This window comes from Synechococcus sp. CS-1326 (genome assembly GCF_025128115.1).
Classification (GTDB): domain Bacteria; phylum Cyanobacteriota; class Cyanobacteriia; order PCC-6307; family Cyanobiaceae; genus Regnicoccus.
Map to the genome: position 1 here is coordinate 1 of NZ_JAHLYV010000016.1, position 112822 is coordinate 112822.

113 protein-coding genes (1 of these 113 cut by a window edge) are annotated in these 112822 nt (G+C 66.1%); 65 read left to right on the plus strand and 48 right to left on the minus strand.

Translation table 11 applies throughout. From position 1 onward, the window contains the following. Nucleotides 1-305: 305 nt before the first annotated feature. Nucleotides 306-764: an NINE protein gene (locus KQ307_RS05555; protein ID WP_259727247.1), complete on the minus strand. Its 459-nt coding sequence runs from the start codon at nt 762-764 to the stop codon at nt 306-308. A 481-nt stretch (nt 765-1245) separates the two neighbouring features. Between KQ307_RS05555 and thrS the strand changes: the two genes are divergently transcribed. From thrS to KQ307_RS05580, 5 genes are all read left to right on the plus strand, one after another. After that, entirely contained in the window at nt 1246-3081 is a 1836-nt protein-coding gene (thrS, locus tag KQ307_RS05560; protein ID WP_259727248.1) for a threonine--tRNA ligase, read from the plus strand. Continuing rightward, nucleotides 3078-4133, plus strand: a complete 1056-nt coding sequence (locus tag KQ307_RS05565; protein WP_259727249.1) for a glucokinase — start codon at nt 3078-3080, stop codon at nt 4131-4133. Before thrS ends, KQ307_RS05565 begins: the two co-directional genes overlap by 4 nt. Nucleotides 4134-4172: 39 nt before the next feature. Then, a complete protein-coding gene (gene thrB / locus KQ307_RS05570) occupies nt 4173-5123 on the plus strand; it encodes a homoserine kinase (RefSeq protein ID WP_259700881.1) in 951 nt (316 codons plus the stop codon). Nucleotides 5124-5221: 98 nt separating this feature from the next. Then, nucleotides 5222-6763, plus strand: a complete 1542-nt coding sequence (locus KQ307_RS05575) for an NAD(P)H-quinone oxidoreductase subunit 4 (protein WP_259727250.1) — start codon at nt 5222-5224, stop codon at nt 6761-6763. Nucleotides 6764-6826: 63 nt separating this feature from the next. Continuing rightward, on the plus strand, nt 6827-8944 hold the full coding sequence (locus KQ307_RS05580) for a M3 family metallopeptidase (protein ID WP_259727251.1): 2118 nt from the start codon (nt 6827-6829) through the stop codon (nt 8942-8944). Here KQ307_RS05580 and KQ307_RS05585 read toward each other — a convergent pair whose 3' ends face one another. Genes KQ307_RS05585 through KQ307_RS05605 form a run of 5 tightly spaced genes read right to left on the minus strand, consistent with a single transcriptional unit; the run spans nt 8945 to nt 16700 of the window. Beyond that, complete coding sequence (locus KQ307_RS05585; RefSeq protein ID WP_259727252.1) at nt 8945-9541, minus strand: triacylglycerol lipase; 597 nt, start codon at nt 9539-9541, stop codon at nt 8945-8947. It lies immediately after the preceding gene. Beyond that, nucleotides 9538-9951, minus strand: coding sequence for a dihydroneopterin aldolase (locus KQ307_RS05590; protein WP_259727253.1), 414 nt, complete (start codon nt 9949-9951; stop codon nt 9538-9540). The genes KQ307_RS05585 and KQ307_RS05590 overlap by 4 nt, the downstream gene beginning before the upstream one ends. After that, nucleotides 9948-11258, minus strand: a complete 1311-nt coding sequence (locus KQ307_RS05595; RefSeq protein WP_259700876.1) for a glutamate-5-semialdehyde dehydrogenase — start codon at nt 11256-11258, stop codon at nt 9948-9950. The genes KQ307_RS05590 and KQ307_RS05595 overlap by 4 nt, the downstream gene beginning before the upstream one ends. 7 nt (nt 11259-11265) lie before the next feature. Further along, nucleotides 11266-12210, minus strand: coding sequence for an ROK family protein (locus KQ307_RS05600; protein WP_259700875.1), 945 nt, complete (start codon nt 12208-12210; stop codon nt 11266-11268). Next, the gene (locus KQ307_RS05605) at nt 12210-16700 is read right to left on the minus strand and encodes a translocation/assembly module TamB domain-containing protein (protein WP_259727254.1); all 4491 of its coding nucleotides are present in this window, start codon (nt 16698-16700) and stop codon (nt 12210-12212) included. The genes KQ307_RS05600 and KQ307_RS05605 overlap by 1 nt, the downstream gene beginning before the upstream one ends. 69 nt (nt 16701-16769) lie before the next feature. Between KQ307_RS05605 and KQ307_RS05610 the strand changes: the two genes are divergently transcribed. From KQ307_RS05610 to KQ307_RS05655, 10 genes are all read left to right on the plus strand, one after another. Continuing rightward, nucleotides 16770-17237, plus strand: a complete 468-nt coding sequence (locus KQ307_RS05610; protein WP_259700873.1) for a Ycf51 family protein — start codon at nt 16770-16772, stop codon at nt 17235-17237. Continuing rightward, on the plus strand, nt 17234-17653 hold the full coding sequence (locus KQ307_RS05615; RefSeq protein ID WP_259727255.1) for a DUF4332 domain-containing protein: 420 nt from the start codon (nt 17234-17236) through the stop codon (nt 17651-17653). Before KQ307_RS05610 ends, KQ307_RS05615 begins: the two co-directional genes overlap by 4 nt. Before the next feature lie 71 nt (nt 17654-17724). Then, nucleotides 17725-18036 (plus strand): hypothetical protein, encoded by a 312-nt coding sequence (locus KQ307_RS05620; RefSeq protein WP_259700871.1) that lies wholly within the window; start codon nt 17725-17727, stop codon nt 18034-18036. Then, nucleotides 18037-19638 (plus strand): CocE/NonD family hydrolase, encoded by a 1602-nt coding sequence (locus tag KQ307_RS05625; protein WP_311133731.1) that lies wholly within the window; start codon nt 18037-18039, stop codon nt 19636-19638. Between the two features lie 23 nt (nt 19639-19661). Next, nucleotides 19662-20375, plus strand: coding sequence for a DUF3887 domain-containing protein (locus KQ307_RS05630; protein WP_259727256.1), 714 nt, complete (start codon nt 19662-19664; stop codon nt 20373-20375). Between the two features lie 60 nt (nt 20376-20435). Next, nucleotides 20436-22748, plus strand: coding sequence for a 1,4-alpha-glucan branching protein GlgB (glgB, locus tag KQ307_RS05635; protein ID WP_259727257.1), 2313 nt, complete (start codon nt 20436-20438; stop codon nt 22746-22748). Nucleotides 22749-22792: 44 nt separating this feature from the next. Then, the gene (gene hemE, locus KQ307_RS05640; protein WP_259700868.1) at nt 22793-23851 is read left to right on the plus strand and encodes a uroporphyrinogen decarboxylase; all 1059 of its coding nucleotides are present in this window, start codon (nt 22793-22795) and stop codon (nt 23849-23851) included. After that, nucleotides 23848-24852 (plus strand): NAD(P)-dependent oxidoreductase, encoded by a 1005-nt coding sequence (locus KQ307_RS05645; RefSeq protein WP_259727258.1) that lies wholly within the window; start codon nt 23848-23850, stop codon nt 24850-24852. Before hemE ends, KQ307_RS05645 begins: the two co-directional genes overlap by 4 nt. A gap of 62 nt (nt 24853-24914) precedes the next feature. Beyond that, on the plus strand, nt 24915-25259 hold the full coding sequence (gene petE, locus KQ307_RS05650; protein WP_259727340.1) for a plastocyanin: 345 nt from the start codon (nt 24915-24917) through the stop codon (nt 25257-25259). A 116-nt stretch (nt 25260-25375) separates the two neighbouring features. Continuing rightward, nucleotides 25376-25717 carry a c-type cytochrome gene (locus tag KQ307_RS05655; protein WP_259727259.1) on the plus strand — a complete coding sequence of 114 codons (342 nt, stop codon included), beginning with the start codon at nt 25376-25378 and terminating at the stop codon, nt 25715-25717. 161 nt (nt 25718-25878) lie between these two features. Here the strand turns inward: KQ307_RS05655 and KQ307_RS05660 are convergent, their stop codons facing one another. Beyond that, complete coding sequence (locus KQ307_RS05660) at nt 25879-26085, minus strand: hypothetical protein (RefSeq protein ID WP_259700865.1); 207 nt, start codon at nt 26083-26085, stop codon at nt 25879-25881. Between the two features lie 30 nt (nt 26086-26115). Between KQ307_RS05660 and KQ307_RS05665 the strand changes: the two genes are divergently transcribed. After that, nucleotides 26116-26361 (plus strand): hypothetical protein, encoded by a 246-nt coding sequence (locus tag KQ307_RS05665; RefSeq protein ID WP_259700864.1) that lies wholly within the window; start codon nt 26116-26118, stop codon nt 26359-26361. Between the two features lie 53 nt (nt 26362-26414). On the opposite strand, the gene KQ307_RS05670 is transcribed toward KQ307_RS05665, so the two are convergent. Continuing rightward, complete coding sequence (locus KQ307_RS05670) at nt 26415-26885, minus strand: hypothetical protein (RefSeq protein ID WP_259727260.1); 471 nt, start codon at nt 26883-26885, stop codon at nt 26415-26417. A 153-nt stretch (nt 26886-27038) separates the two neighbouring features. Here KQ307_RS05670 and clpB point away from each other — a divergent pair, with 153 nt between their 5' ends. Both clpB and KQ307_RS05680 read left to right on the plus strand, forming a co-directional pair. Then, nucleotides 27039-29666, plus strand: a complete 2628-nt coding sequence (clpB, locus tag KQ307_RS05675) for an ATP-dependent chaperone ClpB (RefSeq protein ID WP_259727261.1) — start codon at nt 27039-27041, stop codon at nt 29664-29666. Then, on the plus strand, nt 29663-31270 hold the full coding sequence (locus KQ307_RS05680; protein ID WP_259727262.1) for a bifunctional aminoglycoside phosphotransferase/ATP-binding protein: 1608 nt from the start codon (nt 29663-29665) through the stop codon (nt 31268-31270). Before clpB ends, KQ307_RS05680 begins: the two co-directional genes overlap by 4 nt. Nucleotide 31271: 1 nt before the next feature. On the opposite strand, the gene KQ307_RS05685 is transcribed toward KQ307_RS05680, so the two are convergent. Both KQ307_RS05685 and KQ307_RS05690 read right to left on the minus strand, forming a co-directional pair. Beyond that, the gene (locus KQ307_RS05685; RefSeq protein WP_259727263.1) at nt 31272-31562 is read right to left on the minus strand and encodes a 4a-hydroxytetrahydrobiopterin dehydratase; all 291 of its coding nucleotides are present in this window, start codon (nt 31560-31562) and stop codon (nt 31272-31274) included. 82 nt (nt 31563-31644) lie between these two features. After that, on the minus strand, nt 31645-31995 hold the full coding sequence (locus KQ307_RS05690) for a hypothetical protein (RefSeq protein WP_259727264.1): 351 nt from the start codon (nt 31993-31995) through the stop codon (nt 31645-31647). A 50-nt stretch (nt 31996-32045) separates the two neighbouring features. On the opposite strand from KQ307_RS05690, the gene KQ307_RS05695 reads away from it, so the two are divergent. Further along, nucleotides 32046-32309, plus strand: a complete 264-nt coding sequence (locus KQ307_RS05695) for a hypothetical protein (protein WP_259700858.1) — start codon at nt 32046-32048, stop codon at nt 32307-32309. 10 nt (nt 32310-32319) lie between these two features. Here the strand turns inward: KQ307_RS05695 and KQ307_RS05700 are convergent, their stop codons facing one another. Together KQ307_RS05700 and KQ307_RS05705 are read right to left on the minus strand one after the other, a co-directional pair. Beyond that, a complete protein-coding gene (locus KQ307_RS05700; RefSeq protein ID WP_259727265.1) occupies nt 32320-33024 on the minus strand; it encodes a response regulator transcription factor in 705 nt (234 codons plus the stop codon). Nucleotides 33025-33192: 168 nt separating this feature from the next. Next, entirely contained in the window at nt 33193-33639 is a 447-nt protein-coding gene (locus KQ307_RS05705; RefSeq protein WP_259700856.1) for a DUF2721 domain-containing protein, read from the minus strand. Between the two features lie 62 nt (nt 33640-33701). Here KQ307_RS05705 and KQ307_RS05710 point away from each other — a divergent pair, with 62 nt between their 5' ends. The 3 genes from KQ307_RS05710 to KQ307_RS05720 are packed head-to-tail and all read left to right on the plus strand — an operon-like array spanning nt 33702 to nt 36494. Continuing rightward, nucleotides 33702-35273, plus strand: coding sequence for a carboxypeptidase M32 (locus KQ307_RS05710; protein ID WP_259727266.1), 1572 nt, complete (start codon nt 33702-33704; stop codon nt 35271-35273). Nucleotides 35274-35307: 34 nt separating this feature from the next. Then, the gene (locus tag KQ307_RS05715) at nt 35308-35895 is read left to right on the plus strand and encodes an inorganic diphosphatase (protein ID WP_259727267.1); all 588 of its coding nucleotides are present in this window, start codon (nt 35308-35310) and stop codon (nt 35893-35895) included. Between the two features lie 23 nt (nt 35896-35918). After that, complete coding sequence (locus KQ307_RS05720; protein WP_259727268.1) at nt 35919-36494, plus strand: L,D-transpeptidase; 576 nt, start codon at nt 35919-35921, stop codon at nt 36492-36494. On the opposite strand, the gene KQ307_RS05725 is transcribed toward KQ307_RS05720, so the two are convergent. The 6 genes from KQ307_RS05725 to KQ307_RS05750 form a co-directional block, all read right to left on the minus strand. Beyond that, a complete protein-coding gene (locus tag KQ307_RS05725; RefSeq protein WP_259727269.1) occupies nt 36484-38460 on the minus strand; it encodes a chloride channel protein in 1977 nt (658 codons plus the stop codon). The two genes, KQ307_RS05720 and KQ307_RS05725, sit on opposite strands and share 11 nt — an antisense overlap. Further along, on the minus strand, nt 38444-39397 hold the full coding sequence (hemC, locus tag KQ307_RS05730) for a hydroxymethylbilane synthase (protein ID WP_259727270.1): 954 nt from the start codon (nt 39395-39397) through the stop codon (nt 38444-38446). The genes KQ307_RS05725 and hemC overlap by 17 nt, the downstream gene beginning before the upstream one ends. Nucleotides 39398-39491: 94 nt before the next feature. Beyond that, nucleotides 39492-39905, minus strand: coding sequence for a DUF1824 family protein (locus KQ307_RS05735; RefSeq protein ID WP_259727271.1), 414 nt, complete (start codon nt 39903-39905; stop codon nt 39492-39494). A 73-nt stretch (nt 39906-39978) separates the two neighbouring features. After that, on the minus strand, nt 39979-41058 hold the full coding sequence (locus tag KQ307_RS05740) for a glycosyltransferase (protein ID WP_259727272.1): 1080 nt from the start codon (nt 41056-41058) through the stop codon (nt 39979-39981). Between the two features lie 83 nt (nt 41059-41141). Then, entirely contained in the window at nt 41142-42572 is a 1431-nt protein-coding gene (gene rpoD / locus KQ307_RS05745; protein WP_259727273.1) for an RNA polymerase sigma factor RpoD, read from the minus strand. Nucleotides 42573-42703: 131 nt separating this feature from the next. Then, nucleotides 42704-42895, minus strand: coding sequence for a hypothetical protein (locus tag KQ307_RS05750; protein WP_259727274.1), 192 nt, complete (start codon nt 42893-42895; stop codon nt 42704-42706). Between the two features lie 85 nt (nt 42896-42980). On the opposite strand from KQ307_RS05750, the gene priA reads away from it, so the two are divergent. After that, a complete protein-coding gene (priA, locus tag KQ307_RS05755; protein WP_259727275.1) occupies nt 42981-45260 on the plus strand; it encodes a primosomal protein N' in 2280 nt (759 codons plus the stop codon). Here priA and KQ307_RS05760 read toward each other — a convergent pair whose 3' ends face one another. From KQ307_RS05760 to KQ307_RS05770, 3 genes are all read right to left on the minus strand, one after another. Then, nucleotides 45261-46394 carry a DUF3153 domain-containing protein gene (locus tag KQ307_RS05760; RefSeq protein ID WP_259701318.1) on the minus strand — a complete coding sequence of 378 codons (1134 nt, stop codon included), beginning with the start codon at nt 46392-46394 and terminating at the stop codon, nt 45261-45263. After that, nucleotides 46387-47283 (minus strand): acetylglutamate kinase, encoded by an 897-nt coding sequence (gene argB / locus KQ307_RS05765; protein ID WP_259701332.1) that lies wholly within the window; start codon nt 47281-47283, stop codon nt 46387-46389. Before argB ends, KQ307_RS05760 begins: the two co-directional genes overlap by 8 nt. Before the next feature lie 88 nt (nt 47284-47371). Then, a complete protein-coding gene (locus KQ307_RS05770; protein WP_259727276.1) occupies nt 47372-47944 on the minus strand; it encodes a DUF2854 domain-containing protein in 573 nt (190 codons plus the stop codon). Between the two features lie 93 nt (nt 47945-48037). Between KQ307_RS05770 and KQ307_RS05775 the strand changes: the two genes are divergently transcribed. Next, a complete protein-coding gene (locus tag KQ307_RS05775) occupies nt 48038-48256 on the plus strand; it encodes a hypothetical protein (RefSeq protein WP_259727277.1) in 219 nt (72 codons plus the stop codon). Between the two features lie 32 nt (nt 48257-48288). Here KQ307_RS05775 and KQ307_RS05780 read toward each other — a convergent pair whose 3' ends face one another. Next, entirely contained in the window at nt 48289-48777 is a 489-nt protein-coding gene (locus KQ307_RS05780; RefSeq protein ID WP_259727278.1) for a single-stranded DNA-binding protein, read from the minus strand. Between the two features lie 31 nt (nt 48778-48808). Between KQ307_RS05780 and KQ307_RS05785 the strand changes: the two genes are divergently transcribed. Then, on the plus strand, nt 48809-49687 hold the full coding sequence (locus KQ307_RS05785) for a precorrin-6A/cobalt-precorrin-6A reductase (RefSeq protein WP_259701315.1): 879 nt from the start codon (nt 48809-48811) through the stop codon (nt 49685-49687). On the opposite strand, the gene KQ307_RS05790 is transcribed toward KQ307_RS05785, so the two are convergent. From KQ307_RS05790 to KQ307_RS05805, 4 genes are all read right to left on the minus strand, one after another. Then, nucleotides 49623-50621, minus strand: a complete 999-nt coding sequence (locus KQ307_RS05790) for an adenosine kinase (RefSeq protein ID WP_259701314.1) — start codon at nt 50619-50621, stop codon at nt 49623-49625. The genes KQ307_RS05785 and KQ307_RS05790 overlap by 65 nt on opposite strands. Then, the gene (locus tag KQ307_RS05795) at nt 50614-51933 is read right to left on the minus strand and encodes an adenylosuccinate synthase (RefSeq protein WP_259701313.1); all 1320 of its coding nucleotides are present in this window, start codon (nt 51931-51933) and stop codon (nt 50614-50616) included. The genes KQ307_RS05790 and KQ307_RS05795 overlap by 8 nt, the downstream gene beginning before the upstream one ends. An 86-nt stretch (nt 51934-52019) precedes the next feature. Continuing rightward, nucleotides 52020-52490: a photosystem II protein Psb27 gene (psb27, locus tag KQ307_RS05800; RefSeq protein ID WP_259701312.1), complete on the minus strand. Its 471-nt coding sequence runs from the start codon at nt 52488-52490 to the stop codon at nt 52020-52022. Between the two features lie 54 nt (nt 52491-52544). Then, nucleotides 52545-54362: a proline--tRNA ligase gene (locus KQ307_RS05805; protein ID WP_259727279.1), complete on the minus strand. Its 1818-nt coding sequence runs from the start codon at nt 54360-54362 to the stop codon at nt 52545-52547. Between the two features lie 126 nt (nt 54363-54488). Here KQ307_RS05805 and KQ307_RS05810 point away from each other — a divergent pair, with 126 nt between their 5' ends. Both KQ307_RS05810 and KQ307_RS05815 read left to right on the plus strand, forming a co-directional pair. Continuing rightward, nucleotides 54489-55010 carry a hypothetical protein gene (locus tag KQ307_RS05810; protein ID WP_259701310.1) on the plus strand — a complete coding sequence of 174 codons (522 nt, stop codon included), beginning with the start codon at nt 54489-54491 and terminating at the stop codon, nt 55008-55010. Nucleotides 55011-55230: 220 nt separating this feature from the next. After that, nucleotides 55231-55488, plus strand: a complete 258-nt coding sequence (locus KQ307_RS05815) for a hypothetical protein (RefSeq protein WP_259701309.1) — start codon at nt 55231-55233, stop codon at nt 55486-55488. Between the two features lie 17 nt (nt 55489-55505). Here the strand turns inward: KQ307_RS05815 and KQ307_RS05820 are convergent, their stop codons facing one another. Then, a complete protein-coding gene (locus KQ307_RS05820; RefSeq protein WP_259727280.1) occupies nt 55506-56270 on the minus strand; it encodes a class I SAM-dependent methyltransferase in 765 nt (254 codons plus the stop codon). Nucleotides 56271-56403: 133 nt separating this feature from the next. On the opposite strand from KQ307_RS05820, the gene KQ307_RS05825 reads away from it, so the two are divergent. Both KQ307_RS05825 and KQ307_RS05830 read left to right on the plus strand, forming a co-directional pair. Further along, a complete protein-coding gene (locus KQ307_RS05825; RefSeq protein ID WP_259701307.1) occupies nt 56404-56766 on the plus strand; it encodes a (2Fe-2S)-binding protein in 363 nt (120 codons plus the stop codon). Continuing rightward, entirely contained in the window at nt 56763-57176 is a 414-nt protein-coding gene (locus KQ307_RS05830) for a Spx/MgsR family RNA polymerase-binding regulatory protein (protein WP_259727281.1), read from the plus strand. The genes KQ307_RS05825 and KQ307_RS05830 overlap by 4 nt, the downstream gene beginning before the upstream one ends. On the opposite strand, the gene KQ307_RS05835 is transcribed toward KQ307_RS05830, so the two are convergent. Next, the gene (locus KQ307_RS05835) at nt 57061-58596 is read right to left on the minus strand and encodes a hypothetical protein (RefSeq protein ID WP_259727282.1); all 1536 of its coding nucleotides are present in this window, start codon (nt 58594-58596) and stop codon (nt 57061-57063) included. The two genes, KQ307_RS05830 and KQ307_RS05835, sit on opposite strands and share 116 nt — an antisense overlap. Nucleotides 58597-58713: 117 nt before the next feature. On the opposite strand from KQ307_RS05835, the gene lepB reads away from it, so the two are divergent. Further along, nucleotides 58714-59496: a signal peptidase I gene (lepB, locus tag KQ307_RS05840; protein ID WP_259727283.1), complete on the plus strand. Its 783-nt coding sequence runs from the start codon at nt 58714-58716 to the stop codon at nt 59494-59496. On the opposite strand, the gene KQ307_RS05845 is transcribed toward lepB, so the two are convergent. Both KQ307_RS05845 and KQ307_RS05850 read right to left on the minus strand, forming a co-directional pair. Next, on the minus strand, nt 59435-60703 hold the full coding sequence (locus KQ307_RS05845; protein WP_259727284.1) for a dihydroorotase: 1269 nt from the start codon (nt 60701-60703) through the stop codon (nt 59435-59437). The genes lepB and KQ307_RS05845 overlap by 62 nt on opposite strands. Next, nucleotides 60703-62046, minus strand: coding sequence for a histidine phosphatase family protein (locus KQ307_RS05850; RefSeq protein WP_259727285.1), 1344 nt, complete (start codon nt 62044-62046; stop codon nt 60703-60705). Before KQ307_RS05850 ends, KQ307_RS05845 begins: the two co-directional genes overlap by 1 nt. 87 nt (nt 62047-62133) lie before the next feature. Here KQ307_RS05850 and KQ307_RS05855 point away from each other — a divergent pair, with 87 nt between their 5' ends. The 5 genes from KQ307_RS05855 to KQ307_RS05875 all read left to right on the plus strand — a co-directional run bounded on the left by KQ307_RS05855 (nt 62134) and on the right by KQ307_RS05875 (nt 67528). Further along, nucleotides 62134-63483 (plus strand): CPBP family intramembrane glutamic endopeptidase, encoded by a 1350-nt coding sequence (locus KQ307_RS05855; RefSeq protein WP_259727286.1) that lies wholly within the window; start codon nt 62134-62136, stop codon nt 63481-63483. A 142-nt stretch (nt 63484-63625) separates the two neighbouring features. After that, nucleotides 63626-64012 (plus strand): hypothetical protein, encoded by a 387-nt coding sequence (locus tag KQ307_RS05860; protein WP_259701300.1) that lies wholly within the window; start codon nt 63626-63628, stop codon nt 64010-64012. 136 nt (nt 64013-64148) lie between these two features. Further along, entirely contained in the window at nt 64149-65849 is a 1701-nt protein-coding gene (locus KQ307_RS05865) for a penicillin-binding protein 2 (RefSeq protein ID WP_259701330.1), read from the plus strand. A 65-nt stretch (nt 65850-65914) separates the two neighbouring features. Continuing rightward, a complete protein-coding gene (locus KQ307_RS05870; protein ID WP_259727287.1) occupies nt 65915-67093 on the plus strand; it encodes a transaldolase in 1179 nt (392 codons plus the stop codon). Nucleotides 67094-67150: 57 nt separating this feature from the next. After that, nucleotides 67151-67528, plus strand: a complete 378-nt coding sequence (locus KQ307_RS05875) for a cyclic nucleotide-binding domain-containing protein (protein WP_259701298.1) — start codon at nt 67151-67153, stop codon at nt 67526-67528. On the opposite strand, the gene KQ307_RS05880 is transcribed toward KQ307_RS05875, so the two are convergent. The 5 genes from KQ307_RS05880 to KQ307_RS05900 form a co-directional block, all read right to left on the minus strand. Next, a complete protein-coding gene (locus tag KQ307_RS05880; RefSeq protein WP_259727288.1) occupies nt 67518-68678 on the minus strand; it encodes an NAD(P)/FAD-dependent oxidoreductase in 1161 nt (386 codons plus the stop codon). The two genes, KQ307_RS05875 and KQ307_RS05880, sit on opposite strands and share 11 nt — an antisense overlap. Next, nucleotides 68675-69214, minus strand: coding sequence for a ribosome recycling factor (frr, locus tag KQ307_RS05885; protein ID WP_259701296.1), 540 nt, complete (start codon nt 69212-69214; stop codon nt 68675-68677). The genes KQ307_RS05880 and frr overlap by 4 nt, the downstream gene beginning before the upstream one ends. A 29-nt stretch (nt 69215-69243) precedes the next feature. After that, on the minus strand, nt 69244-69957 hold the full coding sequence (pyrH, locus tag KQ307_RS05890; protein WP_259701295.1) for a UMP kinase: 714 nt from the start codon (nt 69955-69957) through the stop codon (nt 69244-69246). Between the two features lie 53 nt (nt 69958-70010). Further along, nucleotides 70011-70709, minus strand: a complete 699-nt coding sequence (cobO, locus tag KQ307_RS05895; RefSeq protein WP_259727289.1) for a cob(I)yrinic acid a,c-diamide adenosyltransferase — start codon at nt 70707-70709, stop codon at nt 70011-70013. Between the two features lie 82 nt (nt 70710-70791). Continuing rightward, the gene (locus tag KQ307_RS05900; protein ID WP_399253959.1) at nt 70792-71967 is read right to left on the minus strand and encodes a site-specific integrase; all 1176 of its coding nucleotides are present in this window, start codon (nt 71965-71967) and stop codon (nt 70792-70794) included. Between the two features lie 131 nt (nt 71968-72098). On the opposite strand from KQ307_RS05900, the gene hemH reads away from it, so the two are divergent. The 6 genes from hemH (at nt 72099) to KQ307_RS05930 (ending at nt 77591) form a co-directional block, all read left to right on the plus strand. After that, a complete protein-coding gene (hemH, locus tag KQ307_RS05905) occupies nt 72099-73274 on the plus strand; it encodes a ferrochelatase (protein WP_259701293.1) in 1176 nt (391 codons plus the stop codon). After that, entirely contained in the window at nt 73255-73812 is a 558-nt protein-coding gene (locus tag KQ307_RS05910; RefSeq protein ID WP_259727290.1) for a M23 family metallopeptidase, read from the plus strand. The genes hemH and KQ307_RS05910 overlap by 20 nt, the downstream gene beginning before the upstream one ends. Nucleotides 73813-73846: 34 nt before the next feature. After that, entirely contained in the window at nt 73847-75700 is a 1854-nt protein-coding gene (gene ilvB, locus KQ307_RS05915; protein ID WP_259727291.1) for a biosynthetic-type acetolactate synthase large subunit, read from the plus strand. Nucleotides 75701-75747: 47 nt separating this feature from the next. Next, on the plus strand, nt 75748-76131 hold the full coding sequence (locus KQ307_RS05920) for a thermonuclease family protein (protein ID WP_259701290.1): 384 nt from the start codon (nt 75748-75750) through the stop codon (nt 76129-76131). After that, nucleotides 76128-76358 (plus strand): GIVxVP protein, encoded by a 231-nt coding sequence (locus KQ307_RS05925; protein ID WP_259701289.1) that lies wholly within the window; start codon nt 76128-76130, stop codon nt 76356-76358. Before KQ307_RS05920 ends, KQ307_RS05925 begins: the two co-directional genes overlap by 4 nt. Before the next feature lie 93 nt (nt 76359-76451). Next, nucleotides 76452-77591, plus strand: coding sequence for an ABC transporter substrate-binding protein (locus KQ307_RS05930; protein ID WP_259727292.1), 1140 nt, complete (start codon nt 76452-76454; stop codon nt 77589-77591). Nucleotides 77592-77752: 161 nt separating this feature from the next. Here KQ307_RS05930 and KQ307_RS05935 read toward each other — a convergent pair whose 3' ends face one another. After that, nucleotides 77753-78559, minus strand: a complete 807-nt coding sequence (locus KQ307_RS05935) for an MBL fold metallo-hydrolase (RefSeq protein WP_259701287.1) — start codon at nt 78557-78559, stop codon at nt 77753-77755. Between the two features lie 302 nt (nt 78560-78861). Here KQ307_RS05935 and KQ307_RS05940 point away from each other — a divergent pair, with 302 nt between their 5' ends. After that, entirely contained in the window at nt 78862-80682 is a 1821-nt protein-coding gene (locus KQ307_RS05940; RefSeq protein ID WP_259701286.1) for an NAD(P)/FAD-dependent oxidoreductase, read from the plus strand. On the opposite strand, the gene KQ307_RS05945 is transcribed toward KQ307_RS05940, so the two are convergent. The 4 genes from KQ307_RS05945 to KQ307_RS05960 form a co-directional block, all read right to left on the minus strand. After that, nucleotides 80621-80983 (minus strand): AbrB family transcriptional regulator, encoded by a 363-nt coding sequence (locus KQ307_RS05945; RefSeq protein ID WP_259701285.1) that lies wholly within the window; start codon nt 80981-80983, stop codon nt 80621-80623. The two genes, KQ307_RS05940 and KQ307_RS05945, sit on opposite strands and share 62 nt — an antisense overlap. A 114-nt stretch (nt 80984-81097) precedes the next feature. Then, nucleotides 81098-81931 carry a peptidoglycan editing factor PgeF gene (gene pgeF / locus KQ307_RS05950; RefSeq protein ID WP_259727293.1) on the minus strand — a complete coding sequence of 278 codons (834 nt, stop codon included), beginning with the start codon at nt 81929-81931 and terminating at the stop codon, nt 81098-81100. Between the two features lie 24 nt (nt 81932-81955). Then, nucleotides 81956-82843 carry a Tab2/Atab2 family RNA-binding protein gene (locus KQ307_RS05955; protein WP_259727294.1) on the minus strand — a complete coding sequence of 296 codons (888 nt, stop codon included), beginning with the start codon at nt 82841-82843 and terminating at the stop codon, nt 81956-81958. Beyond that, the gene (locus tag KQ307_RS05960; RefSeq protein WP_259727295.1) at nt 82840-84177 is read right to left on the minus strand and encodes a S1 RNA-binding domain-containing protein; all 1338 of its coding nucleotides are present in this window, start codon (nt 84175-84177) and stop codon (nt 82840-82842) included. The genes KQ307_RS05955 and KQ307_RS05960 overlap by 4 nt, the downstream gene beginning before the upstream one ends. 60 nt (nt 84178-84237) lie before the next feature. Here KQ307_RS05960 and KQ307_RS05965 point away from each other — a divergent pair, with 60 nt between their 5' ends. The 6 genes from KQ307_RS05965 to folE all read left to right on the plus strand — a co-directional run bounded on the left by KQ307_RS05965 (nt 84238) and on the right by folE (nt 89492). Next, nucleotides 84238-85074 carry a creatininase family protein gene (locus KQ307_RS05965; protein WP_259701281.1) on the plus strand — a complete coding sequence of 279 codons (837 nt, stop codon included), beginning with the start codon at nt 84238-84240 and terminating at the stop codon, nt 85072-85074. A gap of 54 nt (nt 85075-85128) precedes the next feature. Further along, nucleotides 85129-85836 carry an aldehyde oxygenase (deformylating) gene (locus KQ307_RS05970; RefSeq protein ID WP_259701280.1) on the plus strand — a complete coding sequence of 236 codons (708 nt, stop codon included), beginning with the start codon at nt 85129-85131 and terminating at the stop codon, nt 85834-85836. A gap of 99 nt (nt 85837-85935) precedes the next feature. After that, nucleotides 85936-86988 carry a long-chain acyl-[acyl-carrier-protein] reductase gene (locus KQ307_RS05975; RefSeq protein WP_259701279.1) on the plus strand — a complete coding sequence of 351 codons (1053 nt, stop codon included), beginning with the start codon at nt 85936-85938 and terminating at the stop codon, nt 86986-86988. Between the two features lie 28 nt (nt 86989-87016). Further along, the gene (locus tag KQ307_RS05980) at nt 87017-88006 is read left to right on the plus strand and encodes an acetyl-CoA carboxylase carboxyltransferase subunit alpha (RefSeq protein ID WP_259701278.1); all 990 of its coding nucleotides are present in this window, start codon (nt 87017-87019) and stop codon (nt 88004-88006) included. A gap of 23 nt (nt 88007-88029) precedes the next feature. After that, complete coding sequence (locus KQ307_RS05985) at nt 88030-88740, plus strand: SDR family oxidoreductase (protein ID WP_259701277.1); 711 nt, start codon at nt 88030-88032, stop codon at nt 88738-88740. A gap of 8 nt (nt 88741-88748) precedes the next feature. Then, nucleotides 88749-89492, plus strand: coding sequence for a GTP cyclohydrolase I (folE, locus tag KQ307_RS05990; RefSeq protein WP_259701276.1), 744 nt, complete (start codon nt 88749-88751; stop codon nt 89490-89492). An 81-nt stretch (nt 89493-89573) separates the two neighbouring features. Here folE and KQ307_RS05995 read toward each other — a convergent pair whose 3' ends face one another. Next, nucleotides 89574-90119 (minus strand): hypothetical protein, encoded by a 546-nt coding sequence (locus KQ307_RS05995; protein WP_259727296.1) that lies wholly within the window; start codon nt 90117-90119, stop codon nt 89574-89576. Between the two features lie 147 nt (nt 90120-90266). Continuing rightward, complete coding sequence (locus tag KQ307_RS06000) at nt 90267-90932, minus strand: phosphoribosylanthranilate isomerase (RefSeq protein WP_259701274.1); 666 nt, start codon at nt 90930-90932, stop codon at nt 90267-90269. An 80-nt stretch (nt 90933-91012) separates the two neighbouring features. Here KQ307_RS06000 and KQ307_RS06005 point away from each other — a divergent pair, with 80 nt between their 5' ends. Beyond that, nucleotides 91013-92290: a site-2 protease family protein gene (locus KQ307_RS06005; protein ID WP_259701328.1), complete on the plus strand. Its 1278-nt coding sequence runs from the start codon at nt 91013-91015 to the stop codon at nt 92288-92290. Here the strand turns inward: KQ307_RS06005 and KQ307_RS06010 are convergent. Beyond that, on the minus strand, nt 92274-92987 hold the full coding sequence (locus KQ307_RS06010; protein ID WP_259727297.1) for a lipoyl protein ligase domain-containing protein: 714 nt from the start codon (nt 92985-92987) through the stop codon (nt 92274-92276). The genes KQ307_RS06005 and KQ307_RS06010 overlap by 17 nt on opposite strands. A gap of 83 nt (nt 92988-93070) precedes the next feature. On the opposite strand from KQ307_RS06010, the gene KQ307_RS06015 reads away from it, so the two are divergent. Then, on the plus strand, nt 93071-93862 hold the full coding sequence (locus KQ307_RS06015) for a sulfite exporter TauE/SafE family protein (protein ID WP_259727298.1): 792 nt from the start codon (nt 93071-93073) through the stop codon (nt 93860-93862). 25 nt (nt 93863-93887) lie between these two features. Here the strand turns inward: KQ307_RS06015 and KQ307_RS06020 are convergent, their stop codons facing one another. Then, entirely contained in the window at nt 93888-94376 is a 489-nt protein-coding gene (locus tag KQ307_RS06020; protein WP_259701271.1) for a CRR6 family NdhI maturation factor, read from the minus strand. 89 nt (nt 94377-94465) lie between these two features. Between KQ307_RS06020 and psaM the strand changes: the two genes are divergently transcribed. The 5 genes from psaM to KQ307_RS06045 all read left to right on the plus strand — a co-directional run bounded on the left by psaM (nt 94466) and on the right by KQ307_RS06045 (nt 97954). After that, a complete protein-coding gene (gene psaM, locus KQ307_RS06025) occupies nt 94466-94570 on the plus strand; it encodes a photosystem I reaction center subunit XII (protein WP_255087898.1) in 105 nt (34 codons plus the stop codon). A 278-nt stretch (nt 94571-94848) separates the two neighbouring features. Next, nucleotides 94849-95136 carry a hypothetical protein gene (locus KQ307_RS06030; protein ID WP_259727299.1) on the plus strand — a complete coding sequence of 96 codons (288 nt, stop codon included), beginning with the start codon at nt 94849-94851 and terminating at the stop codon, nt 95134-95136. Between the two features lie 112 nt (nt 95137-95248). Beyond that, nucleotides 95249-96277: a protochlorophyllide reductase gene (locus KQ307_RS06035; protein ID WP_259727300.1), complete on the plus strand. Its 1029-nt coding sequence runs from the start codon at nt 95249-95251 to the stop codon at nt 96275-96277. Nucleotides 96278-96464: 187 nt separating this feature from the next. Next, on the plus strand, nt 96465-97070 hold the full coding sequence (locus tag KQ307_RS06040) for a hypothetical protein (protein ID WP_259701268.1): 606 nt from the start codon (nt 96465-96467) through the stop codon (nt 97068-97070). Continuing rightward, nucleotides 97067-97954, plus strand: a complete 888-nt coding sequence (locus KQ307_RS06045; protein WP_259727301.1) for a hypothetical protein — start codon at nt 97067-97069, stop codon at nt 97952-97954. Before KQ307_RS06040 ends, KQ307_RS06045 begins: the two co-directional genes overlap by 4 nt. Before the next feature lie 32 nt (nt 97955-97986). On the opposite strand, the gene KQ307_RS06050 is transcribed toward KQ307_RS06045, so the two are convergent. The 4 genes from KQ307_RS06050 to KQ307_RS06065 all read right to left on the minus strand — a co-directional run bounded on the left by KQ307_RS06050 (nt 97987) and on the right by KQ307_RS06065 (nt 103193). Continuing rightward, nucleotides 97987-99156, minus strand: coding sequence for a glycerate kinase (locus KQ307_RS06050; protein ID WP_259701266.1), 1170 nt, complete (start codon nt 99154-99156; stop codon nt 97987-97989). A gap of 123 nt (nt 99157-99279) precedes the next feature. Continuing rightward, entirely contained in the window at nt 99280-100194 is a 915-nt protein-coding gene (gene bchL, locus KQ307_RS06055) for a ferredoxin:protochlorophyllide reductase (ATP-dependent) iron-sulfur ATP-binding protein (RefSeq protein WP_259727302.1), read from the minus strand. 135 nt (nt 100195-100329) lie between these two features. Beyond that, nucleotides 100330-101949, minus strand: a complete 1620-nt coding sequence (locus KQ307_RS06060) for a ferredoxin:protochlorophyllide reductase (ATP-dependent) subunit B (protein WP_259727303.1) — start codon at nt 101947-101949, stop codon at nt 100330-100332. Continuing rightward, complete coding sequence (locus KQ307_RS06065) at nt 101940-103193, minus strand: ferredoxin:protochlorophyllide reductase (ATP-dependent) subunit N (RefSeq protein WP_259701263.1); 1254 nt, start codon at nt 103191-103193, stop codon at nt 101940-101942. Before KQ307_RS06065 ends, KQ307_RS06060 begins: the two co-directional genes overlap by 10 nt. A 235-nt stretch (nt 103194-103428) precedes the next feature. Here KQ307_RS06065 and KQ307_RS06070 point away from each other — a divergent pair, with 235 nt between their 5' ends. From KQ307_RS06070 to KQ307_RS06115, 10 genes are all read left to right on the plus strand, one after another. After that, entirely contained in the window at nt 103429-103740 is a 312-nt protein-coding gene (locus KQ307_RS06070) for a BMC domain-containing protein (protein ID WP_255087884.1), read from the plus strand. A gap of 73 nt (nt 103741-103813) precedes the next feature. After that, the gene (locus KQ307_RS06075) at nt 103814-105226 is read left to right on the plus strand and encodes a form I ribulose bisphosphate carboxylase large subunit (RefSeq protein WP_259701262.1); all 1413 of its coding nucleotides are present in this window, start codon (nt 103814-103816) and stop codon (nt 105224-105226) included. 38 nt (nt 105227-105264) lie between these two features. After that, complete coding sequence (locus KQ307_RS06080) at nt 105265-105606, plus strand: ribulose bisphosphate carboxylase small subunit (protein WP_071801781.1); 342 nt, start codon at nt 105265-105267, stop codon at nt 105604-105606. Between the two features lie 77 nt (nt 105607-105683). Then, the gene (locus KQ307_RS06085) at nt 105684-108032 is read left to right on the plus strand and encodes a CsoS2 family carboxysome shell protein (RefSeq protein WP_259727304.1); all 2349 of its coding nucleotides are present in this window, start codon (nt 105684-105686) and stop codon (nt 108030-108032) included. A gap of 40 nt (nt 108033-108072) precedes the next feature. After that, nucleotides 108073-109617: a carboxysome shell carbonic anhydrase gene (locus KQ307_RS06090; RefSeq protein ID WP_399241650.1), complete on the plus strand. Its 1545-nt coding sequence runs from the start codon at nt 108073-108075 to the stop codon at nt 109615-109617. Between the two features lies 1 nt (nt 109618). Next, nucleotides 109619-109891 (plus strand): carboxysome peptide A, encoded by a 273-nt coding sequence (locus KQ307_RS06095; RefSeq protein ID WP_259701259.1) that lies wholly within the window; start codon nt 109619-109621, stop codon nt 109889-109891. After that, nucleotides 109891-110142, plus strand: a complete 252-nt coding sequence (locus KQ307_RS06100) for a carboxysome peptide B (protein ID WP_259701258.1) — start codon at nt 109891-109893, stop codon at nt 110140-110142. The genes KQ307_RS06095 and KQ307_RS06100 overlap by 1 nt, the downstream gene beginning before the upstream one ends. 66 nt (nt 110143-110208) lie before the next feature. Then, nucleotides 110209-110733, plus strand: coding sequence for a BMC domain-containing protein (locus KQ307_RS14785; protein ID WP_311133732.1), 525 nt, complete (start codon nt 110209-110211; stop codon nt 110731-110733). A gap of 14 nt (nt 110734-110747) precedes the next feature. Next, on the plus strand, nt 110748-111209 hold the full coding sequence (locus KQ307_RS06110) for a ferritin-like domain-containing protein (RefSeq protein ID WP_259727305.1): 462 nt from the start codon (nt 110748-110750) through the stop codon (nt 111207-111209). 118 nt (nt 111210-111327) lie between these two features. Next, nucleotides 111328-112822, plus strand: the 5' portion of a protein-coding gene (locus tag KQ307_RS06115; protein ID WP_259727306.1) for an NAD(P)H-quinone oxidoreductase subunit F. It continues 350 nt past the right edge of the window; only the first 1495 of its 1845 coding nucleotides appear in the window; it begins with the start codon at nt 111328-111330; its stop codon lies off the right edge, out of view.

Genomic DNA, 112822 nt, shown 5'->3' on the forward strand with positions numbered 1-112822 from the left:
CGCCGGCCTCCTGATCATTCGACAGGGAGATAAACGACTCGACTTAAAGTAATTGATGCCAGTCGTCAGGAGCATCTGCACGTGCAGAGGATTTCCTTGCGGCTTCTCAATATTGCCTCAAAAGTGGCAATATTTCGAGGTCCCCTGCAGTCACTGTGATCTGGGCAGATTTAAGGTCGTCTGTGGAGAGCTGGAACCCTGCTCTATGCCCAACAGACTCCTTGTTCTGATCAGTGGAGTCAGTATCCCTCAAATTTTTCATCGATTTTTCAAAAGCCAACAATTCCGTTTGACGACAACAAGGCTCAAGGCTCTCTGTACACCACCCTCCCGTGTTCGTCATTGCCAACATCCAGAAGATCATCCAGCATCAGCCGCTCAATCTCGGTCCGCATCTGTTCGGTGCTGCTGCCACTGGGGAGTTCCACCGCAAGCATCGCGTCGTTGATGGTGAAGCCAGCACGACCGGCCTGGCGGGCCAGCAACAGCAATTGCCGCTCGATCGATGGAGGGGCATGCCGACCCGCTTCGGCCAGGGCCTGCTGCAGCAGCAGCGGCTGGTTGGCATGCTCCACTAAGTGAGGAATCAAAAACAGGTCAATCAGCTGACCGATGCCACACAATCCCAGGGTCAGAAGCCAGAGCGTACCACTGAACGGCTTGCGGGCATAGAAACGCTGGATCCCGCAAACGCCGAAGATCGAGAGGGCCCAGAGCAGGTAGCCAATCGATACCCGGCGGCGCTCAGGCAAAGGTTTGAGCATCAACTCCCACGGTTCTGAATTCCATCCTGATCTGAGGATCAAGTTTTGAAGCTCTCATCAGAGCTGTTGCCGATCTGTCTGTCATACCGTCCAACTCAAAACCAAAACCACGATGTGGTCAATGGCACCTGAAGAGACAAACTGCTGCGGCTCTATCGAGCTGATATGAAAGTAGGCCTGCAATGCTAGACAATATTTTCATCAACTCCGAAAATATGCATTCAGGCTTTATACCAAGTTAGAATTGAAAACTAAGTTCAACGATAAACAATGAAAAGTATTGTACAATGTAAGATCATCTCGGCCCAGAGCTAGTTACAAAGGACAAGCAATTCGCGATAATTTGTCTTTATGTGTGCTGGTTGTCTCTTGAAATTTGCTTAGGCTGAAAAGTTGATTATGCTTTCAAAGCCTTTGAGGCGAAAATGCGGGGATCCTCAGCCCTTTCATAAGATCACGAACTCACACCCAATCTTATCCCGTGCCTGTCGCTTCCACTGCCGCCGAGCCCGCCAGCCGCAGGGAGTCCACGGCCACCACCCCGCTCCATCTGCCGAAAACCAGCGAGAGCCCTGAGCTGCTCAGGATCCGCCACTCGATGAGCCATGTGCTGGCCATGGCCGTGCAAACCCTGTTCCCCAGGGCCCAGGTCACGATCGGTCCCTGGACCGAGTCCGGCTTCTACTACGACTTTGACCATCCTGAGCCGTTCACCGAGGCCGATCTCAAGGCGATCCAGAAGGAGATGGGCAAGATCATCGGTCGTCGTCTGCCCCTGCAGCGCCTTGAGGTGAGCCGCGAGGAGGCCGAACGCCGTATCACCGCCCAGGGTGAGCCCTACAAGCTGGAGATCCTCGCCGGCCTCATCGAACCGATCACCCTCTACACCCTCGGCGAGAGCTGGTGGGATCTCTGCGCCGGCCCCCACGTGGCCCACACCGGCGAGCTCAACGCCAAGGCCTTCGCCCTGGAGAGTGTGGCGGGCGCCTACTGGCGGGGCGATGAAACCAAGGCCCAGCTGCAGCGCATCTATGGCACCGCCTGGGAAACACCTGAGCAGCTCGCCGAGCACCAGCGCCGCAAGGCCGAGGCGCTCCGCCGCGATCACCGCCGGCTCGGCACCGATCTGGAGCTGTTCTCGATCGAAGACGAAGCCGGCGCCGGCCTGGTGTTCTGGCACCCCCGCGGCGCCCGCATGCGGCTGCTGATCGAAGACTTCTGGCGCCAGGCCCACTTCGCCGCCGGCTATGAGCTGCTCTACACCCCCCATGTGGCCGACCTGAGCCTCTGGAAAACCTCCGGCCACCTCGAGTTCTACAAAGAGAGCATGTTCGGGCCGATGCAGGTGGATGAGCGGCAGTTCCAGCTCAAGCCGATGAACTGCCCCTTTCATGTGCTCACCTATGCCAGCCGCCTGCGCTCCTATCGGGAGCTGCCGATCCGCTGGGCCGAGCTGGGCACTGTGTATCGCTACGAACGCCCCGGCGTGATGCATGGGCTGATGCGCGTGCGCGGCTTCACCCAGGACGACGCCCACATTTTCTGCCTGCCCGAGCAGATCGGCGCTGAAATTCTCGGGGTGCTCAACCTCACCGAAACAATTCTCTCCAGCTTTGATTTCAACCGCTACGAGATCCATCTCTCCACCCGGCCGGCCAAATCGATCGGCGAAGACGCCGTCTGGGAACTGGCCACCGCCGGCCTGATCGAAGCGCTCGATCGCAAGGGCTGGGCCTACAAGGTTGATGAAGGCGGTGGCGCCTTCTATGGCCCCAAGATCGATATCAAGATCGAAGATGCGATCGGCCGCCTCTGGCAGTGCTCCACGATCCAGCTGGATTTCAACCTGCCGGAGCGCTTCGATCTTCACTACGTGGCCGCCGATGGCACAAGGCCACGACCGATCATGATTCACCGCGCCATCTTCGGCTCCCTGGAACGCTTCTTCGGGATCATGGTGGAGAACTACGCCGGTGATTTCCCCTTCTGGCTCGCCCCCGAGCAGATCCGGCTGCTGCCGGTCACCGATGCGGTGCTGCCGGTGGCGGAAACCCTGCTCAGCCAGTTCAGGGCCGCCGGCATCCGCGCCGAACTCGACCGCAGCGGCGAGCGGCTCGGCAAGTTGATTCGCCAGGGCGAGCAGCAGAAGATTCCCCTGCTCGCCGTGATCGGTGCCGCCGAAGCCGAGGCCGGAACCCTCAACCTGCGCAGTCGCCGCGATGGCGACCTCGGCGCCGTGGCCGTGGTAACCCTGCTGGCCGCCGCCGAGGCCGCCAACCGGGATCGATCGGCCGGCCTGGCCCTCGAACCAGCGTGACCACCCTGCTTGCTGGTGACATCGGCGGAACCAAAACCCTGCTCGCCACCTACCGGCTCCAGGCCGGGCAGCTGGAGCTGCAGCGCCGTCACCGCTATCCCTCCGCCGGCTGGAGCGATTTTGCGGCGCTGGTGGGCCATTTCCTCGCCGCTGAACCCGAGCTGGAGCCCCCCCGGCACGGCTGTCTGGCCGTGGCCGGCCCCGTGCTCAACGGCCAGGTGAAGGTCACCAACCTGCCCTGGAGCCTCGACCAGGCGGAGCTGAGCAGCGCCTGCGGCCTGGAGGCCCTGGAGCTGGTCAATGATTTCGCCGTGCTGATCTACGGCCTGCCCCATCTCGCCGCCGATCAGCAGCAACCCCTGCGTCCCGATCCACCGACCCTTGGTTCGGGCGAGAGCGGCGGGCCCCTGGCGATCCTGGGGGCCGGCACCGGCCTTGGAACCGCGATCGGTGTTCCCGGCCCCGGCGGCCTGATCGCCCTGGCCAGCGAAGCCGCCCATGCCGAATTCGCCCCCCGCAACGAGCCGGAATGGCGGCTGAAACAGTGGCTTGCCGCCAACCTGGGCCTTGAACGGGTTTCGGTGGAGCGGGTGGTGAGCGGCACCGGCCTCGGCCACCTCACCCGCTGGCTGCTGGCGGAGCGGGATCCAGGCGCCGCCCACCCCCTGGCCGGTGCCGCCCGCCACTGGGCCGATCCCGCCACCGCCGAGCGGCCCGATCTGCCCGCCCTGGTGGCGGCGGCGGCGGAGCAGGGTGACCCCCTGGCCAGCGCGGCGCTCCAGCTCTGGCTGGGCGCCTACGGCAGTGCCGCCGGTGATCTCGCCCTCCAGTGCCTCTGCCGCGGCGGCCTCTGGCTGGGGGGCGGCACCGCCGGGAAACTACTGCACCACCTGCGCTCCGAGGCCTTTCTGCTGCCCTTCGGCGCCAAGGGTCGCCTCTCGCCCCTGCTGGCGGCGATCCCCCTGCGGGCGATCGTCGATCCGGATGTGGGCCTGTTCAGTGCCGCCTGCCGCGCCCGCATGCTGCTGGAGGGTGCAGCGACAACCTCCTGATCCAGCAGGTGGGACACTGAGCCCAGCAGCGCACAAGACATGGCACGGCCGCGGATCGGCCAAGGGGTTGTGGTGGACGTGCCCGCCACCACCGCCAACCTGGGCCCGGGCTTCGATTGCCTCGGCGCAGCCCTGGAGCTCAACAACCGCTTCGTGCTGCGCTGCATCGAAGGGGATGGGGAGCGCTTCGAGCTGCTGATCGAAGGCAGCGAGGGGGCCCACCTGCGCGGCGGCCCCGACAACCTCGTCTACAGGTCCGCCCAGCGGGTCTGGAAGGAGGCCGGTGAGCAGCCGGTGGGCCTGGAGGCACGGGTGAAGCTGGCGGTGCCGCCGGCCAGGGGGCTGGGCAGCAGCGCCACGGCGATCGTGGCCGGCCTGATCGGCGCCAACGCCCTGGTGGGCAACCCGCTCACCAAGGAGAAGCTGCTGGAACTGGCGATCGACATCGAAGGCCATCCCGACAACGTCGTGCCCTCCCTGCTCGGTGGTCTCTGCCTCACCGCCAAGGCGGCTTCGCATCGCTGGCGGGTGGTGCGTTGTGAGTGGAATGAGCTGGTCAAGGTGGTGGTCACCATTCCCGCCCTGCGGCTGCCCACCAGCGAGGCGCGGCGGGTGATGCCGCGCCAGGTGCCGATCGCCGATGCGGTGGTGAACCTCGGTTCCCTCACCCTGCTGCTGCAGGGATTGCGCACCGGCAACGGCGATCTGATCGCCGATGGCATGCACGACCGCCTCCACGAGCCCTACCGCTGGGGCCTGATCCAGGGGGGGCGGAGCGTCCATGCGGCGGCCCTGGCCAGCGGGGCCTGGGGTTGCGTGATCAGTGGCGCCGGGCCGAGCCTGCTGGCCCTCACCACGGCCGAGAATGCCGCCAGCGTCGGCCGGGCGATGGTGCAGGCCTGGGAGAAGGAGGGCGTTGCCTCCCGGTCGGAACTGCTGGAATTGCAGCACCGGGGCAGCCGCTGGGAAGCCTGCGAAGACCAGCCCTAGGCTCGGAAGCAGGCTGGAAACGGGATAAGTACAACTACTCAGCTGATACATTCGCTACCGCCGGGCCGCCGGCCACCTCGGAAATTCGCCCGGCTGCCATGGACCCTTTTCTTTCCGCCACCGCAGCGGCAGACCTGGCGCCAAGCTTCCCCTGGCTCAGCCTGATCGCCCTGCTGCCCGCCGCCGGGGCCCTGCTGCTGCCCCTGCTGCCGGGCGATGGCACCGATCCCCGCGGCCCCCGCACGGTGGCGATGACGGTGCTGGTGGTTGATCTGCTGCTGATTCTCTACGTGTTCAGCCAGCACTTCGATGGCAGCAGCAGCAGCCTGCAGCTGGTGGAGCGGGTGGCCTGGGTGCCGTTTCTCGGCCTGGAGTGGTCGCTCGCCGCCGACGGCCTTTCGGCGCCGCTGGTGGTGCTCAGCGGTCTGGTCACCCTGCTGGCGGCAGCGGCCAGCTGGAACATCAACCGCAAGACCAACCTCTACTTCGGACTGCTGCTGCTGCAGGCCTCGGCCCAGTCGCTGGTCTTTCTCTCCCAGGATTTCCTGCTCTTCTTCCTGGCCTGGGAACTGGAGCTGGTGCCGGTGTATCTGCTGATCGCGATCTGGGGGGGCAGCCAGCGTCAGTACGCCGCCACCAAGTTCATCCTCTACACCGCCACCGCCTCGCTGCTGATCCTGATCAGCGGCCTGGCCCTCGCCCTCGGTGGCGATGGCTTCACCCTCAATCTCCATGAGCTCAGCGAGCGCGCCTACGGCGGCAATTTCGGGCTGCTCTGTTATCTCGGCTTCCTGGTGGGCTTCGGCGTGAAGTTGCCGATCTTCCCCCTGCACACCTGGCTGCCCGATGCCCATGGCGAGGCCAATGCGCCCGTATCGATGCTGCTGGCCGGGGTGCTGCTGAAGATGGGCGGCTATGCCCTGCTGCGCTTCAACGTGCAGATGCTGCCCGAGGCCCATCTGGTGTTGGCGCCGGCCCTGATCGTGCTCGGCATCGTCAACATCATCTACGGCGCTCTCAACGCCTTCGCCCAGGACAACGTCAAGCGCCGGATCGCCTGCAGCTCAGTGAGCCACATGGGCTTCGTGCTGCTCGGCATCGGTGCCATCGACAGCCTCGGCATCAGCGGGGCGATGCTGCAGATGATCAGCCATGGCCTGATCGCCGCCTCGATGTTCTTCGTGACAGGCGTGTTCTATGAGCGCACCAAAACGCTCTCGATTCCGAACATGGGCGGCCTGGCCAAGGTGCTGCCGATCACCTTCGCTTTCTTTCTGGCCAGCTCGCTGGCCTCCCTCGCCCTGCCGGGCATGAGCGGCTTCGTCAGTGAGATCACCGTGTTCCTGGGGGTGACGAGCAACGAGGGCTTCACCACCGGCTTCCGCACGATCACCGTGGTGCTGGCGGCGATCGGCCTGGTGCTCACCCCCGTCTACCTGCTCTCGATGTGCCGCCGCGTCTTCTTCGGCCCCCGGATTCCGGCCCTGGCCGTGGTGGGCGACATGCGACCCCGGGAACTGCTGATCGGCCTGATGCTGCTGGTGCCCACGCTGGCGATCGGCTTCTGGCCCCGCCTGGCGATCGATCTCTACGGCGCCAGCACTACGGCGGTGGCCGAGAACCTGGCCTCGATCGGCTGATCCGCTCCGCTTCGCGGCCGGCGGCTGGATCGGCTGGAATGGAGCGATCACCGTTCCGCGCCGATGCCCCTCTCCACCCTTGTCTCACCCCTGCTGGTCGGTGAGGGGCTGCCCCGCTACGAGGCGATCGATCCGGAGCAGGTGAGCAGCCAGATTCCCCTGCTGCTCGGCGAGCTGGAGAGCGAGCTGGCCGGCTTCGAGCGCCAGCTGGAGCCGCGCCTGGAGGGCTCCGAACCCCTCGGCTGGGAGGAGCTGATGGGGCCGCTCGAGCGGCTGTCGGAGCGGCTGCGCTGGAGCTGGGGCGTGGTGAGCCATCTGGTCGGGGTGTGCAACACCCCTGAACTGCGCGAAGCCCACCTGGCCCAGCAATCGGCCGTGGTGGCCTTCACCAACCGGGCCAGCCAGAGTCCGCTGCTCTATCGGGCCCTGGAGCGGTTGCAGGCCCAGCATGATCAGGCTGCCACCACCGATCCGCTGCGCCTCGATGCCACACAGCAGCGCATCCTCACGGCCGAACGACGGGATCGGCGGCTGCGGGGCGTCGGCCTGGCCGGCCCCGAGCAGGAGGCCTTCAACCAGGCCAGCGAGGAACTCTCCGCCCTCTCCAGTCGCTTCGGCAACAACGTGCTCGATGCCACCAACGACTGGACCCTGGAACTCAGCAGCCCTGACGAGGTGGAGGGCCTGCCGGCCAGCTTGCTGGCCCTGCTCGCCCAGGCCGCCGGCCATGGCAACGCCGAGAGCGGTCCCTGGCTGCTTGGCCTCGATCACCCCCGCTATGGCCCCTTTCTTCAGTACAGCCAGCGCCGCGACCTGCGGGAGCGGGCCTACAGAGCCTTCGTGGGTCGGGCCGCCAGCGAGGAGCTCGACAACCGACCCCTGATCGAGCGCATCCTGGTGCTGCGCGGTGAACAGGCCAGGCGGCTGGGCTTCGCCAACTGGGCCGAACTCAGCCTCTCCAGGAAGATGGCCGGCTCGGTGGAGGCGGTCGAGCAGCTGCTTGACGATTTGCGGGCGGCGGCCTGGCCGATGGCCCAGCGTGAACTGGCCGAGCTGGCCGCCTGCGCCGCCCGCCATGGCGCCCCGGAGGCGGCCGAGCTCAGGCCCTGGGATCTGCCGTTCTGGTCGGAGCGGCTGCGGCGGGAACGGTTCGATCTCGACAGCGAAGCGCTGCGGCCCTGGTTTCCCCTGCCGGCGGTGCTCGATGGTCTGTTCAGCCTCTGCGGCCGGCTGTTCGGCATCCGCATCGAGGCCGCCGACGGAGCGGCGCCGGTCTGGCATCCCGATGTGCGCTTCTTCCGCGTGATCGATCAGGCCAGCGGCGCGGCGATCGCCGCCTTCTACCTCGATCCCTACAGCCGCCCGGGCAGCAAGCGCGGCGGCGCCTGGATGGACGACTGCCTCGGCCGCTCCAGGGATGCCGATGGGCAGCCGGTGCTGCCGGTGGCCTATCTGATCTGCAACCAGAGCCCACCGGTGGCAGACACCCCCAGCCTGATGACCTTCCAGGAGGTGGAAACCCTCTTCCACGAATTCGGCCACGGTCTGCAGCACATGCTCACCACCGTGGAGCGTCCCCAGGCCGCCGGGATCAACCGGATCGAATGGGACGCGGTGGAGCTGCCCAGCCAGTTCATGGAGAACTGGTGCTACGACCGCGCCACCCTGCTGGGCATGGCCCGTCACTGGCAGAACGGTTCAGCGTTGCCGGAGGCCGACTTCGCCAGGCTGCTGGCCGCCCGCACCTTCATGGCCGGTGCGGCCACCCTGCGCCAGGTGCATCTCGCCCTGGTCGACCTGCGCCTGCACAGCCAGTGGCAGCCCGAGTGCGGCCTCACCCCCCAGCAGTTGCGCCAGGAGATCGCCGCCACCACCTCGCTGCTCCCCCTGATCGAAGCCGACCAGACCCTCTGCTCCTTCGGCCATATCTTCGCCGGTGGCTACGCCGCCGGCTACTACTCCTACAAGTGGGCCGAAGTGCTCAGCGCCGACGCCTTCAGCGCCTTCGAGGAGGTGGGTCTGGAGAACGAAGCGCAGATCAGGGCCACCGGTCGTCGCTTCCGCGACACCGTGCTCAGCCTGGGCGGCAGCCGCAGCCCTGAGCAGGTGTTCGAGGCCTTCCGCGGCCGGGCCCCCAGCCCCGAGGCCCTGATCCGTCATTCCGGCCTGCTGGCGGCCTGATCACTCCTCCAGCAGGGCCTCGCGCAGGATCGTCAGGGCCCGCGGGTCACGCAGGATGGCCTGGTGGCTCATCGCCGGGAACGCCTCGCAGCAGCCCACCGGCAGAACGCCCCGCCAGCCGGGCACCACGAGCTGGTCGGTGGGTGTGTAGAAGCTGCGGCAATCCACCGCCTTGAGCAGCTCGGGCGCATCGTTGAGCTGTTTGAGCAGGGGGCTGCCCAGCTTCAGTTCGGCGATGCCGCCCAGCAGCCAGGGCGGACAGGGCTGGGCCACGGGCGTGCCTCGCTGGGGACTGGCCACGCAGAAGAAGCGGCGGGTGCGGCGGTGCCCGCCGAGCAGCTGGATCCAGGTGCGGCTGATCACCCCACCCATCGAGAAGCCCAGCAGGTCGATCGGCTGGTCTGGCCCGAAGGCCGCTTCGATGCAGGCGCCGAGCCGCTCGGCCAGGGGCAGCATCCGGGTGGCACCGAGCCGGTGGTGCAGATAGGGCACCAGCAGCGGATCCCGGCCACCGGCCAGCTCCTCTTTCAGATGCCGGAACAGCCGCGGTGTGTCCCAGAGGCCGTGCACCAGCACCAGCGGCGGCGCCGGGCTCATCGCTCCCCTCCGGCGTGGCGCCAGCGCTCCACTGCGACGCGGCCGTGGAACCCAGCCACCGGCGCCTGGCACTTGGTCAGCAGCACCCGCTGGGGCACTGCCCCGAACAACCGCTCCAGCTCGTCCATCACCCGCTCGGCAAACCGCTCGATCGTGTGGCAGCGGAGCCCCACGGCCAGGTGCTGGAGAGCCTGGATCGCCAGGCCGTAATCCAGGCTGCAGGAGAGATCATCGCTGCGACCCGCCGCTTCGAGGTTGTGCCACAGCGAGAACTCCAGCTCGAACCACTGGCCCAGCTCCCGCTCCCGCTCCAGCACCCCCACGTGGGCCCAGAGCCGCAGACCGCTGACGTGAATGGCATCACGGCAGGGGAAGCCAGCCGGTGAAGCGGGGCTGATCGAGGCGTTCACAGGGGCAGGGGGCGATGGGTGAAAGCACGGCTGCCGCTGGCGTAGTCGGCGGCGATCTGGCCTTCGCCCCGCAGCCGGTAGCGGTAGGTGACCAGCCCGTCGAGCCCCACCGGGCCCCGCGGCGGCAGGGTCTGGGTGCTGATCCCCAGCTCGGCGCCGAAGCCGTAGCGGAAGCCATCGGCGAAGCGGGTGGAGCAGTTGTGGAACACCCCGGCACTGTCCACGGCCCGCAGGAAGCGCTCGGCGGTGGCGGTGTTGGTGGTGCAGATCGCTTCCGTGTGGCGGGAGCCGTGGCGGGCGATGTGGGCCAGAGCCTCATCCAGTCCTTCCACCACTTTCACCGCCAGGATCGGCGCCGAGAACTCCCTCCCCCAGTCGTCGTCGCTGGCGGCCCGGGCGATGCCCAACCCACAGGCTTCCAGGTCGCCGCGCAGCTCCACCCCGGCCGCCGTGAACGCCGCGATCGCCTCCGGCAGGAAGGCCGGGGCGATGGCGCGGTCCACCAGCAACGTTTCGAGCGCATTGCAGGCCGCCGGGTACTGGGTCTTGCTGTCGAGGGCGATCCGCACCGCCTGCGCCACATCCGCCTCCCGGTCCACCAACAGGTGACAGACGCCATCGGCGTGGCCGAGCACGGGGATGCGGGTGTTGTCCTGGATGAAGCGCACCAGGTCACTGGAGCCGCGCGGAATGATCAGATCCACCAGCCCGTCGAGCCGGAGCAGGGCGAGGCTTTCCTGGCGGCTGGTCAGCAGGCAGAGGCAGCCGGGTGCCACGGCACTGGTGGCCAGGCCCTGCTGCAGGGCGGTGAGGATGGCGCCGCAGCTGCCGCTGGCCTCCCGCCCGCCCTTGAGGATGGCGCCGTTGCCCGAGCGGATCGCCAGGGAGGCGATCTGGATCACCGCATCGGGGCGGGCTTCGAAGATCACCCCCACCACCCCCAGGGGAACGGTGATGCGCTCCAGCACCAGGCCGCGATCGAGTTCGGTGTGCAGCTGCCGGCAGCCGAGCGGATCAGGCAGGGCCGCCACCTGGCGCACGCCGTCGATGGCGGCCGCCAGTTTGGCTTCATCGAGCTTCAGCCTGGCCACCAGCGACGGGGCGAGGGCGTCTTTCGTGGCTGCTTCCAGATCGGCCTGGTTGGCCGCGAGGATCGCCGCCGCATGGGCCCCGAGGGCATCGGCCATCGACTCCACGGCGGACCGTCGCTCGGCGTCACTGCTCTGGCCAAGGGCCATGGCGGCCCCGCGGACGGCGACGGCACGCTGCAGCAGTGAAGGGGATGGGTCTGGAACGGTGGAGTCCATCAGGCCATCATCCCAAGCGGCGGAGCACCAGCCGCTCGAGGGCGAGCCGGGCCGCCCCCAGCCGGCCGGCGCCGTTGCCGAGGGCGCAGCGCTCGATCCGCAGCCCCTCCCGGCTGGCCGGCTCCACCCGCTCTTCCACCTCTCGCCAGAGGGCCGGCAGGAAGTGGGGGCTGGCGGCGCTCAGCCCACCCCCCAGCAAGACCAGCTCCGGGGTGAGCACGTAGACCAGAGAACTGATGCCGATGCCCAGCCAGCGCCCGTACTGATTCCAGATCGCCTGGGCCTCCGCCTCGCCCAGCTCGGCCCGGCGCACCAGCTCATGGGGATCCAGGGGGCTGAGCCGGGCCAGTCCGGCGATGCTGCAGTACTGCTCCAGCGAGCCCCGGTTGCCGCTGTTACAGGCTGGCCCGTTTGGGTCGAGGCAGATCAGGCCGGGCTCCGCCGCCGCCCCGTTGTGGCCGCTGAACAGCTGGCCGGCCAGCAGCACACCTCCACCCACCCCTGTGCCCAGGGTGAGCAGCAACACGTCGCCGTGGCCCCGGGCGGCGCCGCACCAGGCCTCGCCCAGCAGGGCGCAGTTGCCGTCGTTGGCCAGGGTCACCGGCCGACCCAGCCGTGGCTCCAGCCAGGCCGCCAGGGGCACGTCGTGCCAGCCGGGCAGGTTGATGCAGACCCGGGCCACCCGGCCGGCGGCATCCATCGGCCCTGGCAGACCGATGCCCACCGCCACCGCCTGGCGCTGCGGATCGATCGCCGTGATCGCCTCGGCCAGGGCCATCGTGACGGCACCGGGCAGGGCCGGCTGGGGCGTGGGCCAGCTCAGCTCCGCCAGCAGCTGGCCGTCGGCATTGAAGCGGCCCAGCTTGATCGCCGTGCCGCCAAGATCCACGCCGATCAGCTCGGCCTGCTCGGCGGGGTTCAGCCTGGCTGGTGGGGCGGGAGCGGCTGGCATCAGAAGCGCAGAAAGAGTTGCATCTGGGTCTGCCAGCGGCCATCGGTGTCGAAGGAACCCTGCAGCCCGACACTGTCGTTGATCTGATAGCGCAGGGTGAGCTGGGGCGGGATGTCGCTGCGGTTCGGCGCCGCCAGCACCGAAAAATTGAACCGCTGGCTCAGATCGAGGCCCAGCTCGGTGCCGAGCACCAGCTGGCTGGGCACGCGGCGGCGGCTGATCTGGCCGGTCGTGCTGCCCTGGCTGATTGTCGGGGTCACGAAACTGGGGTAGACCGCAAAGCTGACCCGTTCGCCCAGGGCATCCCCCAGGCTGCTCAGCACCGGCGAGAGCAGCGACTGGCCCACCACCGTGGCCAGGGCGGCTGTGGCGTTGCCACCGCCGAGGCCGGCCACCGTGTTGCCACCGATCAGGGCCACCAATCGATCCCGGGAGAGGGGCGGGTTGCTGCTCAGTTCGATCGAATCGGCGAGCTGGTCGGCTGGCCCGCTCACCTTCAGCGACACCCGCACCAGGCTGAGCTGATCCAGCGGTGTGAAGCCGCCGCGGAGGTCGAACTCACTGATCGGATTGCGGTCACGGCCGATGCTCAGGGTGTTCGAGACACGGGTGCGCAGGGCGATGTCCACGAACGGCACCAGCCCCTGGCTGGGGGTGAACACCGCCACGTTGGGCGCATCGGGATCGAGCGTGAAGACGGTGGTGAAGAAGCTCAGTCGGCCGCTCAGCAGCCGCACCACGCCACTGGCCTTGAGGCTGCGATCGATCGGGCCGTTGAGGGTGAGCAGGCCACCGGTCTTGAACGAGGCCAGCGGCGGTGAAACCACCAGCAGGTCGGGGCCGAACCGCAGCCGCAGGTCGCTGAGCCGCAGATAGGCGAAGTTCGGAATCGCCTCGCGCAGGGCCAGCCCCGTGCTGGTTTCCACCTCCGGACCAAGCAGCAGCAGAGGTTGCTTGAAGTCCCAGCCCTGCTCCACCAGCTGGGGGATCGCCACGGGCTTCACGGCGCCATCGGCATCGACGCGAGCCAGCTCACCCTGCTGGCCATTGATCGTGCCCCGACTCACCTGCAGATCCCCGCTAAGGCTGGGCTTCAGCAGGCTGCCGGCGATCGAAAGCTCGCCATCGAGGCGTGCCTTGAGCCTGGGCACACTGATCTCGGCATCGCTGATCTCCACCGCCAGGGGGGTGCGCTGGTCAGTGGCCTCGAAGAGCCCCAGCCCGCCGGCAGCCTTCAGCCTGCCCCGCTCGCCGAGCCGGGCACTGAACTCCTGGACCAGCAGCTCCTGGAAATCGAACAGGATCGTGGCCTCCAGGTCGCGCACCTGCTGCCCGGCCAGCAGCAGGCCGCCGTCGCGGAAGCGCAGAAAACCATTCGCCACCGGCTGCAGCCTGCTGCCGCGCACCAGCAGCTCCAGGTCGGCACTGCCCTGCCGCCAGATCGGCTCAGAAGCGGCCAGCTCGTTGAGGAAGCGCAGACCATCGCCCCGGCTGGAGAGCCGCAACCTCAGGCCCTCGGCGGCCGGATCGAGGGGCACCGTGCCGATCAGGTCGACACTGTTCTCGGCATCACCACCGCGCAGCGAAGCCTGGAAGGCCAGCTTGCCGTCGCCGAGCTGCAGTTCCCCCTGCTCCAGCCGCAGGGGCGTGTCGTTGAGGCTTCCCTGGCGCAGCGCCACGCTGGTGCTGAAACCGCTCCCGGCCCCGGCCAGCCGGAAATCACCCCGCAGATCGAGGGCTCCCCGCAGGCCCCTGGGCACCGGGGTGAGCAGGGCCAGCAGGCTGAGCGGCAACCCCTCGATTCCGAAACGTCCCGTGCCACCGCCGAGGGGACCCCGCACCGTCACCAGCAGGGGATCGAGCAGCAGGGCCTCGTCCTGGTTGTCCCCCTTCTGCCAGAGATGGGCCTTCGCGGCCAGGTCCACACGCAGGGCACGGAGCGAGGGTCCCTGCAGGGTCAGATCGGCATCCACCAGGCCGCGCAGGTCCTCGGGATGGAAGCGGGGCGAATTCAGTGGTGAGAGCCGTGCATCGTTCAGCCGTTGACGGGCCCGGTCGAGGGCGGCCAGCTGCTGATCGAGCGTGCCGCCCAGGTTGGCGATCCAGCCGTTGCCGAGCTCCGCAGCACGCCCCCTCGGCACTGCTGGTGCCCCCTGGAGCTGGGGCCAGGCATCGCTGAGCTGCTCGAAGAAGCTCAGGGGCAGGGCCCGGCCCTCGAAGCCGGCCCGCAGGGCGCCGCCACGGCGACCCTGGCCGTTGAAGGCCACCGAACCACCCCCCAAGGGTTGAAAGGCCCCCTGGATCCGGAACAGCTGCTGCCGGTACTGGCCGCTTGCGCTCAGCCGCTGGCCCTGCAGTTGCAGCAGCACCGGACGCTCCACCGTGAGCCTTCCCTGCATCGCCAGGGGTTGGAGATCGAGGCTGCCCTGGCCGCCCAGCAGCCCCCCCAGCGGGCCAGGCGTGGCCCGGGCTCCGGCGGTGAGCAGCAGACCCTCGAGCGGCAGCGCGCGGGCCGACCAGCTGTAGCGCTGCGGGGAGCCCTCCAGTTTCAACGACCCCTGGCCGCGCCGCAGCAGCACCTGGCGGGGCAACCCATTCGCCGCCAGGCTGGCCCGCAGCTCGGCCGGCAGGCCGGGAGGCTGGGCCGTCATGCGCAACTCCCCGCCGCTGCCGAGCTGGCCGATCAGGCGGCCACGCCAGGTTTCCTGCAGTCGCAGCGGACCGCTGGCCGGATTGCGCAGGGTGATCTCCAGGTCGGGGCGCAGCCGGGCCAGGGGGCCCCGCAGGCTTCCGCTGGCGGCCAGATCACCACCCAGCTGCACCCCCACCAGAGGGCTGAGCCGCTGCAACTGGAAGGGCGCCGCCTCCAGCTCAAGGGCGAGATCACCAGCCACCAGGCCCCGGCGGTTCTGCCAGCGCAGGGGGAGCAGGCCGCTGGCCTGCAGCTCGACGCTGCGCAGATCCTCCAGCCGCAGCAGGTTGTCGCGCCAGAGCAGGCTGGCGCTGGCCGGTCCCAGCACCGCCGCCTGGTTCAGGCGCAGACCGGCGGGTGCCCGCAGGGCGGCGCTCAGGCCAGTGGCGCCGCTGCGGCGGGCCTCGATCTCCAGCAGGGGCCGCCTGCCCTGGGTGAACAGCCCCCGCAGGCGCGGATCGGCCCAGGCACCGCTGAGCGCCAGCTGACCCTCCACCCACTGCTCGGCCCCCAGCAGCGGCCTCAGCCAGGCGGCTGAGCGCCAGAGCGAAGGATGCAGCTCAAGGGAACGGCTGCGCAGATCCAGCCGGGGCCAGAGCATCCCCCGGGCCTGCAGCTGCGAGCGCCCGGAGTTGAGCTGCAGCTGCGCCAGTTGGAGGCTGAGCCCCTTGCGCCGATCCACCTGGATCTCTCCGGCCATCCGCAGGGGTTCGGGGCTGGCCGGCGTGCCGCGCCCGAGCGGGATCAGGCCGGTGAGCTCCAGGCGCGGCCGGTTCCAGGCCCCCCGCAGGGCCAGACCGAGCCGATCGCCACGCTTCGGGTCGGCGGCCGTCAGCTTCAGGTCGAACCAGCGGTTCAGCGCCAGGGCTCCGCGGGCGCTGCCACGCCAGTTGGCCATGCTCCAGGGACTGCTGGCCAGATCGAGGCGATCGCCGCTGCAGCGCAACGCCAGCCACTCCAGGTTGAGCGGCGCCGGCAGGAGACGATCCCGCAGCCGCAGGTCCTGGAGGCGCAGGCTGCCGTCGCAGCGCTGGCGTCCCCCCTGGCGTGCCAGCACCAGACGACCGGCCAGCCGGCCGCTCAGATCAGTGCTGCTGCGCAGATCCGGCCAGAAACGGGCCAGGGGAGCGAGGGGCTGCTCCCGGATACCGAGCTGGAGCCTGAGGTCACCGGTGTCCCAGTTGGCGCCACCACCCAGCTGGAAGCGTCCGGGCGATTCAGACCCGGCAGCAGGCGGCAGCTGCGCCAGGCCTTGCCAATCCACCTGGCTGCGATCAAGCTTGACCGAAAGTCCCCCCTCCACCGCCAGATCGAGGCCGAAGGGCTCCACCCGGACCCGGGCCCGGTCGGTGAGGCGGATGGCCAGGTCCAGCCGCGGCGGCTTGCCAGCCGCACCGCCACCGAACACCCAGAAGCGACCGCTGGCGTTGCGCACCAGCTGCAGATCGCCACCGCCCACGCCCAGCTGCAGCACCGGCAGGCGTCGGCGCAGGCTGGCCAGCGGTGCGATCGACACCTCCAGACTCTGCAGCGAGGCGCGGGAGCCATCCTTCGCGCTCGGGCTGATCCGGCTCGGGCCGATCAGCAGACCCCAGGGTCTCAGGCCGCGGTAGGGACCGAGCTGGAGCGGATGGCCGAGGCCACGCCCGATCTGCCGCTCCAGATCCGGGCGCCACTGCCGGTAGATGCGACCCGCCAGATGGTCGGCACCGAACCAGAGCCCGGCCAGGCTGGTGGCACCGAGCAGAACACCACCGACAACGATGGAACGGCGCCAGTTGACCTTGGGCAGCCCCATCGGAACGTTGTGGTTACCGGCTGAGGTGGGCGCAATCTATAAGGTGATTCCGCCCTCGCCCAGCCCCCCATGCCCGTCGATCCCCTGCTGCTGGCCGTGGGGAAATGGCTCGGAGCAGCCAGCGGCGTGCTGGCACTGCTGATGGTGGCGGGCTTCGTGGCCGGCTGGGGAATTCGCTTCCGCCTGGTGGGGATCACCAGCTTCACCGCCCTGCTCTCACTCTCCTGCCTGGCCTTCGCGATCAGCTACAACCCTCGTGTCGAGGTGGAAGGTGCGATGAACGCACCGATCGTTTTCGACAACGGCACCAACCTCGTGGTGGCCACGGCGGGGCCGGATCTGGCTCCGGAGGCCTTCGGTCCCACCGTTCAGCAATTGGCTCTCAACCTGCGCGGCAACGGTCGCAACACCCCCGATGGACTGGTGCATGTGCGCCTGCGAAGGGTGGAATCGGCGGGCCCGGGCGTCAGCCGGCCGGTGGTGCTGGCCGAAGCCACCCGCAATGCCCAGGGTGACGTGGCCCTCCTGCTGCCTTGAGCGCCGCAGGCCAGGCCGAAGGGTCGATCGCTCCGTTGCCGAGCCACTTCCAGGCGGAGCAGCAGGAACTGGAAGCGGATGGTGTCAGCCGCTGGATCGATCTGGCCGGGCTTGCCGACCACGACCTGCGGCGGCTGGCCCGTCGCGGCGCCTCGGAGCAGCGGTTGATCAAACTGCGCGGCCAGGCCCGACTGATCACGGCGGTGGGTCTGGCACCAGTCGAGGCGGCCCTGCTGCTCTATGCCGGGATCGCCTCGGCCGATGGTCTGGCCCAGGCTTCGCCGCAGCAACTCGTGGTGCAACTCGGTCGGCTGCAACGCTCCCTGACCGGCACGTCGATGCCGATGGTGACGGCCACGACGGTGCGCGCCTGGATCAGCGCTGCCCGCCGGGTCACCGGTCGCTCACCAAACTGACCCGATCCAGCCATGGCGGGGCTGGGGCAGCTCTCAAATGGAGATGTACCCCCTTTGGGGCTGGTTGTTCCGTGAATCCTGATCGTGCTCCGTTCCTGAGCCTCAAGCCGTTGCGGCGGGGCCTCGCCGTGGCAGCGGTGATCACCCTGGCCGGCGGCCACGGCACGGCACTCGCCGCCTCCCCCCTGCTCGAATCGGTCAAGCAGAATCCGCAGGTGGCCAAGAGCCTCTGCAACGAGCTGCGCCAGCTCAACGGCCAGGGCATCCGCTCCACCTCGCCCCAGGCGATCGCGATGGTGGCCCAGCGCCAGAACATCAGCCTGGCTGACGCCGAGATCGTCACCACCTACGTGGTGGGCCTGCACTGCCCCGACGTTCGCTGAGTGGTCCCGCCGCTCTCGGTGGAGGTGCTGGACACCTGGATGCCCTGCCCCGATGGGGTGCGGCTGGCCACCCGGATCTGGAAGCCAGGTGGCGCCGGTCGCTGGCCGGTGCTGTTGCTCAGGCAGCCCTACGGCCGCAGGATCGCCTCCACCGTCACCAGTGCCCATCCCCACTGGTATGCCAGAGAGGGCTATGTGGTGGCAGTGCAGGACGTGCGGGGCCGGGGTGACTCCGGCGGCGATTTCGGCGGCTTCGCCCAGGAGGCCCGTGATGGAGCCACGGCCCTGGCCTGGGCCCGTTCTCAGTCCTGGAGCAACGGCCGTCTCGGCACCTACGGCTTTTCGTACCAGGGCCTCACCCAGTTGCTCAGCGACAACCCGGACCTGACCCCGGACTGCCTGGTGCCGGCGATGACCGGCCTGGATGAACGGCTGCACTGGGCCAGCGATGGCGGTGCCCACCGCTGGGCGCTCGGCCTGGCCTGGGCCCTGCAGCTCGCCGCCGAAACCGTGCGGCGCCAGGGGGATGAGCTGGCCTGGACCACGATCCGCCGCAGCCTTCAGTCGGGCCATTTCCTGGCCGACGGACTGGAGCTGCTGCGGCGCCATGACCCCGCCGGGATGGGCCTGGGCTGGTTGGGTCTGGATCCTGGCAGCGCCGAGGGCTGGTGCATTCACCAGCCCTCGGTGGCCCTGCTGCGCCGGCCGATGCTGCTGGTGGGCGGCTGGTGGGACGCCCAGCTCGGCGGCGTGCTCGATCTTCACCACCGCAGCCTGCAGGCCGATGGCGACCCCCTGCTGCGGATCGGTGCCTGGAGCCACCTCGACTGGGATGGCGGTCTCGACCGGCTGCAGCTGCTCTTCTTCGATCAGCACCTCCGCGATCGGCCCGCAGCACTTCCCCCGGCCCGGCAGCGCCTCGCCGATCTGGGCAGCGGCCTCTGGTCGGATGCCGCCGTCGCCGGGATCCCATCGGTCCCCTGGCGGCTGGCCAGTGATGGTCTCGCCGCGATCGATCACCGGGAAGGCCGGCTGCTGGGTCCGGAGGACGACGACGCTGGCGGCGGTGAGGTCTGGCTGGTGCACGATCCCTGGCGGCCGGCACCGGGCCGGGGCGGACACCTCGGGCTGGATGCCGGCCCGGTGGAGCGGGGCGACCTGGATCGCCGCAGCGATGTGGCCTGCTTCACGACCGCCCCGCTCCCCCGGGCGCTCCGTCTGCAGGGGCAACTGCAGCTGGAGCTGGAGGTGACCGCCGATCAGCCCGGCTTCGATCTCTGTGCGGCCCTCTCGATCGTGCGAGGCCAGGGGGAGCAGGTGCTGCAGATCAGTACGGCGGTGGGGCGCTTCCTCGGCCCGGATTGCCTGCGGGGGCAGCGGCGGCGGATCCTGTTCCAGCCCCTGCTGGCCAGCCTGCGCACCGGTGAACAGCTGCGTCTTTCCGTGGCTGCCGCTGCCTGGCCCCAGATCGCCGTGAACCCGGGAACCGGCGCGATCCCCCTGGGCCCGGCCGGGCCTGAGCACCGGGTGATCAGCCTGCAATTGTTGCTGCCTGGAGCCTCGCTTGGGCTGGTACCTGGGTCTTCGGCCAGACTGGGCTGATTCTCGAATTTTTCTCTGTGAAGTTGCCTGTCCCTCTGCTGGCCGTGGTTTTTGCCTGCAGCGCCTGGCTGCCGCCCGCCCTGGCCAGCTCCGCCCTGAATCCGGAGCAGGCCCGCAGCGCCGCCGCCACGATCATCGAGGGGTTGCAACGCAGGAACAACCAGGCCATCTACAACCTGCTGGCTCCGGATCTGCAGCGCTCCACCACACCGGAGCGGGTTCGGGAGCGGATGCAGCAGCAGGAGCCGATCCTGAGCAGCAGGATCAAGGAGGTGCTGGTGGGCGCCGACGACAGCACGGTGGAGGTGGAGCTGCTCACAGCCACCGGAACCCATCCTCTGGTGCTGGTGATCGACGACCGAGGACGGCTGCTGGGCTGGGAACGGGATCTCAATGACACGCCGGTCCGTCAGGTGGCCAACAACTTCATCAAGGCGCTCAGCCAGGGGAAGGTGGTGGAGGCGCGGAGCCTGCTTTCTCTCCAGCTGCAGGAGCAGATCAGCCCGCAGGACATGCTCAACCGCTGGAAGGATCTCGAAAAGCTCACCGGCACTTTCCAGCGCGTGAGGGGCACAGTGGTGGCCAGCCAGGGCGGCGATCAGCAGCTGGTGCTGGTCACCACCCAGTTCAACCGTCTCACTGACAACCTTTTCGTGATTCTCGATTCCGGCAATCACATCATCGGGATCGACTTCCCTGAACAACTGAAGCGACAGGACGGAGCCAGCACACCCTGATCAACGGCAGTTCCACCAACCACGGCGATCTAAGGTTCACCCTCCCAATGCGAGCCCTCCATGCTTCCCGCCGCCAGCCTCGACGGGATCAGCCAGGACGGCGAGCGGCTTGAACAGTGCTCCCACGACCACCCCTTCGCGGTGCTCGGTCCCCAGCCCGAAGCGGATGGCTGGGTTGTAAGGGCCTGGATGCCGGAGGCGGATCGGGTCAGCCTGTTGCTGGATGGCCAGGAACTGTCCATGGCCAGCTCCCAGCACCGCTGGTTGTTTGAAACCCGTCTCCCAGCCGATCCAGGCTGCACCTATCGCCTGAAGGTGAGCCGGGCTGGCATCGAGCACATCCAGCACGATCCCTGGGCCTTCCGTCAGGAGTGGATGGGGGAGCTGGACCGGCATCTGTTCGCCGAAGGGAACCATCACCACATCTGGCATCGGCTCGGCGCCCACCCCTGCTGCCGGGAGGGGATCGAGGGCGTGCAGTTCGCTCTCTGGGCCCCGAATGCCCGCAGCGTGGCCATGCTCGGTGGCTTCAACAACTGGGATGGACGCCACCATCCGATGCAGCAACGGCTCGGCGGCATCTGGGAGCTGTTCATTCCCGGCCTGGCCGTCGGCACCATCTACAAATACGAGGTGCGCAGTCCGCAGGGCCATTGCTATCAGAAAGCCGACCCCTACGGCTTCCAGCATGAACTCCGTCCCCAGACCGGTTCGGTGGTGGCCGCCCTAGGTACGTACCGCTGGAGCGACCAGGCCTGGCTGGAGCAGCGTGAGGCCAGAGATCCCCTTGATCAGCCGATCGCCGTCTATGAACTGCACCTCGGCAGCTGGATGCACGGGTCCAGCGATGAGCCCTACCGCGAAGCCGACGGCACGCCTCGTGCCCCGGTGGCGGCCGCTGATCTGAAGCCCGGTGCCCGGCTGCTCACCTATCCCGAGCTCGCCGATCGCCTGATTCCCTACGTGAAGCAGCGGGGCTTCACCCACATCGAGCTGATGCCGATCGCCGAGCATCCCTTCGATGGATCCTGGGGATATCAGGTCACAGGCTTCTATGCCCCCACCAGCCGGTTCGGCAGCCCCGATGAATTCCGGGCCTTCGTTGATCGCTGCCACGCCGAGGGGATCGGTCTGCTGCTCGACTGGGTCCCCGGCCACTTTCCCAAGGACAGCCACGGCCTGGCCTTCTTCGATGGCGCCCACCTCTACGAGAACGCCGACCCACGCATCGGTGAGCACAAGGAATGGGGCACCCTGATCTTCAACTACAGCCGCAATGAGGTTCGCAACTTCCTGGTGGCGAACCTGATCTACTGGTTCGAGGAGTTTCACATCGATGGCATCCGGGTGGATGCGGTGGCCTCGATGCTCTATCGCGACTATCTCCGGCCCGATGGCGAATGGCTGGCCAACGAGCATGGCGGCCGCGAGAACCTCGAGGCGGTGCGCTTCCTCCAGCAGGCCAACACGGTGCTCTTCCAGCACTTCCCAGGTGCTCTCTCGATTGCCGAAGAATCCACCACCTGGCCGATGGTGACAAAACCCACCCATCTCGGCGGGCTTGGCTTCAACCTCAAGTGGAACATGGGCTGGATGCACGACATGCTCGATTACTTCGAGCTCGATCCGTGGCTGCGCCAGTTCCACCAGAACAACATCAGTTTCTCGATCTGGTATCACTACACCGAGAACTTCATGCTTGCCCTCAGTCACGACGAAGTCGTGCATGGCAAAAGCAACCTGCTCAACAAGATGCCAGGTGATGACTGGCAGAAGTTCGGCAACGTGCGTGCCCTGCTCGCCTTCATGTGGACCCACCCCGGCAAGAAAACCATCTTCATGGGCATGGAGTTCGGTCAGCGGTCTGAATGGAACGTCTGGGGTGATCTGGAGTGGAATCTGCTCCAGCACGAACCTCACCAGGGCTTGCTGAACCTCGTTGACGACCTCAACATCTTCTATCGCAATGAGCCTGCCCTCTGGCGTGACGACTTCGTTCAATACGGCTTCCAGTGGATTGATTGCAGCGACAACCGCAATTCGGTGATCAGCTTCATGCGGCGCGAGGAGAGCAGCGGCCGCTGGCTGGTAGTGGTGGCCAACTTCACTCCCCAGAGCCATTCCAACTACCGCATCGGCGTTCCGCTGGATGGGTTTTATGCCGAGGTCTTCAACACCGACAGCAGCCGCTATGGCGGCAGCAACCTCGGCAATCTGGGTGGCAAGTTCAGCGAGGAATCACCGATGCACGATTACTGCCATTCCCTTGACCTCTGCCTGCCACCGCTCAGCGTCCTGGTGCTTCAGCGGGATGGGGAGCGCAGCCAGGAGCCGTGTGAAGAAGCGCCCAGCAGCGGTCTTCTGGTCGGGTAGGTTCGCCCCTGGCTTCGCCTCTGCCTCCGGCACCGTTTCCTCCCATGGCCGATTCCCTCCCCCTGCTGTTGCGCGCCGCCCGTGGCGAGCAGGTGGAGCGTCCGCCTGTCTGGATGATGCGCCAGGCCGGTCGCTACATGAAGGTGTACCGCGACCTGCGCGATCGCCATCCGGGCTTCAGGGAGCGATCCGAAAACGCCGACCTCTCCTACGAGATCTCGATGCAGCCCTTCCGGGCCTTCCAGCCCGATGGCGTGATCCTGTTCTCCGACATCCTCACGCCGCTGCCCGGGATCGGCATCGACTTCGACATCATCGAGAGCAAGGGACCAATCATCGATCCCCCGATCCGCAGCCAGGCCCAGGTGGATGCCTTGCGGCAACTGAATCCGGCTGAAGCCCTGCCCTTCGTGGGGGAGGTGCTCAGCCGCCTCAGGCAGAGCGTCGGCAACCAGGCGGCGGTGCTTGGTTTCGTCGGCGCCCCCTGGACCCTCGCCGCCTACGCGGTGGAAGGCAGGAGCAGCAAGAACTACGCCGTGATCAAGGCGATGGCCTTCCAGGAGCCCGCCCTGCTGCATCAGCTGCTCGGTCACCTGGCCGATTCGATCGCCACCTACGTGCGCTTCCAGATCGACAGCGGCGCCCAGGTGGTGCAGCTGTTCGACTCCTGGGCCGGCCAGCTCAGCCCGATCGACTACGACGTCTTCGCGGCCCCTTACCAGAAACGGGTGGTGGATCAGGTCAAGGCCACCCACCCCGACACGCCGCTGATCCTCTACATCTCCGGCAGCGCCGGGGTGCTGGAGCGGATGGCAAGAACCGGTGTCGATTTCATCTCGCTCGACTGGACCGTGGACATGGCCGACGGCATCGCCAGGTTGCCAGAGCACCTTGGGGTGCAGGGCAATGTGGATCCAGGGCTGCTGTTCGGCACGCCCGAGGCGATCCGGGCCCGCGTGGTGGACACCGTGCGCAAGGCCCGCGGCCGCCGCCATATCCTCAACCTCGGCCACGGCATCCTGCCCGGCACGCCTGAGTGCAACGCCCAGGCGTTCTTCGAAGCGGGCAAGTCGGTGAACGAGCTGATCGGAGCGGCTGTTTGACGGCACCGACCAGGGTCCTGATCACCGGGGCCAGTGGCTGTGTCGGCCAGGCGATCGCCCAGCAGCTGTATCACGGCTCCGACGTGGAGCTGCTGCTCTGGCTGCGCGATCCGGCCAAGCTCACCGCAGTGCCCAGCCACGATCCCCGGATCACCCTGTTGGTGGGTGATCTGCGCGACCAGCAACCCCACGCCGCCGCGATCGCCTCGGCCGATCGGATCATTCACACCGCCACCGCCTGGGGTGATCCGGAGCGGGCCCACCAGGTGAACGTGGTGGCGGTCAAGGAGCTGCTCGCCCGCACCGATCCGCAGCGGCTGGAGCAGGTGATCTACTTCTCCACGGCCAGCATTCTCGATCGCCATCTGCAGCTGCTGCCCGAAGCGGCGGCCTACGGCACCGAGTACATCCAGACGAAGGCTCTCTGCCTGCAGCAACTGGAGGTCCACCCCATGGCCGAGCGGATCGTGGCCGTCTTTCCCACCCTGGTGTTCGGCGGAACGGTGCAGCCGGGTGGAGCGTTGCCCGCCAGCTATCTCACCGCCGGGCTCAAGGAGGTGGTGCGCTGGCTGTGGCTGGCCCGCTGGTTGAAGGCTGAGGCCAGCTTCCATTTCATCCATGCCGAGGACATCGCCCGGGTGTGTGTGAACCTGGCGCTCCAACCGCACCGGGCCAACCCGGAACCCGGCCAGGGACCGGTGCGTCGCCTGGTGCTCGGCCAGCCAGCGGTCACCGTCGACGACACCGTGACGCGGCTGTGCCGCTGGCGGCGGATCCGAAGGCCCTGGTTTGCGATCCCCCTCAGTGGCTGGTTGATCAATGCCCTGATCAAGGTGCTGCCGATCGAGCTCAATGACTGGGATCGCTTCAGCATCCAGCAACGCCACTTCGTGCATGAGCCGATCAGTCCGCCGGAGCGGTTCGGCCTGGTGAGCCTCGCCCCCACGCTCGAGCTGGCCTTTGAAACCGCGGGGTTGCCCCAGCGGGATGGGCAACGCTGAAGCGGGAGCGATTCCTATGGTTGGCGTCAGCGTTCTCTGACACCATGCACCGCTTCCGACCGATGGCCTGCCTGCTCCGCTGCGGGCTGCTGCTCTGGCTCGTGCTGATCACGGCCTTTCCGGCGCAAGCCGCCATTCTGGAAGTGAAGCTCGGCACCGATGGCGGCATGCTCGCCTTTGAACCCAGCAGCCTCACGATCGCCCGGGGCGACACCGTCCGCTTCGTGAACAACCGCCTGGCTCCCCACAACGCCGTCTTCGATGGCCACGAGGAACTGAGCCACACCGCCCTGGTTTTCGCCGAGGGCGAAAGCTGGGAGGAAACCTTCGCGGAGCCCGGCACCTTCACCTACTGGTGTGAGCCGCACCGCGGGGCGGGAATGGTGGGCAGGGTGATTGTGCAGTGAAGCTGTTGATCAGCCCCCCTGGCCAGCGAGGGTTACGAGATTGTTTCGATCCTGGCCATTCGTCCTTCCCGCTGGCAGGGGAGGCTTCTAGCTTTGTCGGGTTGCCCGTTTTTTCGATGCGCCGCCTGATCAGCTTCTTCGCCCTCTGCCTCGCTCTTCTGCTGGGGGCAGCACCCAGCTTCGCCGCCGATGCGGCCCACGGTGGCCAGGTCTTCTCGGCCAACTGCGCCGCCTGCCACATGGGTGGCGGCAACGTGGTCAACGCCGAGCGCACCTTGAAGCAAGACGCCCTGGAGGCCTATCTCGCCGATTACAGCACCGACCACGAAGCGGCCATCGCCATGCAGGTCACGAAGGGCAAGAACGCCATGCCTGCGTTCCTTGGCAAACTCACCGAAGCTGACATCTCCGACGTGGCCGCCTACGTCGAGGAAATGGCCGGCAAAGGCTGGAGCTGAACGGCAGCCCTCCCGGCAGCCAGGCCCGGTCCAGCACTGATTCACCGGTTCAATCAGCTCCCGGCAAGGGCACCAAGCTCTGTCCTTGCAAAGGCTGCTGCTTCCCAACCCTGTCCTGATCGACAGGGTTTTTTGCTGGAAATTCCGCGCCGATCCGCCCCTCAGTCCTGGGAGCGGCGATGGGCGAGCACGGCAAGATAGAGGTCTTCCGGGACTTCGCGGATGTCGTATTCACTCGGCAACACCCCATGGGTGTGCTGATGAACCGCCATCCAGCAGTTGCGCTCCGGATCGTTGCCGGTGCCATCGAAGCGGCGTGATTGCTCCGCCAGCCGTTCCACCAGCTCCTGATCCTGCTCGTCGGCCATGCTTCAGTGAAGCCTGAACAAGACCCCATCATGATCGCGCGTGTGCTGGTGCTGGGCGCCTCGATGCTGATCGGATCGGCCGGCGCCCAGGCCCAGAAGAGCTGTCCCCTGCTGGTGCCCCGCGAGGAGGCGTTCCTGCAGCCGAAGCGCCTTCCACCGGCTCAGGTGCCGGCCAAGAACGCCGCCGGCTGCCTCTCCCCAGCCGATGCCATCTACGCGCCCGACGGCTGCCCCCTCAGGCTCTGCCCCAGGCCCACCCGAGGCATTGAACTCTGAGCGCTGGCAGCGCCTCAGAAGGCAGCAACACAATCAAAGGGCCCGGCACAGCATCAACGGCAGCCGTAGACCGAAACCACATAGCTGAAGCCGGTGGCGTTGGCGTTGTATCCCGAGCCCACCTTGACGTTCACCTGGCTGACCAGTTTGCCGCCGAGGGAGGCGAAGGGACCGAACTGCCTGAATTGGCCCGATTTGGCATCCAGGGTCTGATTCACCACCTGCAGATTCGTGCCGTCGCTGAACTTGAGATAGGCCTGAATCGGGTAGGGACCGGGCTTGCTGGAGGTGGACCTGAAGTTGACCAGATAGCTCCTGTACGGACGGCTGACGATGAAATCAGTGTTGAAATTGGTTCTCCCGAACGGGAACACCAGCGGGCCATCCAGCTGGATCGTTTTGCTGATGCTGGTGCCGCCGCCCACGGCATCGAGCAGCCCACAATTCGAAGCTGCCTGCGCCGGAATGCCAGTCAGCGCCAGCAGGGGAAGGGCGAGCAGGGTGGAAATGGGATGGAGGCGCATCATCGGGTCTGTGTCTGGGGTCGCCAGGGGAACCTATGAGAGGGCCCGGCGGTCGGTTCGGTTGGTTCGCCATTTGTTTCGGCAGGCCCATCCTGTGGAAACCAGGGAGCTCGCATACGGTTTTGAAACCTCCCCCATTGCCGTCATCCCGCCATGCATCCCACCGCCGAGCAGTTCACTGAAAAAGCCTGGGCTGCCGTGGTGACGGCCCAGCAACTCGCCCAGAAGAGGCGCCATCAGCAACTCGAAACCGAGCACCTGTTCGCCGCCCTGCTGGCCGAACAGGGCCTGGCCGGTCGAATCCTCGAGAAGGCGGGGGTGAACCCCGACCTGCTCAGCCAGAAGGTGGAGGCTTTCCTGGCCGCCCAGCCGAGCCTCAGTTCAGCGGCTGAAACGGTCTTCCTCGGCAAGGGCCTGGGCACCCTGCTCGACCAGGCCGAAGCCCTCAAGCAGGAATTCGGCGACAGCTTTCTCTCGATCGAACACCTGCTGCTGGCCCTGGCTGTCGATCCACGCTGCGGCCGCCAGCTGCTCACCCAGGCCGGCACCGACAAGACCAAGCTGCTGGCAGCGATCGAGTCGGTACGCGGCAGCCAGAAAGTGACCGACCAGAACCCCGAAGGCACCTACGAATCCCTGGAGAAGTACGGCCGCGACCTGACGGCGGCCGCCCGTGAGGGCAAGCTCGACCCGGTGATCGGCCGCGACGAGGAAATCCGCCGCACGATCCAGATCCTCTCGCGCCGCACCAAGAACAACCCGGTGCTGATCGGGGAGCCGGGTGTGGGCAAGACGGCCATCGTGGAGGGCCTGGCCCAGCGGATCGTCAACGGCGATGTGCCGCAGGCGCTGCAGAACCGTCAGCTGATCTCCCTGGACATGGGCGCCCTGATCGCCGGTGCCAAGTACCGCGGCGAATTCGAGGAGCGGCTGAAGGCGGTGCTCAAGGAGGTCACGTCCTCAGAGGGCCAGATCGTGCTGTTCATCGATGAGATCCACACGGTGGTGGGGGCCGGCGCCGCCGGTGGCTCGATGGATGCGAGCAACCTGCTCAAGCCGATGCTGGCCCGCGGCGAACTGCGCTGCATCGGCGCCACCACCCTCGATGAACACCGCCAGCACATCGAGAAGGATCCCGCCCTGGAGCGCCGCTTCCAGCAGGTGTTCGTGGATCAGCCCACCGTGGAAGACACGATCTCGATCCTGCGCGGCCTCAAGGAGCGCTACGAGGTGCACCACGGCGTGCGCATCGCCGACAGCGCTCTGGTCGCCGCCGCCGTGCTCAGCAGCCGCTACATCGCCGATCGGTTCCTGCCCGATAAGGCGATCGACCTGATGGATGAATCGGCCGCCCGGCTGAAGATGGTGATCACCTCCAAGCCGGAGCAGATCGACGAGATCGATCGCAAGATCCTCCAGCTGGAGATGGAGAAGCTGTCGCTCGGGCGTGAATCCGATGCCGCCAGCAAGGAACGCCTGGAGCGGATCGAGCGGGAGCTGGCCGAGCTGGGCGAGCAGCAGAGCGGCCTCAACGCCCAGTGGCAGAAGGAGAAGGGTTCGATCGATGAACTCAGCGCCATCAAGGAGGAGATCGAGCAGGTGCAACTGCAGGTGGAGCAGGCCAAGCGCAGCTACGACCTCAACAAGGCAGCCCAGCTCGAATACGGCACCCTGGCCGAACTCAACAAGAAGCTGGCGGCCAAGGAAAGCGAGCTCAATGCCGCCGGTGCCGACAAGACCCTGCTGCGCGAAGAGGTCACCGAGGAGGACATCGCCGAAGTGATCGCCAAGTGGACCGGCATCCCGGTGGCGCGGCTGGTGCAGAGCGAGATGGAGAAACTGCTGCATCTCGAAGCGGATCTGCACGCCCGCGTGATCGGCCAGGAACAGGCCGTCACCGCCGTGGCCGATGCGATCCAGCGCTCCCGCGCCGGGCTCAGCGATCCCAACCGGCCGATCGCCAGCTTCCTGTTCCTCGGCCCCACCGGCGTGGGCAAAACCGAGCTGTGCAAGGCCCTGGCCGCCCAGCTGTTCGACAGCGACGACGCCATGGTGCGCATCGACATGAGCGAATACATGGAGAAGCACGCCGTCAGTCGCCTGATCGGCGCCCCTCCGGGCTACGTGGGCTACGAGGAAGGCGGCCAGCTCACCGAGGCGGTGCGGCGGCGCCCCTACGCCGTGATCCTGTTCGACGAGGTGGAGAAAGCCCACCCGGATGTGTTCAATGTGCTGCTGCAGGTGCTCGATGACGGCCGCGTCACCGATGGCCAGGGCCGCACGGTGGATTTCACCAACACCGTGCTGATCCTCACCAGCAACATCGGCAGTGCCTCGATCCTCGATCTGGCCGGCGATCCCGCCCGCCACGGCGAGATGGAGAAACGCGTGAACGACGCCCTGCGGGCGCACTTCCGCCCCGAATTTCTCAACCGGCTTGATGAAACGATCATCTTCCACAGCCTGCGGGCCGAGGAACTGCGGCAGATCGTGGTGCTTCAGGTGGAGCGGCTGCGGCGGCGGCTGGAGGAACGCAAGCTCGATCTCACCTTGAGCACTGCGGCACTCGACTGGATCGCCACGGTCGGCTACGACCCGGTGTACGGGGCCAGGCCCCTCAAACGGGCGATCCAGCGCGAGCTGGAAACACCGATCGCCAAGGCGATCCTGACCGGCACGTTCCCCGAGGGAAGCACGATTGCCGTGGACGTTGAACAGGAGGGTGGCAGCCCGCGGCTGGCCCTGCGGCCCCATCGCCACCAGCCGTTGGTGAGCGTGTGAGCGAAGGAGCTGCTGACGCCAGCCTCGACGCCCTGATCGCGGCCCTCTCACTGCCTTCGGCCTATCCAGTCGCTGACTGGGAGGGGGTGGCCCCAGAGCAGCGGCGGGTGGAGGTGATTCAGACCCACATCAGCGTTGTGTTCCTGACCCCGCAGCGGGCCTACAAGCTCAAGAAGCCTCTGCGGCTCTGGGATCTGCTCGATTACAGCAGCCCAGAGCTCCGCCTGCACTGGTGTGAGGAGGAAGTGCGGCTCAACCGCCGCCTGGCGCCGGATCTCTACCTCGGTGTGAGCCAGCTGATCGGACCCCGGGGACCTGAACCCGTGGTGGTGATGCGTCGCTTCGCCGCCGCCGACACCCTCCAGGCCCGGCTGGCGGCAGGACAGGTCGGTCCGGAAACGCTGCGGGCCGTGGGTAGCCGCATCGCCGCCTTTCACCGCCAGCATCTCCTCACGGCCGCCAGGTCCACCAGCCTGCTCAAAGACTTCAGCCGGGTGCTGCACAGCAATCTGCGCTCCACCCGCTCCTGTGTGCCGGCACTGGTGCCCGCCTCTGTGCACCGCCAGCTCGACCACCTGCTGGCCCTGGCCCTGCGGGGGCAGAGGCACCTGCTGCGGCAGCGGCTGGGAGCCGGCTGGGCCGTGGATGGCCACGGCGATCTCCGGCTTGAGCATGTGCTGCTGCTGGAGCCGATCGCCGTGGTGGATGGGGTGGAATTCAATGCGAGCCTGCGCCGGATCGATGCCGGCTCCGATCTGGCCTTCCTGGCCATGGAGCTCCAGGCGGCGGGCCACAGCGAGCTGATCGAACCCCTGCTCGAAGGCTATGGCCGGGCAATCGAGCCGGCCGTGTTTGCCCTGTTCTGCGCCTATCGCGCCCATGTGCGGGCCAAGGTGGCGGCCGCCACCTGCCTGGAGCCGGAAATCCCGGCCGCCCAGCGGCAGCAGGCCGCCCGGATGGCCCAGGCCCAGCTCAGCCTCGCCCTGGCCTATGCCGGCAGCGGCCAGACCCCGCCGGCTCTGCTGCTGCTGCGGGGGAGTTCCGGCAGCGGCAAGAGCCAGCTGGCCAGAGAGCTGGCCCCCTGGTTGCTGGCGGATCATCTCCAGAGCGACAGGATTCGCAAGCAGTTGCACGGGCTGGCGCCCCTGGCGCGGACTGTCGGCGCCGAGCGGGATCAGCTCTATGGCGCAGCAGCCCATCAACGCACTGAAGCGGCCCTGCTCGCCGCCGCCGCCGCCAGCCTCCGCCAGGGGCGCACCGTGCTGCTCGATGCCACCCATCTGGCTCGCTCCAGCCGAGCCCGGGCCGTGGCGCTGGCGGGCGAGCTGGCGGTTCCCTGGTTGATCCTCGATCTGCACACTCCCCAGGCCGTGATCGAGGCGCGCCTGGAGCAGCGCTGCCGCCGCAACGACGACCCCAGCGACGCCGATGCGGTGATTCAGGCGGCCCAGCGGCTGGCCACCGATCCCTTGCTGCCGCAGGAAGCTGAGCGCACCCTGACGGTGCCAGCCGACCTCCCTGGCCAGACAGAGGCTGAAGGACCGCGGGTCGCTGCTCTGTTGATCGAGATCTGGTCTCGATTGATCGAGCCAGCTGGGCGCTGAGTCAGTCGTTCAGCAGCCCGTCGATCCGCCTGGCGAGCTCCAGGTCGAGGCTGGAGAGGCCCCCGGTGTCATGGGTGGTGAGGTCGATCACCACCCGGTTGTAGATGTTGCCGAGCTCCGGATGGTGACCCATCGATTCGGCGATCAAGGCCACCTGGGTGAGGAAACCGAAAGCTTCCACAAAGGAGGTGAACAGCAAGCCGCGATGCAGCTTGCCGTTCACCACACTCCAGTCAGGCAGCTCGATCTCGAGTGCGGCGATCTCTTCGGCGGAAAGCGATTTGGCAACCATGGCGACTTGAGCCAGTCGGGATTCCAGCCTGGCAGAGGCCTGCCCTGATCCGTGCTGAGCGGGAGCAGGTCGGCAGGTCCATTCAGTCACTGGGCTCGGAGAGGTCGTGGAGGCGATCGATCATCAGATCCAGCTCCGTGTCGTTGTCGGGGTCGACTCCCTGGGCGCTGCGGCGCAGCACCTCGGCATTGAGCCGCTCACCATTGCGGCGGGCCAGCAGGGTCGAGGCGGAAAGGAGGGGGGCGGCAGGCTGCTGGGAGGGCGATGAATCCACCAGGCCGGCCAACCGATCGAGAGTGGGGGCCAGATCGCTGAGCCGGGCGTTCAGCGCCCTGAGTTCCGCTTGCAGGGCGGCGATCTGAGCCGAGAGAAGGGCCCAATCAGTGGCTGCCGGGCCGTCGAGGGGAGCGCCGCTGGGCTGCTGACTCAGCACCGACCGGGGCCCCATAGGCTTGGGGGATCGATCCGGTCACTTGCCCAGCCATGGAGCGTCGCGCCTGTCGTCATTGGTTCTCCATTCTCATCAGCCTGCTCGGGTCTGGAGCCATTCTGGCCACAGGCCCCGGGGCCCAGGCCCAGGAGGTGATCCCCAAACTTCAGGCCCTCTGCCCCCTGGGCTATGTGGACACCTTCAACGGCAAGTGCAGCACCCTCGGCGTCGTCAGCTACACCGTGGCACCGACCAACGGTGAAGCCTGCCAGTCGGGCTGGATGAACATCGGCGGTGGCTATTGCCGCCGCAAATGATCGGGCCTGCTCAACCGGGTGGATCCCAGCTCACCAGTCCAAGCCGCAGGGCAATCAGGCCCGCATCCAGCCGCGTGCGGGCCTTGAGCTTGCTCAGCACGGCCTTGATATGGCTTCGCACCGTTTCCACGGAAATGTGGAATCGCTGGGCGATTTCATGGGTTTCACAACCCTGCAGCATCGCTTCGACCACCTGCAGTTGCCGGGGCGTCAACCGTTCCGGCTCACCGTCGCCCAGGCCACGGCTGCTGCGCTGCAGCAGGGCGGCCACGGCCGTATCCATGTACACCCCGCCCGTGCCGAGCACGGCCTTGATCGCTGCAACCAGGGTGCCGAGACCGACGCGACGCTCCAGGCAGATGCCGTCACAGTTGGATTCAAGGGCCGCCAGCAGAACGTCAGGGGTGTCCCGCTCGAGCAGCAGCAGGCAGGCCAGGCGGGGATAGAGCCGTTTGGCCTCCCGGACGAACTGGCAGCCGCTGCCGGCCTCCAGGGGATGGGTCACGAACAGCAGATCGGGGAGCCGCCTGCTGAGCAGGGCCAGCCCTTCTGTCTGGCAGGTGGCAGCTCCGATCCACTGGGCTGGCTCGCCGACGGAATGGGTGATCAGGGTGATCAGCAGCCGGCGGCCACTGACGATCATCAGGGTTCGCCCCCGGAGCAGCTCGATCGCCTCATCTCTGGCCTGGCCACCGGGCCCCAGCAGTGGGGTCATGTCCATGGACCAGGCCCTGAGGCATTTACGTTGATGCGATCAGCCCGGATGACAAGACCATGTCAGGAGATCCTGACATGGTCACGACGTCCCGGTCGAATCTTGGCGATCCCCTGCCGATCCCCGCGGCTGGTTGATCGGGGTTGGGTCAGCACAAGCGGCGTTGGATCAGTAGTAGCGCCTTGGGTTCTGGGAGATCGCCAGTTGCACCTCCACCAGGAAGAGCAGCAGGGCCAGGATCAGCGAGGCCATCGCCAGCACGAACACAGGCACCACGATCGCGGCCAGATCAACGGCCGCAACGGCACTGATGAACAGCACCGCCACCACACCGGAAACCAGCAGGGCCGTGAACGTGGCGCAGAGGATGGCCCGATTGATCAGAAACAGGCGACGGCGCTGCACGGTCAGCACCGCCTTCAACTGCTTCGCCTGGGCGATGTTGCCCTTCTCCATCGCCTCCTGCAGAACGCGGGTGCGATCGATGATCCGACTCAGACGAGCCGTGAAGGTGCCCAGCAGGCCGCCGATGCCGGTGAGCAGGAACACCGGAGCAACGGACAGTTGAATCGCCCGGGACAGGCCGGCCACCGCTGTCGCATCAGTCAGGCTCATCGGCCCCTTGGCATGGCGGATCGTTTCAATGGTTGCAGCATCGGTCCAGGAGCAGCAACGGGATGACGAATCAGGCGAGGCAGAGGCTGGCAGCCCATGTCCGGGAGACCCGGCTGCTCGGCAGTATCCATGGAACGCTCTACTGGGATCAGAACACGCTGATGCCCAGCGCCGGCGCCGCCTGGCGGGGTGAGCAGCTGGCCCTGCTGGCCCGCCAGCTGCACGAGCGCCAGAGCAGCGCCGCCTACGCCGACATCCTGGCCGCCGCCGAAGCCGAGCTCGGAGCCAGACCAGCCACCGACCCCTGGCGACAGAACCTGGCCCTGCTGCGCCGGGACCTCGAGCGACAACGGCTGCTGGACCCTGCTCTGGTGGCAGCGCTTTCCCTGGCCAGGACGAGGGGTTACGCCCTCTGGCAGGAGGCCCGCAGCCAGGCCGACCATGCCCGCTTCGCCCCGGCTCTGGCCGAGCTGATCGCCCTGCGCCAGGAACAGGCCCGTCAGCTGGCCACGGTCGAGCGCGATGCCGAGGGCCGGCCGCGCAGTTGCTGGGAAATCCTCGCCCAGCCCTTCGAGCCGGGGATCAGCAAGGCAAGGCTGGCAACCCTGTTCAAGCCCCTGGGCCAACGACTGCCCCCGCTGATCGAGCGCCATGGCCGACAGGTGTCGGCCGGGATCGATCCGCACCAGGCGGTGCTGTCAGACACGGCGCAGGAGCGGCTCTGCCAGCAGCTTCTCCAGGAGTGGGGCTTCGACCCCAGCCAGGCGGTGCTGGCCCGCTCTCCGCACCCCTTCTCCACCACCCTCGGTCCGGCCGATTTCCGCATCACCAGCCGGATCGTGCCTGGCCAGCCGTTCTCCGCCTTTCTCGCCACCGCCCACGAATGGGGCCACTCCCTCTACGAACAGGGACTGCCCCGCCACGACCAGCAGTGGTTCGCCTGGCCCCTGGGCGATGCCACCTCGATGGGAGTGCACGAGAGCCAGAGTCTGTTCTGGGAGTGCCGGGTGGGACGCGGTGAAGCCTTTGCGCGGCGCTGGCAGCCGCGATTCCGTCAGGCGATCGAGCGGCAGACGGCCCGGAATGCCGGCCAGTCCGGCGCCCAGTGGCAGGACCCTGCCGCCTTCTGGCGCGAGCTCAACCCCCGACGACCAGGGCTGATCCGGGTCGAATCCGACGAACTCAGCTACTGCCTCCACATCCTGTTGCGCTACGAGCTGGAACTGGCGCTGCTGGAGGGTGGCCTGTCGGTGCAGGAGCTGCCAGCCGAATGGAACCGCCGCATGCTGGCGCTGCTCGGCATCGCGCCCGGCAACGACGCCGAAGGTTGTCTCCAGGACGTCCACTGGAGCGAGGGCCTGTTCGGCTACTTCCCTTCCTATGCGCTCGGCCACCTGATCTCGGCCCAGCTGGCGGAAGCGATGGAGCGGGAGATCGGCCCGATCGAAGCGCGGCTGACGGCAGGGGACGACCGGGCCCTGCTGGACTGGCTGCGTCTGCACGTGCATCCGCTCGGCCGGAGTGTCACCGGCGAGGAACTGGTGCTGCGGGTGAGTGGGGCCCGGCTCGACTCCAGCGCCTTCCTCACCTACCTGGAAGCAAAGCTGGAGAAGCTCTCGAGTGGGCATCCGTAGGATCACGGCCGCCCGTCCTTCCTCTGCTCTCGCCATGGCGAACATCGACCATGCCCCCAGCCGCACGATGCTCAACCTGCTGCATGTGCTGCCGGCTTTCGCCGATGAAGCCGAGCTGCGGCTGAACGCGATCATCGAGGTGAATTCGATGACGATCAACAAGTACGAACTGATCACCGAATCGGGCCAGCTCAAGCTCGATCGGGTCGGGTACTCCTCCCTGGCCTATCCATTCGCCTACGGCTGCATCCCCCGCACCTGGGACGAAGACGGCGATCCGCTCGACATCGAAATCGTCCATGTCACTGAACCGCTGGTGGCGGGCAGCCTGGTTGAGGCGCGGATCATCGGGATCATGACCTTTGACGATGGCGGCGAGGTGGACGACAAGGTGATCGCCGTGCTGGCCGACGACAAACGGGTGGAGCACATCACCAGCTACGAGCAGCTCGGCGCGCAATGGCTGAAGGAAACCCAGTACTACTGGGAGCACTACAAGGACCTCAAGAAGCCCGGCACCTGCCACGTCAACGGCTTCTTCGGAACCGAGGAGGCGGTGAGGATCGTCAAGGCTTGCGAAGCGCGCTACAACAGCGAGATTGATCCCAAGCTCGTCAACTGACGCCCCCGTACACCTCCATGGCGATGAAGCATCTCTCTCCCCAGCGGCTGGTCCGTCTCCTCCCCGCCCTCGCTGTGCTGGCGCTTGGCACCGCCGCCCTGCCTGGGCGGACCGGGCAGAGTGCAACGCTCGTGACGCCTGCCCCGGTCCCCGCCGCTGTCACCCCGGCGAACCACAGCACCGCCGCCGTCACCAGCACCAGGGAAATCGTGCTGGAACTCGGCAAGCGCACGATCAGCCTGCTGGACAACGGCAAGGTGATCGGCAGCTGGCCGGTGGCGATCGGAGATCCCTCCACCCCCACCCCCACGGGCAGCTTCAAGGTGCGCAACAAGGTGGTCAATCCCCAGTACCAGAGCACGGTCTCCGGCAAGGTCAACCCTACCCGAGGCGCCCAGGGTCCCCTCGGTGACCGCTGGATCGGCTTCCACACCACCACCAAGGATCAGTACGGCATCCACGGCACCCCCACCGCCTGGGAGTGGACGGTCAAGGGTCGTGAGGCCGTTTCGCGCGGCTGCGTGCGGATGCTCACCCCCCATGTCCGGGCGCTGTTCGATCAGGTGGAGGTGGGCACTCCCGTCGTGGTCAAGCGCTGAGCTGCCGGGCCAGGGCCAGGGCCAGGCCGTCACGGCTGGCCAGTCCGCGCAGGGCCGCAATCGGCAGGCCATCGGCAGGCAGGCCGTGGGGAAGATATCCTCCAACCCCTTCCTCCACGGCGAACACAGGAACCTGGCGCAGGCCATTGGGAGTGAGTTGATCCTCAAGCCTGTCCAGCCTTGCCGTCAGGGGCAGCCAGACCAGATCGCTGCGGCGGCAATCGTTCACCCTCACGGCTTCCTGTCGTTCGATTCCAGCGCTGAGGCCCCGCTGCAGATCCTGCAGGGTTACCAGTGCCACAGCCCGGTCCGCCTCGACGGCGATCAGACAGTGGCCATGGACCTCGGTCAGTCGGGCCACCGCCGCCGCCGCCGGTGTGGCGGCCGGCAACACGAGGGGGACATCCGTCCCGAAAGCCTCCGACACCGGCAGGGCGGCCAGTTGAAGCCTGCGTTTCTCCTCCAGCGGGTCGGCGCCCAGCAGGCCACGGTCCTGGAAGCCCTGCCAGCGCTCGACCAGCAAGGCGCTCAGGCCGGTGGCGGCCATCAGGGGAAGCACGATGCGGATGTCATGGGTGAGCTCGAACAGCAGAAGCAGTGCGGTGAGCGGGGCCCGGGCGCTGCCGGCCAGCACCGCCGCCATCCCGACCATCGCGTAGGCGGGGGGTTCGGCCACGGGCAGATGCAGCCCACCCTCCCCCAGCAACTGGCCATAGCAGTTGCCCAGCACCGCCCCGAGAAACAGCGAGGGCGCGAATCCACCACCCACGAACCCGGTGGCATTGCTGAGCCCTGTGGCCAGCAGCTTCACGACCAGGAGGGCCAGCAGAGTGCCCAGAGCGATGCCCCCCTCATTGCCGAGCAGCGCTTCGATCGTGTCGTAGCCGACCCCGAGCACCTCGGGAAAGCCCAGGGCCAACACCCCGACCCCGAGCCCGCCGAGGGCGTTGAGCAGCCAGGGGGCGAGCCGGCCCATCTGGCGCTGCACCGGTCCGCTGCGCCCGGCCGCCAGCAGAGTCACCAGTGCCCAGGAGATCAGGCTCGCCACCACGCCAAGCCCGAGGTAAAGCGGTAACTCCAGCGGTGAGCGAACGTCATAGGCGGGCAGCCTGAAAATCGGTTCATCACCCAGGCAGAGCTGGGTGACCAGGGCCGAGCTGACCGCGGCCACCAGCACTCCCCGCAGGCTGGGGCGGCCGGGGATCGTGCTGTAGGCCCCTTCGAAGGCGAAGAACACGCCGGCGATCGGTGCCCGGAATCCGGCCGCCAGACCGGCCGCCACCCCCGCAGCCACCAGCGCCTTCTGGGACTCCGGCGAAAGCGAGCCGCGCTGGCCGACCCAGAGCCCGATGTTGCCGCCGCCTTCCACGCTCGGTCCCTCCGGTCCGAGCGATGCGCCACTGCCCAGACTGAGTGCGGCAGCCACCAGCCGCAGCAGCGGCAGCTTCGGTGCGGCCCGCACCATGCCATCGGCCATCGCCATCAGGCTGGGCAGCCCGGGGCCGAGATCCCTGGCGAGCTGGCGCAGCAGGCCAACCAGCAGCCCGCCCAGCATCGGCACCACCAGCACCGGCCAGGAGGAGAGCCAATTCACGGCGATGGTGGCTGCGGGCAGGGGTTCCGGGGGCGCCGGCGGTGGTGGCAGGAAACCGATTCCGCCCAGGCCGAGCTGCAGCAGGGCCTTGAGAGGTGTGCTGGATTCGGGCTCGGCGGGATTGAAGATCTCCACCGGGGTTTCGGGAGATCCCACCGTGCCCAGCACGCCCATCACCGTCTCCACCACGGTGCCGAACAGGAACTGGTTGATGTACCCGAGCAGGAAGTGGAAACCGACCACCGCCAGGCCGGTCAGCACCCCGACGAGGGCAGCCCAGGCGAGCAGGTTCCACTGAAAGGGAATCGCGCGGGGCTCGCTCTCCTGCTCAGCCACCGGAGGCGATGGAACCAGCTCAGTGCTCGCGGCCAACGGTTGCAAAGATCTCCTCCAGAATTTCTCCGGCGCCCTGGGCCCGGAGGCGCTCAGCGAGGGCGATGCCGACCGCTTCCGGATTGCTCTGATCGCCACTCACCTCATCACGGATCAGACGCTGGCCATCCAGGCTGGCCACCATGCCGGTGAGCACGAGGGCCTCGGCCTCAAAGCGGGTGTTCACGCCGATCGGAACCTGGCAGCCTCCCTCCAGTTGGCGGAGGAAGGCTCGCTCGGCCAGGCAGCGGCGGGATGAGGGAGTGTGCTCAAGGGCCTTCAGCTGGCCGATCACCTGTTCGTCACCACTGCGGCACTCGATGCCGAGGGCACCCTGCCCGACGGCATGAAGCGAGATCTCCGGGGCGATCCGCTCGTGGATCCTCCCCGACAGCCCGAGCCGCCCCAGTCCCGCTGCCGCCAGGATCAGGCAGTCATAAGCACCGGCATCGAGCTTTTCCAGCCGGGTGATCACGTTGCCGCGCACATCCTTGAACACCAGATGGGGGTAATGGTGGCGAAGCTGGGCCAGGCGCCGCAGGGAGCTGCTGCCCACCACGCTGCCCTCGGGCAGGGTGGACAGGGATTTGTCGGCATGCCTGGCGTGCACCACCAGGGCATCGGCCGGGTCTTCCCGTTCGGTGATGCAGCCCAGCACCAGGCCATCGGGAAGATTGGTGGGCAGATCCTTGAGGCTGTGCACGGCGATATCGGCCCGGTCCAGGAGCATCTGGGCCTCCAGTTCCTTGGTGAACAGGCCCTTGTCGCCGATCTTCGCCAGGGCCACATCGAGAATCTTGTCCCCCTGGGTGGCCATCGCCTCGATGCTGATCTCCAGCCCCGGATGGGCCAGAGCCAGTTCATCACGCACCCAGTGGGTCTGCACCATCGCCAGCTGACTGCGGCGGGAGGCGATGCGCAGGGTGGAGCCAGCCATCAACTCAATCCTCAAACCGGCCAGTGGCCGTCCTACAGCCGCTCAGCCTAAGGACCAGCCGTCCACCACTCGCCCTGACCGGGAAAGATCGTGATCAGCCAAAGAAATCCAGGGGGAACGGTCCCCATGTGCCTTCGGCGTCCGGATCCGAACCGTGATGGCCGGTGATCAGCAGCCCGTGGCCCAGACCGGTTTCAGGTCGGAGCCTGAACAGACCGGTGCTCTGGTTGCCCTTGAGGAACACCGGACCCGCCGCCGCCGGGAGGGCGTCTCCCTCTGCGACCAGGGCCTGCCAGCCCAGGGCCCGCTCACAGCTGCGCAGAGCCGCGACGGCGGCCGCTCCGGATGGAGCCATCACCCCGACCGTGAACCACTCACAGCCCGCGACCGTGGCCAGCAGCTCCCGCAGGATCCGCTCCTGTTGCCGGTCATCGATGGACGGGGCGGTGCGCAGGCCGCAGAGGTCGGCAAGGGAGGCCAGCTCAGGAAGATCCGTGGGTGGGTTCATGGGGTCAGCGGGACGTCCGGCCACTCTGCCCCTCCAGGTCCTGGCTTGGGGCGAGCAGCCAGCCAGCCGTCAGCTAGGGACTGTTCCAGACAAATCGCGACGTGGCGGCATAGTTCCAGACGAACACCACGGCGATGCCGGCGATCTGCGCGAAGAAGGTGTCATTGGAAATCTGGTTGTAAAACAGACTCGCCAGTCCAACGTTGGCCAGCATCGGCAGGGAGGCCACCGCCAGAAACTTGACCAGACCCGCCAGCAACGGCATGCCCTGGAGCCGGCGATGGCGAAAGGTGAGACTGTTGTTGATCAGATAGTTGGAGATTGCCGAAACAAGCACGGCAACCGGCAAGGCCAGCTCGAAGGAAAGGCCGATCAGCATCAACAGCTTGGAGGCCAGCAGCTGGAGGCCGACTCCGCTCAGGCCCACCAGGGCGAAGCTCACCGCGCGGCGCGGCACCAGCCTCAACAGCAGGGTGTGCAGGATCGAAACACCGAAGTCCCAGAGCACGGCCTGATCCAGCTTTGAGCTTCCGTGGCTGCGGCTCTGAAAGTGGAGCGGGATCTCAGCCACCTTCAACTGGCCCCGGCTGAGGGCCAGCAGTTCATAGAGAAACTTGAACCCCTGAACATCCACCTGCCGCACCCAGGGCATGCAGCGATCCAGGTTCATCGCCATGAAGCCACTCATGTAATCGGTGAGCTGCCGGTAGCGGGGCAGGCTGAACCGCGCCAGCCGGTTGGCCAGGATCGATTGATCCTGGCGTGAGTCCGACAGGCCCAGGATCGAAGCTTCAGGGTGAAACCGGCTGCCGATCACCAGATCACTGCCCTGGCTCAGCAGGGCCTCCAGCGCCAAGCCCACCGCAATCGGTTGATGCTGACCATCACAGTCCATCACCACGGCAAGATCACCGGTGGCATCGAGCAGACCTTCCTTGATGGCGCTGGAGAGACCGGAGCGGCCGACCCGTCGGATCAGGCGGATCTCCGGTTGCTGGTGGGCGAGTTTCCTCACCTGCTCGGAGGTGCCGTCAGCGGAGTCGTCGTCGACCACGATCAGCTCAATCGACCACCGATCCCTCAGCAACAGCAACTGCTGCAGGATCACGGTGATCGTGGCGCATTCGTTGAAGGTGGGAAGAATGATCGACACCCGAGGTGCCGATGCTGGCGGATGCCCTGCCTGGGAGGTGCGGGGAAGAGAGACCAATCCGCTGGGTTCGAAGCTGCGGAAGGTTACTTGATGTACTCCTTCAGGACGCCGTTGCGGTTTGGGTGACGGAGCTTGCGCAGGGCTTTGGCTTCGATCTGACGGATGCGTTCGCGGGTCACATCGAAGATCTGACCGATTTCTTCAAGGGTCTTCATGCGGCCATCATCAAGGCCGTAGCGCAGGCGCAGCACATCCCGCTCCCGGGGGCTCAGGGTGGCCAGAACGCCTTCAAGATCTTCACGCAGCAGGTTCTTGGCGACATCCTGCTCTGGATTTTCAATGTCGGCTTCGATGAAGTCGCCGAGGCGTGAATCTTCCTCCTTGCCGATCGGAGTTTCCAGGGAGATCGGCAACTGGGCTGACTTGGCGATGAAGCGCAGCTTCTCGATCGTCATTTCCATGCTTTCAGCAATCTCTTCTTCGGTGGGTTTGCGTCCGAACTCCTGGCTGAGCACCTTGGTGGTTTTCTTGATCCTCGAAATGGTTTCGTAGAGATGAACCGGCAGCCGGATGGTGCGGCTCTGGTCGGCGATGGCGCGGGTGATCGCCTGACGGATCCACCAGGTGGCATAGGTGGAGAATTTGTACCCTTTCTCGTGGTCGAACTTCTCGGCGGCACGGATCAGGCCGAGGCTGCCCTCCTGGATCAGATCCTGGAAGGAGAGGCCTCGGTTCATGTATTTCTTGGCAATCGACACCACCAGGCGCAGGTTGGACTGCACCATCTTTTCCTTGGCGCGCCGACCCAGCATCAACCGCCGCCGGAACTTCAGCAGGGTCATGTCAACGAGAACAGCCCACTCCTTGACATCGGGGTAATGGCCGTTGTCCTGCTCGAACTGGGTTGCGAGCTCCTCGAGCAGAAGCAGGTCGGCGATCTTGCGGGCGAGCTCGATCTCCTCATCAGGCCGCAGCAACCGGATCCGGCCGATCTCCTGGAGATAGACCCTGATCGAATCCTCGGTGTAGACACCCTTCGGACCCACCTTGATGCTGGCCAGCGCCTTGCTGGCAACAGGCTTGCCGGCGGGGGCAGGATCATCTCCCTCGGCCGCAGCCAGGAGCTGATCGGCGACATCATCGAGTTCAACAACGTCAAGGGGCAAATCGAGGCTGCCGGTGGGCTCGGCCTTGGCCTTCCCCGCCTTGGTGGTGGCCGCCTTGGCTGCGGTGGCCTTGCCTGCGGTTGACTTGCCTGCGGTTGACTTGGTGGCCGCTGCTTTCGTGCCGACTTTCTTGGCCGCCGGTTTGCGGGTGCTCGTCACTGTGTTGACAGCTCCGTCGCTGAGCGGGGCCGATTCCGGATCGGTGGCGGTGGGATCGGGCTTGGGCCTGGCTTTGGCCCGGGGTGCTTTGGGCTTGATCTCGACGGTGACCTGCTCGCCCGCCTGGTTCGCAACCGCGAGGATCTCGGGTTCGGCTTTCGTGGACTTCAGGGCGGCAACAGGGCTCATAGGAATCGGCAGCTAAAGAAGCGGGATCGGGCGAAGCGGATGGGGATGGACGGATCAGGCCAGTGCCTGTGGTGCAGGCGCGCAGCGAACGCACAAGCAAAAATCACCCGCCAAGAACCTGGCCCGTGCGCTCAACCGGCAGGGGTTGAAACGACAAGGGGAAAAACAGTGATCAGCGAGGTCGAGCCAACAACGAAGTAGAACAGCACGGAGGCCTTTGCAGGGTTGTCAGGGGTGATCGCAGACTGGGAGAAAGGAAGGAGCGGAAATTCCGACAGGCTTTCTCGCCGTGTCTTCCCTCTGAACGAAACACTGATCAGCACCGGGTGCAGCTTGAGAGGCTGCTCAACCCATGCATTCTAAGAACCTGCATCGGTGTTTGCAAGGCAAAGACACCACCCCATCGCTTTGAACCAGGATCCGACCTGCTGGCAGGTGTGGCTTGAGGCCGGCCGGGAGGGGCGGGTGTTCAGCTACACCAACCCTCGGGACCTGGTCCTTGCACCTGGAGATCTGGTCAGGGTTTCCTTGCGGGGACGTCGGCAGATCGGCCTGGTGGTGTCCTGCCAGGAGGCTCCTCCCCCGGGGCTGGATCCTGGCAGGATGCTGCCGATTGAAGCTCTGCACCAGGCGGCAGCTGTCGATCCGCAATGGCAGGCTTTGCTCATGGAGGTGGCTGAAGACTGCCACACCAGCCTGTTCAAGACGCTCAAAACAGCCCTGCCAACAGGCTGGCTGGGCCAGCGCCGCCAGCCTCCTCCGACAACAGCCCGCCAGCGCCACTGGGTGGAGCCACTGGAGGCGGCGGCAGCCCATCCGGATCTTCCCCCTCGCCAACGGGAGCTGCTCGATCGCCTGTGGATGCAGCCCGAAGGAGCCTGGCTACAGGAAACCCTTCAAACCTGGGGCTTCAGTCGCTCGGTCGTGCAAGGTCTGGTGGGCCGTTCGCTGGTGCGGATTCAACCCAGACAAGCCCCATCCCCCAGCCAAACCACAGCCAGAGCCACAGCTACATCGCCGTCACCGCCCCTCCCGCTGCAGCCACCCCGGCAACTGAACCGGGCCCAGGCCGAAGCCCTGCAGCGGTTCGCCAGCTCACCAAGGGGGGCGACACTGCTGCTCTGGGGTATCACGGGGTCCGGCAAGACCGAGGTCTATCTGCAGGCGGCGGCCCAATGCCTCGCCGCAGGAGAAAGCAGCCTGCTGCTCACCCCGGAGATCGGCCTGGTGCCCCAGCTGCTGGATCGCTGCCGGGCACGGTTCGGTGGGCAAGTGATCGCCTATCACAGCGGGCTGGGGGAAGGCGAGCGCATCGCAGCCTGGAAGCAATGCCTCGCCGCGGATCGTCAGGGTGCCGTGGTGGTGGTGGGAACCCGCTCCGCCATCTTCCTGCCACTGGCGCAGCTGGGTCTGATCGTGCTCGATGAGGAGCACGACAGCTCCTACAAACAGGAAAGTCCGATGCCCTGCTACCACGCCAGAACCGTGGCCCAGCGTCGCGCCCGGCGCTGCGGGGCGCGACTGCTGCTCGGCAGCGCCACTCCTTCCCTGGAATCCTGGCTGGCCTGCAGGGCGAAGCCTGGCCAATCCGATGCGGCTGCCACCCTGCTGAGATTGCCGGAGCGGATCAGCGGGCAGAGCGATGCCCCGGTGCGGGTGGTCGACATGCGCCAGGAACTGGCCGGCGGCAACCGCCGCCTGATCAGCCGGGCCCTGCGGGACCGCCTCGATCGCCTGCGGGAGCAGGACGGCCAGGCGGTGGTGCTGGTGCCCAGGCGTGGATACAGCAGCTTCCTGAGCTGCCGAAGCTGCGGCGAGGTGGTTCAGTGCCCCCATTGCGACGTGCCGCTCACCGTCCATCGTCACCGGGATGGCCACCAATGGCTGCGCTGCCATTGGTGCGGCCACCGCCAGGAACCGGGCCCCCACTGCGGCCACTGCGGTTCAACGGCCTTCAAGCCCTTCGGGGCGGGAACCCAGCGGGTGATGGAACAACTGGAGCTGGAACTGGAGGGGTTGCGGCTGCTGCGTTTCGATCGCGACACCACCCGGGGACGGGATGGTCATCGCCGACTGCTGAGCCAGTTCGCTGCCGGCGAAGCGGATGTGTTGGTCGGTACCCAGATGCTCACCAAGGGGCTCGATCTCCCCCGGGTGACCCTGGCGGCCGTGCTGGCGGCCGACGGACTCCTGCATCGGCCTGATCTGCGCTCCGGTGAACAGTGCCTGCAGCTGCTGCTGCAGCTGGCTGGGCGGGCCGGCCGCGGTGAACGTCCCGGCGAAGTGATCGTGCAGACCTACAGCCCGGACCATCCGGTGATTCGTCACCTCGTCGATGGGCGCTACGACCGCTATCTGGAAAGCGAAGGGCAGATCCGCCAGCAGGCGGCACTTGTGCCGTTCAGCCGGGCCTGCCTGCTGCGCCTGGCCGGCCCATCCGCCACCGCCACCGCCACGGCAGCCGCCAGCCTGGCCGAGCAACTGCGGGGACCGCTCCAGGCAGCCGGCTGGCAACTGGTCGGACCCGCCCCGGCTCCGGTCGCCCGGGTGGCCGGGCGCTATCGCTGGCAGCTGCTGTTGCACGGACCAGCCGACTCGGCCCTGCCCCTGCCGCCGGAAGCGGATCTGCGTGCGGCCCTGGGCCAGCAGGTGAACCTCAGCATCGACCCCGATCCTCAGGAGCTCTGATCAGGACTGGGTTCGATCAGGTGAGGGAAGCTCCGGCCAGCCGAATCCCGCCTGCCAGCGCAGGCGCTGCAGGGCGAGGGCCAGGCTGAGCAGAAGCAGGATGGCCAGAACACCGAGGCCGAGGCGGCTCCACCGCCAACAGCTCAGCTCCAGGCTGTTGAGCGCCCCGATCTGCAGAGGCCAGCGCACCCCATCCGCCCTGGGCTCAGCGGCCAGGGGCTGGGCCAGGCGGACAGCCTGGGGACTCAAGGGCCCGAGCACCACGCTCAGATCGAGGCCAGGCAGGTCAGCCAGCTGGCGCAGGTCCACCTCCAGTCCGAAGCGCTGCCGGGCTCCGAGCAGCCAGTTCCGCTCCCGCAGGAAAAGGCCGGGAGGGGGCAGCGTCAACCCGCCCAGCTCAGCTGCGGTTGCCGTGCTCAGGGCAAGCAGATCTGCGAGTGCCGGACCAGACAGGCTGGCGCTGCTCAGCCTCACCACCCCCTGCTCAGTGGTGATTGCCAGGCCGGTTCCCGGAGCCATGGGCAAGGCTTTCAGACCCTGGACGAACGCCCGTTGCCAGGGCAGCGGGCGCGTGCTCTCGCTGCTGAGGGTCTGCTGGAGTTGAAGCCGACCGGGAGCGCCGAAGCGCAACTCCGTCTCCACCCGCAGGCAACCGGAGAGCAGGGTGGTGAGCAGAAGCAGCAGGGTCACCACCACCACGGCGAAGCCCACCGGGCCCCGGGTCGGTCCGACCGGAGGGGATGGCGGCGGAGCAGGGCGATGGCTGACTGAACGACGGACGCTGGCGCTGGCCCTGAGGCGTCCCTGCAGTGCATCGCTGCCATTCAGCACCGGCAGGGTGAGCGACCAGTTCGCCGGCCGCTGCAGGGGCGGGGCCTCGAGAATCAGTTGAAGATCCCTGGCCTGGCTGCGGATCTCCGGGTCCTGGCAGACCCGCAGGCTGCGGCAACAGGCCGTCGCCGCAGCATCCTGTCCCTGGCCCAGCAGGGCGGTGACCATCAGCAGTCGCAGGCTGCCGCCGAAACCACTGCTGGCGGGATGGGCCAGAGCCAGGGGTTCAAGCAGCCGCAGGCAGACCCCGTAATCACCGCGCTCAAGTGCTGAACGGGCCGGCAGAAGCGGATCCTCAGCCATGCTCCTGCGGGGAGCGCCCCAACAGCATCGTGCCGATGCCGGCATCGGTGAACACCTCCAGCAGCAGGGCATGGGGCACCCGGCCATCGACGATATGGGCGGCGCCAACCCCCTGGGCCAGGGCGCGGATGCAGCACTGGGTCTTGGGCGTCATTCCACCGCTGACCACGCCGCTAGCGATCAGCTGCCGCGCTTCGGTGAGGCTCAGCTGGCGGAGCAACGAAGCCGGATCGTTGCGGTCCCGCAGGATGCCGGGCGTGTCGGTGAGCAGGATCAGCTTTTCGGCCTGCAGGGAGGCGGCCAGCTCCCCGGCCACGGTGTCGGCGTTGATGTTGTGCGATTGACCCAGGGGATTCGGCGCCACGCTTGAGATCACCGGGATGTAGCCGTTCTGCAGCAGAGGGGCGAGCACATCAGGGTTGACCGCCGCCACATCACCCACCAGGCCATGGGATCCATCGCCCCAGGTGCGCGCTTCCACCAGTCCTCCATCGCTGCCGGAGAGACCAACCGCCCGGCCACCCAGCCGGTTGAGCCCGTTGACGATCTGCTTGTTGACCCTGCCGACCAGCACCATTTCAACCACGTCCATCGTGTCGGAGTCGGTGATCCGCAGGCCATCCACGAAGTTGGGCTCAATGGCCATGCGGCTCAGCCACTGGTTGATCTCCGGGCCGCCGCCGTGGACCACCACCGGTTGAACCCCCACACAGGCCAGCAAGGCCAGATCACGGAACACGGCGTCGCGCAGCTCCTGATGCACCATGGCGGCGCCGCCGTACTTCACGACCACGCGGCGACCGGCGAAGCGCTGGATGTAAGGAAGCGCTTCGCTGAGAACGGAAACCCTCAGGCTGTCCTGGGGACTGATCAAGGGGTCCTGGCTCAAGGGGTCCTGGCGTAAAGGGTCCTGGGGCAGTGGGTCCTGGGGCAGTGGGTCCTGGCTCAAGGGAATCGGCCGAAGAAACGAACGGGCATCAGGCGGATGTCGCTTCCAGGGTGGTGTTGCCCGGCTCAGCCGGCAACAGGGACAGATCGAGTTCGGCACTGCCCTGGGGGTCCAGTTCCGCCACCAGTCCAGGCCCGAAGAAACGACCCAGCCGTTCCTGCTTGGCCAGCCAGCGCTCGAGAGGCACCCCCTGGGTTCTGAACCGGAGAATCAGCCCATAGCCGCCATGGCGCTCCAGCTCAGCAACGCTGATCAGTTCGGGCGGCTGGTCGTCGTCCCAGAGCTTGAGCGCCTCAAGAGAACTTTCCAGATGGGCTTTCTGTCCGTAGCGCCAGCGGGTCACGTCCTTGAGCAGGGCGCTGAGCGGTTCGCTGGCGTCCAGCTCCCGCAGGTCCCGGAACTGGGCCGGTGGAGTGAGCCTGACCGCCGGGGGCAGCTCCGAAGACTTGAGGGCCAACCCGCCGAGCAGCAGGGGAATGCCGTAGAAAACTCCGGCCAGGCTGATGTTGGGGCTGTCGGTCGCATAGGCGATCGTGCCGACCACGGTGAGCACCGACCCGAGGATCGTGAGCAGGCTGCCGGGAGACGTGAGGGCTTGCATGGCGACCATTCTCCAGCAAGGGGGATGCGAGATGATGGTTTCAACCGTTCCGGCTGCCATTTCAGCTCGAACCTTCCTTCCGCCAGCGCCGAGATGACCACAACTGGACCCGAGCCGGCCCCGGCGGCGGAGAAGGCCCCAGAGCCGATCAGCACCCTGGAGCTGATCGAGCAACTCAGTGCCGACCGGATCTGGCTGCTCCAGCAGATCGACGGGGGACGCTGGAGTGATCTGCGTCTTGATCTGGCGGCGCTGGAGCGGGAGCTCGGTCAGATGCTCGACCTGGCCAGCGAACGGTTCGCGAAGCGCTGAGCGCCCGCTGCGAGGGCGCTCAGAAGCACCCTTCAGAAAGGGATGTCATCGTCATCGGGCAGATCGGGCACCAGCGGAGACGTGTTCCAGGTGGGGGCTTCCGGGGCACGATTCGGCGGGGAAGTGGGCGCAGCGGTGGGCGCAGCGGCTGGGCGGGCCGGCACAGGTCGTGGCACGGTGCGGGCCGGAGCCTGGCCGGATGGGGCCGAAGCGGACGGCACGCCCATGGGATGGAGCCGGGAGAGGGTGAACTCGGCCCGCTTCTCCTTGACGCCATCGGGCCGCGTGAACGTGCTTACCCTCAGGCGCCCCTCCAGCATCAGCCGCTGGCCCACCTGAACCCGGTTCTGGAGGTCCTGCGCCAGATTGCCCCAGCCGACCACCTTCAGCTGCCCAGGGGGATCATCCGGCCTCAGTCCGTCAATCTGAACAGCCATCTCCGCCACAGGGGTCTGGTTGTCCTGGGTGTAACGCACCTGGGGCACTTCGAGCACCTCCACTTCCAGCACACAGTGATTCACAACCAGGAACGCGACAGCGGGCCACATCCTGATGCACGGCCCTGATTTCGACCAGCGCCGCAGGATCTGGCTGATCGCCGGCACCGGCGAGGGACCCGTTCTGGCTGCAGCCCTGCTCCGGCATGGCTGGCAGCTTTCGGTGGCGGTGGTGAGCCAGACCGCCAGCCGTGTCTACCCGTCCCACCCGGCCCTGAAGCTGGAGGTGGGCCCCCTCGACGGAGCAGCAGCAATGGCACAGCGGCTGGCTCAGGCCCACTCCGAGGGAAACCCCTTCGCCTGGGTGGTTGATGCCAGTCACCCGTTCGCGAGCCGGGTCACCGCCGACCTGGCGAGGGCCTGCGGCTGGAGTGGCCAGCCGCTGCTTCGCCTTGAGAGGCCCCTGCTGATGGCCCCGGCCGGACTGGATCGAACCGTGCTGCCAGACCTCGAAGAACTGGGCCGGCTGGACCTGCGTGGTGATCGGCTGCTGTTCGCGATCGGAGCCCGTCACCTGCGGCAGGCCGTGGCCCTGGCCGCCGCCGCAGTGCCCTTCGCCAGGCTGCTGCCCAGTCCGGAGAGCCTGCGGCTGGGTCGGGCCGCTGGACTGGCCGACGACCAGCTGGCCTGCCACAGGCCGGGCCGGAATGCGGGCTGGCCCGAGTTCACCCTGGAGCGTGCCCTGCTGCGCCACTGGTCCGTCACCACCGTGCTCTGCCGTCAGTCCGGCGGCCCGACGGAGCACGGCTGGCAAAGCCTCTGCAGCAACCTGGGGTTGCGCCTGCTGCTGCTGGCCCGACCGGCGGAACCGCCAGCTGGCACCAGGCTGGAGCTGGAGGCCATCGTCGAGATGATCGGCGCCCCTGGCCTCAGCCCAGGTGGGTGGCGACCAGATCCGGCAGGGAGGCCTGGGAGCGGGGACCCAGCTGGGTGACCACCTGGGCGGCACAGAGGGAGCCCAGACGGCCACAGCGCTCGAGGGAATCACCACGGGAGTAGCCGTAGAGGAAACCGGCGGCATAGAGATCACCGGCACCGGTGGTGTCGACCAGGGGACCGAGCTGGTAGGGCTCGATCACCACGGTGTCGCCCCCACTGAGCAGAACAGATCCGCGCTCGCTGCGGGTCAGGGCAGCCACCTGGCAGCGGCCACGCACCTGCTCCGCCGCCGCCTCGAAGCTGGAGGTTTCGTAGAGGGCGGTGATCTCCGCTTCATTGGCGAACAGCAGATCGACGTGACCGTCGACCAGCTCCAGGAAGCTGGCACGGTGCCGATCGACGCAGAAGGCATCGGAGAGACTGAGGGCCACCTGGCCACCGCTCCGGCGCATCACCTCGGCGGCGGCGATGAAGGCCCGCTTGGCTGCCTCGCTGTCCCACAGGTAGCCCTCCAGGTAGAGAAGCCTGGCCTGAGCCACCAGATCGAGGTCGAGGTCTTCGGGTTCGAGGCCCACCGATGCCCCCAGATAGGTGCACATGGTGCGCTGGGCGTCCGGGCTCACCAGGATCAGGCAGCGGGCCGTCGAGGGGCCCGTGGTGGCCGCAGGGGTGTCGAAACCAGCGCCGACGGAACGGATGTCATGGGCGAAGATCGCGCCGAGCTGATCATCCCGGACGCGGCCGATGAAGGCGGCCTTGCCGCCGAGCTGGGCGATGCCGGCCATGGTGTTGGCCGCCGACCCACCGGAGGTTTCCAGCCCAGGACCGCTGGCGGCGTAGAGCCGCTGGGCCTGCTCCTCATCGACAAGGGCCATGGCGCCCTTGGTGAGTTGGTGGTCGTCGAGAAAGCCGTCGTCGGTCTGGACGAGCACATCGACGATGGCGTTACCGATGGCGACGACATCAAGGGACTTGGTGGTCTCAGGCATTCAGAAGAGCTCGTTTGGGTCCGTGAATGGGGTCTTCGACCACGATGGTCTGATCCCGGTGAGCGCCAAGGGAGACGATCGCAATCGGAACTTCCATCAGCTCGGCAAGGTAGCGGAGATAGGACATCGCGGTAGCGGGGAGATCCTCCAGTCGCCGACAGTCGGCCGTGGAGCACTGCCAGCCCGGCAGGCTGACGAAGATCGGCTGACAGCGGGCGAAGGCTTCGGCACTGCTGGGGAAATGCTCGATCCGCTCCCCATCGAGCTCGTAGGCGACGCAGACCTGGATCACGTCGAGCTCATCGAGCACATCGAGCTTGGTGATCGCCAGGCAATCCAGCCCGTTGACCTCGACCGCATAGCGGCCAATCACCCCGTCGAACCAGCCGCAGCGGCGGCGACGACCGGTGGTGGTGCCGAATTCGTGCCCCCGGTCGCAGAGGTGGTCGTTCAGGCTTCCCTGCAGTTCGGTGGGGAACGGGCCCTCGCCGACCCGGGTGGTGTAGGCCTTCGCCACACCGATCACCCGATCGATCAGGGTGGGCCCGACACCGGCACCGATGCAGGCCCCCCCCGAAACGGGGTTGGAGGAGGTGACATAGGGGTAGGTGCCGTGATCGAGGTCGAGCAGGGTTCCCTGGGCCCCTTCGAACAGGATGTTCTTCCGGCCGCGGGCCGCCTGGTGAATCGTGCGGGTGCAGTCGACCACATGGGGGGCGAGGCGCTGCCCATAGGCGGAGTATTCACGGATCACCGCCTCCGAATCGAGCGGCGCCAGGCCGTAGATCTTCTCGAGCAGGAGATTCTTCTCGACCAGCGGCGCGGCGAGACGATCGCGCAGCCGTTCCTCGTCGAGCAGATCGATCACCCGGATACCGTTCCGCTCGGCCTTATCCGCATAGGTGGGACCGATGCCACGGCCTGTGGTGCCGATGCGCCGATCGCCGCGCCGCTGCTCCATCGCCTGATCCAGCAGACGGTGATACGGCATCGTCACGTGGGCTGTTGAGGCCAGCTTGAGCCCGGCGATGTCGATGCCGTAGGCCAGCAACATGTCCAGTTCGCCCAGCATCACCTTCGGGTCCACAACCGTTCCGGAACCGATCAGGCAGATCGTTTCGGGATAGAGAATTCCGGACGGAATCAGGTGCAGTTTGAGCACCTTGTCATCAACAACGATCGTGTGGCCGGCGTTGACACCCCCCTGGTACCGAACGACCACATCAGCGGAGCGGCTCAACAGGTCGGTGATCTTCCCCTTTCCTTCGTCACCCCACTGTGCTCCGATGACAACGACGTTGGCCAAGGACACAGCGGCCCGAAGCCGCTTCAAAGCACAAGGTTGGAGCCTGTCAGATCAGAGGCCCTTCCGTCAAAGGAAAGGGCGATCCCGACGCTTCAGGCACCGCGGGCCACACTGGCCTCCGCTTTTCTGAGTTCCTTCTCAAGGCGTGAGCGCAGGGCTTCCGGCAACGGCCGGTTGGCATAGTTCGCGTAGTGGCCAGCCAGGGAATTGATCGCTGTCTGCATGGTGGTGAAGGAACTCAACCCATTCACCCTGGGCTTGGGTCGGTAGTAAGCCACGTAACCCGTGACCAGAGTGCGGGCGGCGGTTTCGGCTTCGGCCCGGCCAGGGTCGTCGGCGGCGATCGCGATGGTGCTCAGCAGGGTCTGGGCGACCGTCAGCGTGTCATCGACGTAGGAGCCGCTCAGCGGGCCGGCGGGGCTGCCACAGCCACTGAGCGAGAGGCTCAGGGTGAGACAGATGGCCAGCAGTGCAGTGATCGGGCGCCGAATCGCCGCACCGAGCCCCCCGAACCAGGCCCGAACCGATTTCAGGCCGGCCGTTCGATCACACGCAGCAGCCATGGGCACTCGAATCCAACCCGGCAATTCTACGAGAACCCCCTGAGCCGGGCAGAATCAGCTGATCTCCAGACCCCGCCGCCCGGCAACCAGCCGTGGCAGAAGCCTGGCCAACAGGTCCGTGGCCGGCAGTTCCTCGCTGGCATGGCTGACGCGCTCGACCAGCTCCACCATCCCCGTGGCGGCTCCTCGTCCGACCACCACCCGCCAGGGAATGCCGATCAGATCTGCGTCCTTGAACTTCACACCGGCCCGCTCGCTGCGGTCATCGAGCAGCACATCGACAGCCGCGGCCCTGAGCTCCCCGTAAAGCCGCTCAGCCAGGCTGAGCTGGTCAGGGTCCTGACCGTTGGCCACCACCACGATCAGCTCGAACGGAGCGATCGCAACCGGCCAGCAGATGCCCTTGCCGTCGTGGTGCTGCTCCACCGCCGCCTGGGCCAGCCGCGACACACCGATGCCGTAACAACCCATCCAGAAGGCCTCATCGGTGCCGGCTTCGGTCGTGAAGCGGGCATCGAGGGCTTCCGAATACTTCCGACCCAGCTGGAAGATGTGGCCCACTTCAATGCCGCGGCAGGCCACAAGCCGCTGCTGGGGGTCGTGGAGACAGGGATCGCCGGGTTGGGCGGAGCGCAGATCGACCAGCTCGGGAAGCGGCGTCAGCGCTGGCCAGCCGTCTACCACCAGATGTTCGTTCAGCTGATTGGCACCGCAGACGAAACGATCCAGTTCGGCGACGCTGGGATCCGCCAGCCTGAGGAACTGGCGGCGCCAGTGGTTCGCGCCCTCAAGCACCGCGTCGTCGAGCTGAGGGCCAAGGAACCCGAAGGGCAGGGCCGCCACACCCTCTGACTCCAGCTGCTCGGCGGCGATGGGCAGGAGTTCGAGCAGGGGGTGTGAAGGATCGGCCAACGTGGCAACCAGGGCATTGCGCAGCTTGACCTCATTGAGCTGCTGATCGCCGCGCAGGCAGACCAGGACGGGCTGGGCAGGCAGGCCCGAGAACCGGGCCAGCAGCAGCAGCACCTTGAGAATCCGGCTGGGAGCGAATCCATGGGCTTCGCTGAGCGCCGCGATCGAGCCCTGCCCCGGGGTCGCCACCACACCGGCGGAGACATTCGGATCAAGTGGCAGAGCAGGGGGCGCCATCGAAACGGCCCTCTCCTGGTTGGCGGCATAACAGCCGTCGGGGCTGGAGAGGATCAGGTCTTCACCCACCTCTGCGGTGACCATGAACTCCTGGCTGGCCGAGCCACCGATCGCGCCGCTGTCGGCTTCCACAGCGACGGTACGGAGTCCGCAGCGCTGAAAGATGCGGCGATAGGCCTGGTCCATCGCCAGGTAGGTGTCGGCCAGGCTGGTGGGGTCGGCATGAAAGGAGTAAGCATCTTTCATGATGAATTCCCGGCCGCGCATCAGGCCGAACCGCGGGCGGATCTCATCGCGGAACTTGGTCTGGATCTGATACAGGCAGACGGGCAACTGGCGATAGGAGCGCAGAAGATCGGCAGCCAGGGCCGTCACCACCTCCTCATGGGTCGGGCCCAGTCCCAGGGCACGGTCCTGGCGATCGATCAGATGGAACATGATCCCCTCGCCGGCCGTGTAGCCCTGCCAGCGACCGCTGCGTTCCCAGAGTTCAGCGGGCTGAAGCTGGGGCAGCAGGGTTTCAAGGGCTCCTGTGCGGTCCATCTCCTGGCGCACGATGGCATTGATCTTGCTCAGCACCCGCCAGAGCAGCGGCAGATAGGCATAGACACCGGCAGCGATCCGGCGGATGTATCCACCCCGCAGCAGCAACCTGTGGGAAGCGATCTCCGCCTCGGCCGGATCGTCGCGCAGTGTCACCAGCATCAGGTGCGACACGCGCATGATTCAAGGCAGACCGGGGGTCGTGGAACCTATCATCAGCGCCTTCCTCCCCTGGACGAACAGGCCCCGAAGCGGGAAACTTCTGTTAGCTTCTCAAGCCTGTCCCAATCGTCTTGAATTCGTCTCATGGCTGTGGCTCCGCAGGATCCCGATGGTGGGATCACCTCGGCTGGTCTTCGGGCCGACGTCCCCTCAGCTGCGGCCTATCCGGGCGGCATTCCCCTGGTGGCATTTCCAGGCTCGGGATCCAGTGGCCCCTCCGAGGCCCTGATCGGTATCGATGACGTGCAGAACGCCCTGAACCGTTCCAGGGCCTCCGTCTATCGCTACACCAACACCGACCCACGCAACCTCAATCCGCCCTTCAATCCACGGCGGCTCAATCCTGAATACCGCACCGACCAGAAAGATCCGCTCCAGTTCCACCCCAACGAAGTGGCACGCTTCGCCCGCGATGTCCTGCGCATCAAGGAGGTCACCGTTGAGGTGCTCAATTCCCCCTCAACGGTGACCCAGGAGTTGCTGGGCTCGATCCTGGAGGAACTGCAGGCCATCCGCGGCCTGCTCAACACCATGGAACAGGCCCCCGGCCCCCTCGAACTCAGCCGCAGACGCGAGAGTTTCGAGCAGTCCCGTCCCGCGGCGTGAATCAACCGGCCCGGGGCTTGATCGCCCAGCCAATCTGGTGCCAAGATGAAGGGATCAATCAGGAAGAATGATCTGAGGTTGTGTTGTTCGGTTCCCGCATCGGTCGGTTTCCCAGCTTCACAGCAGCGTTCTCAAACCTGGTTGTGCTCACCGATCAACCTGATGCCTGGCTGAGCCTGGCGATTCCAGGATCCGGGGAGCTGCTCCTCATTCCCAGTCCATGGACTCCGCCCAGCCCCGATTCAGCCTCGACGACCTCCCCCAATCCGCCCAGGAGCCAGCTGGGGATCCAGGTGAGGATCCATTCAGTCCGGGCACCATTCTCGAAAACAGCTCTCCCCTGCTCGGGGCCCTGATTGCCATCCTCTCCCTGCTCGTGCCGATCGGCGGCGTGATGGCTGATCGGTTCAGTCAGCCGGCCCTGCCCTTGCCCATCTCCGCTTCTCTGGGCGAAGGCCTCCAGAAGTCGGCCCCCTGAGGACGGCAGGGGTGATGTCAGCTGCTCCGCTGCAGCAGAAACCCCTCGTAGTTGAGGGCCTGAAAAACCCGGGCCGGATCGCCGAATCCGGCGGCGTTCACGAGGGCGGTGAATCGTCCGACTCCGATCGGATGAAGGCCCTGGCTGAGCGACTCAACGACTCCCCTCTCCTCACCCAGCCCGCTCGCGCTCTGAAAGCCGAGTTGGGCGGCGGCCATCTGGTCCGTAAGCAGGGGCAGGGCCGGACGCATCAGATCAACCAGAACCAGCTGCCCGCCAGGTTGGAGGCAGCGGGCCAGGGCCGTCAGAAAGGCCAGCTTGCTGCCGTCGTCCGGGAGGGACTCAAGCACCAGCACCGAGAGCGCTCCGGCAAACCTGTCCTGGGCGTCGAACGCTTCCACGCTCGACTGGCACCAGCTGATCATGGTTTGGTCGCCGAGGCGCCGGCGGGATGCCGAGAGCATCGCGGCAGATGGGTCGAGGGCAGTCAGTCGCCAGTCAGGTCGCTGAGCCACCGCCTCGACCAGCTCGGCGCCGGTGCCACAGCCTGCCACCAACACTTCCGACCCGGCCGGCGCGGCGACCGGCGAAGCTGACAGCAGAGCAACCGCCAGGCGAGCCAGGCTTGCGTAGCCGGGAATCAGGCGCTGCACCACAAGGTCGTAGCCATCGCCCAGCTGGTCTGCGACCAGTTGGCCAGAAACCAATGGATCAGTCAGTGGATCGGCCGGTGGATCGGCTGGTTGATCAGCGACCGTGGGGTCGAGTGGAATGTCCGGCAAAAATTCAGCAGCCAAAGACCCGCCATGACGGAGACACAATTTAGCGGTGACAGCCGCCAAGAACCCTTGCTGAGCTGTGCTGAATCGACCGTCGAGCAGGTAAGTTTGGTGGCGCCGTCGAGCGTTGTCATCCGTGCCCACCATCCGCTTTGAACAGGAAGGCCAGCAGGTCGGATGCATCGAGGGAGCCAACCTGCGCAAAGCGGCACTCGACGCCGGCATCAACCCCTACAAGGGTCTGAACAATTTCAACAACTGCGGTGGCCTCGGCCAGTGCGGCACCTGCGTCATGGAAGTGCTGGAGGGTGCCCGCAACCTGTCTCCCCGCAGCGATGTGGAACAGGTCTATCTGGCTGATCGTCCTGCCAACTTCCGGTTAAGCTGCCGCACCTCCGTCAACGGCGACGTCACGGTGCGTACCCGTCCGGATGCGGCGGTGGGCAAGGGATCCAACAGCCTGGTCGGCGCCCTCAAGTCCCTCGTCGGCAGGAAGTGAGCCCCAGCCCGCTGCGGCTCTACAGCTATCCCCGTTGCAGCACCTGCCGCAAGGCGATCAAATGGCTTGACCAGCATGGCGTTGCGATGGTCTTGCACGACATCACCCTGACGCCCCCGTCCAGGTCGGACCTTGCGCTTGCCTGGGGTGAGCTGTCGCCCCCGCAGCGATTGTTCAACAGCAGCGGCCAGAGTTACCGCTCCCTCGGCGCCGCCACCGCCAGGGCGATGACCATGGAGCAGGCGCTTGATGCGCTCTCTGCCGACGGCAAACTGATTCGCCGCCCCTTCCTGATCAGGGCTGATCCTTCCCTGGTGCTGGTGGGTTTTGACCCGGAACGCTGGAGTGAAGCCCTTCTGACGACTCCACAGGCACCATCAAGGCATCCAGTTCCCCCATCAGCGCATTGATCCCCACCCGGTTGATCTGGGCCAGATAGGTGAGCTTGAGTTCCTCCAGCAGATTGCAGACCAGCTGCTGGCTCCGCTCCAGTGCCTCGCCGTTCTCGAGCGAGCTGGCCAGCTCCTCCCAGAAGCGATCCACCAGACGCTGCAACAGGTCAACCTGCTGGTTGTCGCGCTGCTGGAGCCGTTCACCGGTGCTGCGTGAGAGTTCCAGGAGGCTCACCGCCATGCCACCGGCCAGCTGCTTGGAGAGCCCCCGCTCGATCTGAAGCAAAGGCTGAAGCTGACGCAATCCGGGAGGAACCACCAGCCCCTGCAGGCTCTGCTGGAGGGAGTGGCTGAGCACCGCCGCCAGTTCAGGCTCGAGCCGTGGCGCCACCTGCCGCAGCAGCAGCGGGCCCCAGATCCTCAGCAGTTCCACCAGCTCCCGCTCGTTGTTGATCGTGACGATCTGGTGGCTGCGCAGGCGACGAATCCGCTGGGGCCACTGGGGGGAACGGATCACCCCCTGGGCTCCGTCCATCAACTGCAGGGCCAGCACTTCGAACAGCTCCACCGCCAGCAGGGCCACCACCACCCGACTGACCACAGCCCGCAGCGGCTCGAAGCTCACCAGTCCACTGGTCTGCAGGCGTTCGATGACAGGAATCAGCCGCAACAGGCGCCAGACGGGAAGCAGCAGCGGCAGGTCGGTCCAGCGACGCAGCAGGGCTCCACGCCAGCTCAGCCCGGGGACCCGGCGGCGGATCCGCACGACCCGAAGCAGAATGTCAACAAGAAAAACGCTCTGGAACAGCAGCAGGTCCGCTCGCCAGAAATGATCGGTCGGACGACCATTCTCATCGATCGAGCGCCAGTAGTTGGTCGCCACCAACGGCAGGATCTGCTGGCTCCAGAACAGCCGCTCACTGGCCCAGGAACGGTTCTGCAGCCACTCGTCGCTCAGCAACCGGGCTGCCGCCTCCCTGGCGGAGGGGATGTCGGCCCGCTGACGCATCCGGTTCTTGATCTTCTCCAGGGTGCCGGATCCGCCGGAGGCAAGAAAGGGGTTGTCCTGGATCATGTCCTGGGTCAGCCGCACCTGGCGGAGCCGAAAGGCCTCGGCCCTTGAACCGGATTCCATCGCCCGGTCGAGCTGCTCGAACTGATCGAGGAAGGCCTGGCTTTCGCGGTGGGGTTCGATCCCCTTGATCGGGTCGTAGAGCGGGGTGATGTCCGGCAACCAATGCAGCGGCAGAGCCAGGGGCACCGAGGGGAGCGGATAGAGGTTGCGCTGCAGCCAGAAATTCCGCAGCGGCACGTAACTGAGGTCGAAGCAGACCCAGAGGAGATTGAGGCTGGCCCAGAGGGCTACGAACTGGTCCCAGCGACGACCGGGTGAGCGGGTCCCGAGCGTTCGGATCCTCTGCCAGCGGGGCCGGGCCATGGGGCTGCTCCATTCCTCACCAGCGTAGGCAGGGGTCCGCGTCCTCCAGCACTTAGGGTCGATGCCGGAACGGCAGCCGCGGCTGACGCCCAGAATCCCCATGCCACAACAGGTGCTTTGACCGCCGAGGACGTCCCGTCAGCCAACCTGGAGCCGCCGTCGACAACGGACACAGATCCCAAACCGCCCCAGGAAAGCGCCTGGGCTTTCTGGCGCAGTGTTCTGCTCACCCTGGCGGTGGCCCTTGGCATTCGCCACTTCCTGATCGAGGCGCGGTTCATACCCTCCGGCTCGATGCTTCCGGGGCTGCAGATCCAGGACAGGCTGCTGGTGGAGAAGATCAGCTACCGCAGCCGCAGCCCGCGAAGGGGGGAGATCGTCGTGTTCCATTCTCCCTTCCACTTTGATCCTGCCCTGCGGGCCGATCACCAGGCCGGACCCCTGCGTTGCCTGGTGGTCAATCTGCCTTTGCTGGGATCGATTCCGGGAATTCAATCCCCCGCCTGTGATGCCTACATCAAGCGGGTGGTGGCGGTCCCGGGCGATCGAGTCGTGGTCAATCCCCGTGGCCAGGCCTGGATCAATGGCCAACGGCTGAATGAGCCCTACGTGACCAACCTCTGCCCGGTCGACAGCCAGGGGGTGGGCCCCTGCCGCACCCTCAACACCGTGGTGCCGGCCGGCCATGTCCTGGCCCTCGGCGACAACCGCGCCAACAGCTGGGACGGTCGCTTCTGGCCCGGTAGCCCCTTTCTGCCCAAGGACGAAATCATCGGTCGAGCCTTTTACCGGTTCTGGCCCCTGGATCGCCTCGGCACGCTCGCCGATGCCGACCAGCTCAGGGTTCCCCCCCCCGCCAAAGCTCCGGCAGCAGTCCCGACGCCAGCACCTGGCCCGTGAGGCTGCAGCCGGCGTAGGGCTGATTGGCGGCCCTTGAACCGAAAGCATCGGAGCCCGGCTCCCACCTGCGCTCCGGATCGAACAGGATCCAGCGTTCGCTGCCGGGCTGGAGGGTTTCAGCGGCCAGACCAAGGAATCGAGCCGGCCCCCAGCACAGCACCTGCCAGAGAGCCGGAATGCTCCAGCCGGCTCCCAGCACCAGCTCCTGCCAGAGCGCCGGCAACACGAAGCCATGGCCTGCCAGTCCCGGACGGCGCTGATCAATCGGCAGCAGGCACTCCTCCGCGTCCAGCGGCACATGCTGCACGGCCACAGCGCTCAGCACGCCATCAGCGAGGGCGGCGAGCAGAGAGCGGCGATCATCCGGTCCCCCCAGGGCGGGGACGACCCGCCAGCCTTCGGCGACCGGATCGAGTCGGCCGCTGTCGGCGACCAGATGCCACCAGCAGACGCTGGCGGGCAATGACCTGGGATGGGAGCGCAGCAACGTCACCCCCGCTGCGGTGGAGAGCTGGGCAAGCCTGATCTCCGCTGCCGGCAGCTCCTGGTCCAGGGCAAGGATGCTCTGCAGCGGCAGGGTTTCGCTGAGTGGGGGATCCAGCGGCCAGCCCACCCGCAGCGCTTCCACCCCTTCACGCACGAAGCCACCACGGCTGAGCGCCGCATCCCTGGGAGCGAGCAGAACCGGCCGACCGGCGGCTTCGCCGAGGCGCAGCCCCCGCTCCAGCAGGGGCAGGGGGGGCAGGGTGTCATCCTCCGCCAGACCGATCGCACCCGCCGCGATCAGATCGGCATGGGGCGCCAGCTCGAGGCCAGCACCCCCCAGACTGAAGCCGGCCCAGAGGGGCAACTGGAACGGCGGCCTCGCGGCAAGCAGCAGGTGTTCCGGCTGGTCCCGCCAGCTGCGCCCCCTGGGCAGCAGCGCCACCGTGCCGTATCCCGCCGCCGCCGCCGCGCGCACCAGGCTCTCGAGGGTCTCGGCGACGGAGCCAGCCGGCTGCTCCAACACGCTGTGCGGATCCACAAGGGCTGGAGCCAGCAACCACCGTGCGGCCGGCCAGGGGGTGAGCCCGAGGATCTCGGCGCGGGTCACGGCCTGCGGACCGATCGCAGCCAGCCGCCCTTGCTCGATCAGCACGTCCTCGTGGCGCAGGGCCAGGTCGGGCCCTTCCAGGTACTGGACCTGCTCAAGGAAGCAGGTCGTCATCAGAGGGCGCCAGCGGCGGTGCGATCGAGCACTCCACCCAGATGGGCGGTGAGATTCAGGCAGGTCACCACCGGAGCTGAATGGGCCGGATCGGCTGGAAAGTCGATCACGCTGACCCCGCCATTGCCCTGCTTCACCATCCAGATGTCGGCGGGGCTGAGGCCGAGCAGAGCACACAGAATCGTTTTGTTGACGGCGTCATGGGCCACCACCAGGGCCGACTCGGAATCAGCCAGGCTCCCAGCGATCGTCCGAATCGTGCTGATCGAGCGATCCCAGACCTCCTGGAGATTTTCACCCTCGGGCATCTGAACGGTGTCAGGGGCGCGCTTCCAGGCGGCAAGCAACTCCGGCCAGCCCCGGGCGATCGCTTCCTCGAGTTCACCCTCCCAGAGGCCATGGCCGATTTCCACCAAGCCCCGCAGGCTGGTGAGCGGAATGCCGGCCCGATTGGCAAGGATCAGCTCGGCGGTCTGGCGGGGGCGGGCCATGGAGCTGGTGTAGGCCCGCTGGATCGGCTCGCTCGTCAGGCAGCGACCGGCCGCTTCGGCCTGGTGGCGTCCCTGGGGATTGAGGGGAATGTCGATCTGGCCCTGGAAGCGTCCCTGCCGGTTCCAGTCGGTTTCGCCATGGCGGACCAGCAGCAAGCGGGGGCCGGCCCCCTTGGCCGGCAACCCCTCGCCCAGATGGGCGGTGCCGTTCAACGACTCGATCTGGACCTCCCCAGCTCCATCGCCGCCGGGGGCGATGTTGAACACCGAGAGCGAGGCGTTGTCGAGACGCAGGCGCTGGAATCCGCCCCCGGGCAAGGACAGCAGGTTGAGGATCAGGCAGCGCAGGATGGCGTTGTGAGCCACGACAAGCACGGTGACCGTCTCGTCGACGGATGGATCGGTGAAGCGCTGCAGCAGGCGGTCGAGAAAGCGCCGGGCCTGGGCCATCAGCTCGACGATCGGCCGATAGACGCTGCCATCACCACGGCGCAGCTCCAGCTGCTCGGGTGACTGGCGCCAGAGCCGATGCTGTTCCGGGAAGCGCTGCCTCAGCTCACTGACGAGCAAGCCGCTCCACGGCTCGAGATCCACCTCCAGCAGGTCGTCGTCGAGGGTGGCGATCAGACCACCGCCCTGGGCGGCCAGCAGCAGCGTGGCGGTCTGCTCAGCGCGGCGGAGCGGCGAGCTGTAGACCGCCTGGAGGCTGAGGGGGCGGAGGGCAGCGCCGCTGGCCGTGGCCTGACGCTGCCCCAGCTCGGTCAGGGAGGAGCGATCATCGCGGCCCTGAACCCGATGTTCGACGTTGAAGCTGCTCTGCCCGTGCCTGACCAGAAGGAGCCTGAGGGGCACGGGTCGTCAAGCCGAGAGCGAAGCCATCGTATGGGAGGGCTTCGGGCCACAATCGAGACAGTGGGGGAACGGCGGTTGAAACCAGTGGTGGATCGGCAGCGGCCCGGACTGTGGAAGGTGGCGCTCGCCCTGATCAGCCTGGCCCTGAGCCTGTTGCTGTGGATCAACGGTCTGCTGGAAAGCCTGGACAGGCCCTCCGTCGGAAACGATCTGGTGATCCGCCAGCTGGAGCTGGCGGCCCTGGCCGCTCCCCAGGTGAGTCCTTCCCTGCACGACCTGCTGATCGGGGAGAACCCTGAAGCGGCCCTGCTTGAGGAGATCGAGCGGCAGTCCAGACCGGAGAACGATCCACTGCGCGCCCTGTTGCAGCTGAACGGCCCCGAGCCCAGCCGGGCCAGACCCCTGCTGGAAACGCTCCGGGATGGAGGTGATCCGGCCACCGCTGCCCTGGCCGCCAGGCTGCTGGCGGAGCCTGGATCGACGGACCCAGGCCGGCCACAGCCGGAGCTGCCGGGCTCGGACCCCCTGCTTCGGCGCCTGAGCTGCCTTGCCCTCGGTGGCAGCGGCTCCTCCTGTGCCCTGCCCCGGGAGGAACGGCAGGCCTTTTTCCAGTTGATCGGCGTCACCCTCCTGCCCAGCCTGGCGGCGCTGGGGGGAGTGCTGTTGATCGGGCGGGAGATCTGGCTGCGCTGGCGGGGGCTGGTTCCCGAACCGCCGCCGCTGCTGGGCCCCCCGCTCGGCGTGATCGACGTGATCCTGCTGGTGGCCGGGGGATTCGTCCTCCTGGGCGAAGTGGCCACGCCCTTGCTGATCACGCCGCTGATCTCCGGAGCGCTGCATGGGCTGGCGATCGAATCGCCGCTCGCCGATGGCCTTTCCGTGCTCCTGCTGTACCTCGGTCTGATGGCGGCCCCCCTGACGATCCTGGCCCTGATGCTGGGCGGACAGCGGCCCGAGGGTGGTTGGCTGCAATACCGCTGGCGGCCGGTGGGCAGCGCGCTTCGCAAGGGGCTCAAAGGACTGCTGATCGTGCTGCCGCTGGTCAGCCTGGCCAGCTGGCTGCAGCAGCTGGTCTGGAGCGATCCCGGCGGCAGCAATCCACTGCTGGAACTGGTGTTGCGCAGCACCAGCCCCCTCGCCCTTTTCTGTTTCGCCTTCACAGCGATCGTGCTGGCACCGCTGTTCGAGGAGACCATTTTCCGTGGTGTGCTGCTGCCTGTGCTGGTTCGGCAGCTCGGCGCGGGCTGGGGGGTTGTCGTCAGCAGCGCCGTTTTCGCCCTGGCCCACCTGAGCCTCAGCGAGCTGGCGCCTTTGTTCGTCCTGGGGCTTGCCCTCGGTTGGCTGCGGCTGGCGAGCGGCCGGCTCAGCGCCAGCATCTGGCTCCACGCGCTCTGGAACGGCCTGACCTTCAGCAATCTTGTTTTGCTTGGAAGCTGATTTGTGCCTTGCTGAGCCTCCAGGGGCATGGTTCACTTGCGGGAAGGCTTGGTTTGATTCGGTGGTTGCTGCTCCGTCGCCACAACGTTCAGGTCGTCGGCACCCCTTTTCGCTGATTCAGGGATCCCTGGTTCAGCAATCGATGTCGGCCCGCAAGGTGGCCCGCCAGGCGCCGGTGCTGGCGGGGCTGCACCGGATGGCGGATGGCCTGCTGCTCGCCCTGGGCGGAACGATGGTGGGACTGGCAGCCCTCACTCTCCACTGGCAGAGCGCCTGGACAGAGAGTTATCAACGGCTGGAGGCTGCCCAGCTGCTGGAGCATCGGTTTCAGGAATCGTCCGCCGTGCTGGAGCACCACCATCTGGCGATGGCGAAGCGTCCTGGCCAGCTCGTTCCCACCAACATCCAGAAACTGATTTACCTGCCTTCCCCGGATTCCGGCGTGGCCCAGCAGTCCCCTGCCCAGCCAGATCCCACCCTGGCCGGATCACCGGCAGCAGCCCTGCCATCCATCCGGCCTGGCTACTGAGGTGTTGACACGTCCGTCACCGCCAGCCCGGCCGATCCCGATCCACCAGGCCAGGGGGCGACGCTCAGGGTCGGTGGGCACCGAACGCCAGCGACGGGTGGTCCCTCTCCAGCCGGTCCCGACCGCTCGGCTGATCATGGTCTACCTCCTTCTTGTCAGTGGCTTGACGGGCCTGGGGGTGCGTCTGGCCTGGTTGCAGGTGAAGGAGGGGGACAAGCTGCAGGCCAGGGCCAGGGCGATCCAGACCCAGCAGGTCAAGCCGATCGGCAAGCGCCGCCAGATCGTCGATCGCCAGGGCAAGCTCGTGGCCCTCGATGAGGAGCACTACACCCTCTGGGCCCACCCGCGCTACTTCAACTTCCCGGGCGATGACCCGAACGCCAAGCGCAGCCCCGGTGCTGTGGCCGAGAAACTCTCGGAGCTGATGGCACTGCCGGCCGCCGATCTGAACCGCAGGATGGGCAGCCGCCAGAGCGGCGTCAAACTGGCCACCGACCTGGACGCTGAAACCGCCAATCGCATCAGAAAGCTGGGCATCAGCGGCCTTGACCTGGAGCCATTCCCCCAACGGCTTTATCCCCAGGGCCAGCTGTTCGCCAATGTGGTGGGTTTTCTCAACCAGGACCGGGTGGCCCAGGCAGGCCTGGAGCAAAGCCGGGATCAGGAGATGTGGCGCCAGGAAAGCATCCGCTCGCTGCGGCGTGGTGCCGATGGAACACCCCTGCCCGATGGGCTCAAGGCCGGCGTTCTCTACACCGACGACCTGCGCCTCCAGCTCACCCTTGATGCCCGGTTGCAGCAGGTGGCCCAGCAGGCCCTGATGCGCCAGATCAAGCAGTGGAAGGCCAAGCGAGGAGCGGCTCTGGTGATGGATGTGCGCAATGGCGAGATGCTGGCGCTGGCTTCGGTCCCCAGCTACGACCCCAATCAGTTCTGGAAGTACTCCCCCGCCCTCTTCCGGGAGTGGTCCGTGCAGGACCTCTACGAGCCCGGCTCCACCTTCAAACCGATCAATCTGGCCATCGCCCTTCAGGAGAAGGCCATCCAGGCTGACGGCAAGGTCAATGACAGCGGGTCACTGATGATCGGTGGCTGGCCGATCTTCAACCACGATCGGCGTGGCAATGGACTGATCGATTTCCCGACAATTCTGCAGGTTTCGAGCAACGTCGCGATGGTGCAGGCGATGCGGAAGGTCAAGCCCGGCCACTTCTGGCAGTGGCTGCACAAGATCGGCATCGATACCGTGCCGGACACCGACCTGCCCGGGGCCGTCGCCGGCCAGCTCAAGAGCCGCCAGCAGTTCACCGGACAGCCGATCGAACCCGCCACCGCGGCCTTCGGTCAGGGGTTCTCACTCACGCCTCTGAAGCTTCTCCAACTGCACGCCATGCTCGCCAATGGCGGCCGTCTGGTCAGTCCTCACATCACCCGGGGCCTGCGCTCCGGTGATGGACTGGCCGGGTCAGGCGGGCCCAGCAACGGTCTCCAGGTGCTGGATCCAGCCGTTGCCAGGCAGGTGACGGCCTGGATGGAAACGGTGGTGGAACAGGGCAGTGGCAAGGGGGTGAAAGTGCCTGGCTACCGCATCGGCGGCAAGACGGGAACCGCCCAGAAGGCCCTCAATGGGGTGTACATCCCGGGGGCGCGGATCTGCAGTTTTGTGGCCACCCTGCCGATCGAAGACCCCCGCTACGTGGTGCTCGTGGTGGTGGATGAGCCCCAGGGGGGCAATGCCTACGGATCGACCGTGGCGATCCCGGTGGCGAAACAGCTGATCGAGGCCCTGCTGGTGATCGAGAAGGTGCCGCCAAGCACACCGCTCGTTCGGGGATGATCACCCCCAGGCTGCGGTTTGACGACCCCTGGCTAGCTTGATCATCTTCCTGGGTTCCCAGCTCCATGGCCAATCTGCTCGACCAACTTGCCGGGATGACCGTGGTAGTGGCCGACACCGGTGAGCTGGAGGCAATCAAGCAGTTCACCCCCCAGGACGCCACCACCAACCCCTCCCTGATTCTGGCGGCAGCCCAGATTCCCCTCTATCAGGATCTGATCGACACCTCCCTGCGGGACTCAAGGCTAGTGATCGGCGCCGATGCCCCGGCCGAGGTCGTGGTGCTCGAAGCGCTCGACGAGATCTGCGTCACCTTCGGCAAGGAGATCCTCAAGATCGTGCCGGGGCGAGTGTCCACCGAAGTGGATGCCAGGCTCAGCTATGACACCGAAGCCACGATCAACAAGGCCCGCAAGCTGATCGGGCTTTATCAGCAGGCCGGTATCGGCAAGGAGCGGGTGCTGATCAAGATCGCCTCCACCTGGGAAGGCATCAAGGCCGCGGAGCAGCTTGAGCTGGAGGGAATCCACTGCAATCTCACCCTGCTGTTCAGTTTCACCCAGGCCGTCGCCTGCGCCGAAGCCAAGGTCACCCTGATTTCCCCATTCGTCGGACGCATCCTCGATTGGTACAAGAACGACACGGGCCGGGATCATTACCCAGGTGCTGAGGATCCAGGTGTGATCTCAGTCACCCAGATCTTCAACTACTACAAAACCCATGGTTACAAAACCGAGGTGATGGGCGCCAGTTTCCGCAATCTCGAAGAAATCATCGAACTGGCCGGCTGCGATCTTCTCACCATCTCCCCCAAACTTCTCGATCAGTTGCGCCAGCGGCAGGGTGAGCTGGTCCGGCGCCTCAACCCGTTCGATCCAGACCCGAGTGAAGCCCTCTTCTCCCTGAGCCACGCCGACTTCCAGCAGCGCATGGCCGACGATCGCATGGCCCATGAAAAGCTCGACGAGGGCATCCGCGGCTTCAGCAAAGCGATCGAAACCCTGGAAGCCCAACTGGCCCATCGCCTCGGCGAGCTCGAAGGCGAAGCGGCCTTCGCCCATGCCGCCCAGGAAATCTTCCTGCTCAACGACCTTGACGGAGATGGCTGCATCACCCGGGAGGAGTGGCTGGGGAGCGATGCTGTGTTCGACGCGCTGGACACCGACCACGATGGCCGTCTCGTTCCCGAGGACGTGCGCGGCGGGCTCGGTGCCCCGCTGGCACTCTCGGCAGCGGCCAACTAACCAGCGCTTAACCTCCGAGCCTCAGGATGGAGAAGTTGCATCGCTCTTCCCTTGCCCATGAATGCTCTCGACACCATGCGCGCCCTTGCCAATGAAGGTGAGGTCCGTCATTTCGAGGCCGGTGAATTCGTCTTCGGTGCCGGCGATTCGGGTGACTGCATGTTCGGGGTCCTGGAGGGCACCATCGAGCTCAGCTGGAACAATCACGCCGGCTCCGAGGAGATCCAGGCCGGGGATGTCTTCGGTGCCGGCGCCCTGGTCACGGCCGACCATCGCCGTTTCGGCGAGGCCAAGGCACTCACTGCCAGCCGCATCCTGGTGATGAATCGGGAGAAATTCCTGTTCGCCGTGCAGGAATCCCCGATGTTCGCCGTTGAGTTGCTCGGATCGATTGACGAACGGCTGCGCAAACTGAAGGACTGCCTCAAGCGCTGAAGAGCAGGCGGCGGATCACCCGTTGGGCGATGTCGCCGTAGCCCATTTCACCGGAGAGGATCTGGGCGATCCGCTGGGGGGCCGTCGCCCGTTTGATCCCGAGCTGATAGCCCACCCGGGGCAGGCGGTAGAACACCTGGGCGATCCGCCTCCCCCAGGCCATCGACTGGCCCCATTCCAGCCGCATCACCTCGCTGTAGTCCGCCAGGGCCCCTTTGTTGCCGGCCAGCCATCGGTCCAGGGCCTCAGCGGCTCTGGTGCCGCTGAGCAGGGCAGGACGCAGCCCCTCGGCCAGGAACGGATCACACAGCGAGGCGGCATCCCCAACCACCACCACACCGTCGCCGTGCAGCCGGTGGTGGCCGTCCCAGACCCGCAGGGGCCAGTGGCTGCGGACACCGGCATCGGCAGGCAGTCCCAGGCTTGGCAGCAGCTCGGCCAGCACGGTGTCGGCATCGTTCAGTTCACGGCCCAGAAAGGTGCCGACCCCGATACTCAGGCCACCCTGCCGGGGAAAGGCCCAGCAGAAGCCATGGCGGACCAGGCCGAACTCGAACCGGGCGGTGCCGGGATCCGGCACAGCCCCCTCCACCTCCACGGCAAGGGCGGCGGCATAGCGCGGCCTGGGGGAACCGAGCCCAAGCGGAACATTGAACCGGGAGCGTGCCCCGTCGGCGACCACCACAGCCCTGGCCAGCAGCGCTGGGCCGTTCTCCAGTTCCACCCGCCAGTGATCACCGCAATCGCGCAGGCCGCTCACCGGGGAGCCATCCAGCAGATCGGCTCCGGCCTGCACGGCCTGATCCGCGAGGAACATGTCGAAGCGGGTGCGCTGCACGATCCAGAAGGGAGCCTCACCGGGAAGATCGGCCAGCACAGGGTCTTCCAGGCACCAGGTGAACCGCACCTGGGTGATCACCTGATCAACGGCGGGGGAGAGGTCGAAGGGAAAGAGGCGCTGCACCGATGCCGCCATGCCACCACCACAGGGCTTGGCGCGGGGCAACCGTCGGGCCTCCACCAGCTTGACCCGGTGCCCCCTGGCGGCCAGGTGGTAGGCCGCTGCCGCACCGGCGACCCCGGCACCGACAACGATCACATCGGCATCGAAGCGACCCGCACCGGCCTCAGCCAGGACCGGGACGTTCAAACCTTGAGGATGTCGACTTCCTTTTCGGCGAGATGCTTCTCCAGTTCAGCGATGAAGCGATCGGTGAGCTTCTGGACAGCCTCCTGGGCATCCCGGCTCTGATCTTCGGAGAGCTCGCCTTCCTTCTCCTGCTTCTTGACCTGGTCGATCGCGTCGCGGCGAATGTTGCGGAGCGACACCTTCCCCTCCTCGGCATAGCGGGAGGCCAGCTTGCAGAACTCCTTGCGCCGGTCTTCGGTGAGCGGTGGGATGTTGATGCGGATCACCTTGCCGTCGTTGTTGGGGGTGAGTCCGAGGTCGCTCATGGCGATGGCCTTTTCGATCAGGGCCATCGAGCCGCGGTCGAACGGCTGGATCTGAATCGTCTGGGAGTCGGGCGTGGAGAGGGTGGCCAGGGAACGGAGCGGGGTTTCCGCTCCGTAGTAATCCACTGAAAGTTTGTCGAGCAGGGATGGATTGGCGCGGCCCGTGCGGATCGTGTTGAAGGTGCGCTGGGTGGATTCCACCGACTTGCGCATGCTGGCTTCGATGTCCATGGCGGGAAGGGGGGTGGTGAGCGCCGGTGTCAGCCGGCGGGAGTGATGCTGGTGCCGATCGCTTCACCGGCCACCGCCTTGCCGATGTTGCCCGGTCCGAACAGGTCGAAGACCAGGATCGGAATGGCGTTGTCCTTGCAGAGAGCGATCGCGGTGCTGTCCATCACGGCCAGCTCGCCGCTGAGCACATCCTGGAAGGTCAGGGTGGAGTAGCGAACGGCATCGGGATAGCGGGCTGGATCCCGGTCGTAGACCCCATCCACCTTGGTGGCTTTGAACACCACATCGGCATTGATTTCCGCAGCACGCAAGGCCGCTGCGGTGTCGGTGGTGAAGAACGGGTTGCCGCAGCCCGCCCCGAACACCACCACCCGGCCTTTCTCGAGGTGGCGGATGGCGCGGCGACGGATGTAGGGCTCGGCGAGCTCCTGCATGTCGATGGCGGTCTGGACGCGGGTCGGCACCCCATAGCGCTCAAGGGCGTCCTGAAGGGTGATGGCATTCATCACCGTCGCCAGCATGCCGACGTAATCGGCCGTGGCGCGTTCCATACCGGCCGCCGAGCCCTTGAGTCCCCTGAAGATGTTGCCTCCGCCCACGACGATGGCCAGCTGGGTGCCGGTGGCCACCACCTCGGCCACGTCGTTGGCGATCGACTTGACGATCGCCGGATCGATGCCGTAGCCCTGCTCACCCATCAGCGCCTCGCCGCTGAGTTTGAGAAGGACACGCCTGTAAGCCATCTGATCGAGCGCTCAGCTCATGCAAACGGGCGAACAGTAGCAACCGCAAGGGCTCAATATTCGATCCCGGCCTGGGCCTTGACCCCCTGCTCGCGGAACGGATGGCGCAGCAGGCGCATCTCGGTGACCAAGTCGGCCCGCTCGACCAGCGCGCCGGGCGCACCCCGTCCGGTCAGGGCCACATGGGTGAGGGGTGGACGACGGTCCAGCCCATCCAGAAGCTGGTCAAGCTCCAGGTAGCCCAGCTTGATGGCCACGTTCACCTCATCGAGAACCACCAGCTTGAAGCTGGCATCGGCCAGGTAGAGCAGAGACTGCAACCAGGCCTGCTGGACCAGCTGGCGGTCCCGCTCCCGGTCCTGGGTCTCCCAGGTGAAACCCTCACCGAGGGCATGCCATTGCAGGGCTTCGCCGAACACCTGGAGCGCCCTGGCCTCGCCAGGTTGCCAGCCCCCCTTGATGAACTGCACCACCGCCACGCGCTCGTCGTGGCCGAGCGTGCGCAGCACCAGGCCCAGGGCCGCTGTCGTCTTGCCCTTGCCCTCGCCGGTGAACACCAGCACCAGGCCCTTTTCGAGATTTCGCTCGCCGACCCGTTGTTGCTGCACCTCCCGGCGGCGCTCCATGCGGCGCCGATAGCCCGCCGCATCTGGCTCCGGCGCAAGCACGCCGCCCGGACCCAGCTCGGCGGCACGCTGGTCGAGCGACGCCGACTGGTCGGCGGCCGGGGCAATGGGATCAGGTTCAACCATGCGGACTTCGGACCCGACTGCTGATGCACTTTGACCGACCCTCCGCACGAACCGGTGGAGCGGCCCCCAGGGCGGCCCGTGCCTATCGCCGCCGGGCCAGGGCCGCATCCACCGCCTGCTGCTGGTCGCGGCGGGTGATCCAGTGGTGGTAGGTGCGGGTGTGGATCGTGACGGAGTGGCCCATCATCCGGGCTGCCACCGTGTCCGGCAGACCGATGTGGATGGTCCGCACCGCCCAGGCGTGGCGCAGGTCGTAGGGGGTGATCGGCAGGTCGTAACGCCGGAACTGCTCCGCCACCCGGCGACCCACCTGCTGGAGGGTGGTACGGCGCAGGTCGGTGCAGACCGATGGCAGAGCCGCACTGGATTCGGCCAGCTTCGGCAGCTCGAAATGCTCCACCCACTCCGGCTGAAACGGCCAGACCTGATGCTCGCCCGTCTTGCTGGTGGGAAGCACCCGCAGGACCCGATCACCGCCGGGAGCAAGGCTGGAAAGATCCGTGAAGAACACTTCGTGGTTCCGCAGTCCGTAGGTGGCCATCAGCCCGTAGGCCAACCGCCAGCGGGGGTTGGGAATGCGCTCCACCAGATCCTGCACCGCGGCGTCGCTCGGCAGCTGGCGGAACTGGGCCTGGTGCAGCCCATAGCCACCGGCCCGCTCCGCCCAGTCCGGAGCCAGGCTGAGGCCCAGCTGCCGGGCCAGGGCGGCCAGGGCGGTGCCGCACTGCTGACGGCTGCGGCTGGCGGCCGGGTAACCCTCGAGCACCTCGAGAAACAGCTCCGCATCGAGGTTCCGCTGGCGGCTTGCCGCCAGCGCCAGCAGCCGTCTGAGGTAGGGGAGGTAGGCACCCAGCCAGGTGGATCGACAGCCGGCCGGGTTGCGCCGCCGGCGCGGGTCGGCGAAGAAGCCGGCCTTGAACTGCTCCAGCACACCCTCAGCGACGCGGCTGGGATCAGCGGCCGCTGCCGGGGGGCGCTCCTGCCCGACAGCCCAGTCCCGCCAGTCAAAGCGTTGGTGCTGAAGCTGCTGCTGGAGTCGGCGCAGAGCCCGCTGCGCCTCGCGCAGGCCACCCTCACTGGCACACAGTCCAAGGCTGATCCGCTGCACCGGGAAGCCACCACCACCGCGCCGGCAGGGCAGCGGCCCCCGCAGGCCGAGCCGCTGACCGCGGCGCTCAAGTCGCAGCGACACCCCGCTGGCGCCCAGCAGGCCATTCTGCCGCTGCAACTCCGCATCGATGGCCGCCGCCGGGTCCAACCCCTTTGATCCCCAGCCCTCCACCACCAACCGATCGTCCGGGTTGGGCCGACCTTATCGATCGAAGCCTCGAGCGGCCAGGGGGTCTGGTGACAGCGTTACGCTCGGCCTTAACAACGGAAAGATCGGGCATGGCCAGGGTCGGCGTGGTGCTGATGAACCTCGGCGGACCCGAGCGGATCGAGGATGTCGGTCCATTTCTGTTCAATCTGTTCTCGGACCCCGAGATCATCCGGCTGCCGATTCCGCTTCTCCAGAAACCGTTGGCCTGGCTGATCAGCACCCTGCGGAGCAGCAAGTCGCAGGAGGCCTACCGCTCCATCGGCGGCGGTTCACCATTGCGGCGGATCACCGAGCAGCAGGCCCGCGAGCTGCAGAGCGAGCTCCGTCTGCGCCATGTGAATGCCACCACCTATGTGGCGATGCGCTACTGGCATCCATTCACGGAATCCGCCGTCGCCGCGATCAAGGCCGATGCCGTCGATGAGGTGGTGGTGCTGCCTCTCTATCCCCATTTCTCGATCAGCACCAGCGGCTCGAGTTTTCGTGAACTGCAGCGGCTGCGCCAGGCCGATCCGGCCTTCAGCCGCCTGCCGATCCGCTGCATCCGCAGCTGGTACGACCATCCCGGCTATGTCAAGGCGATGGCCGAGCTGGCCGCCACCGAGATCCGCGCCTGCGGGGATCCGGCCAGCGCCCACGTCTTCTTCAGTGCCCACGGTGTGCCCAAGAGCTACGTGGAGGAAGCCGGCGATCCCTATCAGCAGCACATCGAGGCTTCGGCCGCGCTGGTGATGGCCGAACTGGAGCAGGAGCTCGGCCATCCCAACCCCCACACCCTCGCTTACCAGAGCCGGGTCGGACCGGTGGAATGGCTCAAGCCCTACACCGATGAGGCCCTGGTGCGCCTCGGTGCGGAGGGGGTGAAGCAGCTGGTGGTGATCCCGATCAGCTTCGTGAGCGAGCACATCGAAACCCTGGAGGAAATCGACATCGAATACCGGGAAATCGCCACCGAAGCCGGTATCACCACCTTCCGCCGGGTGCCCGCCCTCGACACCTATCCCACCTTCATCCGCGGCCTCGCCGACCTCGTTGAGATCGCTCTGGCCGGTCCGGAGGTCAACCTCGACCAGGCCGCCACCCTGCCCACCAAGGTCAAGCTCTATCCCCAGGAGAAATGGGTCTGGGGCTGGAACAACAGCTCCGAGGTCTGGAATGGCCGGCTGGCAATGCTGGGATTTTCAGCTTTCCTGCTGGAGTTGATCAGTGGCAAAGGTCCCCTGCATGCCCTGGGCCTGCTCTAAAGCGAGCCGCCTTGGCCTGACCGGCCTGGCTCTGCTGGCCTTGGTGGCCTCCACTCCGGTAGCCCTGGCTGACCAGCGCTGGCGCCAGGGTGTGTTCCCTGTGGCCCGCTTTCTGGCCTACACCAGCCCCTTCGGTGGCCGCATCGGACCTGACGGAATCCAGGAGCACCATGGCGGTCTCGACATCGCAGCCCCGCTGGGATCGCCGATCCTGAGCTGGTGGGGTGGGGTGGTGGAGTCGGTGTTCAGCGATGGGCGTTGTGGCCTTGGCGTGCTGATCCGCTCGGGCGATTACCGCCACCTTTACTGCCACCTGGCCGGCCAGGTCAGCGGTCGCACCTACACGAGTGGCCGGCTGCGCCTGGTGGTGGGCCAACAGGTGCGCGGCGGCCAGCTGATCGGCCATGTGGGAATGAGCGGACGCAGCACCGGACCGCACCTGCACTGGGCGATCAGCCACCGCGGCCGCTGGCTCGATCCGGCAGCGATCTTGCGCGCCATGGCAAGAAGTCGCCCACCGCGCCAGGTCAGACCTTAATGTTGTGACTCTGGTTGAGTGCGTCCCAGCTGCCGTGACCCTCACATCCCTCTCTCCAGCGGCCACCACCGCCGAATCGTCCTATCCGGCTCCCATCCGGGGTGCGGAGGCCCTGATGGATGCGCTGCACCGGCATGGCGTCCGCCACATCTTCGGCTATCCGGGTGGCGCGATCCTGCCGATCTACGACGCCCTGCATCAGGCGGAAAGCCGCGGCTGGCTGAAGCACATTCTGGTGCGCCACGAGCAGGGCGGCGCCCACGCGGCCGATGCCTATGCCCGCTCCACCGGTCGGGTGGGTGTCTGTTTCGGCACCTCCGGGCCTGGAGCCACCAATCTGGTCACCGGCATCGCCACCGCCCAGATGGATTCGGTGCCGATGGTGGTGATCACCGGCCAGGTGAGCCGGGCCTCGATCGGCACCGATGCCTTCCAGGAAACCGACATCTTCGGCATCACCCTGCCGATCGTGAAGCACTCCTGGGTCGTGCGGGATCCGGCGGACATCGGCAGGATCGTGGCCGAGGCCTTTCTGATCGCCTCCAGCGGCCGGCCCGGGCCTGTGCTGATCGATGTCCCCAAGGATGTGGGCCTTGAGGAGTTTCACTACGAGCCGGTCGAGCCCGGCAGCGTTGTTCCCGCCGGGTATCGCCTGCCCGCTCCGCCAGCCTCCCAGCAGATCCAGCGGGCCCTCGAGCTGATCAGGCAGTCGAGGCGTCCCCTCCTCTATGTGGGCGGCGGAGCCGTCAGCTCCGGAGCCCACGAGGCGGTCCGTCAGCTCGCCGAGCGTTTTGCCCTGCCGGTCACCACCACCTTGATGGGAAAGGGCTGTTTCGATGAGCGGCATCGGCTGGCGGTCGGCATGCTCGGCATGCACGGCACGGCCTATGCCAATTTTGCCGTCACCGAATGCGATCTGCTGATTGCCGTCGGTGCCCGTTTCGACGACCGCGTCACCGGCCGGATCGACAGCTTTGCGCCAAGGGCCCAGGTCATCCACATCGACATCGACGCGGCGGAAGTGGGCAAGGTCCGGGTGCCGGAGGTGCCGATCGTGGCGGATGTGCGCGAAGCCCTCAACGCCCTGCTGCTCTGCTCCGCCGAAGAGCCGGCCACCCATCGCACCAGAGCCTGGCTTGATCGGATCGACAGCTGGAAGGCCCACTATCCCCTGGTGATTCCAGAACCGCAGGGGGCTATCGCCCCCCAGGAAGTGCTGATCGCCCTGCGGCAGCTTGCCCCGGATGCCTACATCACCACCGACGTCGGCCAGCACCAGATGTGGGCGGCCCAGTTTCTCAACAATCCTCCCCGGCACTGGATCAGCAGCGCCGGCCTCGGCACGATGGGCTTCGGTCTGCCGGCAGCCCTCGGGGTCCAGGTGGCCCACCCCACGGATGCGGTCGTCTGCGTGGCCGGCGACGCCAGCATCCTGATGAACATCCAGGAGCTGGGCACCCTGTCGCAGTACCAGCTGCCGGTGAAGGTGGTGATCATCAACAACGGCTGGCAGGGCATGGTGCGCCAGTGGCAGGAAAGCTTCTACGGAGAGCGTTACTCCGCTTCTGAGATGGAGGCCGGCATGCCCGACTTCCCTGCCCTTGCCGAAGCTTTCGGGGTCAGGGGGGTGCTGATTTCCGATCGCGACCGATTGCTGGAGGATCTGGCCACCGCCCTGGCCCACCCAGGTCCAGCCCTGATTGATGTGCGGGTGCGCCGCAACGAAAACTGCTACCCGATGGTGCCGCCGGGAGCCAGCAATGCCCAGATGGTCGGCCTGCCCAGCCATCCGGAGCTGGCAATCGACACCACCCGCCAATGCGGCTCCTGTGGGTCCACCACAATCAGCGCCCACCTGTTCTGTCCCACCTGCGGCGCCAAGCTCTGACTTCCCCGAGCCGATCCCTGCGATGGTTCAGCCAGTGGAGCCGGTCGATGGCACTGGCGATCTGCCTGATCACGATGCTCTCGGCTGCGCCGATGGCCCTGGCCGCTGAAGTGCTGCAGGTGCGCAGCGCAGATCTGCTCCAGGTGGGCGATCAGAATCGCAGCTATCCCGTTCGGCTCGGTTGCGTGGAAGTGGATGCTTCCCACACCGTGGCTGCCACCGAATGGCTGCGCAGGGCGCTACCGCGCCGCACAAAGGTGAATCTCAGGCCGCTCGGCAGCGTCGATGGTGTGTTGCTGGCCCAGGTGAAGCTTCTCCCCGGGGGCGCCGACCTCGGAACAGGCCTGGTCAGGGAAGGTCTGGCCACCCGCCTGACCCCGCCCGGCGCTCCCCTGGGTTGCCCGGCATCTGAGCCGCCGCCAACGCCATGAGCCTGAATCGCACCGCCAAGGGCATCGTGCTTGTCCCGAGCCTCCTGCTCGGTGGCGCCTTTCTGGCGGCGAGCCTCTGGAACCAGGGAGAGGCGGCGGCGAACCGGACCCTGGCAGCGACCCTGGGGGGGATCCTGATGGCAACCGGTTTGCTCAGCCAGCTGCTGCCGGAGCCGACCAAGCAGGATCCTGGCGAAGCTCAGCAGCCAGATGCTGATGGGCCTTGAAAGGAAAAGCCTGCAGGCTCACCACTAACCTGCCTCGGCGGGACGCAATCGATGATGGGCACGGGAAAGGTTGATCCCAGCACACCCTCAGAGGTGGGCTGTCCCGGGAAGCTTCGCTGGGGTGCGCTCGGTCTGGCCGCCAGCCTGCTCGGCGTTCAGAGCCTCGCTGCCAGCGGTGCCATCGGTGCCCAGGTGCTGATGATGCTGCCCGCCGATGGCCAGGTGGCTGGCATCGGCGATGGCTTGCGGCGGGGCTACGGCCTGGCGATGGACGAAGCCAGAGCTTGCGGCATCAACCCACCATCGCTGGAACTGGGCTGGTTGCCGACAGGGGAGGATCCCAGGCCGTTCCTGCAGGGCCGAACCTTGCCGAAACTGCTGATCGCACCTCCGGCCGTGTCGCTGTTGCCCTACGGCCTGCTGGCGCAACAGCTCCAGATCAGTGTGTTGCTTCCTCTGCAACGGGGCATCTCCCTGCAAGGACTGCCCAGCCAGCCGGGCTCCGATCGACTCTGGCCAGTGCTGCCCGCCCGCAGCCTGGAGGCGGATCGTCTGGCCCGGGCACTGATCGAACAGGACAAGGGAAAAGCGATGGTGATCCATGACGGCTCCATCGAGCTGGTCGTCCTGGCCGACCGCTTGGCCGAGACCCTCAGCGGTGGCGGTGGCTGGGTGGTGGGACCGGCCAACGAGCCGACAGGGATGGAAAAGCCCGACCAGGCGAGCCTCGACCGGTTACGCGACGACATCGGCTGGTATCAACCTGAAGCGCTGATCGTGATGACCTCCCCCGGATCGCCCCTGGCCAAAGCGGTGGCCCGTGCATCCCTGCCGGAGACTCTGACCCTCGTCTGGCCGTTTCCAGTGGTGACCCCAGGCCCCAATCCCCAGCTGGGCATTGAGCCGCTCAGCCGTGGACCTGGCTGGAACCGCTTCGAGCAGGCGTTCAGATCGGCCCATGGATTTGATCCAGGCCTGGTGGAAGCGGCCGGCTATGACACCGGCCAGCTGACCGCCCTCGCCGCCCACGGCTCCGCCAAGCGGAAGGCCTGGGCCCTGGACGGGCTCGATGCCAAAACCCCGGCGCTTGGGCTGTGTGCGGCTCTGGAGGCCCGCGCCAAAGGATCCAGCCTTGCCCTCAAGGGAGCCGCCAGTCGGCTTGAACTCTCGGCTGCCAATCCTCCCACCGGTGAGTGGAAACTCACGGCCCTGAAGCCACTGAAGCGTCCCTGAGCAGATCCTCCAGGCTGATCCCTCAGGCTGATCCCTCAGGCTGATCCGTCAGGCTGATCCGTGGGGGGTCTGTGGCAGGACAAACTCCGGAGGTACAGGGAGAGACAGAGCACAGCATGGTGGCCAGCCAGCGCGGGATGGCTGAGGCAAGGCCGGCATGTTCAGGGGCGCCTGGCAGCCTCGAGCGCCGTTGTCGCCAGGGCATATCGCCTGCCGGGCACAGGATCAATCAACAGACAGCCATGACCCGACTCAGCCGGGCGGAGCGAACCGGCGGGTTGGTGGGCGTTGACCACGGCTTCCGCCGCCTGCACCGAACCCTTCTGCCAGAGGAGACGGGTGAGCAGCCCGGAGAACTCGGCCGTGCCGCCGGCCGTGCTGGCCAGAACGGTGCGTGGCTGAAACCGCTCCAGCAGGGCAGGCAAAACCTGACGACCCTTCACAAAGGCCCCCGCCACGGGCAAACCAAGATCGACAACAGGGGTGATCACCGCGTCGAGGGGTTGGGCCGGCAGCTCAGCTGCCAGGAATCCATGCGGTTCAAGGTAGAGCCGACCCTCTGCATGCTCGAGCAGGTAGCCGTTCTCCAGCTGCGGCACCGGGGCTCCTGCAGTGGCAGTGATCCGCAGCTCTCGCCAGTCCAGACAGTCGCCAGGCGCCAGGGCTGTCACCGCTGTGAAACCCAGTTGACGCGCCCGGACGGCGGCGGTGGTGGAGCCAACCACCGGCAACTGCTTATCGAGCAGCGCAAGGCTGGCGGGATGACAATGGTCGGGAAGACCCTGGCTGAGCAGCAGAAGATCCAGCCGCTCGGGCGCCGGCCACGGATCCGCCAGGGTGGCCTGGAAAAACCAGGGACCCGGCGGAAACTCCAGGCTGCCAGTCAGCCACGGGTCAAGCAACACCCGCAACGAACCGAATTCAAGCAACCAGCCATTGGCGCCGTAATAGGTGGCATGCAAGGCCATTGGCCGATCCTGGACTGAGCCGAGACCCTAGATCGCCTGTGGACAGGGACGTGGCAGCACCTCCAGCGGATCCTCAGAGCCCGGCCGTCGCCATTGCCAGACAAGGAGTGCATGGGAACTGAAGCGCACGGCACACAGAACTGCCAGACCGATGCAAAGGGGGCAGTGGGTCAGTCCCATGGGCTGGCTGCGCAGGGCTGCAAAGGATTCAGTGACTCCAAGCTTGGCAGCGACCGGAAGCAACCTGGGCCCTGGCTGCTGGAATGGTGGGGAAGTGACATTTCCACCGGCGAGCAGGCAGCGTGTTCCGGCTGAGCGAACTCAAGGTCCCCCTGGATCACTCCGACGCGGAGCTGCGTCAGGCGGTACTCGATCGCCTGGGCATTTCAGCCGAGGCCCTGCTGGCTCTCCGGGTGGTGAAGAGGAGCGTGGATGCCCGTCGCCGCTCCGCCGTGCAGTTCAGCTACAGCCTCGATCTTGACCTCGCCCTATCGCCAGGGACCCGGCGACGCCTCGGCCGTGATCCCCAGTTCCGGCCCAGCCCCGACGCCACCTATCGGTTTGTGGGTCGCGCCGCAGAATGCCCGGATGGCCGCCCGCGTCCGATCGTGATCGGGGCCGGTCCATGCGGTTACTTCGCCGCCCTGCTGTTGGCTCAGATGGGCTTCAAACCGCTGCTGCTGGAGCGGGGCAAGGCTGTGAAGGAACGCAGCGCCGACACCTTCGGCTTCTGGAGAGACCAGCGACCCTTCGATCCGGAATCGAACGTGCAGTTCGGCGAAGGGGGGGCGGGCACCTTTTCCGACGGCAAGCTCTACAGCCAGATCCGAGATCCCCAGCACCATGGGCGCAAGGTGCTGGAGGAACTGGTGGCCTGCGGGGCCAATCCCGACATCCTCCATCTGCATCGCCCCCACATCGGCACCTTCAAACTGGCCACCGTGGTGCGGGGCCTGCGCGCCAGGATCGAGGCTCTCGGTGGCGAAATCCGCTTCCAGAGCCGGGTGGTGCGACTGGAAACAATCCCAGCCAAAGCAGGTCCACTCACAACACTGCCGCCCGCCGGCCGGTCTGGCGCAGTCAGCGCCGGCATCGGTGACGATCGCTTCCCGGCCCAGCAGATGGCTGCGGTCTGGCTGGCTGATGGGAGCCGTTTAGCCGCCGATCAGGTGGTGCTGGCAGTGGGTCACAGCGCCCGGGACACCTTCGCCATGCTGCTGGAGCAGGGTGTGGCGATCGAAGCCAAACCCTTTTCGATCGGGCTACGCATCGAGCACCCACAGTCGCTGATCGACCAAGCCCGGTGGGGCGCCTTCGCCGGCCATCCGCGCCTCGGCGCGGCGGAATACAAGCTTGTGCACCACTGCGCCAATGGCCGCAGTGTCTACAGCTTCTGCATGTGCCCCGGTGGACTGGTGGTGGCTGCCGCCTCGGAGCCGGGCCATCTGGTGACCAATGGCATGAGCCAGCATTCCCGCAATGAACGCAATGCCAACAGCGGCATCGTGGTGGGTCTGCAGCTCGCTGACCTGGAACCCTTCGGCCAGGGAGCCAACGACCCCCTCGCCGGCATCGCCTTCCAGCGCCACTGGGAGGCGAAGGCCTTCGCACTCGGAGGCAGGAGCTACCGCGCCCCCTGCCAGCGGGTGGGGGATTTCCTGCAAGGGTCCCAGACCAGCACCAGCACCAGCACCAGCACCACAATCGACACCGGCAGCACGGGTTTGGCAGAAACGGGGGAAGCTGCGGATCTGATTCAGCCCTCCTACGGGCCTGGAGTGAACCAGGCCGACCTCGGAGCCTGCCTGCCGGCCTTCGCGGCGGCGGCGATCCGGGAGGCGTTGCCTGCCTTCGATCGCACGATTCCCGGTTTCAGCATGGCCACTGCCCTTTTGACCGGAGTGGAAACGCGCACCTCTTCACCGGTTCGCATCCCAAGGGGGGAAAACCTGCAAAGCATCAATGTCCGGGGGCTCTATCCAGCTGGGGAGGGAGCCGGCTATGCCGGCGGCATTCTGTCCGCAGCCATCGATGGCATCAAGGTGGCGGAGGCGCTTGCCCTCACTCGTCTTCGTCGTCAGCGCCGAGAGGAATCAGGCGAATCTGCTTGCGTCCCAACTTGATCTGGAACTCATCACCCGGCTTGAGATCAAGCAGGCTGGTGTAAGCCTTACCCACCATCAGATTACCGTTGAACTGAATCTTGGTGGTGAAGCTGAGCTTGCGACCACCCTTGCCGATTTTGCTCCATGAACTGAAATCCACGCCCTTGGCATTGAGCAGGGCTTCGTAGAAGGCTGTGAAGTTCAATCGTTCACTGCCATTCTTCTTTGCCGAGACGTAGCCACAAGCCCGTACAATCTCGGATTTGCTGACGTCTCCCATCTCCTTTACTTTGGCAAGAAGATCGGCGCCGGTAAGCATGTTGAACGGTTCAGATATCTTCAGGATTCTATAAGATCATCCGCCATCCGGCAAGCCAGCGGCGACAGGAATCCACACACAACTCTCTATCCAGAAAGGATGACCAGAGGAGGCTCAGGCCTGGGCCACGATTCCGCTCCATTGCACGGCCTTGACCTGATCTCGGCGCCAGGAATGAAAGAGCAATGGCTCAGCAGCCGTGCAGAGCGGACACACACTGATCTGATCGGCGGACAAGCCTTCAAGCCGCAACTGTTGGGCGGCGGCCGCACGGATGTCAAGCCTGAATCGATCGGGCTGGGGATCGTCGGACAGAGCACCGCAGCGTTGCAACGGCTCCAGCCTCGCCAGCCGATCGCTTGAGGCATCGAGCAGATCCGGTAGGCCTGCCGAAACCAGGCTGGCCGCCACCTCCAGGGCCACATCGGCGTGCACCTGATAGGCCGCGCCATGGATGGCTGGGCCAAGGGCAACCTGCAGGTCCTCGCGCCGGCTGCCGAGTCGCTCCATCTGCTCAATCGCTTCCGGCAGGATGCGACCCGCCACACCTCGCCAGCCGGCGTGGCAGGCCGACACCTGGCCGGTGGCGCCATCGGCGAACAGCACCGGGGTGCAATCAGCCCCGCAGACCCAGAGGCTCTGACCACCTTCCCGGCTGAACAGGCCATCGGCGGCGGGCCAGGGCTCCCCTGTCGCAAGATCGGCCCCGAGCACCTTCGCGCCATGCACCTGTCGGGTGCGGTGCACACTCACACCGGCGCTGATCGCTCCAGCCAGTTCCTCCGGGCCCCGTCCGCCCCACTGACGGGTGAAGAAGCCATGTTCGAAATCGGCCAGCCGATCAGCCTGGAGGAAATAGCCGCCATAGGTCCCCACCCAGGTCCAGCCGGGCAGGCTGTTGAAGGTCCGATCCGGCCGATCGAACGGCGCTTCGACGGCTTCAGCCATGGAGGTGGGATTGCTGGGGAGAGGTCATGGATCGGGAAGATCGCGGAGCAACCAGAAACCATCGAACCTCTCCGACTGGGGAGTGCTCTGGACGGCGATGAACTGCAGGCCAGCCACCTCCTGGCGGGCGAGGGCAAAGACGGCCCTGGCCGCTTCAGCCTCCGCTTCCTCCACCTTGCCCAGCAGCCAGCGGTTCTCAAGGGCAGCCTCAAGCAGCAAAGAATCGTCGTTGATCTCCAGGCGGACTGGCTCCAGCCCCGCCATCCAGCCGGCGATCGCCAGGGACCGATTGGCGCTGAACAGGCGGATGCCGGGAACAACAAGCTGACCTGCCAAACCGGCCGGCAAAGCTCCCAGTCCGCTGAAGCCGATCTCCCAGGCGGAGGCTTCCTGGAGAGCGGCCACCGTGAGGGTGGCCCAGCTCCAACGGTCACCGCGAACAGCTTCAGGCAGGATCACAGCCGGTGCGGCAACCGGAATCGGTGGCGGCGCCAGCGGGCCCGCCAGATAGCCCGCCTCCTCGGGATAGACCCGCCGCTCCCGTTCAGCCAGCCAGTCGAGAAGGGCATAGCAGCGGCGGCTGGGCACCACTTCGAGCCCGATCGCTTCGGCAGCACGCTGCACCATCGTGCGCATCGAGGCCCGCCAGCAGCGCAGGCGCCGGGGGGGGCGGTAGCCATCCCGCTCTGCAGCGGCGAGGGCCTCAGTGAGGGCCCCCTGCAGCCAGATCGAGTTGACGCTGGTGGCCGGACAGACGCTGACCCAGCGAAACCCCGCTTCGGTGGCGTCAAAGGCCGGAGTGGAGCAGATCAGCAGTTCCCAGCGCTTCTTGCCATCGGCCTCCAGCACCGGTCGGGAAAAGTAGTCCAGCTCCCAGTCGGCGGAGACGGAGCTGGCTGCAGCCTTGCTCATCCGGCGGTCTGCTCCTGCTGACGCAGGCCGTTGCGGGCCCGGTTGGCCCGGTCTTCCGCCTCGGCCATCACCTTCTCCTTGTCGACCAGCCATTCGCCGGGCTGGCCCTCCAGCAGGGCCGTGTTCAGTCCGATGCGGCCGCGGGACGGGTCGAGCTGGGTGATCAGGGCCTTGAGACGGTCGCCCTGGTCGAAGACCTCGCGCAGATCGCGCAGGGTGCCGCCGGTGATGCACGACTGATGCAACAGGCCACTGACGCCGCCGAGATCGACGAACAACCCGTAAGGCTTGACGGCCACCACCTGGCCCTCGACCAGCTGACCCACCTCCAGCTCCTGGAAGCGGGCCGCCGTGCTGGCCCGCTTTTCAGAGAGCACCAGCTTGTGGGTTTCGATGTTCACCTCAAGGAAGGCGGCGCCCAGGGTCTTGCCCACCAGCTCCTCGTGGTTCTCCCCGTTGATCAGCTGGGAACGGGGAATGAAAGCCCGCAGACCTTCCAGGTCACAGGTGACGCCGCCTCGGTTGAAGCCACTCACCTTGACCTGCACGACCATTCCATCCTTCTCCAGTTGCTTCACCTTGTCCCAGCTGTGGCGCAGGGCCAGGGCGCGGGCACTGACGGTGACCATGCCGTCGGCATTCTGCTCGCGCGTCACGAGCACTTCCACCGGCTGTCCCCTGGGAAAGCGTTCCTTGAGGTTGATGATGACGCCGAGGCCACATTCGGCCTTCGGCATGAAGCCGGGTGCCTTGCCGCCGATGTCGACGTAGACGCCATCACTCTCCACCGTGAGCACGACGCCCTTGACCACCTCGCCGGTGGCCCCAACCGGCTCGTTTTCGTCCAGGGCCGCCAGAAAGGCGTCCTCGTCGAAATCAAACTCATCGACCGTGCGTGCCGGCGTGCTGGCAGGCTTCGGCCCAGGGCTGGCGCCTCTGGAGCTGGGCTTCTCGCCGCCCAGCAGATCAGCCATCGTCAAGCCTTCCAGGCTGGCCGTTTCAAACCGATCGCCATCCCGATCCTCGGGATCGGTGCGATCTGGAGCAGGGTGGGCTTGATCGGAGTGGCCCTGGCCCGGTCGGAACGGGGCAGAGCGGACTGGTGCAGAGGGCTGGAGGGGATTGGTGGCGCGCACCGGCGACTCCGCCTGACTGGGTTGGACATTGGGCTCATCCAGCACAGGGGCCGGTTGCTGCTCCTTGCGGCTGAGGTGCAGCACCTGAAGCGGCTTGCGCAGGGGGGTGGGGGGTTGCAGGCGAGAGCCGGAAGCTGGAAGCGGCCGTTGTGATCCGGCCTGGGGATCGCGCGCTGGCTGCTGATCGGATCCGGCCATGGTTCCAACGGAACTCGGGTAGGACCACACTGTAAGGATCACGGGCTGAGGGTTTCCAGGATGGATGCGGCCGGCCAGACCGACGCCCCACCAACTGGCGGAGCGCAGCGATCACTGGAAAGACTTCCCTGGCCGGCGATCGAGAGGGCTGCCGCTCGGCCCGGCAGCACGGTGATCTGGCCGTTCGGGGCGGTGGAGCAGCACGGCCCCCACCTGCCGATCGGCACCGATGGCCTGTTCTCCGAACGGGTGCTGGACGGCGTGCTGGAGCGGCTGCCGGAGGCGCTGCCGATCTGGCGGCTGCCTCTCTCCAGCTATGGATTCTCACCTGAGCATCGAGGATTTCCTGGAACCCTGAGTCTCTCGGCAGAAGCGCTGATTGCTCTGGTGATGGCCGTGGGCCGTGATCTGGCGGGAGCGGGGTTCGACCGGTTGGTGCTGTTCAACGGCCATGGGGGGCAGATCGCCTTGCTGCAGGTCGCTGCCAGGCAACTCAGGGCCGCACAGCCAGCCATGGCGGTGCTGCCCTGCTTCCTCTGGAGTGGGCCGCAGGGTGTGGCCTCCCTGCTGCCGGAACCGGAACGCCACGAAGGTCTCCATGCCGGCCTGGCCGAAACAAGCCTGATGCTTCACCTCGCGCCGGAGCTGGTCGGTCCGCAGCGGCCCCATGACGGGCGCCTGGGCCGGGAAGTCGCGGCAGTAGCCCCGGCCGGCTGGAGCCTGGAGGGTTCCGTGCCGAACGCCTGGCTCACGGCAGATCTCTCCAGCTCGGGGGTGATCGGGGATGCCCGGAGTGCCAGCGCCGCCTTGGGGGAGGCTCTGTATGAAGCGTTGGTGATCGGCTGGAGTCAGCTGCTCGGAGGGCTCCTCAGCAGCGAGTGGCCGCCGAGGGGGTGATCAGATTCGTCGGGCGGTGGTTACAGTTGAATCAATCTCTGAGTAACCGCGGTCATGACCGTTGCGGAAACCACGTCGGCCCTTCTGGACGCTCTGCCGGATTTCACCACCAATGAATACAAAGATGCCTACAGCCGCATCAACGCCATTGTGATCGAAGGTGAACAGGAGGCCCACGACAACTACATGTCGCTGGGGTCGCTCATTCCCGATCAGGCCGACGAGCTTGCTCGCCTTGCCCGGATGGAGCTCAAGCACATGAAAGGGTTTCAGGCCTGTGCCAGGAATCTGGATGTGGTTGCTGACATGCCATTCGCCAAACAGTTCTTCTCCCCGCTCCACGACAATTTCCAGTCCGCACTGGCCGAGGGCAAGGTGGTGACCTGCCTCCTGATTCAAGCCCTGCTGATTGAAGCCTTCGCCATCGCCGCTTATCACATCTACATCCCTGTAGCCGACCCATTTGCCCGCAAGATCACCGAAGGTGTGGTCAAGGATGAATACACCCACCTGAACTACGGGCAAGAATGGCTCAAGGCCAACCTGGAGGCAAGCCGCACCGAACTGGAACAGGCCAATCGCCAGAATCTGCCTCTGGTCCGCCAGATGCTCGATCAGGTCGCTGGCGATGCGGCCGTGCTCCAGATGGAAAAGGAAGGTCTGATCGAGGACTTCCTGATCGCCTATCAGGAGGCGCTTGCCGAGATCGGCTTCACCGGCCGGGAGATTGCCCGCATGGCGGCCGCAGCCCTGGTCGGCTGAACCCTGGGGGGGCACGCTGCTGAAGCGATCACACCGAGCGGTAGCCTGCACTACAAGGTGGCCCGCGAACGTTGGTTCGCTTCGAGAGGTACAGATTCCATGTTTGGTCTGATCGGACATTCCAGCAACTTCGAGGAGGCTCGGCAAAAGGCAAGGAACCTTGGCTACGAGGACTACGCCGAGGGTGACCTGGACATGTGGTGCAGCGCACCGCCCCAACTGGTCGAAAAACTGACGATCACTGACCCTGCCGGCCAGACCATCGAGGGCGCCTACATCGACTCCTGCTTCGTGCCGGAGATGCTGTCCCGCTTCAAGACAGCAACCCGCAAGGTCCAGAACGCCATGGAGCTGGCCCAGAAGCAGGGAATCGCGATCACGGCCCTGGGTGGATTCACCTCGATCATTTTCGAGAATTTCGATCTGGCCAAGTTTCAGCAGATTCGCTCCACAACCCTGGAATGGGAGCGCTTCACCACCGGCAACACCCACACCGCCTGGGTGATCTGCCGCCAGGTCGAGATCAACGCCCCGCTGCTGGGCATCGATCTCAGCAAAGCCAAGGTGGCGGTGGTCGGAGCCAGCGGCGATATCGGCAGCGCCGTCTGCCGCTGGTTGCAGGACAAAACCGGCGTCGGTGAACTGCTGCTTGTGGCCAGGCATCAGCAGCGCCTGCTTGATCTGCAGGCGTCTTTGGCAGGGGGCAGGATTCTTCCCCTGGAAGAGGCCCTGCCCGAAGCCGATGTGGTCGTCTGGGTGGCCAGCTTGCCCCAGTCGCTCTCGATCGACTGGCAGCGGCTCCGATCACCCTGTCTGATGATCGATGGGGGCTATCCCAAGAACCTCGATTCGAAGATTCAGGCGGAAGGGGTTCACGTCCTCAAGGGGGGCATCGTTGAGTTCTTCACTGACATCGACTGGCAGATGATGGAGGTGGCCGACATGGATCAACCGAAACGCCAGATGTTTGCCTGTTTCGCAGAGGCGATCCTCCTGGAGTTCGAGGGCTGGCATACCAACTTCAGCTGGGGACGCAACCGCATCACCACCCAGACGATGGAGCAGATCGGTGCGGCTTCCAGTCGCCATGGCTTCAAGCCCCTTGGCCTCGATCCAGCCAGGATCCGTTCGCTGGCCGGCGCCATGCTCTGAACCCCCTGTTTTTACCTTTCTCTCCCCGATGGCCCGCCGCCCCCTGCTCGACTTCGAAAAACCCCTCGTTGAACTGGAGGAGCAGATTGAACAGATCCGCCAGCTGGCCAAGGATTCCGAAGTGGATGTCAGCCAGCAGCTCCTCCAGCTGGAAACCCTCGCCGCCCGGCGCCGCGAGGAGATCTTCGGTGCGTTGAGTCCCTCCCAGAAGATCCAGGTGGCGCGCCACCCCCAGAGGCCCAGCACCCTGGATTACATCCAGGTGATCACCGAGGAGTGGCTGGAGCTGCATGGGGATCGGCGCGGCTCCGATGACCAGGCCCTGGTGGGGGGAATCGGTCGCATTGGATCCCACGCCGTGGTGCTGCTGGGCCATCAGAAAGGTCGCGACACCAAGGAGAATGTGGCCCGCAACTTCGGCATGGCCTCACCAGGCGGCTACCGCAAAGCGATGCGACTGATGGACCACGCCGATCGTTTCCGGCTGCCGATCCTCAGCTTCATCGACACTCCGGGTGCCTATGCGGGGGTGCTGGCAGAGGAACAGGGACAGGGCGAGGCGATCGCCGTGAATCTGCGGGAGATGTTCCGGCTCAGGGTTCCGATCATCGCCACGGTGATCGGGGAAGGCGGATCCGGCGGCGCGCTCGGCATCGGTGTGGCCGACCGCCTGCTGATGTTTGAGCACAGCGTGTATACCGTGGCCAGCCCGGAAGCCTGCGCCTCGATTCTGTGGCGGGACGCGGCGAAGGCGACGACCGCGGCGGCAGCCCTGAAGATCACCGCCGCCGACCTGCTCCAGCTCGGCGTGATCGACGGAGTGCTGAGCGAACCGTCTGGGGGGAACCACTGGTCGCCCCTCCAGGCGGCCAAAACGCTGAAAGAGGCCCTGCTGGAGCAGCTGGCCAGCCTTTGTGCGTTATCCGAAGCGGATCTGCTGAACCAGCGTTACGAAAAGTTCCGCCGGATCGGCAGGTTCATCGAAGCCGGGGCCACAGATTCTTCTCTGAGCAATTAAAATAAAATTGTTAAGGAGGTTGTTTGGCTGCTGTTCTGATCACGGGTGCCTCCAGGGGTATTGGTGCAGCAACGGCACGACGCTTTGCCTCAGCAGGCTGGGATCTTCTGCTCCTGGCCCGTCCCAGCGCGGAGCTGGACCTCCTGGCCGACTCCTTGCGGAGTTCCGACTGCCAGGTCGGGGTTGTGACTGCCGATCTCAATGACGCCGACTCGATCACTGGGGCAATCCATCAGTTGCTTTCGCTCGGAATCACCCCTGCGGTGGTGATCAACAATGCTGGAGCTGCCTACACCGGCTCTCTGGCTGAGATGACCCTGAGCCACTGGCAATGGCTCCTTCAACTCAATGTCACCAGCGTGTTTCAGGTCTGCCAGGCCGTCTTGCCCACACTGCGGGCTACGGGATCGGGCCTGATCATCAACGTCAGCAGCCATGCTGCCCGAAGGGCCTTCCCCAACTGGGGCGCCTATTGCACATCGAAGGCCGCACTCGAAGCGTTCAGCCGTTGCCTTGCAGAAGAAGAGCGCAGTCACGGAGTCAGGGTCTGCACCCTGACCCTCGGGAGCGTGAATACCCCCCTGTGGGTGTCGGATACCGTCAACGGAAGTTTCGACACCCGTGCCATGCTAAGTGCAGACCAAGCAGCTGAAGCCCTCCTGTTTCTCGCTCAACAGCCTTCCACCCAAGTGGTGGAGGATCTCACCCTCATGCCCGCCACCGGAGCTTTCTGAAGTCTTCCATGACATCCACCCTTCCTTCCGCTTCACTCCCACGGGCAACGGCCCCGGAGCTGGCGCCTGCACCGATCAGCCATCGCATTCGGGAAAGGCTCGTGCAAGCCGGGGCCTCCTTCTTCGCCAACGACAACATTTCCGATTTTCTTCAGGATGGTGATCTGGAGCAACTGGAAATCGAGGTTGCCGGCAAGGTGAGGGAGATGCTGCGCAGTTTGGTGATTGATATCGACCACGACCACAACACCGAAGAAACAGCTGAGCGCGTTGCTCGGATGTATCTTCATGAAGTTTTCAAGGGTCGTTACCATCAACAGCCCAAAATCGCCAGTTTTCCAAACGTCAAGAAGCTCGATGAGATCTATACCGTCGGGCCGATCAGCATCCGTTCTGCCTGCTCCCACCATCTTGTGCCCATCCTGGGCAACTGCTGGATCGGCATCAAACCAGGGGACCGTGTGATCGGGCTCTCCAAATTCGCCCGGGTGGCAGATTGGGTCTTTTCACGCCCCCACATCCAGGAAGAAGCTGTGATGATCCTGGCCGATGAAATCGAACGGCTCTGCTGTCCGCAGGGGCTGGCGATCCTTGTCAAGGCCCAGCATTACTGCATGAAATGGCGTGGGGTCAAGGAACCACAGACAAGCATGGTGAATTCCGTCGTTCGTGGGGACTTCCGCCACGATCCCAGCCTGAAACAGGAATTTTTCGAGCTGGTCAGGCAGCAGGAATCGATGCTCACCAGCTGAGCATTCATATGCCCGGTATCCAGCTGCCGGAAATGTGATCGGGCAGTACGGAGATCATGCAGCAGGCTGTGGCTGCCGTGATCAGCGAGGGGTCTGAGTGACAGGCCCAACAGGTTGTGAGCTCTGTCTGACGGTTGTGGTGCCGGCTCCACTCACGGATACCACCATCAGTTGCTGACCCACATCCAGCATCGTCAGTCGGTAACTCGCCCCCCTTGCCTCAGGAATGAGCTGCCAGCTCTGCTGTCCCGGCGCGATTCGATACCAGTGGAAATCCACAGGAGAGGCTCCGGAACCTGTCAATGACGCGCTCAAGACAGCACCCACCAGGGCGGGGCGGGCCAGCAGTGCCTGCTGAACAAGGGCCTGTTGCTGGTTCACAACGGTTTCCAGGCCTTGATCAGCGCTGATCTGCTTCCGCAGGATCTGGATCTGCTGCTCGGGATCAGCCGTCAGTCCAGGCACACACTGCAGGCTGCCATCCACCAACTGACAACCGGGCACCATTCCCTGGGCCTGGGCCAGACCTGAAGCGAGCAACGAACCAAGCAGAGCAGCCATGGCGATGGCCGATCGCCTTGGTGCCCTCGACAGGCTGCGGACCATCGGCACGTCAGGAAGTCCCATTGAATCCATTGAATTCTGCAGATCCCCGAAGCTGGATTGCCCCGGACGCTGAGCCGTTTCGTTGATCATCCCCTCAATCCACTCCTGAAGGGCCCTGAAGGCCCCAGATGTCACAGGGCCAGGTTCCGTTGGCAGCCCATCCTCGGCTCAGGGAGCGAGCCGAGGATGGGCTGCCCTGATTGCTTCAATCAGCTGGCTCACCCTCCCCAGATCCTTGAGGCCCGGAGCCAGCTCCACCGAACTGGAGACATCCAGCCCATCCGGTTGAACCGCGGCCAGAACAGCCGCCACGTTCTCCGGAGAGATCCCACCGGCCAGCCACCACGGCATGGCCGGTTGAAAGCCGCTCAACCACTCGATCGGGATTCGCTGACCACTGCCCCCCAGCTGGTCAGGCACCCAGGCATCAAGCAACACGGCATCCACAGCACCGGCGTAGGCCATCACCCGCTGCAGATCAGCGGGGTGGCGCACGCGCAGGGCCTTCCAGAGGGGGCATCCCAGCTGCTCGGCCAGCTGACGGCAGTGCTGCGGTGATTCCCGGCCATGGAGCTGAACCACGTCGTGGCCGCCCTGCTCTGGCCGGAGCGAATCAAGCTCATCGTCCCCTGGATCCGCCACCACAAGCACGCCCAGGCAGTGCGGACTGCTCTGGTGCAGAGCGGCGAACAGGCCAGGGCGGAGGGGCGGCTCCAGCCAGCGGGGGGATCCCTCCACGGCGATCACGCCCACCGCATCGGCGCCGCTGCTCGCCACCGCCACCGCCTGATCACTCCGCCGCAGGCCGCAGATCTTCAACAACGGAACAGGCACGGCCTCAGGAGCGGTGGTCTTTCTAAGATTCATGTTCGACGACTTCGGGCTCCGCCTGAGGCATAGCCGGAATGAATCGCGTGGGCGAGGGATGGTTGCTGATGAGGATCCAGGGCATACCCCTGCGGATCCATCCCAGCTGGTTCGTGATTCTCGGCCTGGTCACAGTGCTCTTTCAGCAGCAGTACAGCGCCCAGTTCGCCGGCCAGGCCTCCCTGCTCAGTCTCTGGTTGCTCTCCCTGGCAACGGCGCTGCTGCTGTTCGTTTCGGTGCTGCTGCATGAGCTGGGCCATTCGCTGGTGGCGATCGCCCACGGCGTCAAGGTCCGCAGCATCACCCTGTTCATGCTGGGCGGGGTGGCCACGGTGGAGCGGGAGTGCAGCACGGCGCTGGCCGCTCTGCAGGTGGCGGCCGCCGGCCCCCTGGTCAGCCTGGTGCTGGCCGGGCTGCTGCTTCAAGGCAGTCACTTCGTTTCCCACCTCTCGCCGATGGCGGGCGAAATGGTGGAGCAGCTCGGGGGCCTGAACCTCATGCTTGGCCTGTTCAACCTGCTGCCCGGTCTGCCCCTGGATGGCGGTCTGATCGTCAAGGCGCTGGTGTGGCAGCACACCGGCAGCCAGCGGCGTGGGGTGCAGGTTGCGGCGGCGATCGGCCGCTTCCTGTCGCTGATGGCGATCGGCATGGGCACCCTGCTGGTGCTTCGTGGCGGCGGCTTCGGAGCGATCTGGCTGGTGCTGCTGGGTTGGTTCGGGCTCGGCGCCTCCAGGAGCCAGCTCCAGCTGCTCTCCCTGGAGACGGCCCTCCGCGATCTCAAGGTCCGTGAGGCCGCCGGCCGTCGTTTCCGGGTTCTCGAGGCCGATGCCTCGTTGAAGGAGCTCAGCGGGGTTCGCCGCAGTGATCCCTCCAACCAGCCTGCTGACTGGATCCTTGTCTGTGATCGGGGCCGCTGGAAAGGCCTGATCGACGATGGAGCCCTGCAATCACTGCCGGTCCAGCGCTGGGAGATCGAGCAGGTGGGGGATCACCTGCAGCCGCTTGCCTCGCTCAGTTCCATCAGCGAGTCTGCGCCGCTGTGGCAGGCGGCCCTCAAACTGGAAGAGCCTGGCGTCAATCGTCTGCTTGTGCTCAGTGACGCGGGCCTCCCATCCGGGACCATTGAGCGTCCGGAGCTTTCCGAAGCGGTGCTGAAGCGTCTGGGCCTGCGCCTGCCGACGGCCTTGTTGGATGCGGCCCGGCGACAGGGCAGCTACCCGATGGGCCTGGCCCTTGGCCAGGTGGCCCGTGGCATCGCCGGCTCTCTCCCTGCTGAACCCGGCTCACCGCCCGCCACCCCGCCTGCGATCAGCTCCGCGAAGTGAGGCCGGCCCGAGCCAGGGGCACTGGTTCGCTCCCAGCCTGCTGTCGACGGAGATCGATCGCGGCAAGCTCCGTCTCGTTGAGCGGGCTCGAATCAAATCCACCCCCACCCAGAGCCGCCTCTGCCGAACAACGCAGATGCGCCAGGAGGGCATCCCCATCGATCGGCAGGGCAGACAGCTCAGGTGGCTCGGCGCCGAAGATCTCCATCCAGAGGCCTGGGGTGGGCGAGAGCTGCACACTGCCGTGCTGAAGCAGATGGCCCTGGCGCCACAGCTGGGCACTCCCCACCCGCTTGGCTCCGTTGATCTCCACCAAATCAGCGCTGGTGCTCGTGGCAAAGCAGCTGCTGCGCTGCAGCCCGGGCGCCGAAGAGCCGAAGGCCAGGGGGCAGCCAAGTTGCTGAAATCCATCCAGCAACCACTGGCTCGCCAGGCGATAACTGAGGCTGCGCGGCCCTGGAGCCTGGGGCCACAGCAGGGCATAGGTGAGGCAACCACCGTGCAGAACCGCCCGACCACCGCTCGGTCGCCGCACCACCTTGATCAGCCCCTGCTGCTCCAGAGTGGTCCAGTGGGGCTCCAGCGTGCGCTGGTGGAAACCAAGGGAAAGGGTGGGGGTCGACCAGGTGTAGAAGCGAAAGGCTGCCGATCCACGGCCAGCCACCAGCTCATCGAGCAGCCACTCATCGATGGCCATCTGCCAGTCGCCTGGGCAGTTGAGTGGCGGAATCCAGCGCCAGCGGCTTGGGAATGGTGGGGTGATGGGAGATCCTGGAGCCAATGGTCAGGAGTGCTCTTGATCCCACCATGGTGATGGAGCTGCTGCCCCTGGTACCCCTCGGCCTGCTGGCCGGCCTGCTCTCAGGGCTGCTGGGTGTCGGAGGTGGTCTGGTCTTCTCACCCCTGCTGCTCCTGCTCGGCCTCACCCCCCACCAGGCTCTGGCCACCAGCACCCTGGCCATCGTGCCCACCACCTTCGGGGGGACCTGGTCCCATCTTCGGACCGGCAGGCTGGCCTGGCGTGAGGGCATTTGGATCGGCCTCAGCGCCGCCGGCAGCGGCCTCCTGTTCAGCCATCTCGGCAACGGGCTGAGCGGCTGGCACCTGCTGGCGATCCAGGCGGCCATGTACGGACTTCTGGCCTTCAGCATCCGTGCGACGCAGTCAGAGGCGGACAGCAGGGAGCAGCCACGAGTGGCTGCCATCGGCCTGATCGCCGTGGGCAGCGTCGGTGGACTCGGCGGCGGCCTGCTCGGCCTTGGCGGCGGCCTGCTGATGGTGCCGCTGATGGTGCGCATGCTGGGTGTGCCGATCCATCAGGCCATCCGGCTCAGCACTCTTGCCGTGCTCTGCTCCAGTTCAGCCGCCTCTGCCGAGTTTCTGATCGGGGGGCGAGCCAATGCCTCGATGGCCCTGCTGCTGGGCGGATCTGCGGCCTTTTCGGCTCGCTGGTCAGCCGCCCGGCTGGACCGGGTGAGTGAACAGACCCTGGTCTGGCTGCTCCGGCTGGTCACCCTGCTGCTGGCGATCGACGCCGGCCGAAGGGCGATCAGCCTGGGGCTCAGCAGCTAAACGTCCGCCCCAGGCCCAGCAGCATTCAACCGTTCAGAGGCAGGGGTTGCCAGAACGCTGAGTCCAGTTCAAAGCCGAGCATCGCCGCCATCTGGGCCAGCCCACCGCGACAACCGAGCCCATGCAGCTGACTCCAGTGATCGAGCAGGAAGAGCCGGTGGGTGATCCAGAGTTCCAGGGATTCCGGGGCGAAACGGATGCCCTCGGTGCGGCTGAAGCCATGGGGCAGCAACATCGCCACATGACGACAGAGCTGGCCACTGCTTCGCTCCAGAATCAAGGGCAACCAGGGATGCAGCGCGTCGGCCCGCAGGCTCCAGAGCCGCAATTCGGGCAACTCGGAGAGTTCCCGCGGATCCGCCTCCGAGCGCGGCCACTCGAAGTTCAAGGCAAGCTTGCCAGCACGCTCCAGCAGGGCCGCCGGGGGTAGATCGCGCCAGAGCTGGAGCGGGGTCAGATCGAGCGAGCGGATCTGGCTGGCCGAGATCGTGAGCGGAGCGGAGGAGGGAGCCATCAAGAGCTATGACAACCCGCGGCCTGGCAGCGGCGAGGGGTGAGTTGGAGCTGAACAATGGTGGCGACAATCGTTCCCCGTCGTCGGCCATGGTCACAACACTCAGCCAGGTAGAAGTGCTGATCGCTCTGGTGGTAGCCGCCCACGCCGGTGTGCTGGCTATTCGCCTCTGCGTCAGCCTTTACAACGCCTGATCCAGAAACGGGAAGCCCTGGACCTTGGCATCTGCACGGAGAGCTGTTAGAAGCGGGGCCTAGCTCGCGACTCCGCCTTGACAGCCGCCCAGCGCTCCGCTCCCTTCGGCTCAAGATCGACTGGATCATCCACGATCGGTTCTTCAACGGCGGGATCATCACCGTTTGAGCCCTCCCAGGAGGCTGGCCGGCGCAGGCGCAGCGACGGACCGAGTCGTTCTGAATCTCCACGCCCTCAGCAGCGGCCCTCGGGCGAGCGGCAGGAGGTGTTGTGCAGCGTGATCGGGCTCACCGTCAAACTCGGTGTTGCCATGTTGGCCGCCGTGAGTCTCACCCATCTCGCCGCTGCCTATCAGCAACGGCTCGATCGTCACGGTGAACTGAGCGCCATCCTCGATATCGAAACCGCCCGGCTGCGGCGGGCCCAGGCCCGTTTCGACAAGCTCTTTTCAAAGGAAGGAGAACAGCAGCTGCTGCGAGAGCAGGATCAATGGATCGCCCCGAATCGCCTCCGGGTGGTCTGGGAGCCCCCCAAACAATCCAGTTCGCTTCACTCCCGCCTCTGAACATCCGCGGCCAGCCGGGCAACCATCACCTTCTGTTGAATTCCACTCATCCGGCAGCCGCTGAGGCACCCGGCTGGCTTTAGGTATGGGCTCAACGCAGCAATTCGCCAGCATGGCGTCCGATTCCGATCCAGCCATCCAGCCGTTGGCGACAGCCCAGCCGCTCAGCCCGGCAGCAGCGGAAGCCCCGGGCACCGTTCTGATCACAGGCTCTTCCTCAGGCGTCGGCCTTCATGCCGCCAAGGCCCTCGCAGCCAGGGGCTGGCATGTGGTGATGGCCTGCCGGGACACGACCAAGGCCCGCACCGCAGCAGTAACCCTGGGCATTCCCGAGAGCTGCCTGAGCCATCTGCAGGTGGACCTCGGTGATCTCGCCAGCGTCAGGAAAGTGCCGGAAGCCTTCAAGGCGACAGGACGTTCGCTCGACGCCATGGTCTGCAACGCAGCCGTGTACCTGCCCCTGCTCAAGCAGCCCCGACGCTCCCCCCAGGGCTACGAACTCTCGATGGCCACCAACCATTTCGGGCATTTCCTGTTGATTCAGCTTCTGCTCAAGGAGCTCGAACGCTCGGCGCATCCATCCAGACGGCTGGTGATCCTCGGCACCGTCACGGCCAACTCAAAGGAACTCGGTGGCAAGATTCCTATCCCTGCACCCGCTGATCTGGGCGATCTGGCCGGCTTCCGGGCCGGCTTTCAGGCGCCGATCAGCATGGCCGATGCCAAGCCCTTCAAGCCTGGCAAGGCCTACAAGGACAGCAAGCTCTGCAACATGATCACCACCCGAGAGCTGCACAGGCGGCTGCATGCCAGCACGGGCATCGTGTTCACATCCCTGTACCCCGGCTGCGTCGCCGATACGCCCCTTTTCCGCAACAGCTATCCGCTGTTCCAGCGCATCTTTCCCTGGTTCCAGAAGAACATCACCGGTGGATACGTGAGTCAGGAGCTTGCCGGTGAGCGGGTCGCCATGGTGGTGGCCGACCCGGCCTTCGCCAGCTCAGGCGCGCACTGGAGCTGGGGGAACCGCCAATCGGCCAACGGCAGGCAATTCATCCAGGAGCTCTCCGAGAAAGCCAGTGATCAGGCCACGGCGGAGCTGATGTGGGATCTCACCAGCCAGCTGGTCGAGCGTGTCTGATGCTCTCGGTGGGTGACAGATTCACCGCCCTCCAAGTAGAGGGCGGAGCAGAGCTGCTGAAGCCTGCTAAGACAGGCTTGGATTGATCGGGTTCCGCAGGGCCTCGTCATAGCAAAAATCAGGATTCCCAATCCTGCGATTTTCAGCCTCACGTTCCCAGCCTGAAAGTTCTTAGCGAAGTATGCCGATGCCTCGACCATTGCGCTGGGCCCTGGCCATCGGACTGGCCGGGCTGCTGATTGTGGGCGGGGCTCTGCTGCTGCCCTTCTCCGATTGGTTTCCCGGTGGAACCGTTGCTGGCATCTCCAAACAGGAGGTGGTCAATGGGACGGCCTTCAATCGCCTCTTCCCCGCACCGGCAGCTGGAGAAGACCTTGTCTTCAGCCAGGAGAAGCGCGGTTTCAGTGAAGCCAGGCTGAAGCGCGATGGCGCCGTGGTGGCCCTGCTGGCCATCTCCGACACCAGCACGGCGCCGGAGGCCAGGGCCAAGTTCGAGTCCGCCAGCGAGGCGATCGCCGGTTGGCCCCTGGTCGAACAGGGGCCCCAGGCCAGCGCCCTGCTGGTGGCCGATCGTTTTCAGGTCAAGGTGATCGGCCAGGGCAGTGGGCTGGATCCGCAACGGAGGCACGCCTTGCTCGGCGCCTTCGATCTCCCCCGAATCGCAGCCCTGGAACCCAGCCGTCAGAGCCGCACCAAGCCCCGTGGCCAGTTGGCTGAGCAGCTCGGCGAAGCCCTGCCGGCAGCGCCTCCAGCCACCCTCCAGCCCCAGCCCGAGCTGCAACCTGCCGCATGAGCCGTACTGTCCTCGAACGCCTTGAGCGCCTGCCTCGCAGAGATCTCACGGTGCTGGCTCTCAAGGGCATCAGCACCCTGGTTCCTGGTGGCTGGAGCAACCCCACCAGCGCCGACCAGATGATCAGCGAGGTGATCGGCAGCCAGGATCCTCAGCTGATCCGACAGGTCAGGATCCGCGCCGATCAACTCAGCGGCGCCCGCGCCGAGGGGTATGGCCGGGCCCTGAGCCTCTACGACGCGGTGAACCGCTCCCAGCACGCCACCGGTGGATTGCGTCTGCTGGCCAACGTCACGGCCGGCCTGCCCCTGCTGAAGCGGATCTCAGGCATCACCCCGCCGGGGGACACACTCCAGGCCGTGGACCTGAGCCTGAAGGTCGGGGCTGAGCTGCTGGCCTTCACCCAGGTGAACGGCCTGCCTGGAGACAGCTTCACCGATTTCGGCGCCGCCCTGGCCGACTACGCCGGAGAGGCCCGGGTGCGGATGGCAGCCCTGATCTGCTTCGACGGACTCCTCCCCCTCGGCGATCAGGCCCTGCAACGCCTCGACGGCCTGCTTGGAGCCGTCGGCAGCGGCGACCTCCACAAACTGCCGGCCTACGGGCGGATGGCAGCACTGATCCCTGGCCGGGGCGATGCTGCCCACATGAGCTTTCTGCGCCGTGGGGTGGATCAATGGCTGGGCTGGGCTGGTGGCTTCGTGGGCCAACTGGGCCTGAGCGGTCAGAAGGCGGTGGCTGCGCTTGAAGGAAGCATCGGCCCCTGGCAGGGGCGCTTTGATCAGCTGGCCGCATTCCTCGATGCCTTCACCGACACCTATGCCCATACCGGCGTGCAGGCGGTGGCCCGGCGACTGGTGGAGCGGGCAGCCGCGGAGATCTGACCGCCTTGGGCCTCGGCCAGTCCCGAGGCTGATCAACCACCCTGGTCCGCCCTTCCAGCTGTGGCCAGGAAGAGGCGCATCACCCGCTCGGCCGTATCGGCGACCATCTCCCGGCCTTGATCCATGGCCTGCTGAAGGCTCACCGGACCGGGCACCAGGGACACGATGCTGGTCAGACCCATGCCGTAGAGGAGTTCCGCTCCCGCACCGATGCTGCCGACAATGGCCACCACCGGGACCCCCTGCCGCTGCGAGCGCTGCACCACGCCTCGGATCGTTTTGCCATGCAGGGTCTGCTGATCAATCCGTCCCTCGCCGGTCAGCACGAGCTGGGCGCCCCGGATGGCTTCGGTGAAGCCGCAGGCCTCCATGACCAGGTCGATACCGGGCCGGAGCTCGGCGCCGAGAAAGGCGATCAGTCCGGCGCCCAGGCCCCCGGCAGCACCGGCGCCTGGCTGGTGGCGGACCCGACGGCCGAACGTGGGTTCGATCAGGTCGATCGCCTGGCCGAGCAGGGCTTCCAGCCTCCCGACGATCACGGCGTCGGCCCCCTTCTGGGGTCCATAGACAGCACTGCAGCCATCGGGACCCAGCAGTGGGTTATCCACGTCACAGGCCACCAGGATGTGGCTCTGCGCCACAGCCGGGTGGAGACCGGCTGGATCGATCCTGGCCACCTCAGCCAGGCCTTCTGCGGTGATCGGCTCAAGCATCTCCCTGCCATCGGCCCGGAAGAAACGGATGCCCAGCGCCTGGGCCATGCCGACGCCGAGGTCATTGGTGGCCGAGCCGCCGATTCCCACGATCAGGCGGCGTGCCCCCCGATCCAGGGCCGCGCCGATCAGCTGCCCGGTGCCATAGCTGGTGGTGTGGAGTGGATTGCGACTGGCGACAGGAATGAGCGGCAATCCGGAGACACAGGCCATCTCGATCACCGCTGTGCTTCCGCCGTGGATCAGTCCGATCAGGCCATCGACCGGCCGCCGCTGGTCCGGCAGGGGCCCGGTGGCCGCAACGCTGATCCGCTCCCCGCCACAGGCGGCGACGAGTGCCTCGGTGGTGCCTTCACCGCCATCGGCCATCGGCAGGGCAACCAGTTCGGCGTCGGGTCGAACGCGGCGCACACCCTCTCGAAACCCATCGCACACCTCCAGAGCCGTCATCGAACCCTTGAAGGAATCCGGCGCCAGCACGATCTTCATGGAAGGCTTTCGGATGGATCGTCGCGCTCAGCAGCCAGGCTGATCACCCTGATTCACCGATCGTTCGGAATGCGGCCAATGGGAGCGCCAGCCCCCAGCGCGACCGCACGGTCCATCTGCCCGTCAATCGAAGCCCAGCAGATCGAAGATATCCCGGTCCTTGAGCGACTCGGCCTCCAGCGGCTCCACGTCGCTGAGCATCTTCTGAGCCAGGCTCAGATACTCCTGTTGCACCGCTTCCACTTCCGGGCTGGATTCCATCTCGAAGATCGTGCACTTCTTCAGGCGTGATTTCCTGATCGCATCCACGGTCTTGAAGTGGGCCATCGTGCGCAGGCCGGTGCGCTGATTGAACTTATCGATCTGGTCGGTTTCTTCGGAGCGGTTGGCGATCACACCACCGAGCCGCACCTTGTAGTTCTTGGCCTTGGCATTGATCGCCTGCATGATCCTGTTCATGGCGAAGATCGAGTCAAAGTCGTTCGCCGTGACGATCAGGCAATAGTGAGCGTGCTGCAGGGGGGCGGCGAAGCCACCGCAGACCACATCGCCGAGCACATCGAAGATCACCACGTCGGTGTCTTCCAGCAGGTGGTGTTCCTTGAGCAATTTCACCGTCTGGCCGGTGACGTAGCCGCCGCAGCCGGTGCCGGCCGGCGGGCCACCCGATTCCACGCACATCACGCCGTTGTAGCCCTCGAAGACGAAATCTTCAGGGCGGAGCTCCTCGGTGTGAAAGTCGACGGTTTCGAGGATGTCGATCACCGTGGGCACCATCCTCTTGGTGAGGGTGAAGGTGGAATCGTGCTTGGGATCGCAGCCGATCTGAAGCACCCGCTTGCCCAGCTTCGAGAAGGCGGCCGAGAGGTTGGAAGAGGTGGTGGATTTGCCGATGCCGCCCTTGCCGTAGACGGCGATCACCAGGGCACCCTCCTCGATCGCCATCGCAGCGTCCTGATGCACCTGCAGGCTGCCTTCGCCGTCTTCATGGCCCGACGGGGCCCCTGCGGTGGTGGGAGGCGTGAGTGTGGTGGTCATGGGAAATGGCAAGCCGAGGGAACGGCGATCGTTTCATCTAAGGGCAAGCCCCCTGTGGCTGCAGGGGGTTCGTGCAAACCGAAACATCAACAATCGAGCTGATGCTCAGGCTGAGGATCGGCTCCACCCAGCGATTCAGCGGCTGAGCTGGGCCTTGGCGTCGTAGAGAACCTCCGCATCAATCCGGGCGACGCCCCGCTCCCGGGCAAAGATTTCGGTGTTGCGCCGCACCTTGCCGCGCACGAAGAAGGGGATCTTGGCCAGTTCCGCCTCCCCATCAGGCGTCCAGAGCGGAGATGCATCGACAGGGATGGCGAGATCCTGCACCGTCCCGATCAGCGTTGGCACCGGAGCTTCCTCTCGGCGGGGATCGGTGGCGCTGGCGACCGCTGGCGCCCCGTCTGCCAGATGGCTGCGGTGGCCCTCGATGAATTCGAAGTCGTGGCGGAACATGCCGATCAGGTGTTCCTCCAGCCCCATCATCAAGGGATGCACCCAGGTGTCGAAAATCACGTTGGCTCCCTCCCAGCCCATCTGGGGGGCATAGCGAGCCGGCACATCCTGCACATGGAGGGGGGCGCTGATCACCGCGCAGGGAATACCGAGCCGCTTGGCGCTGTGGCGCTCCATCTGGGTGCCGAGCACCAGCTCCGGAGCGGCCTCGGCCATGGCTTGCTCCACCGCCAGGTAGTCGTCGGAAATGAGCGCCTCAAGGCCGAGTTCTTGGGCGACGGCACGCACCTCACGGGCCTGTTCGCGGCTGTAGGTGCCGAGCCCCACCACCGTGAAGCCGAGTTCACGGCTGGCGATCCGCGCCGCCGCGATCGCGTGGGTGGCATCGGCAAAGATGAACACCCGCTTGCCGGTGAGGTAGGTGGAATCCACCGAACGGGAATACCAGGGCAGCCGCGAGCTCTGATCTGCCTCCAGGCTGGCCGGTGCCTCCAGACCGAGCAGGGCGTGAAGCTCCCTCAGGAACTGGGTTGTGGCACCGATGCCGATCGGCACCGTTTTCAGCACCGGTGTGCCGAAACTGCGCTCCAGCCAGCTGCAGAGGGGAGCGGCCACCTCCGGGTAGAGGCAGAGGTTCACATCGGCGGCCGGCAGCCGCAGCAGGTCGGCGGGCCTGGCGCCCAGCGGTGCCACCGTGTTCACATCGATGCCGTGCTCCGCCAGGAGGCTCCGCAATTCCCTGACGTCGTCACGGCAGCGAAAGCCCAGCAGGCTGGGGCCGAGGAGGTTCACCCGTGGCCGACGGCCTTCGGCACGCCAACGGGTCGGATCAGCCTTGGGGCTGCCTGGAGGAGGCAGTTGGTTCCTGAGCAGGCCGCGACAGAGCTGGTAGAGGGTTTCAGCCGCACCCCAGTTCTCCTTTTTCGAGTAGGCGGGCAGCTCCAGGCTGACCACCGGGATCCCAAGCCCCATGCCGGCTGCCAGCGATCCCGGCTGGTCCTGGATCAGCTCGGCCGTGCAGCTCTCACCGACCAGAAGGGCTTCCGGCTGAAACCGATCCACCGCCTGCTGGATCGAGCGCGTCACCAGTTCAGCCGTGTCCCCACCGAGGTCGCGGGCCTGGAAGGTGGTGTAGGTGACGGGCGGACGGCGGCCGCGTCGCTCGATCATCGTGAACAGGAGATCGGCATAGGTATCGCCCTGGGGGGCATGCAGCACGTAGTGCACACCCTCCATCGAGGCGGCGACGCGCATCGCACCCACATGGGGCGGGCCTTCGTAGGTCCAGAGGGTCAGTTCCATTGGAGAAGATCGCGACGGTGCAGGGGACGGGCGAACAGTTCGGCCAGATCGGCAGCCTGGTCACAACCGTGAATCGGGCTGAACACCAGTTCGATCGACCATTTCGTGGCGATGCCTTCGGCCTCCAGGGGATTGGCCAGGCCAAGACCGCAGACCACGAGATCAGGTCGGCTGGACCTCACCCGCTCCAGTTGACGCTCCACATCCTGGCCTTCACTGAGCTGGGTCCCGGGCGGCAGCAGGGCCAGTTCCTCGGCCATCAGTTGCCGGTCGAGATAGGGGGTGCCCACCTCCACCAGCTCCATGCCGCACTCGCGGCTCAGGAAGCGGGCCAGGGGAATCTCCAGCTGGGAATCGGGCAGCAGGAACAGGCGCTTGCCCTCCAGCTGGCGGCGCAGGGGCTCAAGGGCCCGCCGACCACGCGCCACCAGGGGATCCAGCACCGTGTCCCGGTGGGCGGAGTCGATTCCGAAGGCGGCGGCGGCGGCAGCCATCCAGGCAGAACTTCCTTCCACACCAAGCGGAAATGGGCTGGCGATCCTTGTGGCTCCCCGGCGTTCGAGGGCCCGGACGGTATCACTGAGGAAAGGCTGGGCAAGCAGCAGCCGGGTTCCTGGGCCCACTGGTGGCAACTCAGTGGACTGGCGCGGCGGCAGACTGCGCACCGGCCCGATCCCGAGGCGCTCGAACAGGGTGAGGAACCGTTCCTCCACCCCATCCGCCAGGGTGCCGACCAGCAGCAGCTGGGTTTCATCCGTGGCGGGAAGCATCGGCACCAGGGCCGCCAGGGCCGCATCCTCGCCCTGGGTGAAGGTGGTTTCGATGCCGCTGCCTGAGTAGTTCACCACCCGCACCCGCCCCCTCAATCGGCTGGTGAGCCGCTCGGCGGCCTTGGCCAGGTCGAGCTTGATCACCTCGGACGGGCATGAACCGACCAGGAACAGCATGCGGATCTCGGGTCGCCGGGCAAGCAGATCGCCCACCAGCCGGTCGAGCTCATCGTTGGCATCAGCCAGGCCGGCCAGATCCCGTTCGCCCAGGATCGCCGTGCCGAAACGGGGCTCGGCAAAGATCATCACCCCTGCCGCCGACTGGATCAGGTGGGCGCAGGTTCGGGAGCCGACCACCAGAAAAAAGGCATCGGGCATGCGGCGATGCAGCCACACGATCGAGGTGAGGCCACAGAACACCTCCCGCTGGCCGCTTTCCTTGATCAGCGGCGGCAGGGTTGGCGTAGCGGCCATGGAAGGGTTCGATCGATCCCTTCCTGGTTACCTCAGAGGATGCCGAAGAAGATTTTGAACCGGCCCCATCCGCGCTTTCCTTCACATGGCTTCATATTTCTCAGGGTGGATGAGCAACGCTTATCAAGGCCAGCTCAGACGGTGATGAGTCATCACACCCAATTCACTTGACGGCGGGGTACGTCGAAGAGCACTGTTCTCATCGAACCTCCTTTTCTTTGTCCCGGAGTCGTCAATGGCGAGTGAAACCATGGGCATTGCCCTCGGCATGATCGAAACACGTGGCCTCGTGCCTGCCATCGAGGCGGCAGACGCGATGACCAAAGCGGCTGAAGTCCGTTTGATCGGCCGCGAATTCGTCGGCGGCGGCTACGTCACCGTCCTAGTGCGCGGCGAAACCGGTGCCGTCAACGCAGCTGTCCGCGCAGGCGCAGATGCCTGCGAGCGCGTCGGTGACGGCCTCGTGGCCGCCCACATCATCGCCCGCCCCCACCGCGAAGTGGAGCCAGCCCTCACCAGCAGCTTCGGAGTCGGATCCAAGGACTGAGTCCTGATGCGCCCCTGAATCAACGGGCGCCCAGCCCTCCCCTTCCCAATCGATCCACACCGACATTCTCCCCATGAGCAAGAAATTTGACGCCGGGGTCAAGGAGTACAGGGATACCTACTGGACTCCCGACTACGTCCCCCTCGACACCGACCTGCTGGCCTGCTTCAAGGTCACCGGCCAGGAAGGCGTTCCCCGCGAGGAAGTGGCAGCCGCCGTGGCCGCCGAGTCTTCCACAGGCACCTGGTCGGCGGTCTGGTCTGAACTTCTCACCGACCTCGACTTCTACAAGGGCCGTTGCTACCGGATTGAAGACGTTCCCGGTGACAAGGAGTCGTTCTACGCCTTCATCGCCTACCCGCTCGATCTGTTCGAGGAAGGTTCGATCACCAACGTGCTCACCTCCCTGGTGGGCAACGTGTTCGGCTTCAAGGCCCTGCGCCACCTCCGTCTGGAAGACATCCGCTTCCCGATGGCCTTCATCAAGACCTGCCCAGGCCCGCCGAACGGCATCTGCGTCGAGCGCGACCGGATGAACAAGTACGGCCGTCCGCTGCTTGGTTGCACGATCAAGCCGAAACTCGGCCTCTCCGGCAAGAACTACGGCCGGGTGGTGTACGAATGCCTCCGCGGTGGTCTCGATTTCACCAAGGACGACGAAAACATCAACTCCCAGCCCTTCCAGCGCTGGCAGAACCGCTTCGAGTTCGTGGCCGAAGCCGTCCAGCTGGCCCAGGAGGAAACCGGCGAGAAGAAGGGGCACTACCTCAACTGCACCGCCGCCACCCCCGAAGAGATGTACGAGCGGGCCGAGTTCGCCAAGGAACTGGGTCAGCCGATCATCATGCACGACTACATCACCGGAGGCTTCACGGCCAACACCGGTCTGTCGAAGTGGTGCCGCAAGAACGGCATGTTGCTGCACATTCACCGTGCGATGCACGCAGTGATCGACCGTCACCCCAAGCACGGCATCCACTTCCGGGTGCTGGCAAAGTGCCTTCGCCTCTCCGGTGGCGACCAGCTGCACACAGGCACGGTGGTGGGCAAGCTCGAAGGTGATCGTCAGACCACCCTGGGCTTCATCGACCAACTGCGTGAGTCATTCATCCCCGAAGACCGCAGCCGCGGCAACTTCTTCGACCAGGATTGGGGTTCGATGCCCGGCGTCTTCGCCGTGGCCTCCGGCGGCATCCACGTGTGGCACATGCCCGCGCTGGTGGCGATCTTCGGCGACGACTCGGTGCTGCAGTTCGGTGGTGGCACCCATGGTCACCCCTGGGGTTCCGCCGCTGGCGCCGCTGCCAACCGCGTGGCCCTCGAAGCCTGCGTCAAGGCCCGTAACGCCGGACGTGAGATCGAGAAGGAAAGCCGCGACATCCTGCTCGAAGCTGCCAAGCACAGCCCCGAACTGGCGATCGCTCTCGAAACCTGGAAAGAGATCAAGTTCGAATTCGACACCGTCGACAAGCTCGACGTCAATTGATCCGTTCCCTTATCCCCTCCACTTAACCAAGGATCCCCATGCCCTTCATGAGCACCGTGGGTGACTACCAAACAGTCGCCACCCTGGAGACATTCGGCTTTCTGCCTCCCTTCTCCCAGGACGAGATCTACGACCAGATCGCTTACATCATTGCCCAGGGCTGGAGTCCCCTGGTCGAACACGTTCACCCCAGCCGCTCGATGGCGACCTACTGGTCGTTCTGGAAGCTGCCCTTCTTCGGCGAGAAGGATCTCGGCGTGATCGTCAGTGAACTCGAGGCCTGCCACCGGGCCTATCCGGATCACCATGTGCGCCTGGTCGGCTACGACGCCTACACCCAGAGCCAGGGTTCCTGCTTCGTCGTGTTCGAAGCACGCTGAAGGGTTTCGGTCCCGGCTCAAGCCGGGACCTCACCCCTTTTCCGAATTGTTCAGGCCACTTAACTCACCGGGCGGATATGGCAACTCAATCCAGTCGCGAAGCGGCTCTAGCGCGCCGCTTGGCCCTCTCCACTGCGGGAAAAGCGGCTGAAGAACGCTATTCCACCAGTATTGATCGGGTGCGCAGCGCAGCTGAAGCGCGGCCGATCCACTCCGCCACTCCTGTGAGCGTGGCTCCGACCCCCGCACCGACATCGCGTTCGTCACGGCCGGACCTGTCCTACCAACCATCCAGCCAACCCCGCTCGAGAACGGCGATCTCCAATCCCAGCCGCGATTTCGTTCTGGCTCGCCGTGAGGCCCTCAGCAAACGGGGCAAGCGAGCTGACACCAGCAAGGATCGCACCCGCACCGCGCCAGAACAGGCCCAGGCGAGCACCCCCCCCCCTGCTGCCGCCGCCACGGTTTCCGAACCGGTTCGTTCAGCAAAGCCCCTTTTTCAGGAAAGTGGCCATCGGCATTCAGCCTCGGGCGCCAACGGTGGCCATCGCCAGGCCCCGAAGCGAGCTGCCCAGCACAACCCCAGCCGTGCCGTCGTGCTGGCGCGCCGCGAAGCCCAGTCGAAACATGGCAAGTCGGCAGCCAGGAACGGCTCAACCGGAACTGCCGCCGTCGTGCGTCAGTCGAACCCGGATATCAGCAGCCGTGACCTGTCCCACCGCATCCGTGATCTGAAGAGCAAGACCGGTGCCGCCGCCGTCGGGGGCAACAACGGAGTCACCCGGCCCACCGGCCCGCGTCGTGGCATCAACAAAGTGGCCGCCGCCCAGGACGCCAGCTGGAAAGTGGGGGTCGGGGAGACCAGCCGTGGCCAGTTGGTGACGGGTACCCAGGCCAACCGTTCGCTGAAGACCACGGGCAACGAGGCAAGCACCTGTCGGCCGATCACCGGAACGGAGTACATGGGTGCCGACATCTTCCGGGCCTTCTGCCAGAGCGAACCCCAGCCCCTGCAACCCGCCAAGGTGGCCGTCACCGCCACCAGCCACGGCAACCGGGTCACCGGCAACGAAGTCGGCCGGTCCGAAAAGGTCACAGGAGATGAGCCGGGAACCTGCAAGATCGTCACCGGCACTGAATACCTTTCCGCCAACCAGTCAGCGGCCTACTGCGGCGGCACCAGTCCCGCCCCCCGCAAGGTGGGCATCGGCCAGACACTGGCCGGCCGGCCGGTCTCCGGTGTGATGGTTGGTCGCTCCGAAAAGGTCACCGGCGATGAACACGGGGCCGGGCTTCGCACCACCGGAACCCAGTACGTCGGCGCCGATTCCACAGCCACACCAGGGCAGGCCCCGGCCAAGGTCGGTGCCGTCCACACCCTGCGTGGCACGGGCATCACCGGCACCCTCGTCGGGCGCAGCGAAAAGGTCACCGGGAATGAGCCAGGCACCTGCAAGCGCGTCACCGGTGACGAATACATCGGCAGTCAGCAGTTCGACGCCTTCTGCGGCACCCGTCCGGAAGCCGAAGCCCCCAAGGTGGGCTTCAGCCTCACCAACAAGCAACTGGTGGTCTCCGGCACCAGCACAGGGCGCTCCTCCAAGGTCACAGGCGATGAACCCGGCACCTGCAAAGCGGTGACAGGCACCCCCTATGCGGGCCTGGAACAGGCCGGCGAATGGTGCGCACCAACGGCGGTTCAAACCATCCGTCAGCGCACACCGATGGGGATGGGAACCCCCGGCCCCCGCCTCAGCGGCATCCAACCCGGAATCGGCGGTGTGATGACCGGCGCCGGCAAAGGAGCCTGTGAACCACTCACCGGCACCCCCTACGTGGGCGTGGACCAGTTCAACGAAGCCTGTGGTGCCGCTGAAGGCCACGAGGCCGATTTCCCCCAATCCCTCGATCTTCAACCCTGGCAGCAGTTCAGCGTCCAGTCGCCGGCCCGGGCCGCCCAGCAACAGCCTGAACGCCATGGCGCGGTCACGGGGACCCGCTACGAAACCAGTGCCAGGATCACCGGCCCTTTTGACCTCGCCGGTGACAAAGTCACCGGCACCGAACAGTTCCGCTTCGATCGTCGGCCAGCCCAGCTCGCCGGAGCTGCACTGAACCTGCCCCCCAAGGCTCCCGTCAGCGTTGACGAAGACAATCGGCCAGCCTCACGGGTGACCGGAGAAGGAATCTCGGCCGGTCTCCACATCACTGGAGACGACTGGGACCGGGGCAAACGGGTCACGGGAACCGAAGGGGTGTCGGCCCGACGCCGCAATCCCACCCGCACCGGTCCGATGCCTGCCATGGCCAGGGTTCAGCCGAAGCGCAATGAAGAGGTGACGAAACCGATCAGCCGGGTGACCGGCTCAAGCGGCAACACCGAGCACGGATCCCTGATCACGGTTTCCGGCGGCGCCCGAGGTTGATGGAATCGCTTCCCTTCTCCCCCCTCACCTGACCTTGCCAATCCCGCGACGCCAACCCCCCGGCCAGAAGTCCCTGGCACCAACAGCGCCGCGACGCCGCCCTGATCCAGGTCAGGTCCCGCTGGCCGCCCCCAGCCGGGCACGGTCAAGCCACAGCTGGAAGCCGATCGCCACAGGCCCCGTCCATCCACTCTGCGACCGGGCCGGCAACGAGCGGCTGCATGCCTACGAAAGCGCCGTCAAGGGATCCTTTGATCGGATCGTTCCGGTTCTGAAGCATCTCTCGGCTCTGCAGCACGATCCCCATTTCGTCGAGCTGGCCCAGCGGCATGCCAGAGCCGAGCTCGGATTTGCACTTCCCCTGGCGATCCTGGAGAAGGCCTGGGTCAGTCAGCTGGACATGCGCAGCCTGTTCGCCTGGTGCGTGTTCGAAACCTACGGACAGGTGAGCGAATCCTTCTTCCGCGACGATCCCCTCGATTGTCGCGACGGCACTCCGGCTGCCGAGGCGTTCAATGCCTTCCTGCTCGAGTGTGGCTTTCATCTTCTCGATGTGACCCCCTGCGCCGATGGACGGCTGGCGCACACGATCAGCTATGCCCTTCGCCTGCCGTTCAGCTCGGTGCGTCGCAGGCCCCATGCCGGCGCCATGTTCGACGTGGAAGACACCGTGGACCGCTGGGTGAAGACCGAGCACCTGCGCTACCGGGAAGGCCGTCCCAATCCGGCCCATGCCCCCACCCGCTACCTCAAGGTGGTGGTTTATCACTTCAGTTCCGTCGACCCCAGCCATGAGGGCTGTGCCGCCCACCACTCCAATGACGCCGCCGCCGCCAGCCAGGGCCTGTCAAGGCTGATGGACTTCCAGCAGGCGGTGGAGAACAGCTTCTGCTGCGGGGCTTCCGTCGATCTGCTCTTGATCGGGCTGGACACCGATACCGACGCGATCAGGGTGCATGTGCCATCCAGGGATGGCGCCACCGATCTGCACAGCTGGCTCGATGCCCGTGAGGCCCATGCCACCACCCTTGAGCTTGATCCTGCCGCCGCCCGCGAAAAGCTGCACAGCCTGGTGACAGCCGCCGCCGCGGGCGAGCCTGACGAAGGCATGGTGAGCCTGATCACCCGGCTGGTTGAGCACAACCTCTCCCAGATCGACTACGTGCGGAGCTTCCATGGCGGGGCCTATGCCGATGCCGGCCATGCCGAGCGATTCATCGGTGTGGGGATCGGCTTCAAGGAGATTCATCTGCGCAACCTCACCTATTTCGCCCATCTCGACACCGTTGAAGAAGGCGCGGCCGATCTCGATGTCGGTGTGAAGATCTTCACCGGGTTGAACGTTTCCAGGGGCTTACCGGTTCCTGTGGTGGTGCGCTTCGATTATCACGGCAGTGTGCCCGGGGCCAGGGAACGGGCCCTGCTGCATGGCCAGCGGGCTGAAGCCGCAATCCGCAATCGCTACAGCGATCTTTGTCGCGAAGGCCTGCTCCACACGCTCCTGACCGTGCGGGACCGCGACCAGCACGCTCCTGCCGAGGCCGTAGGGTCATCGATCAACCTCGAAACGGCGGGGGGGCATTGAAATGTTGATCTGCAAGGTCGTCAAACCACTCGTTTCCACCAACCGGATTCCAGGTTTCGAGCACAAGCACCTCCAGGTGGTGCTCGACGGCAGCTCCCAGAAAGTGGCTGTCGACGCCGTCGGCTGCATTCCCGGCGACTGGGTGATCTGCGTGGGAAGCTCCGCCGCCCGGGAAGCCGCCGGCAGCAAGTCCTACCCAAGCGATCTCACGATCGTGGGGATCATCGACCACTGGGATCCTGACAGCGGCAACGCCCCAGGGGGATCAGCCTGATGGAGATCATGCAGGTGACCGGATCACTGATCTGCAGCCAACGGGTCGATGGTCTGCGCCATTGCAACCTTCGGGTGCTGCGTTCCACCAAGGGCAAATTCAGCGTTGCCGTCGATCCCGTGGGTGCCTCACCAGGCAACTGGGTGTTCACCGCCAGTGGCTCGGCGGCTCGCTTCGCCTCCGGCGATCCCGATCTGCAGACCGACCTGACGATCGGTGGGATCATTGATTTCTGGGATCCAGATGGCTGAGTCCCAGTGGCCACCCGCCCTTCCCCCGCAGCCCCCACGACCTGACCACGTCCATCGACTTCCGCCATGGCCACCCCCACCCCCCGACAACCCTCATCCCGTCGCACCACCGCCAGTCGGGGCGTGAGCAGCCCGTCAGCCAAAGCCCTGCCAGCGGCGGCAGGGGCGGCGACCCCTGAGCCCCAGACACCCCCTGTTTCAGCGCCAGCCGTTTCGGAGGGCACCAAGCCCCCCGCGCCACCGGCACCAACACCCACCCACACCCCCCCATCGAGCACCGCCATGGCCCCTCTTCCACACGGCATTGCCCTCGGCATGATCGAAACCCGTGGGCTTGTCCCCGCCATCGAAGCGGCTGACGCCATGACCAAGGCAGCTGAAGTCACCCTCGTCTCCCGCGAATTCGTCGGTGGCGGCTACGTCACCGTGATGGTCCGCGGCGAAACCGGTGCCGTCAACGCCGCCGTCCGTGCCGGTGCCGACGCCTGCGAGCGGGTGGGCGATGGCCTGGTGGCAGCCCACATCATTGCCCGCCCCCATGTCGAGGTGGAACCTGTGCTCGTCCCCAGCGGCGCTGACCGGAGGAGCTGAGCGTGATCGGCGGCGTGCATCCGCGCGTGCTCGGCTACCTGGGCCGAGCCCTCAGCCTTGAGTACACCGCGGTTCAGCAATACATGACCCAGGCTTCACTCGTGGAGCTCTGGGGACAGGCTGACGCGGCCGAGCGGTTCCGGCAGGACACCGCCGAGGAGATGCGGCATGCCGAGCGGATCGTCATGCAGATGCTGCAGCTGGGTGTGGCTCCCGCCGCCTCCCAGCTGCGACCGGTGCGGGCCGCCTCCAGCCTGGTTCAGCTGCTGCGGCTGAACAGGGAACTGGAGGCGGATCTGATCCAGCATTACGCCGAAGCGGCCAGGTTCTGCACGATGATGCGGGATGAGGTCAACGGTTCCTTCTTTCGCCATCTCTGGGAAGAAGAACTGCAGCATGGCAACGATCTCGAAATCTGGATCCAGGAACTCGATCGCAACGGTCCGGAAGGAGCAGCGCAAAGGGCCACCTTCTAGCCACAGTTTTGTGACGTTCTGATGGCGTACCCCAGACGCCTTTCCGTGTCTGGGGTACTCAACAGATCAGCATGGTTGCCTCGGCTCAGTTGTTGCCACCCTGCGGTGAAATCTGATCTTGGTGTCGTCGCTCCCCCTATCGGTTCAGCTGGCCTGGTTGATCCCGCTCTACGGCTTCGCAGGGGTGGGGATGTCCTTGCCATGGGCATGCGGCTGGATCCGCCGCACCGGGCCCAGGCCCGCCGCCTACCTGAATGTGCTCGTCACCCTGGTGGCCTTTCTGCACGGCACGGCGCTGCTCAATGCAGTGTTACAACACGGGGCCTATGAGATCAGTCTGGGCTGGTTTCAGGCCGCCGATCTGAAGCTGGAGCTGAGCTTCGATCTCTCCTTGACCAACCTGGCCTGCCTTGAGCTGGTCGCTGGGCTGAGCCTGCTGGCCCAGGTGTTCGCCCTCGGCTATCTCGACAAGGAATGGTCACTGGCCCGCTTCTTTGCCCTGGTGGGCTTCTTCGAGGCGGCGATGGCGGGGGTGGTGCTGAGCAGTTCCCTGTTTCTCACCTACTTTCTGCTGGAGATGCTCACCCTCTCCACCTACCTCCTGGTGGGATTCTGGTACGGCCAGCCCCTGGTGGTCACCGCTGCCAGAGACGCCTTCCTGACCAAGCGTGTCGGCGATGTGCTGCTGTTGATGGGGGTGGTCGCCCTCTCCGCCTTCGCCGGGGTGATGCGCTTCGAGGATCTCTACCGCTGGGTGCCCCAGGCCCAGCTTTCACCCCTGGCAGCCAACCTGCTGGGCCTGGCGCTGATCGCCGGACCGCTCGGCAAGTGCGCCCAATTCCCCATGCATCTCTGGCTCGATGAAGCGATGGAGGGACCCAATCCGGCTTCGATCCTGCGCAACTCCGTGGTGGTGACCTGTGGTGCCCTGGTGTTGCTGCGGCTGATGCCGATCCTGCAGCTCTCGCCGATCAGCCTGGACGTGCTGATCGTTCTGGGCTCGCTGACGGCGATCGGCGGGTCCCTGGCCGCCCTCGCCCAGGTCGATATCAAACGGGCCCTCTCCTACACAACCAGTGCGGCCATGGGGCTGGTGTTCATCGCCATCGCCGAGCAGCAGCCGGCCATCGCCCTGCTGCTGCTGTTTGCCCACGCCGTTGCCAAGGCCCTGTTGTTCATGAGCGTGGGGAGCGTGATCGCCACCACCAATTGCCAGGATCTCAGTGAACTGGGCGGCCTGGCCCGCTGCATGCCCGCCACCACCGTGGCCTTCCTGGTGGGGGCAGCCGGCAGCACCGCCCTGGCGCCACTCGGCTGCTTCTGGGCCTACGGACTCGACGTGGAGGCCATGGCCCGCAGCTCACCCGCCCTGGCCATGGTGGTGCTGCTCGCCAACACACTCACGCTGATCAACTTCAGTCGGGTGTTTCGCTGTGTCTTCCTCGGGCCCCGTCAGACCAAGACACGGCGGGCTCCCGAAGTGAACTGGCAGATGGCCCTGCCGATGGTGAGCCTCACCGTGCTGGTTCTGCTCACTCCCTTGATCATGGTGGAGATCGATCCTGTTCCCGGGCTGGCTTCGTTCCCGCCCCAGGTGGCATGGGCGTTGGTGG

Bases quoted from the DNA above. Each gene is read 5' to 3' on its own strand.
- KQ307_RS06035 (WP_259727300.1), top strand. From the start codon at position 95,249: ATGGCGTCCGATTCCGATCCAGCCATCCAGCCGTTGGCGACAGCCCAG.
- KQ307_RS06085 (WP_259727304.1), top strand. From the start codon at position 105,684: ATGGCAACTCAATCCAGTCGCGAAGCGGCTCTAGCGCGCCGCTTGGCC.
- KQ307_RS06100 (WP_259701258.1), top strand. From the start codon at position 109,891: ATGGAGATCATGCAGGTGACCGGATCACTGATCTGCAGCCAACGGGTC.
- KQ307_RS05585 (WP_259727252.1), bottom strand. From the start codon at position 9,541: ATGAGCCCGGCGCCGCCGCTGGTGCTGGTGCACGGCCTCTGGGACACA.
- KQ307_RS05815 (WP_259701309.1), top strand. From the start codon at position 55,231: ATGGACTCCGCCCAGCCCCGATTCAGCCTCGACGACCTCCCCCAATCC.
- KQ307_RS05920 (WP_259701290.1), top strand. From the start codon at position 75,748: ATGGCACTGGCGATCTGCCTGATCACGATGCTCTCGGCTGCGCCGATG.
- KQ307_RS05580 (WP_259727251.1), top strand. From the start codon at position 6,827: ATGCCCCTCTCCACCCTTGTCTCACCCCTGCTGGTCGGTGAGGGGCTG.
- KQ307_RS06060 (WP_259727303.1), bottom strand. From the start codon at position 101,949: ATGGAACTGACCCTCTGGACCTACGAAGGCCCGCCCCATGTGGGTGCG.
- petE (WP_259727340.1), top strand. From the start codon at position 24,915: ATGGCCTGCCTGCTCCGCTGCGGGCTGCTGCTCTGGCTCGTGCTGATC.
- KQ307_RS05555 (WP_259727247.1), bottom strand. From the start codon at position 764: ATGCTCAAACCTTTGCCTGAGCGCCGCCGGGTATCGATTGGCTACCTG.
- KQ307_RS05805 (WP_259727279.1), bottom strand. From the start codon at position 54,362: ATGCGCGTGTCGCACCTGATGCTGGTGACACTGCGCGACGATCCGGCC.
- KQ307_RS05955 (WP_259727294.1), bottom strand. From the start codon at position 82,843: ATGAGCAAGGCTGCAGCCAGCTCCGTCTCCGCCGACTGGGAGCTGGAC.
- KQ307_RS05970 (WP_259701280.1), top strand. From the start codon at position 85,129: ATGACCGTTGCGGAAACCACGTCGGCCCTTCTGGACGCTCTGCCGGAT.
- clpB (WP_259727261.1), top strand. From the start codon at position 27,039: ATGCATCCCACCGCCGAGCAGTTCACTGAAAAAGCCTGGGCTGCCGTG.
- KQ307_RS05790 (WP_259701314.1), bottom strand. From the start codon at position 50,621: ATGCCTGAGACCACCAAGTCCCTTGATGTCGTCGCCATCGGTAACGCC.
- KQ307_RS06015 (WP_259727298.1), top strand. From the start codon at position 93,071: ATGGTCAGGAGTGCTCTTGATCCCACCATGGTGATGGAGCTGCTGCCC.
- KQ307_RS14785 (WP_311133732.1), top strand. From the start codon at position 110,209: ATGGCCACCCCCACCCCCCGACAACCCTCATCCCGTCGCACCACCGCC.
- hemE (WP_259700868.1), top strand. From the start codon at position 22,793: ATGGCCGATTCCCTCCCCCTGCTGTTGCGCGCCGCCCGTGGCGAGCAG.
- KQ307_RS05670 (WP_259727260.1), bottom strand. From the start codon at position 26,885: ATGCGCCTCCATCCCATTTCCACCCTGCTCGCCCTTCCCCTGCTGGCG.
- psaM (WP_255087898.1), top strand. From the start codon at position 94,466: ATGGTCACAACACTCAGCCAGGTAGAAGTGCTGATCGCTCTGGTGGTA.
- KQ307_RS05860 (WP_259701300.1), top strand. From the start codon at position 63,626: ATGTCGGCCCGCAAGGTGGCCCGCCAGGCGCCGGTGCTGGCGGGGCTG.
- cobO (WP_259727289.1), bottom strand. From the start codon at position 70,709: ATGGTTGAACCTGATCCCATTGCCCCGGCCGCCGACCAGTCGGCGTCG.
- KQ307_RS05835 (WP_259727282.1), bottom strand. From the start codon at position 58,596: ATGGCCCGGCCCCGCTGGCAGAGGATCCGAACGCTCGGGACCCGCTCA.
- KQ307_RS05785 (WP_259701315.1), top strand. From the start codon at position 48,809: ATGCACGGCCCTGATTTCGACCAGCGCCGCAGGATCTGGCTGATCGCC.
- KQ307_RS05775 (WP_259727277.1), top strand. From the start codon at position 48,038: ATGACCACAACTGGACCCGAGCCGGCCCCGGCGGCGGAGAAGGCCCCA.
- frr (WP_259701296.1), bottom strand. From the start codon at position 69,214: ATGGACATCGAAGCCAGCATGCGCAAGTCGGTGGAATCCACCCAGCGC.
- KQ307_RS05685 (WP_259727263.1), bottom strand. From the start codon at position 31,562: ATGGTTGCCAAATCGCTTTCCGCCGAAGAGATCGCCGCACTCGAGATC.
- KQ307_RS05665 (WP_259700864.1), top strand. From the start codon at position 26,116: ATGATCGCGCGTGTGCTGGTGCTGGGCGCCTCGATGCTGATCGGATCG.
- KQ307_RS05995 (WP_259727296.1), bottom strand. From the start codon at position 90,119: ATGGGACTTCCTGACGTGCCGATGGTCCGCAGCCTGTCGAGGGCACCA.
- KQ307_RS05695 (WP_259700858.1), top strand. From the start codon at position 32,046: ATGGAGCGTCGCGCCTGTCGTCATTGGTTCTCCATTCTCATCAGCCTG.
- KQ307_RS05600 (WP_259700875.1), bottom strand. From the start codon at position 12,210: ATGCCAGCCGCTCCCGCCCCACCAGCCAGGCTGAACCCCGCCGAGCAG.
- psb27 (WP_259701312.1), bottom strand. From the start codon at position 52,490: ATGGCTGCTGCGTGTGATCGAACGGCCGGCCTGAAATCGGTTCGGGCC.
- bchL (WP_259727302.1), bottom strand. From the start codon at position 100,194: ATGACCACCACACTCACGCCTCCCACCACCGCAGGGGCCCCGTCGGGC.
- KQ307_RS06040 (WP_259701268.1), top strand. From the start codon at position 96,465: ATGCCTCGACCATTGCGCTGGGCCCTGGCCATCGGACTGGCCGGGCTG.
- KQ307_RS06075 (WP_259701262.1), top strand. From the start codon at position 103,814: ATGAGCAAGAAATTTGACGCCGGGGTCAAGGAGTACAGGGATACCTAC.
- glgB (WP_259727257.1), top strand. From the start codon at position 20,436: ATGCTTCCCGCCGCCAGCCTCGACGGGATCAGCCAGGACGGCGAGCGG.
- KQ307_RS06050 (WP_259701266.1), bottom strand. From the start codon at position 99,156: ATGAAGATCGTGCTGGCGCCGGATTCCTTCAAGGGTTCGATGACGGCT.
- rpoD (WP_259727273.1), bottom strand. From the start codon at position 42,572: ATGAGCCCTGTTGCCGCCCTGAAGTCCACGAAAGCCGAACCCGAGATC.
- KQ307_RS06010 (WP_259727297.1), bottom strand. From the start codon at position 92,987: ATGGCCATCGATGAGTGGCTGCTCGATGAGCTGGTGGCTGGCCGTGGA.
- KQ307_RS05965 (WP_259701281.1), top strand. From the start codon at position 84,238: ATGGATGCGGCCGGCCAGACCGACGCCCCACCAACTGGCGGAGCGCAG.
- KQ307_RS05975 (WP_259701279.1), top strand. From the start codon at position 85,936: ATGTTTGGTCTGATCGGACATTCCAGCAACTTCGAGGAGGCTCGGCAA.
- KQ307_RS05700 (WP_259727265.1), bottom strand. From the start codon at position 33,024: ATGACCCCACTGCTGGGGCCCGGTGGCCAGGCCAGAGATGAGGCGATC.
- KQ307_RS05655 (WP_259727259.1), top strand. From the start codon at position 25,376: ATGCGCCGCCTGATCAGCTTCTTCGCCCTCTGCCTCGCTCTTCTGCTG.
- KQ307_RS06070 (WP_255087884.1), top strand. From the start codon at position 103,429: ATGGCGAGTGAAACCATGGGCATTGCCCTCGGCATGATCGAAACACGT.
- hemH (WP_259701293.1), top strand. From the start codon at position 72,099: ATGGCCAGGGTCGGCGTGGTGCTGATGAACCTCGGCGGACCCGAGCGG.
- KQ307_RS05605 (WP_259727254.1), bottom strand. From the start codon at position 16,700: ATGGGGCTGCCCAAGGTCAACTGGCGCCGTTCCATCGTTGTCGGTGGT.
- KQ307_RS05710 (WP_259727266.1), top strand. From the start codon at position 33,702: ATGACGAATCAGGCGAGGCAGAGGCTGGCAGCCCATGTCCGGGAGACC.
- KQ307_RS05980 (WP_259701278.1), top strand. From the start codon at position 87,017: ATGGCCCGCCGCCCCCTGCTCGACTTCGAAAAACCCCTCGTTGAACTG.
- KQ307_RS06065 (WP_259701263.1), bottom strand. From the start codon at position 103,193: ATGGCCGCTACGCCAACCCTGCCGCCGCTGATCAAGGAAAGCGGCCAG.
- folE (WP_259701276.1), top strand. From the start codon at position 88,749: ATGACATCCACCCTTCCTTCCGCTTCACTCCCACGGGCAACGGCCCCG.
- KQ307_RS05935 (WP_259701287.1), bottom strand. From the start codon at position 78,559: ATGGCCTTGCATGCCACCTATTACGGCGCCAATGGCTGGTTGCTTGAA.
- KQ307_RS05945 (WP_259701285.1), bottom strand. From the start codon at position 80,983: ATGCTTACCGGCGCCGATCTTCTTGCCAAAGTAAAGGAGATGGGAGAC.
- KQ307_RS06020 (WP_259701271.1), bottom strand. From the start codon at position 94,376: ATGGCTCCCTCCTCCGCTCCGCTCACGATCTCGGCCAGCCAGATCCGC.
- KQ307_RS05925 (WP_259701289.1), top strand. From the start codon at position 76,128: ATGAGCCTGAATCGCACCGCCAAGGGCATCGTGCTTGTCCCGAGCCTC.
- KQ307_RS05660 (WP_259700865.1), bottom strand. From the start codon at position 26,085: ATGGCCGACGAGCAGGATCAGGAGCTGGTGGAACGGCTGGCGGAGCAA.
- KQ307_RS05960 (WP_259727295.1), bottom strand. From the start codon at position 84,177: ATGGCCGGATCCGATCAGCAGCCAGCGCGCGATCCCCAGGCCGGATCA.
- KQ307_RS06095 (WP_259701259.1), top strand. From the start codon at position 109,619: ATGTTGATCTGCAAGGTCGTCAAACCACTCGTTTCCACCAACCGGATT.
- KQ307_RS05910 (WP_259727290.1), top strand. From the start codon at position 73,255: ATGCCCTGGGCCTGCTCTAAAGCGAGCCGCCTTGGCCTGACCGGCCTG.
- KQ307_RS05610 (WP_259700873.1), top strand. From the start codon at position 16,770: ATGCCCGTCGATCCCCTGCTGCTGGCCGTGGGGAAATGGCTCGGAGCA.
- pgeF (WP_259727293.1), bottom strand. From the start codon at position 81,931: ATGGCTGAAGCCGTCGAAGCGCCGTTCGATCGGCCGGATCGGACCTTC.
- KQ307_RS05735 (WP_259727271.1), bottom strand. From the start codon at position 39,905: ATGAACCCACCCACGGATCTTCCTGAGCTGGCCTCCCTTGCCGACCTC.
- hemC (WP_259727270.1), bottom strand. From the start codon at position 39,397: ATGGCTGGCTCCACCCTGCGCATCGCCTCCCGCCGCAGTCAGCTGGCG.
- KQ307_RS05810 (WP_259701310.1), top strand. From the start codon at position 54,489: ATGGCTGTGGCTCCGCAGGATCCCGATGGTGGGATCACCTCGGCTGGT.
- KQ307_RS05705 (WP_259700856.1), bottom strand. From the start codon at position 33,639: ATGAGCCTGACTGATGCGACAGCGGTGGCCGGCCTGTCCCGGGCGATT.
- KQ307_RS05715 (WP_259727267.1), top strand. From the start codon at position 35,308: ATGGCGAACATCGACCATGCCCCCAGCCGCACGATGCTCAACCTGCTG.
- KQ307_RS05575 (WP_259727250.1), top strand. From the start codon at position 5,222: ATGGACCCTTTTCTTTCCGCCACCGCAGCGGCAGACCTGGCGCCAAGC.
- KQ307_RS05720 (WP_259727268.1), top strand. From the start codon at position 35,919: ATGAAGCATCTCTCTCCCCAGCGGCTGGTCCGTCTCCTCCCCGCCCTC.
- KQ307_RS05760 (WP_259701318.1), bottom strand. From the start codon at position 46,394: ATGGCTGAGGATCCGCTTCTGCCGGCCCGTTCAGCACTTGAGCGCGGT.
- KQ307_RS05595 (WP_259700876.1), bottom strand. From the start codon at position 11,258: ATGGACTCCACCGTTCCAGACCCATCCCCTTCACTGCTGCAGCGTGCC.
- KQ307_RS05870 (WP_259727287.1), top strand. From the start codon at position 65,915: ATGGCCAATCTGCTCGACCAACTTGCCGGGATGACCGTGGTAGTGGCC.
- pyrH (WP_259701295.1), bottom strand. From the start codon at position 69,957: ATGGCTTACAGGCGTGTCCTTCTCAAACTCAGCGGCGAGGCGCTGATG.
- KQ307_RS05875 (WP_259701298.1), top strand. From the start codon at position 67,151: ATGAATGCTCTCGACACCATGCGCGCCCTTGCCAATGAAGGTGAGGTC.
- KQ307_RS06080 (WP_071801781.1), top strand. From the start codon at position 105,265: ATGCCCTTCATGAGCACCGTGGGTGACTACCAAACAGTCGCCACCCTG.
- KQ307_RS05865 (WP_259701330.1), top strand. From the start codon at position 64,149: ATGGTCTACCTCCTTCTTGTCAGTGGCTTGACGGGCCTGGGGGTGCGT.
- KQ307_RS05770 (WP_259727276.1), bottom strand. From the start codon at position 47,944: ATGCAAGCCCTCACGTCTCCCGGCAGCCTGCTCACGATCCTCGGGTCG.
- KQ307_RS06045 (WP_259727301.1), top strand. From the start codon at position 97,067: ATGAGCCGTACTGTCCTCGAACGCCTTGAGCGCCTGCCTCGCAGAGAT.
- thrB (WP_259700881.1), top strand. From the start codon at position 4,173: ATGGCACGGCCGCGGATCGGCCAAGGGGTTGTGGTGGACGTGCCCGCC.
- KQ307_RS05845 (WP_259727284.1), bottom strand. From the start codon at position 60,703: ATGACGACCTGCTTCCTTGAGCAGGTCCAGTACCTGGAAGGGCCCGAC.